The sequence below is a fragment of the Mitsuokella sp. UBA4253 genome, from assembly GCF_002395285.1.
Classification (GTDB): domain Bacteria; phylum Bacillota; class Negativicutes; order Selenomonadales; family Selenomonadaceae; genus Mitsuokella; species Mitsuokella jalaludinii.
Genome location: NZ_DGWR01000015.1, coordinates 1 through 115,343, shown reverse-complemented (window position 1 = coordinate 115,343; position 115,343 = coordinate 1). Strand labels below are relative to the sequence as shown.

The 115,343-nt window shown below is 58.0% G+C and carries 85 protein-coding genes and 1 pseudogene (1 of these 86 running past the window's edge); 60 read left to right on the top strand and 26 right to left on the bottom strand.

The features are described from left to right. The 14 genes from B2X55_RS07800 to B2X55_RS07735 all read left to right on the top strand — a co-directional run. Nucleotides 1-613, top strand: partial view of a winged helix-turn-helix domain-containing protein gene (locus B2X55_RS07800; RefSeq protein ID WP_286821613.1) — the 3' portion only. The gene continues 86 nt to the left of window position 1, outside the view; only the last 613 of its 699 coding nucleotides appear in the window; the start codon falls outside the window, past its left edge; its stop codon occupies nucleotides 611-613. A 201-nt stretch (nucleotides 614-814) separates the two neighbouring features. After that, nucleotides 815-2,512, top strand: a complete 1,698-nt coding sequence (locus B2X55_RS07795) for a ShlB/FhaC/HecB family hemolysin secretion/activation protein (protein WP_286821612.1) — start codon at nucleotides 815-817, stop codon at nucleotides 2,510-2,512. A gap of 72 nt (nucleotides 2,513-2,584) precedes the next feature. Further along, a complete protein-coding gene (locus B2X55_RS07790) occupies nucleotides 2,585-8,932 on the top strand; it encodes a filamentous hemagglutinin N-terminal domain-containing protein (RefSeq protein WP_286821611.1) in 6,348 nt (2,115 codons plus the stop codon). Between the two features lie 174 nt (nucleotides 8,933-9,106). Further along, entirely contained in the window at nucleotides 9,107-15,967 is a 6,861-nt protein-coding gene (locus B2X55_RS07785; RefSeq protein ID WP_286821610.1) for a hypothetical protein, read from the top strand. A 167-nt stretch (nucleotides 15,968-16,134) separates the two neighbouring features. Beyond that, nucleotides 16,135-17,748, top strand: a complete 1,614-nt coding sequence (locus B2X55_RS07780) for an MBL fold metallo-hydrolase RNA specificity domain-containing protein (RefSeq protein WP_286821609.1) — start codon at nucleotides 16,135-16,137, stop codon at nucleotides 17,746-17,748. A 275-nt stretch (nucleotides 17,749-18,023) separates the two neighbouring features. Beyond that, entirely contained in the window at nucleotides 18,024-18,971 is a 948-nt protein-coding gene (locus tag B2X55_RS07775) for an aspartate carbamoyltransferase catalytic subunit (protein ID WP_036374596.1), read from the top strand. Beyond that, nucleotides 18,968-20,254: a dihydroorotase gene (locus B2X55_RS07770; protein ID WP_286821607.1), complete on the top strand. Its 1,287-nt coding sequence runs from the start codon at nucleotides 18,968-18,970 to the stop codon at nucleotides 20,252-20,254. Before B2X55_RS07775 ends, B2X55_RS07770 begins: the two co-directional genes overlap by 4 nt. A 17-nt stretch (nucleotides 20,255-20,271) precedes the next feature. Then, nucleotides 20,272-21,345: a glutamine-hydrolyzing carbamoyl-phosphate synthase small subunit gene (carA, locus tag B2X55_RS07765; RefSeq protein WP_278521202.1), complete on the top strand. Its 1,074-nt coding sequence runs from the start codon at nucleotides 20,272-20,274 to the stop codon at nucleotides 21,343-21,345. A gap of 3 nt (nucleotides 21,346-21,348) precedes the next feature. Continuing rightward, on the top strand, nucleotides 21,349-24,576 hold the full coding sequence (carB, locus tag B2X55_RS07760) for a carbamoyl-phosphate synthase large subunit (protein WP_286821606.1): 3,228 nt from the start codon (nucleotides 21,349-21,351) through the stop codon (nucleotides 24,574-24,576). Continuing rightward, nucleotides 24,563-25,342, top strand: coding sequence for a dihydroorotate dehydrogenase electron transfer subunit (locus tag B2X55_RS07755; protein ID WP_286821605.1), 780 nt, complete (start codon nucleotides 24,563-24,565; stop codon nucleotides 25,340-25,342). The genes carB and B2X55_RS07755 overlap by 14 nt, the downstream gene beginning before the upstream one ends. Beyond that, entirely contained in the window at nucleotides 25,339-26,289 is a 951-nt protein-coding gene (locus B2X55_RS07750; RefSeq protein WP_286821604.1) for a dihydroorotate dehydrogenase, read from the top strand. Before B2X55_RS07755 ends, B2X55_RS07750 begins: the two co-directional genes overlap by 4 nt. Before the next feature lie 8 nt (nucleotides 26,290-26,297). Then, nucleotides 26,298-27,023, top strand: coding sequence for an orotidine-5'-phosphate decarboxylase (gene pyrF / locus B2X55_RS07745; RefSeq protein ID WP_286821603.1), 726 nt, complete (start codon nucleotides 26,298-26,300; stop codon nucleotides 27,021-27,023). A 2-nt stretch (nucleotides 27,024-27,025) separates the two neighbouring features. Continuing rightward, nucleotides 27,026-27,601, top strand: coding sequence for an orotate phosphoribosyltransferase (pyrE, locus tag B2X55_RS07740; RefSeq protein WP_286821602.1), 576 nt, complete (start codon nucleotides 27,026-27,028; stop codon nucleotides 27,599-27,601). 288 nt (nucleotides 27,602-27,889) lie between these two features. Continuing rightward, nucleotides 27,890-28,528 carry a sugar O-acetyltransferase gene (locus tag B2X55_RS07735; protein ID WP_286821798.1) on the top strand — a complete coding sequence of 213 codons (639 nt, stop codon included), beginning with the start codon at nucleotides 27,890-27,892 and terminating at the stop codon, nucleotides 28,526-28,528. Between the two features lie 27 nt (nucleotides 28,529-28,555). Here B2X55_RS07735 and B2X55_RS07730 read toward each other — a convergent pair whose 3' ends face one another. Then, nucleotides 28,556-29,296, bottom strand: a complete 741-nt coding sequence (locus B2X55_RS07730) for a metallophosphoesterase (protein ID WP_286821600.1) — start codon at nucleotides 29,294-29,296, stop codon at nucleotides 28,556-28,558. A 174-nt stretch (nucleotides 29,297-29,470) separates the two neighbouring features. Between B2X55_RS07730 and B2X55_RS07725 the strand changes: the two genes are divergently transcribed. The 6 genes from B2X55_RS07725 to B2X55_RS07700 all read left to right on the top strand — a co-directional run bounded on the left by B2X55_RS07725 (nucleotide 29,471) and on the right by B2X55_RS07700 (nucleotide 36,325). After that, nucleotides 29,471-30,199, top strand: a complete 729-nt coding sequence (locus tag B2X55_RS07725) for an esterase (RefSeq protein WP_286821599.1) — start codon at nucleotides 29,471-29,473, stop codon at nucleotides 30,197-30,199. Nucleotides 30,200-30,436: 237 nt separating this feature from the next. Continuing rightward, the gene (locus B2X55_RS07720; RefSeq protein ID WP_286821598.1) at nucleotides 30,437-31,855 is read left to right on the top strand and encodes a hypothetical protein; all 1,419 of its coding nucleotides are present in this window, start codon (nucleotides 30,437-30,439) and stop codon (nucleotides 31,853-31,855) included. A 48-nt stretch (nucleotides 31,856-31,903) separates the two neighbouring features. Beyond that, complete coding sequence (locus B2X55_RS07715; protein WP_286821597.1) at nucleotides 31,904-33,784, top strand: hypothetical protein; 1,881 nt, start codon at nucleotides 31,904-31,906, stop codon at nucleotides 33,782-33,784. 31 nt (nucleotides 33,785-33,815) lie between these two features. Then, the gene (locus B2X55_RS07710; RefSeq protein WP_286821596.1) at nucleotides 33,816-34,655 is read left to right on the top strand and encodes a hypothetical protein; all 840 of its coding nucleotides are present in this window, start codon (nucleotides 33,816-33,818) and stop codon (nucleotides 34,653-34,655) included. Further along, a complete protein-coding gene (locus B2X55_RS07705; protein WP_286821594.1) occupies nucleotides 34,652-35,437 on the top strand; it encodes a DUF6339 family protein in 786 nt (261 codons plus the stop codon). The genes B2X55_RS07710 and B2X55_RS07705 overlap by 4 nt, the downstream gene beginning before the upstream one ends. A 399-nt stretch (nucleotides 35,438-35,836) precedes the next feature. Beyond that, nucleotides 35,837-36,325 (top strand): VOC family protein, encoded by a 489-nt coding sequence (locus tag B2X55_RS07700; RefSeq protein ID WP_286821593.1) that lies wholly within the window; start codon nucleotides 35,837-35,839, stop codon nucleotides 36,323-36,325. 176 nt (nucleotides 36,326-36,501) lie between these two features. On the opposite strand, the gene B2X55_RS07695 is transcribed toward B2X55_RS07700, so the two are convergent. Continuing rightward, on the bottom strand, nucleotides 36,502-37,050 hold the full coding sequence (locus B2X55_RS07695) for a folate family ECF transporter S component (RefSeq protein ID WP_055162242.1): 549 nt from the start codon (nucleotides 37,048-37,050) through the stop codon (nucleotides 36,502-36,504). Nucleotides 37,051-37,279: 229 nt separating this feature from the next. On the opposite strand from B2X55_RS07695, the gene B2X55_RS07690 reads away from it, so the two are divergent. The 29 genes from B2X55_RS07690 to ligA all read left to right on the top strand — a co-directional run bounded on the left by B2X55_RS07690 (nucleotide 37,280) and on the right by ligA (nucleotide 71,913). Next, nucleotides 37,280-38,752, top strand: coding sequence for a transposase (locus tag B2X55_RS07690; protein ID WP_286821592.1), 1,473 nt, complete (start codon nucleotides 37,280-37,282; stop codon nucleotides 38,750-38,752). Nucleotides 38,753-39,183: 431 nt separating this feature from the next. After that, nucleotides 39,184-39,930, top strand: a complete 747-nt coding sequence (locus B2X55_RS07685; protein WP_286821590.1) for an AzlC family ABC transporter permease — start codon at nucleotides 39,184-39,186, stop codon at nucleotides 39,928-39,930. A gap of 5 nt (nucleotides 39,931-39,935) precedes the next feature. Beyond that, the gene (locus tag B2X55_RS07680; RefSeq protein WP_278743355.1) at nucleotides 39,936-40,265 is read left to right on the top strand and encodes a branched-chain amino acid transporter permease; all 330 of its coding nucleotides are present in this window, start codon (nucleotides 39,936-39,938) and stop codon (nucleotides 40,263-40,265) included. Nucleotides 40,266-40,475: 210 nt separating this feature from the next. Then, on the top strand, nucleotides 40,476-41,444 hold the full coding sequence (locus B2X55_RS07675; protein ID WP_118174287.1) for a D-2-hydroxyacid dehydrogenase: 969 nt from the start codon (nucleotides 40,476-40,478) through the stop codon (nucleotides 41,442-41,444). A gap of 208 nt (nucleotides 41,445-41,652) precedes the next feature. Continuing rightward, nucleotides 41,653-43,119 carry a nicotinate phosphoribosyltransferase gene (locus B2X55_RS07670; protein ID WP_255240769.1) on the top strand — a complete coding sequence of 489 codons (1,467 nt, stop codon included), beginning with the start codon at nucleotides 41,653-41,655 and terminating at the stop codon, nucleotides 43,117-43,119. A gap of 17 nt (nucleotides 43,120-43,136) precedes the next feature. After that, nucleotides 43,137-44,000, top strand: coding sequence for a shikimate dehydrogenase (locus B2X55_RS07665; RefSeq protein ID WP_118174285.1), 864 nt, complete (start codon nucleotides 43,137-43,139; stop codon nucleotides 43,998-44,000). A gap of 29 nt (nucleotides 44,001-44,029) precedes the next feature. Further along, nucleotides 44,030-45,157 carry a tRNA guanosine(34) transglycosylase Tgt gene (gene tgt, locus B2X55_RS07660; RefSeq protein ID WP_286821588.1) on the top strand — a complete coding sequence of 376 codons (1,128 nt, stop codon included), beginning with the start codon at nucleotides 44,030-44,032 and terminating at the stop codon, nucleotides 45,155-45,157. 62 nt (nucleotides 45,158-45,219) lie between these two features. After that, nucleotides 45,220-45,498, top strand: coding sequence for a preprotein translocase subunit YajC (gene yajC / locus B2X55_RS07655; protein ID WP_036374644.1), 279 nt, complete (start codon nucleotides 45,220-45,222; stop codon nucleotides 45,496-45,498). Beyond that, nucleotides 45,498-46,100, top strand: a complete 603-nt coding sequence (locus tag B2X55_RS07650) for a 5-formyltetrahydrofolate cyclo-ligase (protein ID WP_286821587.1) — start codon at nucleotides 45,498-45,500, stop codon at nucleotides 46,098-46,100. Before yajC ends, B2X55_RS07650 begins: the two co-directional genes overlap by 1 nt. 43 nt (nucleotides 46,101-46,143) lie before the next feature. Continuing rightward, nucleotides 46,144-47,397 carry a protein translocase subunit SecD gene (gene secD, locus B2X55_RS07645; protein WP_286821797.1) on the top strand — a complete coding sequence of 418 codons (1,254 nt, stop codon included), beginning with the start codon at nucleotides 46,144-46,146 and terminating at the stop codon, nucleotides 47,395-47,397. Next, complete coding sequence (secF, locus tag B2X55_RS07640; protein WP_036374647.1) at nucleotides 47,390-48,307, top strand: protein translocase subunit SecF; 918 nt, start codon at nucleotides 47,390-47,392, stop codon at nucleotides 48,305-48,307. The genes secD and secF overlap by 8 nt, the downstream gene beginning before the upstream one ends. 751 nt (nucleotides 48,308-49,058) lie before the next feature. Continuing rightward, nucleotides 49,059-51,065: a single-stranded-DNA-specific exonuclease RecJ gene (gene recJ, locus B2X55_RS07635; RefSeq protein WP_286821585.1), complete on the top strand. Its 2,007-nt coding sequence runs from the start codon at nucleotides 49,059-49,061 to the stop codon at nucleotides 51,063-51,065. Nucleotides 51,066-51,129: 64 nt separating this feature from the next. Further along, on the top strand, nucleotides 51,130-53,352 hold the full coding sequence (locus B2X55_RS07630; protein ID WP_036374651.1) for a RelA/SpoT family protein: 2,223 nt from the start codon (nucleotides 51,130-51,132) through the stop codon (nucleotides 53,350-53,352). Nucleotides 53,353-53,504: 152 nt separating this feature from the next. Next, on the top strand, nucleotides 53,505-53,960 hold the full coding sequence (locus tag B2X55_RS07625; RefSeq protein WP_286821584.1) for a Fur family transcriptional regulator: 456 nt from the start codon (nucleotides 53,505-53,507) through the stop codon (nucleotides 53,958-53,960). A gap of 14 nt (nucleotides 53,961-53,974) precedes the next feature. Then, a complete protein-coding gene (hemZ, locus tag B2X55_RS07620; RefSeq protein WP_286821796.1) occupies nucleotides 53,975-55,486 on the top strand; it encodes a coproporphyrinogen dehydrogenase HemZ in 1,512 nt (503 codons plus the stop codon). A gap of 46 nt (nucleotides 55,487-55,532) precedes the next feature. Beyond that, nucleotides 55,533-56,798: a histidine--tRNA ligase gene (hisS, locus tag B2X55_RS07615; RefSeq protein WP_278822923.1), complete on the top strand. Its 1,266-nt coding sequence runs from the start codon at nucleotides 55,533-55,535 to the stop codon at nucleotides 56,796-56,798. Then, entirely contained in the window at nucleotides 56,798-58,606 is a 1,809-nt protein-coding gene (gene aspS, locus B2X55_RS07610; protein ID WP_286821583.1) for an aspartate--tRNA ligase, read from the top strand. Before hisS ends, aspS begins: the two co-directional genes overlap by 1 nt. Before the next feature lie 137 nt (nucleotides 58,607-58,743). Next, nucleotides 58,744-59,514 (top strand): WecB/TagA/CpsF family glycosyltransferase, encoded by a 771-nt coding sequence (locus B2X55_RS07605; protein ID WP_051652151.1) that lies wholly within the window; start codon nucleotides 58,744-58,746, stop codon nucleotides 59,512-59,514. Nucleotides 59,515-59,696: 182 nt separating this feature from the next. After that, nucleotides 59,697-60,335, top strand: coding sequence for a phosphatidylserine decarboxylase family protein (locus B2X55_RS07600; RefSeq protein WP_286821581.1), 639 nt, complete (start codon nucleotides 59,697-59,699; stop codon nucleotides 60,333-60,335). Next, complete coding sequence (pssA, locus tag B2X55_RS07595) at nucleotides 60,335-61,045, top strand: CDP-diacylglycerol--serine O-phosphatidyltransferase (protein ID WP_286821579.1); 711 nt, start codon at nucleotides 60,335-60,337, stop codon at nucleotides 61,043-61,045. The genes B2X55_RS07600 and pssA overlap by 1 nt, the downstream gene beginning before the upstream one ends. Before the next feature lie 33 nt (nucleotides 61,046-61,078). After that, nucleotides 61,079-62,326: a glycosyltransferase family 2 protein gene (locus B2X55_RS07590; protein WP_051652173.1), complete on the top strand. Its 1,248-nt coding sequence runs from the start codon at nucleotides 61,079-61,081 to the stop codon at nucleotides 62,324-62,326. Between the two features lie 52 nt (nucleotides 62,327-62,378). Continuing rightward, entirely contained in the window at nucleotides 62,379-62,756 is a 378-nt protein-coding gene (gene queD, locus B2X55_RS07585) for a 6-carboxytetrahydropterin synthase QueD (protein WP_286821578.1), read from the top strand. Nucleotides 62,757-62,758: 2 nt separating this feature from the next. Further along, nucleotides 62,759-63,514 (top strand): 7-carboxy-7-deazaguanine synthase QueE, encoded by a 756-nt coding sequence (locus B2X55_RS07580; protein ID WP_286821577.1) that lies wholly within the window; start codon nucleotides 62,759-62,761, stop codon nucleotides 63,512-63,514. A gap of 67 nt (nucleotides 63,515-63,581) precedes the next feature. Next, nucleotides 63,582-63,767: a hypothetical protein gene (locus tag B2X55_RS10890; RefSeq protein WP_414683493.1), complete on the top strand. Its 186-nt coding sequence runs from the start codon at nucleotides 63,582-63,584 to the stop codon at nucleotides 63,765-63,767. Beyond that, on the top strand, nucleotides 63,764-64,144 hold the full coding sequence (locus B2X55_RS07575) for a hypothetical protein (protein WP_414683492.1): 381 nt from the start codon (nucleotides 63,764-63,766) through the stop codon (nucleotides 64,142-64,144). The genes B2X55_RS10890 and B2X55_RS07575 overlap by 4 nt, the downstream gene beginning before the upstream one ends. 13 nt (nucleotides 64,145-64,157) lie before the next feature. Further along, a complete protein-coding gene (locus tag B2X55_RS07570) occupies nucleotides 64,158-65,537 on the top strand; it encodes a nucleobase:cation symporter-2 family protein (RefSeq protein ID WP_286821576.1) in 1,380 nt (459 codons plus the stop codon). A 202-nt stretch (nucleotides 65,538-65,739) separates the two neighbouring features. After that, on the top strand, nucleotides 65,740-67,389 hold the full coding sequence (locus B2X55_RS07565) for a putative manganese-dependent inorganic diphosphatase (protein WP_286821575.1): 1,650 nt from the start codon (nucleotides 65,740-65,742) through the stop codon (nucleotides 67,387-67,389). Nucleotides 67,390-67,533: 144 nt separating this feature from the next. Next, complete coding sequence (gene pcrA, locus B2X55_RS07560) at nucleotides 67,534-69,843, top strand: DNA helicase PcrA (protein WP_286821574.1); 2,310 nt, start codon at nucleotides 67,534-67,536, stop codon at nucleotides 69,841-69,843. A 36-nt stretch (nucleotides 69,844-69,879) separates the two neighbouring features. After that, nucleotides 69,880-71,913, top strand: coding sequence for an NAD-dependent DNA ligase LigA (gene ligA / locus B2X55_RS07555; RefSeq protein WP_414683491.1), 2,034 nt, complete (start codon nucleotides 69,880-69,882; stop codon nucleotides 71,911-71,913). 312 nt (nucleotides 71,914-72,225) lie between these two features. On the opposite strand, the gene B2X55_RS07550 is transcribed toward ligA, so the two are convergent. Then, nucleotides 72,226-72,798 (bottom strand): nitroreductase family protein, encoded by a 573-nt coding sequence (locus tag B2X55_RS07550; RefSeq protein WP_286821572.1) that lies wholly within the window; start codon nucleotides 72,796-72,798, stop codon nucleotides 72,226-72,228. A 233-nt stretch (nucleotides 72,799-73,031) separates the two neighbouring features. Between B2X55_RS07550 and B2X55_RS07545 the strand changes: the two genes are divergently transcribed. Genes B2X55_RS07545 through B2X55_RS07530 form a run of 4 tightly spaced genes read left to right on the top strand, consistent with a single transcriptional unit; the run spans nucleotide 73,032 to nucleotide 77,943 of the window. Continuing rightward, nucleotides 73,032-73,775 carry a hypothetical protein gene (locus tag B2X55_RS07545; protein ID WP_286821571.1) on the top strand — a complete coding sequence of 248 codons (744 nt, stop codon included), beginning with the start codon at nucleotides 73,032-73,034 and terminating at the stop codon, nucleotides 73,773-73,775. After that, a complete protein-coding gene (locus tag B2X55_RS07540) occupies nucleotides 73,772-74,773 on the top strand; it encodes a nucleoid-associated protein (protein ID WP_286821570.1) in 1,002 nt (333 codons plus the stop codon). Before B2X55_RS07545 ends, B2X55_RS07540 begins: the two co-directional genes overlap by 4 nt. A 15-nt stretch (nucleotides 74,774-74,788) precedes the next feature. Further along, nucleotides 74,789-76,663: a GTPase HflX gene (hflX, locus tag B2X55_RS07535; RefSeq protein WP_286821569.1), complete on the top strand. Its 1,875-nt coding sequence runs from the start codon at nucleotides 74,789-74,791 to the stop codon at nucleotides 76,661-76,663. Between the two features lie 29 nt (nucleotides 76,664-76,692). Further along, nucleotides 76,693-77,943: an aminotransferase class I/II-fold pyridoxal phosphate-dependent enzyme gene (locus B2X55_RS07530; RefSeq protein ID WP_036374729.1), complete on the top strand. Its 1,251-nt coding sequence runs from the start codon at nucleotides 76,693-76,695 to the stop codon at nucleotides 77,941-77,943. A gap of 146 nt (nucleotides 77,944-78,089) precedes the next feature. Here the strand turns inward: B2X55_RS07530 and lexA are convergent, their stop codons facing one another. After that, complete coding sequence (gene lexA, locus B2X55_RS07525; RefSeq protein ID WP_036374730.1) at nucleotides 78,090-78,701, bottom strand: transcriptional repressor LexA; 612 nt, start codon at nucleotides 78,699-78,701, stop codon at nucleotides 78,090-78,092. A gap of 298 nt (nucleotides 78,702-78,999) precedes the next feature. Between lexA and B2X55_RS07520 the strand changes: the two genes are divergently transcribed. The 4 genes from B2X55_RS07520 to nudC all read left to right on the top strand — a co-directional run bounded on the left by B2X55_RS07520 (nucleotide 79,000) and on the right by nudC (nucleotide 82,119). After that, entirely contained in the window at nucleotides 79,000-79,899 is a 900-nt protein-coding gene (locus B2X55_RS07520) for a D-alanyl-D-alanine carboxypeptidase family protein (RefSeq protein WP_286821567.1), read from the top strand. Nucleotides 79,900-79,955: 56 nt separating this feature from the next. Then, nucleotides 79,956-80,471, top strand: coding sequence for an HD domain-containing protein (locus B2X55_RS07515; RefSeq protein WP_286821566.1), 516 nt, complete (start codon nucleotides 79,956-79,958; stop codon nucleotides 80,469-80,471). Between the two features lie 48 nt (nucleotides 80,472-80,519). Then, nucleotides 80,520-81,152 carry an MBL fold metallo-hydrolase gene (locus B2X55_RS07510; protein ID WP_286821565.1) on the top strand — a complete coding sequence of 211 codons (633 nt, stop codon included), beginning with the start codon at nucleotides 80,520-80,522 and terminating at the stop codon, nucleotides 81,150-81,152. A gap of 127 nt (nucleotides 81,153-81,279) precedes the next feature. Then, the gene (gene nudC / locus B2X55_RS07505) at nucleotides 81,280-82,119 is read left to right on the top strand and encodes an NAD(+) diphosphatase (protein WP_286821563.1); all 840 of its coding nucleotides are present in this window, start codon (nucleotides 81,280-81,282) and stop codon (nucleotides 82,117-82,119) included. A gap of 702 nt (nucleotides 82,120-82,821) precedes the next feature. Here the strand turns inward: nudC and B2X55_RS07500 are convergent. The 11 genes and pseudogenes from B2X55_RS07500 to B2X55_RS07445 all read right to left on the bottom strand — a co-directional run. Beyond that, a pseudogene (locus tag B2X55_RS07500) lies at nucleotides 82,822-82,953 on the bottom strand (transposase); the annotation flags it as partial. Nucleotides 82,954-82,962: 9 nt separating this feature from the next. After that, nucleotides 82,963-84,180: an NUDIX hydrolase N-terminal domain-containing protein gene (locus B2X55_RS10845; protein WP_349678240.1), complete on the bottom strand. Its 1,218-nt coding sequence runs from the start codon at nucleotides 84,178-84,180 to the stop codon at nucleotides 82,963-82,965. A gap of 145 nt (nucleotides 84,181-84,325) precedes the next feature. Continuing rightward, nucleotides 84,326-86,596 carry a formate C-acetyltransferase gene (pflB, locus tag B2X55_RS07485; protein WP_286821792.1) on the bottom strand — a complete coding sequence of 757 codons (2,271 nt, stop codon included), beginning with the start codon at nucleotides 86,594-86,596 and terminating at the stop codon, nucleotides 84,326-84,328. 166 nt (nucleotides 86,597-86,762) lie between these two features. Beyond that, nucleotides 86,763-87,497, bottom strand: coding sequence for a pyruvate formate-lyase-activating protein (gene pflA / locus B2X55_RS07480; protein ID WP_349678246.1), 735 nt, complete (start codon nucleotides 87,495-87,497; stop codon nucleotides 86,763-86,765). 179 nt (nucleotides 87,498-87,676) lie between these two features. Beyond that, nucleotides 87,677-88,204, bottom strand: a complete 528-nt coding sequence (locus B2X55_RS07475; RefSeq protein ID WP_286821561.1) for an NUDIX hydrolase — start codon at nucleotides 88,202-88,204, stop codon at nucleotides 87,677-87,679. Between the two features lie 226 nt (nucleotides 88,205-88,430). Continuing rightward, a complete protein-coding gene (locus tag B2X55_RS07470; protein ID WP_270528379.1) occupies nucleotides 88,431-88,880 on the bottom strand; it encodes an Hsp20/alpha crystallin family protein in 450 nt (149 codons plus the stop codon). Nucleotides 88,881-89,160: 280 nt separating this feature from the next. Next, nucleotides 89,161-89,364: a protein kinase gene (locus B2X55_RS07465; protein ID WP_255240742.1), complete on the bottom strand. Its 204-nt coding sequence runs from the start codon at nucleotides 89,362-89,364 to the stop codon at nucleotides 89,161-89,163. Between the two features lie 249 nt (nucleotides 89,365-89,613). Next, nucleotides 89,614-90,819 carry an MFS transporter gene (locus B2X55_RS07460; RefSeq protein WP_286821560.1) on the bottom strand — a complete coding sequence of 402 codons (1,206 nt, stop codon included), beginning with the start codon at nucleotides 90,817-90,819 and terminating at the stop codon, nucleotides 89,614-89,616. Between the two features lie 313 nt (nucleotides 90,820-91,132). Next, entirely contained in the window at nucleotides 91,133-92,782 is a 1,650-nt protein-coding gene (locus B2X55_RS07455; protein WP_286821559.1) for an FAD-dependent oxidoreductase, read from the bottom strand. Further along, nucleotides 92,782-93,345, bottom strand: coding sequence for an alkyl hydroperoxide reductase subunit C (gene ahpC / locus B2X55_RS07450; protein WP_055162877.1), 564 nt, complete (start codon nucleotides 93,343-93,345; stop codon nucleotides 92,782-92,784). Before ahpC ends, B2X55_RS07455 begins: the two co-directional genes overlap by 1 nt. A 172-nt stretch (nucleotides 93,346-93,517) precedes the next feature. After that, nucleotides 93,518-94,495: a Gfo/Idh/MocA family protein gene (locus tag B2X55_RS07445; protein WP_286821558.1), complete on the bottom strand. Its 978-nt coding sequence runs from the start codon at nucleotides 94,493-94,495 to the stop codon at nucleotides 93,518-93,520. A 191-nt stretch (nucleotides 94,496-94,686) separates the two neighbouring features. Here B2X55_RS07445 and B2X55_RS07440 point away from each other — a divergent pair, with 191 nt between their 5' ends. Next, a complete protein-coding gene (locus B2X55_RS07440; RefSeq protein ID WP_055162881.1) occupies nucleotides 94,687-95,337 on the top strand; it encodes a class I SAM-dependent methyltransferase in 651 nt (216 codons plus the stop codon). Between the two features lie 388 nt (nucleotides 95,338-95,725). Here the strand turns inward: B2X55_RS07440 and B2X55_RS07435 are convergent, their stop codons facing one another. From B2X55_RS07435 to B2X55_RS07420, 4 genes are all read right to left on the bottom strand, one after another. Further along, nucleotides 95,726-96,139 (bottom strand): peptide deformylase, encoded by a 414-nt coding sequence (locus B2X55_RS07435; RefSeq protein ID WP_055162883.1) that lies wholly within the window; start codon nucleotides 96,137-96,139, stop codon nucleotides 95,726-95,728. After that, on the bottom strand, nucleotides 96,136-96,633 hold the full coding sequence (locus B2X55_RS07430) for a MazG nucleotide pyrophosphohydrolase domain-containing protein (RefSeq protein ID WP_286821556.1): 498 nt from the start codon (nucleotides 96,631-96,633) through the stop codon (nucleotides 96,136-96,138). The genes B2X55_RS07435 and B2X55_RS07430 overlap by 4 nt, the downstream gene beginning before the upstream one ends. Before the next feature lie 27 nt (nucleotides 96,634-96,660). Further along, nucleotides 96,661-97,575 (bottom strand): EamA family transporter RarD, encoded by a 915-nt coding sequence (rarD, locus tag B2X55_RS07425; protein WP_286821555.1) that lies wholly within the window; start codon nucleotides 97,573-97,575, stop codon nucleotides 96,661-96,663. Between the two features lie 143 nt (nucleotides 97,576-97,718). Beyond that, entirely contained in the window at nucleotides 97,719-99,653 is a 1,935-nt protein-coding gene (locus tag B2X55_RS07420) for an OPT family oligopeptide transporter (protein ID WP_286821554.1), read from the bottom strand. Between the two features lie 313 nt (nucleotides 99,654-99,966). Here B2X55_RS07420 and B2X55_RS07415 point away from each other — a divergent pair, with 313 nt between their 5' ends. After that, nucleotides 99,967-101,733 (top strand): ATP-binding protein, encoded by a 1,767-nt coding sequence (locus tag B2X55_RS07415; RefSeq protein WP_286821553.1) that lies wholly within the window; start codon nucleotides 99,967-99,969, stop codon nucleotides 101,731-101,733. A 368-nt stretch (nucleotides 101,734-102,101) separates the two neighbouring features. Here B2X55_RS07415 and B2X55_RS07410 read toward each other — a convergent pair whose 3' ends face one another. The 3 genes from B2X55_RS07410 to B2X55_RS07400 form a co-directional block, all read right to left on the bottom strand. Continuing rightward, a complete protein-coding gene (locus B2X55_RS07410) occupies nucleotides 102,102-102,782 on the bottom strand; it encodes a class I SAM-dependent methyltransferase (protein ID WP_286821551.1) in 681 nt (226 codons plus the stop codon). A gap of 136 nt (nucleotides 102,783-102,918) precedes the next feature. Continuing rightward, nucleotides 102,919-104,259 (bottom strand): metallophosphoesterase, encoded by a 1,341-nt coding sequence (locus B2X55_RS07405; RefSeq protein WP_414683490.1) that lies wholly within the window; start codon nucleotides 104,257-104,259, stop codon nucleotides 102,919-102,921. 185 nt (nucleotides 104,260-104,444) lie between these two features. Then, nucleotides 104,445-105,962: a UxaA family hydrolase gene (locus tag B2X55_RS07400; RefSeq protein ID WP_286821549.1), complete on the bottom strand. Its 1,518-nt coding sequence runs from the start codon at nucleotides 105,960-105,962 to the stop codon at nucleotides 104,445-104,447. A gap of 179 nt (nucleotides 105,963-106,141) precedes the next feature. Between B2X55_RS07400 and B2X55_RS07395 the strand changes: the two genes are divergently transcribed. After that, nucleotides 106,142-107,077 carry a LysR family transcriptional regulator gene (locus B2X55_RS07395; RefSeq protein ID WP_255240969.1) on the top strand — a complete coding sequence of 312 codons (936 nt, stop codon included), beginning with the start codon at nucleotides 106,142-106,144 and terminating at the stop codon, nucleotides 107,075-107,077. Nucleotides 107,078-107,141: 64 nt separating this feature from the next. On the opposite strand, the gene B2X55_RS07390 is transcribed toward B2X55_RS07395, so the two are convergent. From B2X55_RS07390 to B2X55_RS07375, 4 genes are all read right to left on the bottom strand, one after another. Beyond that, nucleotides 107,142-108,953 (bottom strand): alpha/beta hydrolase-fold protein, encoded by a 1,812-nt coding sequence (locus B2X55_RS07390; protein ID WP_286821790.1) that lies wholly within the window; start codon nucleotides 108,951-108,953, stop codon nucleotides 107,142-107,144. Between the two features lie 236 nt (nucleotides 108,954-109,189). Continuing rightward, a complete protein-coding gene (locus B2X55_RS07385; RefSeq protein ID WP_286821547.1) occupies nucleotides 109,190-113,482 on the bottom strand; it encodes an ESPR-type extended signal peptide-containing protein in 4,293 nt (1,430 codons plus the stop codon). A gap of 199 nt (nucleotides 113,483-113,681) precedes the next feature. Further along, nucleotides 113,682-114,557: a MerR family transcriptional regulator gene (locus B2X55_RS07380; protein ID WP_036374811.1), complete on the bottom strand. Its 876-nt coding sequence runs from the start codon at nucleotides 114,555-114,557 to the stop codon at nucleotides 113,682-113,684. 45 nt (nucleotides 114,558-114,602) lie between these two features. Further along, a complete protein-coding gene (locus tag B2X55_RS07375; protein WP_081828392.1) occupies nucleotides 114,603-114,851 on the bottom strand; it encodes a helix-turn-helix domain-containing protein in 249 nt (82 codons plus the stop codon). Nucleotides 114,852-115,343: the final 492 nt, after the last annotated feature.

The following is a 115,343-nucleotide window of genomic DNA, read 5'->3' as shown; positions in this document are numbered from 1 at the left end:
AGCTGCCGACGGCCGCGAAGCCCTCGCCAAGGCCGCCGGTATGGACCTCGTGCTGCTCGACATCATGCTGCCCGAAGTCGATGGCCTCGAAGTCTGCCGCCGTCTCAAGGCCGACCCGCAGACGAGCGGCATCCCCATCATCATGCTGACCGCCAAGGCCGAGGAGATCGACCGCGTGCTCGGCCTCGAGCTCGGCGCCGACGACTACGTCGTCAAGCCCTTCTCCATGCGCGAACTGCTCGCGCGCGTCAAGGCCGTCTTGCGCCGCTCCGCCAAAGACAGCCAGAGCGAGAAGGGGAGGGAGGAGACGCTGAAGATCGGCGGCCTGCGCCTCGACTTCTCCTCGTACCAGGCATGGCTCCACGACAATCCCATCGCCCTGACCCCGAAGGAATACGAGCTCTTAAAGCTGCTCGTGACGAACCCCGGCCGCGCCTTCACGCGCGACGAACTGCTCGAGCGCATCTGGGGCTATGAGTACTACGGCGACACCCGCACCGTCGACGTCCACATCCGCCACCTGCGCGCCAAGCTCAAAGGCGCCCCCGCCGTCAGCGACGCCATCGAGACCGTCCGCGGCGTCGGCTACCGCTTCGCGCGCCGCACAGCCTGAGTTGTCAGCACTGCACAGACATCCATTCATCCGAATGAATCCCTCGTTCATTTCGATGAATGGATGTTTTTTATTTGTACCGTTCACGATGCATTTTTCTTGGTAAAACGATTTGTGCTATAATAAAAGTGATACGGATAAAATGCGGATTCTCAGCTTGAGGCGGGGAATATCGTCACGATACGATGGGATGGGGAACCTATGAAGACTATGAAGAAGACGCGCGAACATAGAGACAACAGAGACAGGAGAAGCAATCCGATGTGGAAGCTCGGCGTTCCGCTGGCACTGTTGCTGGGGCTGCCATGGACGGCCTCGGCCGCCCCGGATCCGTCGACCTTGAACATCAAGGGCATGCCGGACTCTGGCCGCATCCTCAATGAGCTCGAGCCGGAGCGCCGCATCACGCCGCAGCAGGCAAAGCCCGAGATCGACACGAAGATCCCGGCGGTGCAGCAGGGCAGCAAGGAGCTCGCGGCGCGCATCGACCGCATCGACTACATCTGTTCCGAACTCGATGTGGGAAGCGTCCTGAAGGACGAGATGCAGCCGTATCTCGGCCGGGAAATGGACTTTCAGGAGATGCAGGCGCTCGCAGCGAAGGTCACGGCGAGCCTGCGCCGCAAGGGCTATATGACAGCTGTCGCCTATGTGCCGGCACAGGATATCACAGGCAATACCCTGAAGATCAAGGTCATCATCGGGCGCATCGGCGACTTGCACATCGACAATACATCGGCGCTCCTCGACAGCCGTCTGCTTGCCTATGTCAAGGGCATCCGCCCAGGCCAGCTCATCGAGTCGCAGCACCTCGAGAAGACGCTGCTCGCGCTCAACGACATCCCGGGCCTCAAGGTCACGGCCTCCATGCAGCCGGGCAAGCGCCGCGGCTCGGCCGACCTCATGCTCAAGGTATTTGACCTCGAGCGCGAGGGCAGCTACCTGTCGTACGACAACTACGGCAGCAAGTCGACGGGCCGCAACCGCTTCGGCATCGAGTACCACTACAACAACCTGACGAACGTCGGCGACCAGATCTCGCTGTCGGGCATGACGAGTACGGATGACCTGCACAACTTCCAGATGCGCTACAGCGTGCCGGTCGGCAGCGACGGCGCGAGCCTTCACCTGACGGCGGGCCAGATGAACTACGTGCTCGGCGGCCAGTACGACTACCTCAATGCCGACGGCCTGACGAATACGTATGAGCTCGGCGTCGCCATCCCGGTCCGCCGCACTTACGCGCAGTCGCTGTTCTACTCTGTCAACGTGCGCCACCGCGACATCCACGACTACATCCTCTCGGGGACGTACGGCACCGAGAAGGCGTCCAACAGCATCGAGGGCGACCTCTACGGCTACTGCCGCGACGGCCGCAACTCCTTCTCGTGGACCGTCGGCCATGTCGCAGGCGACCTCTCAATCCGCCGCAACAACTACTCGGCACCGGATGCCGTCGGCAATTACCACAAGTCGCTCGCAGACCTCTACTACATCCACGACATCGACCGCGACTGGCAGCTGCATCTCTCGATGAGCGGCCAGTACGGCTGGACGCCGCTGGATTCCTCTGAGCAGTTCTACATCAGCGGCGCCGACGCCGTGCGCGCTTTTGTGCAGGGCGAGGCGGGCGGCCGGAGCGGCCTCCTGGGCACCGTGGAGCTGCGTCGCATCCTCGGGCACTCGGGCCTGACGGCCACCGCCTTCGTCGATGCGGGCCGCATCATGGGGGACGGCACGAAGGACCTCGCAGGCGCAGGCCTCGGCCTCATCTACCAGAAGTCGCGCGACTGGTACGGCAAATTCGACTGGGCCACGCCGCTCGGCTGCCACTACTCCGAGAGCCTCGGCAAGGACATCACGAGCACGGCGTGGCTGCGCCTCGTCAAGCAGTTCTGAGCGGACGGGATACATACGGAACTGACAGAAATACAATAGATCGTGGGGGGAACAATGATGGAAAAGCTGTACATGAAGAGATTGCAACATACGATTGCCCTGACTTTATCGATTGCGGGCGGTCTTTATCATATGACATGGGCGGCACCTCCTGATGCGACGGCTCTGCCTACAGGCGAGCAGGATATGGAGAATGCGACGGTCGCCCGTGATGAGACGAAGTCCGTCATGACCATCGAGCAGACAAAAGGCCAGAGCAAGGCCTTTATCAGCTGGGAGACGTTCAACATCGGCAAGGATGCCACGGTCAATGTCAAGCAGTACAGCAGCGCCGACCTGCTCGTCAACGCCGTGTGGGGCAGTAATATGTCTGAAATCGCCGGCAAGCTCAATGCGACGGGCAACGTGGCCCTCATCAACCCGAACGGCGTCATCTTCATGGACGGCGCCCAGGTCAATGTCGGCGGCCTCGGTGTCTATGCCACGGGATATGATGCGAGCAAGGGTATCATCAACAACAGCGGAAATGAGGGCAGTATCGAGATCCAGAGCGGCGCGGTCATCAACGTCGGCGTTAGTGCTGTGCTGAAGAATCTGTCGGCCCTCAACATGGACCCGAAGGACTATGCCATCGCCATCGACTCCGACGGCGAGAGTGGCTATACGAACCGCATCCATCTGGTGGCCGAGGGCAATGTCGATATCCAGAGCGGCTCCACGATTAAGGCCAAGGACTACACGCATGTCGGAGACAGCGCGTCTTTGGGTGCAGAGGGCTTCAATGTGGGCGTGGGAGCTGTCGGCGTGGGCGGCAAGATCTACATCCGCTCCGACCGCGATGCCGATGACTACGGCAGCGTCATCATCACCCACGGCGAGAACAGCAAGGCGGTTATGCAGAGTGCTAACGGCGTCAGCATCTACACCAATGCAGCGCAGGTCGATGGCGATAACGATACGTCCAATGGTATCAATGCTGCCCAGAGCCGTGCAGAAAAAGGCACTGATGATACGTCAACGTACTATACGAAGCATGACTATAAGAACATGCCCTCCTTTGACATCGACGGCACAGCCTATACCGACGGCACCAGTGTGTCCGTAGAGGGCCCCGGCACGACGGCCGACAAACTGAGCAGCAGCGGCGCTGACAACAAGATCGCCACGTCGTATGCGGGCGGCAATGATGCGACGACCATCACGACCTCCCTTCTGGTCAACAACATCGACCAGCTGCAGGACATTGAGGACGGCACCTACGGCAACCTCGACGGCCGCTACGTGCTGGGCCGCGACATCAACGCCACAAATGACGAGCACTCCTACATCGATGACGGCATCCTCTACAAGATGACAAAGGGAACCTTGACGAAGTGGTCGACGAAGGACGGCGTCGCCATCACCGGCACCAAGTCGGGCGACAACCTCTCAAAGACCGTCAATGGCACGACCATTGGCTATTCGAAGGATGAGAATAAAGCGACCACTAAACTGACCGATGGCAACGGCACCACTCTCTCCAACAGCAATGGCACAGTGGGCGCAGAGAATGCGCAGTGGAGCACGACCAAGGGCGTGTCGACTGTCACCGACAAGACGCCGGGCACGGGCAGTACTTATATCATCCAGTCGGATAAGAAGAGTGTCGTCGACAAAGACGGACGGACTTCCAACACGGCGGCAAAGACCGTCAAAGACAAGGATAATACGTATACCGCCGACATCGGCGGGCATACCGTCACCCATACAAGCGATGACATTGTCACCAACACCAACTCCCATACCGTCACCAAGGCGGCAGGCACGTCGGATACGGGATATACTGCCAAGATTACCAATGGTACGGACACTGCCGCAGGCACAGGCACCATCGCGATCCAGGACATCACCTATCAGGTGACGAATGGCACGGTCAGCCATACGGTCACCTATGGCGGCAGCTCCGTCAATGCTGCTGCGAGCACCGTCACGACGGGCGGCGTCACGACGGCTGTCACGGAAAATGGAACCGGTACAGATGGTGTCAAAGCGGGCACCATTGCAAGTGATACGGTCAAAGTAGACGGCACGACGACGACCGTCAACGATGGCACTACGTCCTATTATCAGATTACCACCGGCACCGACGCTGTCACCTATACGAAGGGGACGACGAGCGCGTCGATTGCGGGCACAAACGTCACCATTGACGGAGTGTCGGCTGACACCAGAGCACGCAAGGTTGTCAAAGGGGATACGACGGCGGTCATCAAAGATGATACGACCGGTACGGTCAAATACAAGGACAAAGACTATGCGGTTGCAGACGGCACGGTAACCACGACAGACAGCACGACAAGGAAGACCGTCACGGTCACAGGCAAGGACGCGACGGATGTCCTTAATATCTTTTCTGCTGCAAAGACAGCGTTATCCAATGCGCAGAGCATTTACAGCGATGCCGCCAAAGCGCAGAGTTCGACCAAAACGCTGGATGGGGCCATTAAGACGCTCAAAGAGGTAAAAGAGAAATCGATTGCAGAAGAAACAGTACTGTCGAGTTTCGATAAAGCAGCCGCTCAGCTTAAGTCGGACACGGCTCTTTTCGGTGCGGCGTCGACGGCTCTGTCGAATGCGGACACGGCCCTGACCCAGTACAATGCCTTGCAGAAGGCAATCAGCGATAACACGACGTTGGAACCTGCCCTCAAGCAGGCCTACGATGAGTTCCAGAGCACGCACCTTGACGATAAGACGATCAGCAATATCCATTCAGACAAGTGGGACGACGGCAAGGGGTTCAATCCCATCGGCGACAGCACGAAGCCCTTTACCGGCAGCATCAACGGTTTCAGCGGTGAGACAGTCTTTGGCATCAGCAATCTCACAATCAACCGCCCCGATGAGGACAATGTGGGTCTGGTCGGTGTAGGCAATTCTGCTGACTTTACGAACTTGTATCCAAGCAATGTTTCTATCACAGGCAAAAACAATGTCGGCGCAATGGCCGGTACACTGCAGAACGGTTCTCATATCAGCTGGTCCGGTACATCCGGCACAGTGACGGGGTTTGGCAATAGCGTCGGCGGCGTTGCTGGCCTTGTCGACAACAGCTCAATCTGGGATACCTACAATAAAGCAACGGTTCAAGGCACAGGTGGCACGGATAAGAAGATCGGCGGCATTGCCGGAACGCTCCAGAATAACAGCGCACTCACGGATGTGCGCAATTTCGGCGATGTCTCTGGCACGGAAGACGTGGGCGGCATCACGGGCTATGTCGATAGCAGCACCATCCTCGGCACCGGATCGGCTGTCTACAGCTATGCCAATACCTACAACACCGGCACGGTGACGGGCACGACGGACACCGGCGGCATCGTCGGCCATGCCAAGGGCATCTACATGTACGGCGTGTTCAATACGAATGAGGATGCTCCACTGTCTAAGAAGAGCCAGCTGATCATCGACGACAGCAATACAGTCATTCAGCGCGGCGATGACAAGAAGGATGAGAAGGGCAATCTGATTTCAGATGCAGCAGGGAAAACCATTACAGAGGAATCTCTTCAGAGCAATTACGGCAAAGTCACAGGTGTCACCAATACCGGCGGCCTGGTGGGCTTTCTGGAAGATGCGCCGGGCTACAGCAAGAAGGTCAAGAATATCAATATCAGCTCGAAGACAGAGACAAATGCAGATGGAACGACCACCAAAGACGCGGTTGAAACCACCATCCATAACAATGTCATCGATACGAGCTACAATGCCGGCAACATCACGGGCAAAGGCGATAATACCGGCGGCCTTGTGGGCAAGATGACGGGCGGCACGCTGTCGAACGTCTACAACGCCGACAACAATACCGTACTGCGCGAACAGGGCACGATACCCGATGCTGTCAAGAAGGCCAGCATAACAGATACCAGCGACACCAGCGACAGTTCCAAGACGTATGCCTACAGCGATACAAAAGTGTCTGAATCCGATGATCCGGACATGAAGCAGTACTATCAGGACCTGACGCAGTACTACAGCTTCTTCACGGTAGACAACGGCACGCGCACGTATTATTACTTTATCCCTTTGTCGACGGCGAGCGGCACGACCCAGAAGGGCGCAGGCGGCATCTATGTCACCGCAGACGGCAAGGCGGCTACATCACTGCCATCTACGAGCAAGCGCTATTACTTTAACCGCACCTTCAACAAGGATGCCAGTGTCAAAGGTGAAGGCGCGAATACTGGCGGCCTGGTGGGCAGCATGACGACAAAATCTGGAACGACGGCCGCGAAATACAGCGCCGGCTCTGTCATCGACTCGGCCTACAATGCCGGTACCATCACAGGCACCGATACGACGACCGGTGCATTAGTCGGTTCAAAAGACGACGCATCCCTCCTCAATGACAGCTTCTATGTCACGGGAACTGATGCGGCCAATGGCAATACGTATTCGAATGTCAGCCAAGCTGTGGGCTCATCGAATATTGCAGATACCGCCGGCTTAGATGCCACAGGCTCCAAGAAAAAGTACTATGTCAGCTATGTCAGCGATGGCAGCAAACGCGGCAACTTCCCTGGTGTCCAGCAGAAGACCGATACCGATAAGGATTCGTCCGGCAATATAACTGCCACGTATTACGAATACACCGGTACGAAGGGTTCATTCTACACGGACGGCACCGGCAGCATCGCGAGCATCAGCCATATCTATCCGATTACCACGACGGGGACGACGGATTCTACAGGCAAGACCACCTATACATCCACTCGCTCCACAACAGCAGCCTATACCAAACAGTCCGATGGAACCTTCCGGGATGTTAGTGAGAATACCTACACGGCCACCTATGACGAAGCCACGCGCCAGATTGTCCTGACGCCGGTGAACGGTTCGTCGAGTAAGGCTGCGACAGTCATCTTGAATGCGGTTCTGGCGGCCCGCACGGCCAATGAGACCTGGACCATCTATGAGGATCAGACGCGCCCGCTCCTGACAGCGTTCCTCAACTCGGCATCGCTGAGCCGTACGTTCAACTACGACGGCACGACCCACAACCTCAAGACGGACGATGTGCCCAATCTCTACGGCCGCGCAGACTTTGACGGCGATGCGGGCAAGGATGTCCAGCTGTCCAACTACCAGCTCTCGAGCAACGGTGTCTCGAGCGAGTACACCTACGACAACACCTCCATTTGGTCGCCGCAGCACGGCTACTTCATGGACCCGGAGTCTACCCTCGTCATCAACCCGGTCGACATGAGCGCCAATCTCTACGGCACGCGCGTCTACGGCGATATCTTCAACACCCGGGGCTACTACGTCTGCGTGCCCTATAAGGAGGGCAGTGACCAGAAGTACTCGTTCTACGAGCCCGCTGAAAACGGCTCCGATTCCTACACGCTGCTCGAAGGCGATGCGCTCCAGAAACTGTTCGGCACTGAGACGCCCTCGAAGGAGAGCCTGCTGAAGATCGCGGAACAGAAGGGCCGCTATGTCCTGGAGCTCAATGGCTTCATCAACGGCGAAGGTGTCAACAACCTGGGAAACCTGATCAAGGGCCTGGTCCAGACTTTGTCAAAATCCGGCTCGACTTCTGGCTCAACGTCGGGTACGACGAGAGGCAACGACCTGCAGCATCTCTTCAGCAATGTCACTGCCGATACATATCTCGATGCAGGCATCTACAACGTCACGGATGCCCAGATCACCGGCCTGACCGCGACGAACCAGAACTACACCATCAACTACGGCGGCACGCTGACCGTCAAGCAGGCCGAGCTCTACTACACCTACGACGGCTCGCGCACCTACGGCCTGCAGAATACGGATCTGAGCGCGACGCACGTGTACACGCTGGTCGGCGTGGATGCGCCTGCGGGAAAAGATGAAAAGGCGGAGAGCACGCACGGCTATCTGAAGTCCTGGGATCTCACGGGTCAGATCATCACGATCAAGAATGCGGATGGCAAGGAGACGAAGATCGAGAATCCCTATCAGTATTTCTTCGCCAAGAGTGAAGACGGGACATACCAGATCAATCAGAAGTACATCGGCGTCACGGGCTACACCGCTGAGACGACGACCACGACGACGGATGTCACGACGGGAGAGAGCACGACGACGCCGCCGGCTAAGGATGAGACAAAGTCCGCTTCGCTCGACGATATCTACAGCCACATCCAGGGAACTGTCGCAGCGGATAGCATCAACAAGCCGGATGCTGACAGTACGACCCCGTTCAAGGTCATCGGTAGCTACGGCGACGGTGCGGTAAGCAAGGATATGTACACCCATGTGCTGGTGGACAAAGACGGCAACCCCATCGGATATAAAGTGACCTCCTTTGCTTCCACCAATAAGGGCGCAAAGGACGCAGGCAGCACCATCCAGCTCTACTTCAAGACGGACAACGCAGAAGATTCTCAGGTCACGTAGGCTGCTGTCGACAAGTTCAACCAGAACTACAAGCTGGTCTGGAAAGAGGGCGGTACAGAGAACCGCGTCTACACAACAGGCTATCTGAATAACTCGCAGCTGACCACGGCAGAAGATGCCGGCATCAAGACGACGGCAGGCGGGCTGACGATCAACGACAGCACCTTCACCATCTTGCCCAAGACGGCGACGGTCACCATCACGGGACACCGCGCCTACGGCGATACAATGGCTTTTCCATCGGATACTCCGTATTCGACCACCACGAATAAAATCTCAGATGGTGGTTCTGCTGCCGGTTTTGATAGGACTGCCGGTACGTACAACATCAATATCGATGGCCTGACCAATGGGGATGGTGTATCTGTTCTTGATAAGGCAAAGACGAAGAAGTTGCTGTTGAATATCGATAAGACGACTGGAACGGCTGCGGACACCAAAGCAAAGACTGTAATCAACAAGTACACCGATGTCGTGCGTGACAATAATCAGGCAGTCTATCAGGATATCTCTGGCTTTACGAACAGCAATGTCTCTGTCGTCAATGGCGATGCATCTACCGACAAAATGAACGTCACATCGACTACAACCACGGACGGCACTACATCGACCACGACATACGACAATCCTGCTTCCATCCTCACGTCCAACAACTACGACTACATCCTGCAGGACGGCACGCATCAGCTCAAGATCACGCCAGTGGACATCTATGTCAAAGTCAGCGGCAGCAAGACCTACGGCGACTTCACCTCCCAGGCAGCCACCGACTATACGGCCAGCGTCTCGGTCTCGGGCGGCGTGACATATGATGGGCAAAAGACCGGTCAGGTCAAGCTGAAGACCGGTGAGGTGGTTGTCAATGCGGATATCCGCATTGACAACCACCTCGATGAGCAGAGCAATGCGGGAACGTATACCTATGATTCGTCCAAATCGACAGACGGGTCAAAAGCCTTTACCATTTCCTTGGCAGATGATGCGGCGAATACAGACCAGAACGCCTACAACGCAGACAACTACAATATCTCCTTTGATACGACCTACACCATTGACAAAGCCCCGCTCTGGTACACCTATGAGGGCACGCGCGATTATGGTGCCGACAATACCACGACGAAGAGTACCTTCAAGCTGGTCGGCGTAGATAATGCCGATTCCAATGAGCGTGTCCGCGGCTTCCTGAAATCCTGGGATGCGAAGACGTACGGTGTCGGCACGGATCAGACCATTTCCCTCACCACCGTGGGCGATGACAAGGATGCACTCTACGCCATGACCGGCATGGCCGATGATGCAGCCAACAAGAAGGACACGACCATCCGTAGCATCACGGGCGGCAACAACTCTGACGCGTATTCGCATGTCATTGTCGACAAGGATGGTATGGTAGTCGGCTACAACCTGAGATCCCTTGGCCTGTCGGCGGATGCGAATCTCAGCCTGACGAACACCGCGAAGAACGCGGCCTTCAAGAACAACTACAAGCTGGTCTGGAAGCCGCAGGTTACCGGGAATGCCGGTGAAGCTGGTACGCTGTCAACGTCTCAGGCGGCAGAAGTATCTGTACATACGGCTGATGGCAAGGGGACGACTGTGACAACAAAAGACGTTGCCATCGACCCGAGCACGCTGACCATCAATCCAGTCAACTTGACCGTTGAAGTCACGGGCAAGCGCGAATACGGCCATACCATGGGAACCGACTACAAGGTCTCGAAAGATGCGGATCGCACGGCGATTGCTGCCGATGGAAACGGCACGGTCAAAGCTGCCGATTTGACGAATGAGACCTACAACATCAATCTCGACGGCCTCAAGAATGACGACGGCAAGACTATCCTTGACGATACCGCTGTAAGAAATCTCCTGGGCGGTATCGACGCAGGCGATTCAAACGATGCGGACAAGATCAGCCGCTACACGTCGGTCAAGCAGTCGGGAAATCTCGCCACGGATATCAGTTATCAGGGGGAGAAGGTCTATGCCTATGACCTGACGAAGAAGTCGGGGAACAGCGACAAGACTGGCAGTCAGATTACCGTGACCGGCAAGACGGGTACGGAAGCCAACCACTACGACCTGCTGGCTGCAGGCAACTACGACTACAAGCTCCAGGACGGCACCCATACCCTGACCATCGACCGCCATGACCTAAACCTCAACATCACAGCCGAGCGCCAGTATGGCGATATCTCCAACCAGCAGATGGTCAGCGACTACAAGAGCGATGCCAAGGCGTCTGGCACAGTGCCGTCCTATGCGACTGGCATTACAAGCGATGCAAATGGCTTGCAGAATGGCGAGACCATCGACTTCACAAATTCCACCGTCGCCCTGTCGGACAACTTCGCGCAGGCCGATGCGGGAACGTATCAACATAACTGGTACAACGATGATACCAATACCGGCTATACCAATGGCACAGCCGGTATCACCAACATCACCTTGACGGCGGGCACTGGTTCAGCATTCGATCCCAAGAACTACAACATCCACTACACGACCAAGTATACGATTGACAAGGCAGACCTCTACTACACCTACGACGGCGAGCGCAACTACGGCCAGGACAACTCTGCGGCAGTGCATACCTATACGATTGTCGGCAAGGATAGGGATTCCAAGTCGGAAAGCGTCCGCGGCTATCTGAAGTCCTGGGACAGCGGCGTCCTGTCGGACGGCAATGCCCTGAACAAAGATTTGCTGAAGGTGACCAACGAAGGAAGTGGGGCCTATACCATGACAGGCGTGGCCGTTCAGGAGGGGACTACATCGGCCGAGAAGGCTAAAAATGTCACTGATCCTGAGACATCAAAGTCCATCGGCAAGGACAGCGGCTATTCCCATGTCATTGTCGACGAGGACGGCAAGATTCTCTCGTATACGCTCGATACCTTCGGCACCGAGCTTGCCGGTAAAGATGCGTCGGGCACGCTGGCCAGGAACTACAACCTCATCTGGAAACAGGGCGGCAGCTCCCATCAACTGGACAAGGCCTATACCGCGTCTAATACCCCCAGCACCATTGATAGAAATGGTGTACTGCAGGCGGCAACGGACACAGCCAATAAGATTACCGTGAACAACAGTTCCTTCAAGATCGATCCCCTGGCCCTGACTGTCACCGTCACCGGCCAGCGGGACTATGGCGATTCCATGGCACAAGACTATACGACGGGCGAAAGGACAGAAACGGGCAAATACAATCTCACGGTAACCGGTGACTTTGCCAATGGCGAGAAAGCAGACAGCGTTCTCGATACGGACAATGTCAAAAAGATGCTCGCTTCTCTTGAAAATGACGAGACAAAAGGCGACGGTGCCGCCACGCGCGAGAACAGCAATGGTGCAGACGGCAAGATTAGCAGGTACACCGATGTCAAGCGCAAGGCAGACGACCCGTCGCAAATTGACAGCTACCGTCTCAATGTGGGCAGCACGGACACCAGCAGCACCATTACACTGGCATCTGATGTCCAGAAGGATGCCAGCGGTAAAGTCACTTCCATCAAACATGCAAATCAGGCCGATTCGTCTCATGGCTTCAATGTGCTGAACGACAACAACTACGACTATGTGGTCAGCGAAGGCAGCCATAGGCTCACCATCAACCCCGTCGACCTGACCGTCAATGTCAAGGGCGAGAGCACCTATGGCAAGGCGGATACGACCTATACGGTCACCAGCACCGGAGCCAAGACCAAGAACGGGGAGACCATAGTGGCAGGCAGCGAAACAAAGTCAAATCTTGCGGCAAACGCAGCTGCCGGCAGCTATACGGCAGATGCGTGGACCGATAAGACAGGCGCCATCACCTCCAAAGCACCGACCCAGTCCGGCAAGTACCTGAACACCGCAGCGCTTCGCGCAGGCCAGTCATCTGACGATGGTACGGATACCGAGAAAGGCATCTATACCGTACAGCTCGCGGCAGGCGCAAACACAGATGGCAGCGGCCTTTCCACCTTCAGCGCCAACAACTACAATATCACCTACAAAACGACGCAGGTCGTCAATCCCGCAAAGCTCACCATTACCATCGACGGCACGAAGGTCTACGGCAGCCAGCCGACTGGCCTGACTGCGGGCAGTATGACAATCACGTCTGGCGAACTGGCCCAGGACGACAGCCTCAAGGGACTGACGGTGGACGATAATATGGGACAGCTTACCGATGCCGGTACCTATCGCCATAACTGGTCGCAATCTGCGGGCCTCAATGGCAATGCGATTTCAGCAGAGAGCTATACCTATGATACTGTGGATGGGATGAATCAGACGGGCAGCCAGGATGCAGCATCCTGGATCACTGGCGTGACGACCGGTTCGACGGGATTTGACTTCAATAACTACGATGTGGATTTCCAGTCGACCTATGAAGTCACGAAGCGCCCGCTTCAGCTCGATGTGACGAGCACGTCGGTCTACGGCGATACAGGCTACACCTATACAGCTGCAGCTTTGACGCCTGCTGCCGGTGCGGAAGAAGGCCTTGTCAGTGGTCAGCAGTTCAATCCGACGGATATCTCGGTGACCGATGATATCGATAAGAACACTGATGCCGGCACCTACACCCATACGTCAGCTGGCACGAGCTACTCGGATGCGGGCAATCAGCCAAAGGAAACTACCTATAAGGGCATTACCGCGGTAGTGGCGGACAGCCTCAAGGATACGGGGCATACCGGATTCAAGAGCAGCAACTACGATATCACCCTGCATCAGGGCACCCATGCGGTGGAGAAGCGCACGGTTCGCGCGACAGTCTCCGGCTCGCAGGTCTACGGCGAGTCGGCACCGACAAGCGGAGAGGCCTATCAAGTCGCCTTCGACATGGCAGACGGCACAGATGTCAATGCACACGAGGGCCTTGTGGGCGGCCAGACCATCTCCAAGAGCCAGGTCACGGTGCAGAACTCCGTCGGCGTGACGAACGATGTCGGCACCTATACGACTACACAGTCGGATGTCGGTGCGCCGATTGCCTATGGCAAGAATCCAGAGCGCGTCGGCGGCAAGGATCAGGGCATTGATGGCCTCGTCGTTTCGGACGGCACAGGTACGAATGCTTTCAAAAACAATAACTACAACATCGTCCTCGAGAAGGGCAGCTACACCGTCACAAAGCGCCCCGTCACCTTTCTGACGACAGGCAGCCGCACATATGGAGAGGAGAACTCTACAGTCAATAACTATACAATCCAGCAGCAGAATACCGCTGCCCAAGAAGGCCTGACCGGCCGCAATGCCAATACGGTCACGGCAGATAAAGCCAACGTCATCAACAGTACCCAAGCGCTGACCGATGCCGGCAGCTACGGCACAGAGTCGGATTCGGCACAGGTGCTGGACATCGACCCGGCCGTCAGGACAATCCTCGGTGACGACTACAAGAACTACGCCATCACCTATCAGGACAAGTTCACCATCAACCCGCGCACGGTGCGCGTCACAATCGCCGGGGAATCCACCTACGGCGACGCGGCGCGGACGGCTGGCAAGGACTTCCAGACGATTGCATTTGAGAAAGCCGGTGACGCTGATGTCAAGGCTCAGGAGGGCCTTGTCCTAAAACAGACCATTGATAAAAGCCAGGTCACGATTCAGACCAAAGGCATTGACGAAAAGACGGATGCCGGTATCTACAATCTGTCGCAGGAGGGCGGCAAGCCGGGCATCAGCGGCATTACGGTCACGGATGGCAATGGCTTCAAGAACAACAACTATCGTATTGTCATCGAGGATGGCAGCACCTATACGATCAAGCCACGTGATTTGAAGATCACCATCAAGGGCGAGAAGACCTACGGTGACCCGACGAGCTTCAGCGGCGGAGATTATACCGTCTCGCAGTCGGGCCTCCAGAATCACGAGACCATTGACTTTGGCAACGCCAGCGTCGTGCACAGCCATGATACGGATGACCGCTTCAGCAATGCGGGCGATTATCACTCGAACGATGGCAAGGGCATCCTCGGCTTTGACTCGGCTACCCTGCACGGTGATGGCTTCAAGCTCGGCAACTACGATATCACGTACGACACGGTCTTTGTCATCGACAGGCGTCCGGTCGACGTCTACATGGAGAGCCGCCGCACGTCTGGCTCGCCGAGTTCGCTGCGCATGGATGAACCCATGCAGATGCGCAATGTGCCGCAGGAGCATCAGGCCCGCTTCCTATCGGATCTGCAGGTCATCGATACGGCTCCGCAGGTCATCGCGGCCGGAGATTACCCAGGCGACTACCTGGACGAGCATGGCGCAGGCTACCTCGACCTGAGCTTTGCGGGCGATATCTACCGCAACTACATGATCCACCGCCACACGGTCTACCACATCCTGCCGGACCGCATGATGAAGCCGAGCGTCTACAATGCCGTGCAGCCGGTTCGCCGCCCAATCCTCGATGTCATGTACCTCAAGGTCGACGGCAGTGAAGGCATCAACCGCTGGGGCGGCGCCGAGACGCCGGAAAACGATGGCGCCATCATCCTCAAGGACAATGGCATTGCCGGCAGCAGCCGTGATAGCACGGACCGCACGAGCCAGGCGAACCAGAGCCAGCCGAATCCATCCGAACATCTTGACCAGCCGACGCGGCCTGTCACGGCGGACGGCATGGGCGAGCTGCACGAGGAAGTCGAACAGGCGGTCCCTGTCATCTACACGGACGGCGAGAACAAGGAGCTCGGCGGCCGCTATCATCTCGCCTACGAGAATGACACTGTCGTCGTGCGCCCGACTGCCGATGCGGCAGAAGTCCCGGCGCTCAGGACAGCATCCGCTGCCGAAGAAGCGCGCAAAGTCCTGCGCGTTCCGTATCAGGGCGCTGAGGGCGAGTACGAGGTTGCCTATGCCGACGGCATCGTTCAGCTCTACCCGAAGAATGACACCGCGCGCCAGCTCGCAGAAGCCAGAGGCAAGGATGAGCAGCGCCTGCTGCAAAGCGGCCTCGAATCGGCCGTACAGCAGCTCGGCGTCCAGCTCGAGGATGTCGAGGCCGTCTACATCTATACGGATATGCGGAAATGAAAGCGGAGGGATAAAGCGAAAAAACTTTCTGTAAAATTTTCGGTTCGAAAGAGGAATCCGAACGCGTGAATGCGAATATTACCAGTAAGAGACAGTAAGAGTAACGTGTATCTAATAGGAAGACAACCAATACAGATGTAGACGTATAAGTATAAGGGGGCATTTCTATGCGACTCGAATTCTTAGGTGCGGCTCATACGGTCACGGGCTCCTGCTACTTGCTGGAGACGGGGGAGGACCGCTATCTGATTGACTGCGGCATGTTCCAGGGTGCCAAGCGCATCCGCGAGTACAACTACGACGCCTTTTCGTTCAACCCGGCGGACATTGACGGCATGCTCTTGACGCATGCGCACGTCGATCACTGCGGCCTCGTGCCAAAGCTCGTGCGCGAGGGCTTCAAGGGGACGGTCTACGCGACGCAGGCGACGTGTGATCTCGTCCGGATCATGCTGCCCGACTCCGCGCACATCCAGGAGTCGGATGCGGAGCTGATGAACCGCAAGGGGAGGCGGCGCGGCGATGAGCCGATTCAGCCGCTTTACGGCATCGACGATGCGATGGACGCGCTCAAGCAGTTCGCGCCCGTCCCGTACGACCAGGAACTGCGCCTGTCGGACAACCTGCGCGTCTTCTTCCGCGATGCGGGCCACATCCTCGGCTCGGCCATCCTCGAGATCTACGTGAAAGAGGGCGGCAAGGAGACGAAGCTCGTCTTCTCGGGCGACCTCGGCCAGCCGGACCAGCCGCTCCTGCGCGACCCGACGATCATCCACGGCGCTGACTTTGTCATCACGGAGTCGACGTACGGCGACCGCCTGCACCAGCTCTACGACAAGGAGACGGCGCTCATCGAGATTGTCAACGAGACGATGGACCGCGGCGGCAACCTCATCATCCCGTCGTTTGCCGTCGGCCGCACGCAGACGCTCCTCTACTACTTCTACCGGCTGCACTGTGAGGGGAGGCTCGACCCGGACATCCCGATCATCATCGACAGCCCGCTGGCCATCAATGCGACGCGCGTCTTCCTCAAGAACTTCCGCGACTTTGACGAGGAGTCCCTGAAGGTCTTCGGCAAGGACGGCAAGGTGCCGGACTTCGCGCAGGTCCACCTCTGTGAAACGGCGGCGGAGTCGCGCGCACTCAACACGTCGGAGGGCTCGGCCATCATCATCTCGGCTTCGGGCATGGCCGATGCGGGCCGCGTGCTGCACCATCTCAAGCACAACCTCTGGCGCCCGGAGTCGACGATCCTCTTCGTCGGCTACCAGGCAGAGGGGTGCCTTGGCCGTCGCCTCATCGACGGCATCACGCGCGTGCGCGTGCTCGGCGAAGAGATTGCCGTCAAGGCGCAGATCAAGAGCCTCGACGGATTCTCGGCACACGCCGACGCGAACCAGATCATGAGCTGGCTCGGCGAGTTCCGCGACCCGAAGCCTGCGAAGATCTTCATCGTCCACGGCGAGTCGACGGGGCAGGAGGCGCTCAAGAGCCGCATCCAGAAGGAGCTCGGCATCGAGTGCTACATCCCGTTCCGCGGCGACCTCGCAAAGATCTCGGGCCGCGCGTCGGAGATCATCCCGTCGAACATCCCGGCCGTCTCGGTCGAGAAGGAGATGGAGGATGTCCTGCGCGACTTCGATTCCGACTACCGCCAGCTGCGCCGCCGCGTCATGCAGTATGTCGTGCGCCAGCCGAAGATGATGGAGCCGGTCATCAAGGTCATGAGCAAGGCGCGCAACTACATCCGCAAGCTCTTCACGCCGTTCAATATCTGATGGGAGATCTGATGGGAGGGAATTTCTCATCTGCCTTGCGTTTCGGTCTGAGATACGATATAATAGCTACAGTCAGATGACACAGACGAAAAAGGAAAATTGCCTTTTTAAGATGCGTACTGCGATGCGCATAAAGGGAGCCACAAAGTAACGTCATAAGCTTACGTAAAGCCAGGAGCTTTCTTATGCATACGCATAGGGAGCTCCTTTTCTGCATATCAGGGGCTAAAAAGACAATGGACCATTTCTAGCGGATTCTTTAAGGAGTGATCAACTTGGGGAAAACAAATGTATCCTTACGAGGCAAGAACGTCCTCGGACTCGCTGACTTCTCGGCGGAGGAGATCCGTCTCGTACTCGAGACGGCCAAGGAAATGAAGAACATCATCCATCGTGACATCAAGAAAGTCCCGACGCTGCGCGGCAAGTCCATTGTCACGCTGTTCTACGAGCCGTCGACGCGCACGCGCACGTCGTTCGAGCTCGCAGGCAAGTACCTCGGCGCCGATGTCGTCAACATCACGGCGGGCACGTCGAGCATCGTCAAGGGGGAGAGCCTGCGCGACACGCTCTACACGATCGAGGCGATGGGCGTCGATGCCATCGTCATGCGCCACAAGGCAGAGGGCGCGGCGGAGTACGCTGCGCGCGTCGTGAGCCCGGTCATCATCAACGCCGGTGACGGCGCCCACGCGCATCCGTCGCAGGGCCTGCTGAATCTCTTCACGATCGAGCAGCACAAGGGCCATCTCGAGGGCCTCAAGGTCGCCATCCTCGGCGATGTCCTGCACAGCCGCGTCGCGCGCTCCGATATCTACGGCATGCGCAAGATGGGCATGGAAGTCCACATCGCCGGCCCGAAGACGCTCTTGCCGCGCTTCCTCTCGGAGGAGCCGGGCATCGTCGTGCACGAGCGCATCGAGGACGCCATCAAGGACGCGGACGTCATCGAAGTCCTGCGCATCCAGCTCGAGCGCATGAAGGGCGGTCTCTTCCCGACGACGCGCGAGTACGCCCGCATCTTCGGCCTCAACAATGAGCGCCTCGCCCTCGCGAAGGACGATGTGCTCGTCCTCCATCCGGGCCCGATGAATAAAGGATGGGAAATCTCGCCGTTCGTCGCGTACGGCGACAACTCCGCGATTCAGGAAGAAGTCCAGAATGGCGTAGCCGTCCGCATGGCACTCTTTACCTTGGTTCTGACGGGAGGGAAACAGGAATGAAACTGATACTCAAAGGTGGCCGGGTCATCAATCCGGCAGAGCATTTTGACGAAGTCGCTGATGTGCTGATCGAGGATGGCAAGATCACTGCCATCGGCAAGGACCTCGCAGCTGAAGGTGCGGAAGTCTACGATGCAGCGGGCAAGCTCGTCACGCCAGGCCTCATCGACATGCACACGCACTTCCGCGAGCCAGGCCAGGAGGCCAAGGAGGACTTTGAGTCCGGCTCGAAGGCAGCAGCAGCCGGCGGCTACACGACGGTCGCGACGATGCCGAACACGAAGCCGGTCGTCGATGCGGCTGACATCGTGCGCAGCCTCCAGAAGCGCGCCGAGGACGTCGCCAAGGTCCACATCCGCATCATCGGCGCGGTGACGAAAGGGCAGAAGGGCCAGGAGCTCGCCGAGCTCGGCGACATGGTCGAGGCAGGCGCTGTCGCGTTCTCCGATGACGGCCACTTCGACCCGACGGCCAAGGTCCTCTTGAACGCCTACGACTACCTGCACACGTTCGACAAGGTCATCATCAACCACGAGGAAGAGACGTCGCTCGTCGAGGACGGCGTCATGAATGAGGGCCACCGCAGCGCGATGCTCGGCATGAAGGGCCGCCCGACGGTCGCCGAGGACATCGCCGTCGCCCGCGACATCCTGCTCGCGGAGTACGCCGGCGCGCGAGTCCACGTCGCCCACATCAGCTCGGGCCGCTCTGTCGACCTCGTGCGCCGGGCCAAGAAGCGCGGCGTGCGCGTCACGACGGAGGTCACGCCGCACCACCTGACAATGACGGACGAGTGCGTCAACCTCTACGACAGCTCGACGAAGACGAATCCGCCGCTGCGCACGCAGAGCGATGTCGACGCGATGGTCGAGGGCCTCAAGGACGGCACGATCGACGCCATCGTCACGGACCACTCCCCGCACGCACAGGAGGAGAAGGACCGCGAGTACGTGTACGCTCCGAGCGGCTTCCCCGGCCTTGAGACGGCCATCGGCGTGCTCTTCACGGATCTCTGCAAGACGGGCAAGGTCGACATCCCGACGATCATCGAGAGGATGACGTGGGGCCCTGCAAAGGCCTTCAAGCTCGATGCCGGTACGATCTCTGTTGGCGCGAATGCCGATGTCACAGTCATCGACCCTGATCTTGTCTGGACGGTCGACCCGAAGAAGTTCTACACGAGAGGCAGCCATTCGCCGTTCGTCGGCCGCGAGCTCACGGGCAAGCCGGTCCTGACGATTGTCGATGGCAAGGTCGTCATGAAAGACGGCGTGGTTCTCTGATTAGTGAGGTGTTTTGAGTGAAAGGAAAATTGATCCTGGAAGACGGCAGCGTATTCCACGGGGAACTCTTGAATAATATCAAGGCAACGGGTGAAGTTGTCTTCAATACCGGCATGGTCGGCTATCAGGAAAGCCTGACGGACCCGTCCTACTGCCGCCAGATCCTGACGCTGACGTATCCGATGGTCGGCAACTACGGCATCGCTGACATCTTCATGCAGTCGCGCAAGTCGTTCGTCAATGGCTTCATCATCGGCGAGCTCTGCGAGCACGGCAGCAACTGGCACTATGAGACAAGCCTCGCGGACTTTCTGACAAAACAGGGCGTCCCGTGCCTCTACAACGTCGACACGCGCGCTGTCACGCGCAAGATCCGCAATGCCGGCACGATGAAGGGCATCATTGTCCCCGAGGATGCCGCGCAGACGGAGATCGACGAGCTCTTCGCCGTGCCCATCAAGAAGGACGTCGTCATGGAAGTCACGACGCCTGAGGCCTACACGCTCGAGAGCGAGAAGGAAGATGCGCCGTTTGTCGTCGCGATGGACTTCGGCGTCAAGCAGAACATAATCAAGTCGATGCACGATCTCGGCTTCAAGATCACGGTCGTTCCGGCTCACACGACGGCAGAGGAAGTGCTCGCCATGAACCCGGACGGCGTCTTCCTCTCGAACGGCCCTGGCGACCCGGCTGACGTGCCGGAGATCGTCGAAGAAGTCAAGAAGCTCATCGGCAAGAAGCCGATCTTCGGCATCTGCCTCGGCCATCAGCTCTTGGCGCTCGCGATGGGCGCGAAGACCTACAAGCTCAAGTTCGGCCACCGCGGCACGAACCAGCCGGTCAAGGACCTGCGCACGGGCAATGTCTACATCTCCTCGCAGAACCACGGCTACGCCGTCGACGAAGAATCCCTCAAGGACCTGCCGCTGACGGTCACGCACATCAATGTCAACGACGGCACGGTCGAGGGCATGCGCCACAATACGCTTCCGATCTTCTCCGTGCAGTATCATCCGGAAGCAGCGCCTGGCCCAGACGACAACATGTACCTGTTCGACGAGTTCTGGGCAATGCTGAAGAAAGGGGAATGACTCGTGCCAAAGAAAGCGAATCTCAAGAAAGTAATGGTCATCGGCTCTGGCCCAATCATCATCGGCCAGGCCGCTGAATTCGACTACGCCGGCTCCCAGGCCTGCCGCGCGCTCAAGGAAGAAGGCCTCGAAGTCGTGCTCGTCAACTCGAACCCGGCGACGATCATGACGGATACGCACATCGCGGACCGCGTCTACATCGAGCCGCTGACGCCGGAATTCCTCGAGGAGATCATCTCGAAGGAGCGCCCGGACGGCCTGCTCGCGACGCTCGGCGGCCAAGCTGGCCTGAACCTCGCGGTACAGCTCTCCGAGAAGGGCGTCCTCGAGAAGTACAATGTCGAGCTGCTCGGCACGCCCTTGAAGGCCATCGAGCGAGCAGAGGACCGCGAGCTCTTCAAGGAGACGATGCAGAAGCTCGGCGAGCCGATCCCCGAGAGCACGATCGTCGAGGATGTGCCGTCGGCTGTGGCGTTCGCCAATGAGATCGGGTATCCGGTCATCGTCCGCCCGGCCTACACGATGGGCGGCACCGGCGGCGGCATCGCCGAGAATGAGGAAGAGCTCGTCGAGATCGTCATCAAGGGCCTGACGTACTCCATGATCGGCCAGGTGCTCATCGAGCGCAGCGTCGCCGGCTGGAAAGAGATCGAGTACGAGGTCATGCGCGACGGCCACGACAACTGCATCACCGTCTGCAACATGGAGAACTTCGACCCGGTCGGCGTCCACACGGGCGATTCCATCGTCGTCGCTCCGTCGCAGACGCTGACGGACCACGAGTACCAGATGCTCCGCTCTGCGTCGCTCCGCATCATCCGCGAGCTCGGCATCGAAGGCGGCTGCAACGCGCAGTACGCACTCGACCCGAACAGCAACCGCTACTACGTCATCGAGGTCAACCCGCGCGTCAGCCGCTCCTCGGCGCTCGCTTCGAAGGCGACGGGCTACCCAATCGCGAAGGTTTCCGCGAAGATCGCCATCGGCTACACGCTCGATGAGATCACGAACGCCGTCACCCAGAAGACGAAGGCCTGCTTCGAGCCGGCCCTCGACTACTGCGTCGTCAAGTTCCCGCGCTGGCCGTTCGACAAGTTCGTCTACGCTGACCGCACGCTCGGCACGCAGATGAAGGCGACGGGCGAGGTCATGAGCATCGACCGCCACTTCGAGGGCGCCATCCTCAAGGCGGCCCGCTCGCTCGAGATCGGCGTGCACCGCCTGCACATGGACAAGATGGACGCCTGGGACGATGCCCGCGTCAAGAAGAACCTCGCGCGCATCAACGACGAGCGCATCTTCGTCATCGCCGAAGCCCTGCGCCGCGGCATTGCGACAGTCGACGAGATCCACGATATCACGAAGGTCGACAAGTGGTTCCTCTACAAGATCCAGAACATCGCGACCATCGAGAACAAGCTCAAGGATGAAGCCCTGACGCCGAGCCTCATGCTCGAGGCGAAGAACATCGGCCTTGCCGACCGCTCCATCGCCGAGATCACGGGCAAGACGGCAGACGAGGTCCGCACCATCCGCAAGACGATGCACATCCTGCCGAAGTACAAGATGGTCGATACGTGTGCAGCCGAGTTCGAGGCCGCCACGCCGTACTACTACTCGACCTTCCAGGCAGAGGAGGACGAAGTCCGCGTGTCCGATGCCCGCAAGGTCATCGTGCTCGGCTCTGGCCCGATCCGCATCGGCCAGGGCGTCGAATTCGACTACTGCTCCGTACACTCCGTCTGGGCACTGCGTGAGATGGGCATCGAAGCCATCATCATCAACAACAACCCGGAGACGGTATCGACGGACTTCGACATCTCCGACCGCCTCTACTTTGAGCCGCTGACGACGGAAGACGTCCTCAACATCATCGACAAAGAGAAGCCGGAGGGCGTCATCGTCCAGTTCGGCGGCCAGACGGCCATCAACCTCGCCGCATCCCTGCAGAAGGCCGGCGTCAAGGTCTTCGGCACGTCGGTCGACGACATCGACCGCGCAGAGGACCGCGAGCGCTTCGATGAAGTCCTCACGCAGACGCAGATCCCGCGCCCGCAGGGCATCAGCGTCACGAACCTCGACGATGCCGTCACGGGTGCCGCCAAGATCGGCTACCCGGTCATGGTCCGCCCGTCGTACGTCCTCGGCGGCCGCGCGATGGAGATCGTCTACAACGAGGCGGAGCTGCGCGACTACATGAGCCGCGCCGTCAAGGTCACGCCGGACCACCCGGTTCTCGTTGACCGCTACATGCAGGGCACGGAAGTCGAGGTCGATGGCATCTCCGATGGCGTCGATGTCGTCATCCCGGGCATCATGGAGCACGTCGAGCGCGCCGGTGTCCACTCGGGCGACTCCATCGCCGTCTACCCGCCGCAGACGCTCTCGTCGAAGGTCATCTACACGATCATCGACTACACGAAGCGCCTTGCGCTCTCGCTGCACGTCAAGGGCCTCCTGAACATCCAGTTCGTCGTCGTCGACGGCGAGGTCTACATCATCGAGGTCAACCCGCGCTCCTCGCGCACGGTGCCATTCCTCTCGAAGGTCACGAACGTCGATATGGTCGGCATCGCGACGCGCATCGCCATGGGCCACACCTTAAAGGAGCTCGGCTACAAGTCGGGCCTCGTGCCGCCGAAACCGTACGTCGCCGTCAAGGCACCGGTCTTCTCCTTCGCGAAGATGACGGATGTCGACATCGCCCTCGGACCTGAGATGAAGTCGACGGGCGAGGTCATGGGCATCGACTACCACTACGCGCGCGCCCTCTACAAGGCCATCATCGGCTCGGGCATCCACGTCCCGACGAAGGGCTGCATCCTCTTCACGGTTGCCGACAAGGACAAGGAAGAGATGAAGCAGCTCGCCAAGGCCTTTGCTGAGCTCGGCTTCGAGATCTGCGCGACGGAGGGCACGGCCAAGGCCATCCAGTCGATGGGCATCGACGCCGAGGTCGTCGGCAAGGTCCACGAGCGCAGCTCCGACATCATCCAGATGATCAAGAACGGCAAGATCAACATGGTCATCAACACGCTGACGCAGGGCAAGCACTCGGCCAAGGACGGCTTCAAGATCCGCCGCGCGACAGTCGAGCACGGCATCGCCTGCCTGACGTCTCTCGACACGGCCTGGGAAGTCCTGCGCGTGCTCTCCTTCATGCGTGAGCGCCGCCTCGTCTACTCGCTGGCCATCCAGGACTATGTAGGTGGTGGTGATGACCTTGCCTAATCATCCAGAGAAAATCGTGCGCGACGCGAAGGTCCTCGCACAGCAGGAGCTCGCGACGAACGTCTACTTCCTCGTCGTCGAGTCGCCGGAGATCGCGCGCCGGGCCAAGGCCGGGCAGTTCGTGCAGCTGCGCATCCTCTCGGGTGCGTTCACACTGCGCCGCCCGGTCGGCGTGGCCGCCGTCGACGAGAAGAAGGGCAGCATCGCCTTCATCTACCGCGTCGTCGGCAGGGGCACGAAAGCGCTCGCACAGCTGATGCCGGGGGAGATGGTCAACGTGCTCGGCCCGCTCGGCCACGGCTTCGCCATGGCGTACAAGCACCCGCTGATCGTCGGCGGAGGCATGGGCCTTTCGCCACTCCTTTACTACGCAGCAGCCATGCAGGGCAAAGCCGACGTCCTCATGGGGGGCAAGACGGCCGAAGAGCTCTTCTGGTCGGACCTCTTTGACGACCTCTGCGGCCACTGCTTCCTGACGACAGATGACGGCTCGCGCGGCACCAAGGGATTCACGACGACCGTCCTTCCCGAGATCCTCGAGAGGGGCGACTACGATGTCGTCGTGACCTGCGGCCCGGAGGTCATGATGCGCGGCGTCGCCAAGATCGCCAGAGAGCACGGCATCCCGTGCGAGGTCTCGCTCGAGAAGCGCATGGCCTGCGGCCTCGGCGCCTGCCTCTCGTGCTCCATTGACACGACGGACGGCCAGCGCAAGAAAGTCTGCAAGGACGGCCCCGTCTTTCCCGCAGAGGAGGTGTTTGCATGAGCGACGAACGACTCCACACGGACCTGCTCGGCATCGCCATGAAGACGCCGGTGCTGACGGCCTCGGGCACGTTCGGCTTCGGCGAGGAATTCAAAGACTTCGTCGACCTCTCGCGCCTCGGCGGCGTCATGGTCAAGGGCACGACGCTCCTGCCGCGCCGCGGCAACGACGGCGTGCGCATCACAGAGACGCCGGAGGGCATGCTCAACTGCATCGGCCTCGAGAATCCGGGCGTCGAGCACTTCCTCGAAGAAACCCTGCCGCGCATCCAGCAGTACGGCATGAACGTCATCGTCAACATCTCGGGCAGCACGGCAGAGGAGTACGGCAAGCTCGCCGAACTCCTCGACGTGCCGGGCGTTGCGGCCATCGAGCTCAACGTTTCGTGCCCGAACGTCAAGGAAGGCGGCATCGTCTTCGGCACCGACCCCGAGGCGGCTGCGGCCGTCGTCCGCGAGGCCAAGGCGCACACGAAGAAACCCGTCATCCTCAAGCTTTCGCCGAACGTCACCGACATCGTCGCGATGGCCAAGGCCGTCGAGGCTGCCGGCGCTGACGCCGTGTCGCTGATCAACACGCTGCTCGGCATGGAGATCGACATCAACAGATTCCGCCCGGTGCTCGGCAACGTCACCGGCGGCCTCTCGGGCCCCTGTGTCAAGCCGGTCGCCGTGCGCATGGTCTGGCAGGTCGCGCAGGCCGTCCGCATCCCGATCATCGGCATGGGCGGTATCGCAAGTGCAGAGGATGCCGTCGAATTCTTCCTCGCCGGTGCGAGTGCCGTCGCCGTCGGCACGGCCAACTTCACCGACCCGGAGATCACGATGAAGATCTGCGACGGCCTCGACACGTACCTTGCTGAGCACGGCTTCTCGAGCATCGAGGAGATCGTCGGCAAGGCCAATCCGGGCTTCCTCGGATTCCGGAACGATGTTCAGAAAGGATGACAGAGATAATGGCAATCCAAGCAGATGACCGCTTGATCGTGGCCCTCGACTTCCACACGATGGAGGACGTCAAGTCCCTCGTCGAGAAGCTCGGGGAAAGCGTCTCATACTATAAAGTCGGCATGGAGCTCTTCTACAGCGTCGGCGGCGAAGTCGTCCGCTGGCTGCGCGGCCAGGGCAAGCACGTCTTCCTCGACCTCAAGCTCCACGACATCCCGAACACCGTGGCCGGCGGGCTCTGCTCGCTCATGGACCTCGGTGCCGACATCCTCAATGTCCACGCTAGTGGCGGCTACACGATGATGAAGACGGCAGCCGACCGGCTGCACGCGGCAGCAGAGGAGCGGGGGATTCCCTGCCCGAAGCTCATCGCCATCACGGTGCTGACGAGCATCAATCAGGAAGACTGGGCGGGCGTCGGCCAGACCCTTCCCGTCAAGGACGCCGTCGTGCGCCTCGCAAAGCTCGCCAAGTCGGCCGGCCTTGACGGCGTCGTCGCTTCGCCGCAGGAAGCAGCCCTCATCCGCGAAGCGTGCGGCGCAGACTTCCTGATCGTGACGCCGGGCGTGCGCCCCGCAGGCTCGGCCATCAACGACCAGAGCCGCATCGCGACGCCTTCGGCAGCGCTCAAGAGCGGCGCGAGCCACCTCGTCATCGGCCGCCCAATCCGCGCCGCCGAAGACCCGAAGGCCGCAGCCGAGGCTATCTTGAAAGAAATGGAGACCGTACAATGAAAATGACCGAAGAAGAAGTAAAAGACCTGCTCGTCAAGACGAATGCCATCATGAATGGCCATTTCCTGCTGACGTCCGGCCTGCACAGCCCGCATTACGTCGAGAAATTCAACGTGCTGCAGCATCCGAAGTACACGCAGCAGCTCTGCGAGGCGATGGCCGAGAAGTTCAAGGACGCTGACATCGAGACCGTCGTCGGCCCGATGACCGGCGGCATCCTGCTCGCCCACGAGACGGGCAAGGCCCTCGGCACGCGCGCCATCTTCACGGAGCGCGTCGACGGCAAGATGACCTTCCGCCGCGGCTTCCACCTGCATCCGGGTGAGCGCTGCCTGATTGTCGAAGACATCGTCACGACCGGCGGCTCCATCAAGGAAGTCATCGACGTCGTCAAGGCAAACGACGGCATCCCCGTCGCTGTCAGCATGCTCGTCGACCGCAGCGGCGGCAAAGTCAATTTCGGTGACGTCCCGTGCACCGCACTGCTGCACCTCAACGTCGAGACCTACAAGCCAGAGGACTGCCCGCTCTGCAAACAGGGCATCCCGATGACAAAACGCGGACGGACTGGTCGCTGAGGGCAAAAGGCATACCAGTAATGCGACCGTGTGTGGACGGACTGGTCGCTGAGGGCAAAAGGCATACCAGTAATGCGACCGTGTGTGGCAGCACCGGGAAAAAATAAGACTGCGTTTTTAAGCGTGAAAAAGCAGCATCGCTCAGGAATGGCCTGACGATGCTGCTTTTTACTGTCTTGTATTTATTTGGCAGGAAAAAACAAACGTGCTGTCGAATCGTTATCTTAAGAAAACTTAAGGAATGATTGACGCAAAGACGCAAAAGAGAGGGGATTTCTGTTGAGCAAGGTGTACGATGACATGATGAATGGCGAGATCTACTGGCCGGGTGATGAGGAACTGATGAAGCAGCAGCTCGACTGCATGGAAAAGCTCTACGACTACAATGCCACGCGGCCGCATGAGTGGGAGAAGCGGCAGAAACTGCTCAAAGAGATGCTGGCAGAAGTCGGGGAGGACTGCTATATCGAGCCGCCGCTGCACGCGAACTGGGGCGGCCATCACCTGCACCTCGGCAAGCAGGTCTACGCCAACTACAACCTCACCGCCGTCGACGACGGCGAGATCTTCATCGGCGACTACACGATGATCGGGCCGAACGTCACGCTCGCGACGCCGAACCATCCGCTGGCACCGGAGCTGCGCGAGAAAGGCTATCAGTACAATCTGCCCATCCGCATCGGCAAGAACGTCTGGCTCGGCGCAGGCGTCATCGTCGTGCCCGGCGTCACGATCGGTGACAACACGGTCATCGGCGCGGGCAGCGTCGTGACGCGCGACATCCCCGCAGGCGTGCTGGCCTTTGGCGTACCTTGCCGCGTGCAGCGCGAGCTCGGCGAACGCGACTGGGAATTCTACCACAAGGGCAGGCGCGTGCCGCAGGAGCTCCTGAAGTACCGCAGGCCCGGCAAAGAGACGGAGGCATGACCACGGCCCAGCTTATGCTGGTCACGGTCAAAGGATCCTGACCGGCTTGAAATCGAGATAGTCGCCTGAGACAAGCCGGTAGGTGATGCCGCGCACGACGCCCTGCAGGCTGTCGTGGAAGCGCTCCTCGCCGTGGCAGTGTGAGTAGATGACCTGCTCGGCGCCGTATTCCTCGGCGATGTCGGTGAAGGGGCTCTTCTGCTCGAGGATGTTCGTCGGCGGATAGTGCAGGAACAGGATAAACTTCTGGAAGCCCGCAGCCGCCGCCGCATCGAGCGAGCGGCGCAGCCGCGTGCACTCGCGCTCGACGAGCATCTTGGCGTGCGCTTCGCGCTCCTCATCCCAGCCGATGACGCGGCCCTGCCCGTCGAGATAGAACGGCCCCTCAAACGTGAAGCCCTTCGTGCCGACGAGCGCGTAATCTTCGTAGGCAAAGAAATTATTCTGCAGGAAGGACAGCTTCCCCGCAAAGCGGCGGTTGAGAGAGGCTGTCCTCTTTGCGTCCCAGAACATATCGTGGTTGCCGCGCAGCAGGATCTTGCGTCCCGGCAGCGCCTCGATGAATGCGAGATCCTGCTCGCACTCCGCGAGCTTGCGCCCCCAGGAGTGATCGCCCGTGATGACGAGCGTGTCGTGCGGCCCGACGAGCGCCTCGCAGTTCTGCTTGATTTTTTCTTCATGGTGCCGCCACACCGCGCCAAAGACGTCCATCGATTTCTCGGGCGTCTGGAACGAGAGGTGAAAGTCACCGATTGCAAAGAGAGCCATAACGAATCCTTTCTTGCTGAGCTTGATTTTATAGAACCAATACATATTTCTCTGCCAGCGGATAAAATCCTGCTGTACCATGCCTGTGCCATGAAATGTGATGAGGGAGATAATACGATGAGCAAGATAAACGAAATAAACAAGATAAATGAGATAGAAGGGAAACAGCTAATCGTGATCAACGGCAGGAAATGGCAGTGCGACGACCTTCTCGCCACGATCCACGCAGCAGGGAAGGGATGCCTTCTCCTGCAAGAGCCAGAGCCGCGCGCCCTACTCGTGCAGCCCGTCGAGCAGGAAGAGATTGTTGCGCGCAAGGGGCTCTTTGAGGAAGTCAGCGCCATTGCCGCTGCTGTCAGCATGCCGCTGGCTGTCGCCTTCCTTGCCGTCGAGGAGTGGAACCATCAGCTCTCCCCGTGGACGGCACCTGCCGTCTTCGGCAAGCAGGATTTTGGCGCAGGGGCAGAGGAGACGCTGAAGTCCATCGAGGCCATCCTGCCCGCGCTTAAGAGTCATTGTGCTCTGGCAGAGGATGCGCCCGTCGTACTCGGTGGCTACTCCCTCGCCGCGTTCTTCTCACTCTGGAGCGCCTACGAGAGCCAGTCCTTTGCTGCCGTTGCCGCCGCATCGCCGTCCGTCTGGTTCCCCGGCTGGCTCGACTACGCCAAAGCCCACGAGCCAAAGGCAGGCATCATCTACCTGAGCCTCGGCGACCGCGAAGACAAGACCCGCAACCCCGTCATGCGTACCGTCAGCGCCTGCATCAAAGAGCAGCACGCCCTGCTACAAGGTGCCGGCATCAAGACCACCCTCACCTGGAACCCCGGCAACCACTTCCAGCATCCCGAACAACGCTGTGCCAAGGCGTTTATTTGGTGCCTCGAGCAACTGTTACTATATTAATAAAGGCTCATGAAGGGAAAAGTCCTATTTTACAATATAACCTGGATGAAAGGAGATACAATCCTAAAAAAATCTGCTAAAGTGTTAGTATGATCTTGATTTTTTTATTAAAACAGTGTATTCTGAATATATCAGCTGGATAGTTGAAGGTGTGGCCGGATGGTCGTCAAAACTGTTTTTTAGACCGACGGGATGTCGGTCTTTTTTGTTGAGATTTGCAGAGAGGAGCTATCTGATATGTCAGAACAATTCATTATTCGCTTTGAAGGCCGTCCAGGGGAATTGACGATTGGTGACATGAAGAAAATCAGTGGCCATGTGAGCGGCCGCACGTTTGCTTCTATCATCGATCACTTGGGTTTAGAGGCAAATCCTCGTGAGGCAAAAGTCGGTGCGGTGACCGATGCGATTCAAGAAACAATTCGCTTGACACCTGAACTGCTGCCTTTCAAGACGAAGGGCGTCTTGCTGGCTGTTTCTAGCTACGAGGCACTGGAACGCAATCGTTATCGCATTGCACCAGTCAATCAACGCATAGAGGGGATCCTTGATGGTGGTCATAATACGTTGGCCATTGGCATGTACATTCTAAGTAAAGCGTTAGAAGCAAATGAGCAAAAAATTTCTCATAAGGTCAAGAATTGGGACGAATTTAAAGCAAGCTGGAAGACCAATCATGATATTGTTGAGGAATATCTAATACAAGAAAAGGGAAAGGCAGAATCACCGATTGATTTTCTCATTCCTGTAGAACTGCAAGTGCCAGCAGATATGAATGATACGGCTGGCGTACGAAACTTCAGAAATCATCTTTTCGATATTTGTGAATCGCGCAATAATAATGTCGAATTGCAACTTTCAGCTAAAGTTCATCAGAATGGCTACTTCAATGAACTTGAATTGATGATGCGCGAACACAACGAGAACATTGCAGATCGGATTGAATGGAAGACGAATGATGGGGGTGCTGTAAAGGTACAGGATTTGATTGCCCTTTCATGGATTCCACTGCAGCTTGTTAATCCAGTACGCGAAGCAAAAGATCCTAAAAAGATTTTCAATCCAAGTGAATTCAAAGAAACGTACATGTATAGTTCAAAAGGGCAATGCCTGAAATTATTCGAGCGCCTGATGAGTTCTCCTGATGTCTCAGAGAAGTCAGCTGGTGATTATACAAAGGATATTATTAATGAAGAAGTAAAATCTTCGTTCAAGATTACAACAATACTTCCAGAACTATACGATTATATCTATGCGCGATTCGCTGACCTTTATAATGGCAATGATGGTTCTTTCGGACGTATTGGAGCGGTCAAGAAGCTCAACAACAAGACCAAGAATAAGAAAACGCCATTTGGCGGTGAGCCGATAAAATCCGATGTCAATATCAGTCCGGATGGCTTTATACTTCCATTATTCTATGGACTTCAGGCATTATTAGAGAAAAAGAAAGTCAATGGAAAGACCACCATTGACTGGGTTACTGACCCAAAGATCTTCTTGGATAAACACTTGTCGAATATCATGGGTGAATACAAAGGCCTGTTTGCACTCTGTGATTATGATCCACAAAAAGTTGGCAAAGCAGAGCAGTGTTATAAGAATGCATTGAATAGCTTCAAAATGGCCTTGATGCAGGACAAGATTGCTAGATGATGAAGCAATAAGATATTGAATCACGATCATGTGGAAGAGGGGAGTTATATGCGAGAGGATGGGAAATGGCGATTCGCCTCGAACAACAAGGGGATTGTCGATGGGTTCAATGATCCGGGCATTGAGACGTTCAGTGCAAATTCAATTGCATCTATGGTTCGAGAGGTCATTCAGAATTCTGTCGATCAGCAGGTGGATGACAGTCGACCGGTTGTCGTCGATTTTGATTTCTTCCAAGTCACGCAGGATGAGATCCCCGGTGGCAGGCAGTTGGGAAATATCTTTGACCGTTGCATTACGGCATCGAAAGGAGATCCTGTAGCGACGGGATTCTTCCAGCAAGCGCAGAAGCTGATGAAGGGCAAGATTGATGTCCTGCGCATCAGTGACCACAATACGACAGGGCTTGTCGGTGCGGAGACAGATGATACAAAAACGCCTTGGCATCAGCTGGTGAAGGGGCGCGGTTCATCCAACAAGAATATCAATTCCGGAGGCAGTTTCGGCATCGGCAAGGCCGCTCCTTTGGCTTGCTCCTATTTCCATACCATCTTCTATGCATCAAAGGTAGACGCTATCGATTCTTACGTCGGTGTATCACGGCTGCTCTCATTCAAAGAGAAAGAATCTGGATTCTTTGGCAAGGAATACACGACGACTGGCACGGGGTTTTATTCGTCTTCTGACAACATGAATGCCATACTCAAGCCGTTTGCCATGGGGCATTTCAAACGCAGGGACAATGGCACCGACATATACATCCTGGCACTTGAGAAGGACAAAGACCTCTACGGGACAATCCGTTTGGCTGTCCTCGAGAATTTCTTTGTCTCGATTGAATTCCAGAAGCTCATCGTACACGTTGGTCAAGATACAATCAATCGCAACAGCTTGGCACAGTATATCGCGCAACTTGATGACAAGAAATACGCTGCACTGAAGGATTACTACAATCTCCTGATCCATCGCCACGATGACCCAGAGGAGAATCGTGTCATTTCCTTAGATGCCGACGAATACGGCAAGAAGTACGGCATCAAGGATGGAGAATGTACACTGCTGCTTCATCAAGGGGAGGACCTGAATCAGCGCGTCCTCATGACGAGAAAGACGGGCATGACACTCTTCCCGCAGAGCCGACTCGGGAACAGCATTTCCTATACTGGTATCTTACTGATTCAAGGCGATACCATGAATCAAATCTTCAAGACGATGGAGATGCCGGCCCATGATAAGTGGGAGCCGGGCCGATGCAAGGTCAACAAGACCTTCTATGAAAATGCTTACACCGATCTGAAACAATATCTGCGCAAGAAAATCATAGAGAATTTCGGCGCACCACAGCAAGATATCGAGGCTGCTTACGGTATGGATGAGTTCTTTGCCGATGCCGCAGGAGATGGAGCTCTAAATGTTGAGATCAAGGAGCAGAAGCCAAAGGCAAAGATGATAAAGAGAAAGGCTCGTCGTCGTCGGACAGATAGAGAAATCAAGGTAAAGGAACCGCTAGAGGAAGGCGGACTTGATGACAATCCACGCACAGATGCTAAGAAGGATGATCCGAAGAAGGACGGAAGGACTACAAAAGATCCTGCAGATCCTGCAAAAAAGAAGTACAATTTCAAGTTCCGAGCTGTCAAGAAACGACTGGTTGCCAATAACATGATGAACGGAGAGTTCACACTTGCGTTCACGATCCCCATCAGCAAGTCACGAATCCGCCTAGAGGTCGTCGGACTTGCCGAACGCGGCAACTATAAGATCCCTGTTCACAATGTACGGATTGATGGAAATGATTCAGCAGTAGAAGTTGAGAAAAACAGCATCACATTTGGTCCTGCAAAAAAGGGGCAGACAATCGCTGCGCATTTCTCAACGGGCTTCCAAGGACCGATGATGATGGAGGTGAACTACTATGAGGCTAAATAAGGGACTCACCCCATATCCTGTGCTCAGCAGTATGGATGACGATTATGTTCGTGGAAGTTTTCGGGCAGAGGTACAGGAAGAGATATCCTTCGGACAGCTGAAACTCAGCATTGACTATATGCTCGACGAGCCTGGTCTACAGGAATTGTTCGCACAGGGGAAGGTCAGCTATGCAACACATGTGGAATGTTCTCTGGTCGGCTATCGTCAGCTTTTCTCATCGAAGAATAATCATGAGGATGTGACCATCGATGCAGGGAATCTCACGAATGAAGTCGAGATCAGCACCTACATTGTCGCAACAGAGGATATACACGGATATCACAATGAACAGTTCAATATCGGATTCGGCAAAGGCGCTTCATTCGATATCTGGAGGGGCGGTATCCTTGCCATCGGACCAGAGTATACGATTGATATCAATCGCGATGGCAAGAACTACGACAAGATGGCCGATATCCTCGCCCTGGCTGTCGATGAAAGCAATCCCGGTGACGTCTGGGTTGACACCGAGGGCGATTGCCTGCGCCTTTATGTGAGCCGAGACCTTTTCAATGTCTACCATCGTCACAAAGCCAGTGATCGTTACTTGATGATCCAGATGTTCTTTGTCCCCGCTATCATGTCAGTCCTGATGGATATGAAAGATGTAGACGAGGAAAATGATGAAGGAATGGCTTCGTATCGCTGGTACGGTGTATTCGCAAAACTGCTCGAGCAGAATGGCATTGACATCAAGGATATCCAGCTGGGCACGGGCAACAGCAAGAAGAACATCGGACGGCTTGCACAGCAGATTTTTAAATACCCGCTGCTGCATGCGATGGATGAGCTAGAACGAGCAGAACACGACAGGGATGATGACGAATGAGACTGCAATATTTGACGGATGACGGAATCCAGTATCTGAAGGGAAACTTTGAGACAAATCTGCCGCATTATATTCAGAAAGATTTCGCCTTTTTTGCTAAAATGCTGAAAGAACATGATTTCCTGCAGGACACAGGCTATGATTTCAATCCATTTGTCACGAATCTGCAGGTGACGGGCGATGAATCAGCAGATGACGTCCACAACGCCGAAGTCATCCATCGGGCGCTCAGCAATCTTCCGTATTATATAGCAATTGACGAAAAGATATGGGCTGCTTTACTGCACACCTATTTATTTGATTTTGTCTGCGAGAAGAGAAAAGACTTCCTGGATGAAACGGTTCGGGATTACCAGAACAAGATATACAATTCTTTCTTCACCTATACGAGACATGGCAAGCGTAGGGGAACCTTCGTTAATTGTGTGGCCAGTCTGTACTGGGGCGCTGAGATGGTCTACGCCCCAGACAATCGAGATGATCCTTATGGACTGCTCAGGGAAATTGCTGCGACAGGCTATCCTAGTACAATTGTCATATTCTCGTCCAGTCGTATCCTCGGTCGGCGCGAGACGTGCATCGGTTTTCTCAAGGCAATCCACAAATTGCGCTTGGCGCAAAAATGGAATGTTGACCGTCCGGCTGTCGTCTCAGGTATCAAATACCTCAACCTCATTGCAGGACTCAGCATGCTTGACATGCGTTCCGAGGAAGAGATAGAAAACATGACAGAAACGTTCTACCAAGGATATTTCCAGACCCTGGAGCGTAAGGACAAGTAGTAGAGACTATGGCTTGATTATCCTGCATAGCAAAAGAAAACGCCCTTTCCATGTGCTGTTTCGCGAATGGGAAAGGGCGTTGCTGCCTGGGAAGCTGACTACGATCTGGGGATTTCCGGCTTAGGTAACGGGGAGTTACGCGGCCGTAGAAGGCGCGGGGATAAGGTAAAATATATTTCGCAAATTCAATTTCATAAAAAATAGACCATGTCTGGTAACATGCCAAAGCCAGACGGCTCGACTACCGATGACCATCAATTGCATCGTAGATGACAGCAAGATGCTGTGTTCGCTCTAAGGGGGAATCCCCTCTGTTACAGTATAACAGGAACGAAGAATGCTAGCAAGGAGTGTTAATTTTGATAAAGAAAATTGCCAATCCGTGCAATAGAGAGTAAAATGGATAAAGATAATATAGAGATCCCCAGTGACAGGCTTCTGCGTGGTTTGCTGCTGCTCAAGAATTTTGGATGGGGTCAATTGGTGCGTAAAGGAAAAGGTGAAAACATGGCAAGACAGTCTTATTTGGAACACAGCGCCGTGACGGTGCGAGATATTGAGTGGTCCAAAAATTTTTTTGAGAAAATCCTCGGCATGATAGAAACGCGCCGCAAGGAAAAAGATGGTCATCTCAAGATGGTCTGGCTCAAGGGTGGCGTGCAGCTTGTGGCCGCGCCAGAAGACTATAAAGCGGGACAGGGACATCATCTCGGCATCGTTGTCGAGGATATGCCCGAAGTCCTCAGGGAAATGCTTGCTGTCAAGGGTGTCCATCACATCGAGGGCAAGCCCGAAAAATGGGTGCAGCTGCCCGACGGCCTGACGCTCGAGCTGTTCCAGGAAAAGCCCGGTGCTATCCAAAACGTGCTGAATATCGAGGTAAAATAAAGCGTAAACAGAGCAGCCGTTCTGCAGGCGGCCCTGCTCGTGAATGACGTCTGCGCGCAGAAGGTCTGACGAGGCCGACACTGAAAGCGTTGCAGCATAAATAACCCCCCTGGCATGGCCAGGGGGTTATTTTCGTTTTCCGGGCCGGACAATGGGAAGCTTGCAGCCTGTATTCATCAGGCTGCTGTGGAGGTGGCGGCCTTTTTGGCTGCCGCCTGCGGGAACTGCTCGGGCAGGAAGCGCAGCAGGGGCCGGTAGACCATGAGGAAGAGGCCGACTTCCATGGGATAGCAGAGGAGGTTCTTGATGAGGCGGCTCAGGAAGATGGCCGAGGCGGCTTTGTGGTAGAAGATGGTCAGCCAGAGTGTGTTGAGGCCCAGGTGGATGAAGACCATGACGAGGAAGAAGGGGATGCAGGCGCGCAGCCATGTGACGCGCCTGCGGTAGAAGAACCAGCCGTAGATGTAGCCTGTGAGGAAGCCGGAGACGAGGAAGCCCGGGAAGAAGATGCTCGTGCCGAGCAGGGCCGTGCCGATGAAGTCGGCGGCCGCGGCGACGAGGCCGGCCTTCATGGGGCCGTACATCGCGCCGTAGATGGCGATTGGCAGGAAGCCGAAGGTGATGCGCACGAAGATCGTCTGGATGGCAAAGACATAGGAGAAGAGTACCGCCAGGGCCACGGAGACACCGGCGTAGACGAGTGGCTTGACAGAGAATCTGGACATGAAAAAAGACCTTCCTTTCCATTGTGATTTGTGGCACAAGCCCCTAGCTTCAGCTACGGGGATAACCTCATAAGCAATAAACGACAAGCTCCTAATCTCATAGTTAAAACAGCCAAATGGTTATTTGAAAACTTTCATATTTCCAATCCTGTTAAACCTTATCATGTTGTAAGTATCTCTACTTTTTGATATAATAAAATCAAGGAATTAAGCATGAGGAGGTGGCGATATGGTTAAACAAAGAAAAGACTGCTTCATTCTCCAGTTCAGACTGAAAACGGAACGATGGCAGGAAGATGTCATCGACAGCCGTCTGGAAGCTGGGCGAAAGATATATAATACTCTTACCAGCAAGAGTCTCAAACGGCTGAAAGAGCTCAAGAAAACAAAAGCGTATCGCAACCTCATCGAACGCCTGAATAAGGACAAAGAGCACGATAAACTAATCTGGGATGAAATCCATCAGCTCAGGCAAAAAGCTGGCTTAACAGAATATGGACTTTCCCGTATGGCCACACCGATACGGCAGCATTTCAAGAAACAGATTAACGCCCCTATTGCACAAGCCCTTTCCAAAAGGCTCTGGAAATCTTTTGAGAAACTATTCTATGGTGATGGAAAACGAATCTACTTCAAGAAATACGGACAGATTAATTCGCTGGAAGGGAAGACAAACGATACAGGAATTCGATTCAAGACAATTACCCGTACCTGCGAGTGGTCAGGGTTGAAGATACCCGTCCTTGTTGATGAAACTAACCTCTACGAGGTGGAATCTCTTACACATCCCATCGCTTACTGCCGTCTCGTGCGAAAGTTCGTGAGGGGGAAAAAGAAATACTACTTGCAGATCATCTTTCGAGGAGAGAAGCTAGCCAAGCGACGTAAGTCAGATGGCAGTTTCGTTCACATCCTTGGCAAAGGAGATGTCGGTATCGATATCGGTACATCGACCGTAGCATGGTCTTCCGAGTCTTCGATAAAAATTGTAGAACTTGCCAATAGAGCACAGGGGCACGAACGTGAAAAGCAACTGCTTCAACGCAAGCTGGACAGAAGCAAACGAATGAATAATCCGGATAACTACAATGAAGATAAAACTACGAAGAAAGGCACTCATCTCTGGATTCGTAGCAAGCGATATGTAAAGACCTTGTTCCGCCTCAAAGAAGTCCAGCGTAAGCAGGCTGCGGTCAGGAAACTGCAGCACGAACTGCTTGCAAACGAGCTTCTCAGACAAGGGGATACCTTCTATGTCGAGGCCATGAACTTCAAGGGATTGCAGGCAAGGGCTAAGAAAACCGAGAAGAATGAGAAAGGCAGATTCAAGCGCAAGAAGCGATTCGGTAAGTCTTTAGCCAATCGGGCACCTTCCATGTTCCTAGCAATCTTGAAGCGCAAGTTGAGTTACTTTGGCATATCGTTAATCGAGATTGATACCTTCTTGGCTCGTGCTTCCCAGTTCAATCATACCGACGAATCCTATCAGAAGAAAAAACTCTCTGAGCGCTGGAACATCATAAATGGCATAAAAGTCCAGCGAGATATGTATTCCGCTTTCCTTATCATGAATATCAACCCAGACTTGAAGACGTTCAACCTTGAAAAATGCAACAAAAGATTTGAGACTTTCCTGCATCTGCATAATCAGGAAATCAAACGATTGCGTGGGAACAGAAATCTGAGCTGTATCGGGATATAAACCGTAACACGATTAGAAATATAAGGTCTTGAAACGGGCCTTGCGGGCGCTAATGAGTTCAATGGAACTTTTGCCCGTGAAAGTTTTAAGGAAAATAGTCAGCACTTGCATCTTTCGAGAGCAAGAAAAGCTATTGTACTTAAGAACCCCCTGGCGTTAGCTATGGGGAGTTTCAGTCTGCTTATTCTTTTGCATCGATGTCTGTAGTATAGCGCAGATCTTCTCACTTGGCAACGGCATGGGAAAATAGGACGGGTGTATATCGTATCGCGACAAGATTGTCTTGTCGCATATTGGCTTCTGTAGTACAATGATGCCGACGGAGCGTTTGTTATCCGCGTGGGTTTGGCCAGTGCGATGCAAAAGGACATCGCACTCGGCAGGCTCGTGAATCCCGGTATCCTGATGTGACATGACGAGAAAGGACGGTTATGCGACAACAACATGCGTGCTGGCCGGCGTTGCGGGCAGCGTTTCCTTATACGACGCCGATTCTGGCGGGATTTGTTTTCCTGGGATTCGCCTATGGTGTTTATATGAATGTCATGGGCTTTCCGTTTTACTACCCGTTTTTGCTGGCATTGGTCATTTTCGGCGGGTCACTGGAGTTCGTGGCCGTCTCGATGCTGCTCTCTCCCTTTGCGCCGCTGGCGACATTCCTGTTGGCCCTGCTCATCCAGGCGCGCCATCTATTTTATGGATTGTCGCTCTTTGATACGTACCGTGGCTTGGGATGGAAGCGTTTCTTCCTGATTTACGGCCTCTGTGATGAGACGTTCTCGATCATCTTTTCGGCTAAGCGCCGTTTGCCGGAAGGTGTTGACCGGGGATGGTTCATGCTCTGGATAACCTGGCTCGATGAAGCCTACTGGGTGTTCAGCGCGCTCTTAGGCGGTCTTGTCGGCGGGGCGCTGCCGTTTGATACGGCGGGGCTCGGTTTTGTCATGACGGCAATGTTCGTCGTTATCTTCATCGAACAATGGCTGAATGAATGTCACCATGCGACGGCAGTCCTCGGGCTCGTCGCGGCCGGCAGCTGTCTCGCTGTCTTTGGCGCGCAATCGTTCATGATACCGGCGATGCTCGTGATCCTCTCGGCCCTGTTGCTGGGCAGGCGTCCTTTGGAGCGGTATTATCTTCCGGAATCCGATCAGGCAGGGGGGAGGGAGACGAGATGATGGAAATGACGCTTTACCAGCAGGTCATCACGGTGCTGCTCTGTACGGCGGCCACCATGCTGACACGCTTCCTGCCGTTCCTGCTCTTCTCCAGCAAGAAGCCGACGCCGCTGATGGTGCGCTATCTAGGCAATGCATTGCCGGCGGCAATCTTCGGACTGCTCGTCGTCTATTGCCTGAAGGATGTCGATTGGGGACTCGCGCCGCATGGCCTGCCAGAAGTGATCGGCATCGGCGTGACGGCGGGCCTCCACATCTGGCTGCGCCGGATACTCCTCTCGATGTTCGCGGGGACAGCCATTTACATGCTGCTCGTCCAGATTGTGTTCCGCTGATGCAGGCATTCCGGACGGCAGGACAATATCCTCATGGTGAAATGAGACATCCCGTCATCTGGCGGGATGTCTTTTTTGTTACCGGTGTTGTAATGTCGTAACATCTTTTTTGCCGGAAGAAAAGGCTTTTGGGAAGTTTTGGCGAAAGTATAAAAACATAACGTAGAATTATTGTATCTGCTTTTTATCGACAGAAAGGAGCGTTTTTTCATGAAGATTGCAGTGGTCAATTCCTTTATGAATGATGCACATCGCGAGAAGATAACGGCTGCGGCGGCGCAGCACCATATGGAGGTCGCGTACTACAAGACGAACGATGAGGCGCTGCCGCATCTTTCCGACGTCGACATCATCTACGCGGCGGCGACTGGCGGCGGCTCGAAGCTCGCAGAGGCGGCGCCGCATCTCAAGTGGTTCTGCAGTGTGTCGGCCGGTGTCGACCCGGTACTCAAGCCGGGCGTGCTGCCGGACGGCTGCCTGCTGTCGAATTCATCGGGTGCGTACGGTGTGACGATCGCGGAGCACCTCGTCATGGTGACGCTGATGCTCTTGCGCCGCTATCCGGAGTATGCGGAAATCATCCGCCGCCACGAGTGGAAGAACAACCTGCCGCTGCGCTCCATCAAGGACAGCCGCGTGACGATCGTCGGCACGGGCGATATCGGCACGCGCTACGCAGAGCGCATCCAGTCGTTCCAGCCGGCCGCCATCGTCGGCGTCAGCCGCACGGGCCGCAAGCGCAGCCCGGTCTACGATGAGGCCGTCAAGCAGGAGGAACTCGAGGCGTATCTGCCGAAGACGGACATCCTCGTGCTCTGCCTGCCGGGCACGAAGGAGACGACAAACATGATTTCGCGCGAGCGCCTGGCCATGCTGCCGGATGACGCTTTCGTCATCAATGTCGGCCGCGGCAACTCAATCGATCAGGCGGCGCTCGTCGAGGCGCTCAACACGGGTCACCTCGCCGGCGCAGCGCTCGATGTCATGGCCAAGGAGCCGATTCCGGAGGGAGACCCGCTCTGGACGGCGAAGAACGTCATCCTGACGCCGCACTGCTCGGGCAAGATGACGCTGGCGTACACGCGCGACAAGTCGGTCGCGATGTTCTGCGAGGACCTCGAGCACTTCGTCAAGCAGGAGCCGCTCGAGCACGCGGTCAAGCGCGAACTCGGCTATTGATAGAGCGCACTTCCTTCTATTGTATATCGCATCTGGTGGAAGAGCTGCTGTGCAGTGGCACAGCGGCTCTTTTTTCTGCTTTTTGCGGGATACGTTTTGCATCCCCATCATTAAGATGATATAATTGATACCGTATATCCGAATGCCCAGAACACTTCTAGTAAAAAAGCGCGGCCGTAGGGCTGCGACATCAAAGGGGTTGGCTTCATTGACGCAAACACAGTTTGATAAACGCAATATCACGATGATGATGGACTTCTACGAACTGACCATGGCCAATGGTTACTTCGAGGACCACGACAAGGACGTCCAGGTGGCGTTCGATGTCTTCTACCGCCAGAATCCGGATGAGGGTGGCTTTGCCATTTTCGCTGGGCTCGAGCAGGTCATCGAGTATGTGGAGAACATGACGTTCACGGACGAGGATGTCGAGTATTTCCGCCAGCAGCACATGTTCTCGGAGAAATTTCTTGCATACCTCAAGGACTTCCGCTTCAAAGGCGATATCTACGCGCTGCCGGAGGGCACGGTCATGTATCCGAATGAGCCGATCCTGACGGTCGTCGCACCGCTCATTGACGCGCAGCTCGTGGAGACGGCCATCCTCGCACAGATCAACCACCAGTCGCTCATTGCGACGAAGGCGCGCCGCATCTGCAAGGCGGCGGCGGGCCGCGCCGTCTCGGACTTCGGTGCGCGCCGCGCCCACAATATGGATGCGGCGACGTACGGCGCGCGCGCTGCCTACATCGGCGGCGTCGTCGGCACGGCGACGTGCTCGGCCGGCAAGATGTTCGGCATCCCGATCTCGGGCACGATGGCGCACAGCTGGGTCATGTTCTATGGCGACGAGTACGAGGCCTTCAAAAAGTACGCGGTGACGTATCCGGATGCGACGATCCTGCTCGTCGACACGTACGATGTCATCCACTCGGGCATCCCGAATGCCATCCGCATCGCGCATGAGGTGCTTGAGCCGATGGGCAAGCGCCTCATGGGCATCCGCATCGACTCGGGCGACCTCGCGTACCTCTCGAAGCGCGTACGCAAGATGCTCGACGAGGCGGGCCTGCCGGACTGCAAGATTGTCGTCTCGAACAGCCTCGATGAGTTCACCGTCTCGTCGCTCTTGACACAGCAGGGCGCCTGCATCGATGCGTTCGGCATCGGCGAGCGCCTGATCACGGCAAAGTCGGAGCCGGTCTTCGGCGCCGTCTACAAGCTCGCAGCAGTCGGGGAGAACGACCACTTCGCGCCGCGCATCAAGGTCTCGGAGAACGTCGAGAAGATCACGAACCCGGGCCTCAAGGACCTCTACCGTGTCTACGACGAGAACGGCCACGCTGTCGCGGACCTCATCGCCAAGTGCGGCGAGCAGATTGACGGCACGCAGCCGCTGCGCTACATCGACCCGCAGAAGCCGTGGAAGAACCGCTCGTTTGAACACTGCACGTTCAAGAATCTCCGCAAGTGCTACGTCCGCCAGGGCAAGCGCACGGAGGAGCTGCCGAAGCTCGATGCGATCCGCGACTACGTCAAGAACCAGCTCGACCACGAGATCTGGGAGGAGGAGCAGCGCTTCGAGAATCCGCACCGCCATTACCTCGATATGACGCCGGACTACTACGAGCTCAAGATGGACCTCTTGACGAAGACGCGCCGCGCACACGGCTGACGGCGGGAGGACTTGTGATGATCAAAGGAACGACAAAGAATCTTGGCGTCATGGGCTGGCCGATTGCCCACTCGCTCTCGCCGGTGCTGCAGAATGCGGCCATCGAAAAGGCGGGGCTCGACTACGTCTACATCTCGCTGCCCGTGCCGCCCGATAAACTCAAGGAGGCGGTGGCGGGACTCAGGGCCATGCAGTTTGCCGGCTGGAACGTCACGATCCCGCACAAGCAGGCCATCATGGCGGAGCTCGACGCTGTCGATGAGGACGCCCGCATCATCGGGGCGGTCAACACGGTTGTCAATCGGGATGGCCACCTGACTGGCTATAACACAGACTGCATCGGCTTCATGCAGCCGCTCGCGCAGCACAATTTCTCGCCGAAGGGCAGGGAAGTGACGCTGCTCGGCGCCGGCGGCGCAGCGAGAGCCGTCATCTGGGGCCTCCTGCGCGCCAAGGCAGGGCGCATCACGCTCGGCGTGCGCAACCCCGCCAAGGCGGCGCGCCTCGCTGAAGAGTTCTCTGCGTACGGAGAGATTCAGGTCCTTCACTGGGAGGACGGTGCCTTCGCGGACCATCTCGCGGTGACAGACCTGCTCGTCAACACGACGCCGCTCGGCATGTACCCGCACGTTGAGGGCATGCCGCCCGTGGACTGGGCGAAGCTCAAGAAGGCGGCCCTCGTCTACGATATCATCTATACACCGGCGCGCACGCGCTTTCTCTCTGAGGCGCAGGAGTATGGCCACACCATCATCAACGGCGAGGGCATGCTGGCCGGTCAGGGCGCGGCTGCCTTTGCACTCTGGACGGGCGTGACGCCGGACCTTGCGCTGATGAAACACGCTCTGCGCGAGGAGCTTGCCGCACGCCAGGGCCAGTAAATCAAAAATACGAAAGTTGAGGTTTTTATTTGACTGCAATCACATATGAGCTCGTCAAGAAGGACGAGCGCACGGGAGCACGCGCGGGCATCATCCATACGCCGCACGGCAGTTTCCCGACACCAATCTTCATGCCGGTCGGCACGCAGGCGTCGGTCAAGGGCGTCTCGCCGGACGAACTGCACGATCTCGGCGCGGGCATCATCCTGTCGAACACCTACCACCTCTTCCTGCGCCCGGGCATGGACCTCATCCGTGAGGCCGGCGGCCTGCACAAGTTCATGCACTGGGACGGGGCCATCCTGACGGACAGCGGCGGGTTCCAGGTCTTCAGCCTCGGCGACCTGCGCAAGATCACGGAGGAGGGCGTGACGTTCCGCTCACACATCGACGGCTCGAAGAAGTTCCTCTCGCCGGAAGTCTCGATGGAGGTCCAGATGGCACTCGGCTCGGACATCGTCATGGCGTTCGATGAATGTGTGCCGTATCCGGCCGACTACAACTACGCGAAGCAGTCGACGGAGCGCACGATCCGCTGGCTCCAGCGCTGCAAGGAGGCGATGACGGCCCCGAACCAGGGCCTCTTCGGCATCGTGCAGGGCGGTATGTACAAAGACCTGCGCGAGTGGAGTGCCCGCGAGACGACGGCGATGGACCTGCCGGGCTACGCGGTAGGCGGCCTCTCGGTCGGCGAGCCGAAGGAGCTCATGTACGAGATGCTCGAGTACTCGACGTCTCTTCTGCCGCAGGACAAGCCGCGCTACCTCATGGGTGTCGGCACGCCGGACTGCCTCGTCGAGGGCGTGCAGCGCGGCATCGATATGTTCGACTGCGTCTACCCGACGCGCGTCGCACGCAACGGCATGGCCATGACGTGGACAGGCCGTCTCGTCATGAAGAACGCTCAGTTCACGCACGACCACACGGTGCTCGAAGAGGGCTGCGGCTGCTACGCCTGCCGCAACGGCTACACGCGCGCCTACATCCGCCATCTCGTGCGCGCGAACGAGATCTTCGGCCTGCGTCTCCTGTCGCTGCACAATCTCTACTTCCTGCAGGAATTCATGCGCCGCATGCGCCAGGCCATCCTCGAGGACCGCTTCACGGAGTTCCGCAGTGATTTCTTCAACCATTATCAGATGCACGGCAAGCAGTGAGCCTGCCGCCATGACCGATATATGTCCACACATCATTTTTATCTGAAAAGGAGTTGTTCATTATGAGTCCAGAAGCACTTGGAACGTGGGGCCCGATCGTCGTCATGATCGCGATCTTCTACTTCCTGCTCTACCGTCCGCAGAAAAAGCAGCAGAACCGCCGCCGCGCCATGCTCGACAACCTCAAGAAGGGTGACCAGGTCATCACGATTGGCGGCATCTACGGCACAATCGTGGAGCTCGGCGACACGTCGCTGAAGCTCAAGATTGCCGACGGTGTCGTCATCGAGGTCGTGCGCTCGAGCGTCAATGCCAACGTCACGCAGCAGGAGGCCGCCTGATGACGCCGCGTGAGCTGCACGAAGTGAAGCTCGCCGAGAAGAAGGCACTGCGCCAGAAGATGCTCGCTTTCCGCAAAGGGCTGACGAAAGAGCAGCACGAAGCGAAGAGCCGGGCCATCCTAGCGCGCCTCTACGAGGAGCCGCGCTTCCAGCAGGCAAAGACCATCTTCGCCTACGCCTCGATGCCCGACGAAGTCCAGCTCTACGACCTGCTCGCCCATGCCCTCAGGGAGAGCAAGCGCGTCGGCCTGCCGCTCATCACGGGCAAGGGGCTCATGGAAGTCGTCAACCTGCCGTCGCTTGCGGCGCTCGTGCCGGGCAAGTTCGGCATCCTGACGGTCCGCCGGGAGGAACAGGCCATCATCCCCGCAGCCGAGATCGACTTCGTCGTCGTTCCCGGCGCGGCGTTCTCGCCGGCGGGGGAGCGGCTCGGCCTCGGCGGCGGTTACTACGACCGCTATCTCATGGAGAAGGCGCCGCAGGCTTACCGCGCCGCACTGACCTTCGACGGTCAGGTCGTCGCGAGCGTCCCGATGGAAGCGCATGATGCACGCGTCAATCTGATCCTGACGGAAACGCGTCGGATTGAACCAAATACATAGACCACGTAGAAAGGGTTGTGAAACGTTGAGAAAGAATAGTCTCATCAAACTCATTGTCTGCATCGTGGCAATCGTCGGCTTATTCCTTGCATTCGTCCAGCCTCTGGCCAATTCCATACGCCAGGGCCTCGACCTGCAGGGCGGCACGCACGTCGTGCTCGAAGCCGAAGATACCGATGTAGCAAAAGTCAACGATGATGCGATGAACCGCGTCGTCACCATCATGGAGAAGCGCGTCAACGCGCTGGGCCTCACAGAGCCGATCATCCAGCGTGAGGGCGAGCGCCGCGTCATCATCGAGCTGCCGGGCGTCAAGGACCCGGATGCGGCCATCAAGACCATCGGCAAGACGGCCATGCTCGAGTTCAAGGACGAGGACGGCAATACGGTGCTGACCGGTACTGACCTCAAGGACGCGCAGGCCGCAACGAACCAGCAGAACGGCCAGAACGTCGTCAACCTTGAGTTCACCGACGAGGGCGCGAAGAAATTCGCCGACCTCACGACGAAGAACGTCGGCCGCACGATCGCCATCCTGCTCGACGGCGAGGTGCTGACGGCACCGAATGTCCGCGAGCCGATTCTCGGCGGCAAGGCTGAGATCTCGGGCCAGAAGACGCTTGAGGAGGCGCAGAACCTCGCCGTCGTCCTCCGCAGCGGCGCGCTGCCGGTCAAGGTCAATATCATCGAAACGCGCACCGTCGGCCCGACGCTCGGCCAGGATTCCAAGGACAAGTCGGAATTCGCCTTTGCCGTCGGACTCGGCGCTGTCCTCCTGTTCATGATCCTCTTCTACCGCATGTCGGGCTTCATCGCCGACATCGCGCTGATGGCCTACACGCTCATGCTGCTCGGTCTTCTCTACCTGCTCGATGCGACGCTGACGCTGCCGGGCGTTGCCGGTATCATCCTGTCCATCGGTATGGCCGTCGACGCAAACGTCCTGATCTTCGAGCACTTCAAGGAGGAGTACCAGATCCAGGGCAAGACGCTGCGCCTCTCGATGGAGTCGGGCTTCAAGCGCGCCTTCACGACGATCTTCGACTCGAACATCACGACGATCATCGCAGCGGCCGTCCTGTTCTTCCTCGGCACGGGCACGATCCGCGGCTTCGCCATCACGCTGGGCCTCGGCACGGTGCTCTCGATGTTCACGGCCATCACGCTGACGCACTACATGCTCAAGCTCATGGTCGATTCGAAGCTCTTCGAGAAGCCGGGTGCCTACGGTGTCACGGGCTTCATGCTCTGGAAAAAAGAGGATTTGCAAAAGGAGGATTTGAAGAAGAATGCTTAAATTCGATATAGCAGGTCATCGGAAAATCTGGTTCCTCATTTCCGCTTTGATCATCATCCCGGGCCTCATCTGCATGGCTGTACGCGGCTTCAACTTCGGCATCGACTTCACCGGCGGTACCATCATCGACCTCAAGTTCAATCAGCCGGTCAGCATCGCAGAGGTCCGCACGAGCCTCGCGAAGTACGACCTCGACGATGCGACCATCCAGCTCTCGGGCACCCAGTCGGACGTCAAGGAGTCGGAGAACGTCATGATCCGCACGCGCGATCTCGAGGAGGACCAGCGCAAGGAAGTCATGGCGACCATCAAGAGCGATGTCGGCGACTACAAGGTCCTGCGTGAGGAGAAAGTCGGCGCGACGATTGGCGGCGAGCTCATCACGAACGCTATCCTGGCCCTCGTCGTCTCGTGGGCACTGATCATCCTCTACGTCGCATACCGCTTCGAGCTGCGCTTCGGCATCGCCGCCGTCCTCGCGCTCATCCACGATATCCTCATCGTGCTCGCGGTCTTCTCGCTGACACAGCGCCAGATCGACTCCTCGTTCATCGCGGCGCTCCTGACGATTGTCGGTTACTCGATCAACGATACCATCGTCATCTTCGACCGCATCCGCGAGAACCTCAAGCTGCACTTCCGCCGCGGCGGCGACATCAACCAGCTCGTCGACCGCAGTATCTATCAGACGCTGACGCGCTCGCTCTACACGGTCTTCACCGTCCTCTTCACGACGGCCGCCCTCTATTTCTTCGGCGGCGATACGACGAAGGACTTCGCGTTCGCCCTGCTCGTCGGCTTCACCGTCGGCTGCTACTCGTCCATCTTCATCGCCAGCCCGCTCTGGGTCGTTTTCCGCAACTGGGGCGAGAAGAAAAAGCACCAGCCGAAACCAGAAGCTGCTGCATAATTGCATACAAGCTCTTGCAAGAGACTGCTGTCACGGCAGTCTCTTTTCTTTGTAATTCGCACGGTTGATTCGCTTTACATCGAGGAAAGGGGAGGGGGCTGTATTTCAGCTTCGTTGCGGCAGGGATGTGCAGATTCGAGACAGATTGTCGTAGCAGGGAGGGAACCCTTCCGGTTTCGTCACTCTGTTAAATGGGGCGCATGACACTTCATCGTCCTGAAGTCCATTCGCCGCCTGCCACGGCGTTCCTACATCCGTGTCCCAGCAAGTGCGTGGTGCGCCCCATCCCTGCGGGCAATCACGCCGTTCCTGCAAGCGGAAGGGTTCCCTCCCCGCTCAGATACGCCGCGGAATCTCGCCGCACGAAAGCTCGAAGCGCATTTGCGGGCATGAGCTCTGGCCGGGGGGATGTATTTCACCTGCAGGAGCGCAGTGACCGCCCGCAGGGATGGCCCCCAAGACTCTTTTTCGAGGGAAAGCCAATGTCAGAACGCCGCGTCAGGCGGCGAAGCAACTTGAGAGGGCGTTGCAGCATGGGGGACATTTAACGGAGCGACGAAGCTGAAATACATCCCCCCGGCCCTTTGCCAATAGTTTCTCGATTAAAGAATGTTGGTACGGTGTATCTTATAAATTTTAGTTGTCATGTTTTTGCTTTTCCTGTATGATAGAGAGAAACATTGTAAACTATGATATAATAGAAGCAACGTAAATCACGTAAATAGATACGGGAAATAAAGAGGGATAGAAGTTGTATAAGAAGTGGAAATTGTATGAGCCGGTGCCAGAGCTTCAGGCGTTTGCGCGCAAGATCGGCCGGGACACGACGGTGGCGGCTCTTTTGTGGCACCGCGGCATCCGCACGCGCGAAGAGGCACAGCTCTTCCTGCATCCGGAGCAGCTGCCTTTTTGCGATCCCTTCCAGATGCGCGACATGGACAAGGCTGTCGCGCGCATCATGCGCGCTCTGGAGCAGGGCGAGCACATCACGGTCTACGGCGACTACGATGTCGACGGCATGACGGCGACATCGCTCTTGACGCGAACGCTGCGCAAGGTCGGGGCAAGGGTCGACTTTTACATCCCCGACCGCATGACAGAGGGCTATGGCCTCAACCGCAAGGCGCTCGAGGCGATTGCCGAGCACTCGGACCTCTTGATCACGGTCGACTGCGGCATCGCGTCGGTCGCGGATGTCGCAGCGGTACAGGGGGCGGGCCACCTCGACATCATCATCACGGACCATCATCTGCCCGGCAGCGAACTGCCGCCCGCCTGTGCGGTGCTCAACCCGCACCGCGCGGACTGCCCGTATCCCGACAAGGATCTCGCCGGTGTCGGCGTGGCTTTCAAGCTCTGCCAGGCTCTCGACGCGAAGCGCCGGGGCGCAGAGTGGGACGGTCAGTCTGTCTTTCTCGATGACCTCGAGCTCGTAGCACTCGGCACGGTGGCAGACATCGTGCCGCTGCGCGGGGAGAACCGCCGCATTGTCAAGCAGGGCATGGCCCGCATGGAGGCGACTTCGCTGCCGGGCATCGCAGCGCTCGTCGAGGTCGCGGGCCTCAAGGACAAGAAGATCACGGCAGGCCATCTGGGCTTCCTGCTCGCGCCGCGACTCAACGCGGCCGGGCGCATCGAGTCGGCGAGGACGGGCGTCGCACTGCTGACGGCAGAGGACCGGCAGACCGCCGACAAGCTCGCGCTCGAGCTCGACATGCTCAACACGGAGCGCCGCGAGATCGAGCACAAGATCTGCGAGACGGCAGAAGAGGAGCTTTCCGGGCTCGACATGGCGGCGGAGAAGGCCATCGTCGTCGCGGGCAAGGGCTGGAATCCCGGCGTCATCGGCATCGCGGCCTCGCGGCTCGTCGACAAGTTCTACAAGCCGACCATCGTGCTCTCCATCCAGGAGGACGGTGTCTGCCGCGGCTCCTGCCGCAGCATCGAGGGGCTCAACATGTACGAGGCGCTCTCTGCCTGTAAGGAGCACTTGCTGCAGTTCGGCGGCCACGCGATGGCGGCTGGCCTCTCGCTGCGCGAAGAGGAGCTGCCTGCCTTCCGCGAGGCATTTGCCGCCTATGCGGGCGCACATCTCTCAGAAGAGGACTACGAGCCGAAAGTCTCGGTCGAGTTCGAGATGATGCCGGAGGAGCTGACACTCGACCTCGTCGAGGAGCTCTCGCTGCTCGAGCCGTACGGCATGGGCAACCCTAAGCCGTACTTCGGCTGCCGCAATGTGCGCGGCCGCGAGGCCATGGCCATCGGCCGCGATCAGACGCATCTGCGCTTCAAGCTCGGCACGGACGAAGCGCCCGTCACGAGCCTGATGTGGAATCGCGCCGATCTCGCGCCTTCTGTGAACCGCGAATCGCTCGACATCGTCTACGCACCGGCCATCAACGAGTGGAACGGCCGCCGCAGCCTGCAGTGCATGGTCGAAGACATGAGCCCGGCAGAGAGCGAGCGCGTCTTCCCCGACAAGGAGCTCCTGCGTGATGTCTACCGCTTCCTCTACGGGCTGCAGAAGATGCAGGGCAGCATCCCCTTTGAGACGGCAGCGCTTGCCGCGCGCTTCTGCCAGTCGTTCCATCATATTTCTCTCTATACGATGGGCGCGGCCTTGCGCATTTTCCAAGAATTGGGTATCCTAAGAGAGAATCTTGATGAAAATCACTATTATTTGCCACCCGTTCAGGGCAAGCAGGGAAAAATGGAACTGGAGGCGTCGCCGACGTATCGGCGCCGCAAGGTCATCTGACAGGGAAAGCAGGGACCTCGCATCGCGCGGCGAGTCTGCGCGATGACGCAAAGGAGTGGGACGTATGAATGACAAAGAGAAAGAACCGGTGACTATCGAGATGATTCTCGACGCCGTGAAATCGTATTCGCCGAAGGCCGACCTCGACCTCATCCGGCGCGCCTATGAACTCGCGAGGAAGGCCCATGAAGGGCAGACGCGCGTGTCGGGGGAGGCCTACATCATCCACCCGCTGCACGTCGCCCAGATCCTCACGCAGCTGCACCTCGACGATGCGACCATCAGCGCGGCGCTCCTGCACGATGTCGTCGAGGACACGATCTACACGAACGAGCAGATGAAGGAGATGTTCGGCGACGAGGTCGCGATGCTCATCGACGGCGTGACGAAACTCGGCCGCCTGCAGTACAAGTCGAAGGAGGAGGCACAGCTCGAGAGCTACCGCAAGATGTTCCTCGCGATGGCAAAGGACATCCGCGTCATCATGATTAAGCTGGCCGACCGCCTGCACAACATGCGCACGCTCAAGTACATGCGCGAGGACAAGCAGAAGCGCATCGCGCGCGAGACGATCGAGATCTACGCGCCGCTCGCGAACCGCCTCGGCATCTCGAGCATCAAGTGGGAGCTCGAGGACCTCTGCTTGCGCTATCTCGAGCCGGAGATCTACTACGATCTCGTCGAGAATGTCAAGCAGAAGCGCAAGGAGCGCCAGAGCTTCATCGATACGTCCATCGAGCAGATCAAGGAGAAGCTCGCGGAGGCGAATATCAAGGCAGATATCAGCGGCCGTGCGAAGCACTTCTACAGCATCTACAAGAAGATGAAGCGCGACAACAAGGACCTCAGCGAAATCTACGACCTCTCGGCCGTCCGCGTGCTCGTCGACTCGGTCAAGGACTGCTACGGCGTGCTCGGCGTCATCCACGCGATGTGGAAGCCGATCCCGGGCCGCTTCAAGGACTACATCGCCATGCCGAAGTCGAACGGCTACCAGTCGCTGCACACGACGGTCATGACGCGCGGCTATCCGCTCGAGATCCAGATCCGCACGTTTGCGATGCACCAGGTATCGGAGTTCGGCGTTGCGGCACACTGGAAGTACAAGGAGGCGGGCAAGGGCGCGAAGGCGACGGGCGCCGTCGACCAGAAGATGAGCTGGCTGCGCCAGATGGTCAACCTGCAGCAGGAGCTCAGCGACCCGAAGGAGTACTTCGAGGCTTTGAAGGTCGATGTCTTCTCGGACGAAGTCTTCGTCTTCACGCCGAAGGGCGATGTCGTCGACCTGCCGAAGGGCTCCATCCCGATTGACTTCGCCTACCGCATCCACACGGAAGTCGGCCATCACTGCGTCGGCGCGAAGGTCAACGGCAAGCTCGTGCCGCTCGAGTACAAGCTCAAGAACGGCGACATCGTCTCCGTCATCACCAACAAGGCCAACAACGGCCCGAGCCGCGACTGGCTCAACATCGTCGCCTCGTCGGAGACGCGCAGCAAGATCCGCTCGTGGTTCAAGAAGGAGAAGCGCGAGGAGAACATCGAGCAGGGCCTCGAGCTCATCAAGGATGAAGCCAAGCGCCTCGGCTACGCGCCAAAGACGCTCTTGAAGGAAGGGCGCCTGCAGCAGGTAGCCGAAAAGCTCAACAACCTCAGTGAGGACGACCTGCTCGCGGCGCTCGGCTACGGCGGCATCACGCTGCGCAGTGTCATGACGAAGCTCATCGAACTCTACAAGAAGGACCTCAAGGAAGCCACACCGCCCGATGTCTCGAAGATGCTCTCCGAGCTCAAGACGCCGCAGCACAGCAGCAAGCGCAACCGCTCGAGCCACGGCGTGCTCGTCGAGGGCGAGAGCGGCTTGCTCGTCCGCCTCGCGCGCTGCTGCAACCCGATCCCCGGCGACCCGATCACAGGCTTTGTCACGAAAGGCCGCGGCGTCTCGGTGCACCGTTCGGACTGCCCGAATGTCCTGCGCGACAACGACCTCTCACGCATGATTGAGGTCAGCTGGGATATCGGCCTCGATAAGGACTACACCGTCGAGATCGAGATCGTCTGCAACGACAAGAGCGGCGTGCTCGCAGAGCTTTTAGCCGTGCCGTCTGAGATGAAGATCAACATCCACAGCGTCAACGCCAACCCGAACCGCAGCAACAAGACGTCGACCGTCGTCATGGGCCTCGATGTCAAGAATGCGACACAGGTCGCGCAGATCATGACGAAGATGCGCCGCCTCAAGAATGTCTACAGCGTCTCCCGCGCGCTCAGCAGCCATCCGGGGCAGTGAGAGCGCGGAGGCACAGCAAAGGTCTATCCCAGATTCCTGGATTGTATTTTTCTTACATTCTTGTTATAATATATACATTTGAACGTACGATATCCTGTGCAGGGATTGAGGGCTGACAGGAATCAATAGACGCTAGAAAAGGGGACTACATTATGTCACAGACTTTCACGATGGACGACCTCAGGCGGATGCTGCAGGAGCGCCAGCACAAGATGACGCCGCAGCGCCAGGTCGTGCTCCAGATCTTCCTCGACCATCCGGGCGAGCATCTCTCGGCCGAGGATGTGCACGGCATCCTGCGCGACAACAAATCCGAGATTGGCCTGGCCACGGTCTACCGCAGCCTCGAACTGCTCTCGGAGCTCGGCATCCTGCAGAAAATGGAGTTCGGCGACGGCTGCAGCCGCTACGAAGTCAACAAGACGGACCCGTCAAAGCACCATCACCATCACTTGATCTGCACGAACTGCGGCAAGGTCATCGAGTTCCAGGACGACTTCCTGGAGCCGCTCGAAGAGGACATCAAGAAGAAGCTCGGCTTCAAGGTCAGCGACCACCAGGTCAAGTTCTTCGGCCTCTGCAAGGAATGTCAGGAGGCCCAGCAGTGACGCAGGAGAGACGATTGCGCGTCCGGACCTTCACGCTGAGCGACCGCAAGGAGATCATCTCGAAGATCGTGCGCGAGGTGCTCGTGCTCTTCAAGGTGGAGATCGTGGGGCGCAGCGGCGAGGCCGACTATCTGCAGCTCTCCGTCGTCAACCACCGACTGCCCGATACGGCAGACGGGCGCGTCGTCATGGAGTCGAGGCTCATGCTCTTTGACTGCAGCGGCAGGGAGACGTCCTTCACGCGCCGCAGCACGGGTGCGCTCGACGAACGTGAGGGCGCGGCCGTCAACCGCCTGATCAAGCTGAATCTCTACCATATCTTCCGCGAAGAACTCGACATGCCCCAGGCACCCTGGGGCATTCTGCATGGCGTGCGTCCGACGAAGATCGTGCACCGCTGGATCCGCGGCGGCATGGGAGAGGAAGCAATCATCGAGCGGCTGCAGCAAGACTACGCCTGCAGCGAGGGAAAGGCCCGCGTCATCGTGCCGATGGCCTTCCGCCAGCTGCCGTTCCTCGCGCAGTCCGACGAGAAGACGGTCAGCGTCTACATCGGCATCCCGTTCTGCCTGACGCGCTGCCTCTACTGTTCCTTCCCGTCGAACATCCTGCCCGGCAAGAAGCGCGTGCAGGAGTTCCTCGCCGTGCTCCAGAAGGACCTGCTTGCGGCCAAAGACGCCATCGAGCACTACGGCTTTTGCGTGCAGAACATCTACGTCGGCGGCGGCACGCCGACGAGTCTTCCCGATGAAGCCTTTGCTGAAATGCTCAATATGGTATATAATGCTTTCTATGGGCCTTCTATCGTGGAATTCACGGTGGAGGCGGGCCGCCCCGACAGCATCACGCCCGCGAAGATTGAGACGATGAAGCGCCTCGCTGTCTCGCGCGTCAGCGTCAACCCGCAGACGATGCAGGAGAGGACGCTCCGCCGCATCGGCCGCCAGCACACGCCGGAGGACGTCGTCACGATGTTCCACGCGCTGCGCAAGGCGGGCATCCCGCACATCAACATGGACCTGATCCTCGGGCTTCCCGGCGAGACGGCCGAGGATGTGCGCGACACGATGGAGAAAGTCACCGCGTTGGGGCCGGATGATATCACGCTGCACGCGCTCGCCCTGAAGCGCGGCTCACGCCTGAAGCTCCTGATGGAGGAGCAGCACGTCGAGCTGCCGTCTGACGAAGAGACGCGCCGCATGTCGGAGATCGCGATGGCCTACGTCAAGAAGATCGGCATGCGCCCGTACTACCTCTACCGCCAGGGCTACATGAGCGGCGACCTCGAGAACGTCGGCTGCTGCCGCGCCGGTGCGGAGGGCATGTACAACATCCAGATCATGGAGGAGCATCAGACCATCATCGGCATCGGCGGCGCGGCGACGACGAAAGTCGTCGACTTCCGCAGGAAGCGCATGAAGTCCTCGTTCAATGCGAAGGACCTCGTGACGTACCTGCGCGACATCGACATCTACATCGAGAAGCGCCGCCAGCTGCTCGACGAGGCGTACGGTCCGCAGTCATGAGATAAGCAACCAACAACCATATTAATACATACAGGGGGAACGATTCATGCTCACCAATGCCCCTAGGGGAACAAAAGACATTCTGCCCGACACTGTCGGCGAATGGAATTACGTCGAAGGGAAGATCCGCGAGATCTGCGGCCGCTATGGATTCGAAGAAATCCGCACGCCGCTCTTCGAGCACACGGAGCTCTTCCACCGCGGCATCGGCGAAGGCACGGATGTCGTCGACAAGGAGATGTACACGTTCGAGGACCGCGGCGGACGCAGCATCACGCTGCGCCCGGAGAACACGGCATCCGTCGTGCGCGCGTACCTGCAGAACAAGCTCTACGGCGACGCTTCGCTCGTCAAGCTCTTCTACATCGGCTCGATGTTCCGCTACGACCGCCCGCAGGCCGGCCGCATGCGCGAATTCCATCAGTTCGGTGTCGAGTCGCTCGGCGAGGAGAACCCGATGGCCGATGCTGAGATCATCATGCTGGCCGTCGACTTCCTGCAGTCGCTCGGACTCAAGGACCTGAAGCTCAGCCTCAACTCCGTCGGCTGCCCGAAGTGCCGGCCGGTCTACCGCAAGGTCCTGCAGGACTACTTCCGCGATAAGCTCGACGACCTCTGCGAAGACTGCCAGGACCGCTTCGAGCGCAGCCCGCTGCGCATCCTCGACTGCAAGGTCGACGCCGACAAGCCGTACATGAAGGATGCGCCGAAGATCACGGACTGCCTCTGCGACGAGTGCCGCGAGCACTTCGAGAAGGTCCAGAGCTACCTGACGGATGCCGGCATCTCGTTCGAGCTCGACCCGCGTCTCGTGCGCGGCCTCGACTACTACACAAAGACGGCCTTCGAGATCAAGTACGCACCGCTCGGCGCCCAGAGCGCTGTCGCTGGCGGCGGCCGTTACGACGGCCTCATCGAGGAGATCGGCGGCAAGCCGACGCCGGCTGTCGGCTTTGCGACGGGCCTCGAGCGCGTGCTCTTAGCCCTCGAGAAACAGGGCCTCATCCCGGAGCAGGAGAAGAAGGCAGATGCCTTTGTCGTCGCGCTCGGTGAGGCGGCCAAGGCCCCGGCCTTCACGCTCCTGACGAAGCTGCGCCGCGCCGGCCTCAAGGCTTCGATGGATTATGCGGGCCGCAGTATGAAGGCCCAGATGAAACAGGCAAACAAGGCACATGCCCGCTTTGCGCTGATCATCGGTGAAGATGAAGTCAAAGAATCCTGTGTCATGCTCAAGGATATGGAAAAGAGTGAGCAGCAGAAGGTTTCTTTTGATGCTATTATAGAAAAGCTATGTGCTGAGGTGAAAGGTTAATGGAAACATTACAAGGTATGAAGCGCACCCATCATTGCGGTGCCCTTCGCAAGACGGACGTCGGCCAGGAAGTCGTGCTCTGCGGCTGGGTCTCCCGCCGTCGTGACCACGGCGGACTGATCTTCGTCGACATGCGCGACCGTTCCGGTTTCGTGCAGATCGTGTTCGATGAAGCTGCCATGAACGAAGGAACGTTCCACAAGGCAGAGTCCCTGCGCAACGAGTTCTGCATTGCCGTGCGCGGCAAGATCCGCGCGCGCAGCGAGGAGACGATCAACCCGAACATCGATACAGGTGAAATCGAGGTCGTCTGCGCAGAGCTGCGCATCCTCAATACGTCGAAGACGCCGCCGTTCTACATCCAGGACGGCGTTGATGTGGACGAGATGGTCCGCCTCAAGTACCGTTATCTCGACCTGCGCCGCCCGGAGATGCAGAAGAACATCATCCTTCGCCACCGCGTGACGAAAATCATGCGCGATTTCTTCGACCGCAACGGCTTCCTCGAGATCGAGACGCCGATGCTCTGCAAGAGCACGCCGGAAGGCGCCCGCGACTTCCTCGTCCCGAGCCGCGTCAATCCGGGTGAGTTCTACGCCCTGCCGCAGTCCCCGCAGATCTTCAAGCAGATCCTGCAGGTCGCCGGCTTCGAGAAGTACTTCCAGATTGTCCGCTGCTTCCGTGATGAAGACCTGCGCGCTGACCGCCAGCCGGAATTCACACAGCTCGATATCGAGATGAGCTTCATGAGCCAGGACGACATCCTGACGCTGATGGAGGGCATGATCAAGGAGCTCTTCAAGAAGGCTATCGGCGCCGACATCCCGACGCCGTTTGAGCGCATGGAGTGGGATACGGCCATGGATAAGTACGGCTCCGATAAGCCGGACCTGCGCTTCGACATGCCGCTCATGGACATCTCCGAGTACGTCAAGGGCTCGAGCTTCAAGGTCTTCAACTCCGTCATCGAGAACGGTGGCATGGTCAAGTGCATCAAGGTTGACGGCTATGCGGACATCCCGCGCCGCCGCCTGGACGACCTCGTCAAGTTCGTCCAGGTCTACGGTGCCAAAGGCCTTGCCTGGATCCAGTACACGGAAGACGGCATCAAGAGCCCGTTCAAGAAGTTCTACGAGGATGAGACGTTCGCCAAGATTGCTGAAGCTACGGGGGCCAAGACGGGCGACCTGCTGCTCGTCGTCGCCGACAAGCGCCTCGTCGTCGACACGGCTCTCGGCCAGCTGCGCCTCGAGATGGGCAAGGAGCGCGGCCTCATCGATCCGGACAAGCTCCGCTTCCTCTGGGTCGTCGATTTCCCGATGTACGAGTGGAGCGACGAAGAGCACCGCTTCAAGGCAATGCACCATCCGTTCACGGCTCCGCGCGACGAGGATATTCCTCTGCTGAACACGGACCGCATGGGCGAGGTCAAGGCCAATGCCTACGATATGGTCCTCAACGGCGTCGAAATCGGCGGTGGTTCGCTGCGTATCTACAACGCCGACCTGCAGGAGAAGGTATTCGAGTCCCTCGGCCTCACGCCGGAGCAGGCTCATACGAAGTTCGGCTTCATGATGGATGCCTTCCAGTATGGCACGCCGCCACATGGCGGTCTCGCTTTCGGCCTCGACCGTCTGGTCATGCTCATGGCAAAGCGCCCGTCGATCCGCGACGTCATCGCCTTCCCGAAGACGCAGAGTGCACGCGACGTCATGTCGAACGCTCCGTCGCCGGTTGATGAGAAGCAGCTCCGCGAGCTCTCCATCCGCACGGCCGTCAAGAAGAAAGAGAAAAAAGAAGAGAACTGAATGCCTGGACCTCGCTAGAGCTCCAGCGCATCAGGGACCACTGTGAGATCCCGGGCACTTTACTGGTGCCCGGGATTTTTGCGCCGTTGCATCGTTTTGCATCTTGGACCGATTTATGATAGAATCTAACGTATATCATGAAGGGCCGCAGTCTGCGGCTTTGTTTATGGGAGGGTAACGAAGTGCCGAAGAAGATTGATATCCTCGGGGTCAAGGTGGACCCCGTCACGATGGAGGAAGCCGTCGCCCAAGTGGAGACGTATATGGATGAGATGTGCGGCGTGCTCGTCGCCACGGCCAATGCCGAGATGATCATGCGCGCGACGCACGACCATGAGCTCATGAAGATCCTCAACAATGCCGCACTCGTCGTGCCGGACGGTGCGGGCACGGTCTGGGCTGCGCATCACCTCGGACACGAGATGCCGGAACGCGTCGCTGGCTACGACCTCGCACAGGAGCTCATGCGCCGCGCTCCGGAGAAGAAGCGCCGCATCTTCTTCTTCGGCTCGGCACCGGGCGTAGCGGAACTCGCCAAGAAGAAGGCCGAGTCGCTCTACCCGGGCATCGAGATTGTCGGCACGCGCAACGGCTTCTTCTCGGAGAAGGACGAGCCGGGCATCATCGAGGAGATCCGCAAGGCGAAGCCGGACCTCTTGCTCGCGGCGCTCGGCGTACCGAAACAGGAGAAGTGGCTCTACGCCCACAAGGACGAACTCGGCGTGCCCGTCTCCATCGGCGTCGGCGGCACGCTCGACGTCATGGCCGGCGTCATGAAGCGCGCGCCGCGCTGGATGCAGAAGGCCAAGCTCGAGTGGCTCTTCCGCGGCATGCTGCAGCCGAAGCGCGCCGGCCGCCTCATGGCGCTGCCGAAGTTCGTGCTCAAGGTGCATCACGCCAAGAAGTGATGACCGCCGCCTTTCAGAAAAGTCACAGGCGGGAGCGCCGGAATGGCCATCTCGTATGGACAAAGGCAGGGCAATCCGCTATAATTGTAAATTAGCAGGCAGGCCAGTGGCGAAACTGGCCTGCTCCTTATGCAGAGGGCTATCTGCATGGAGACATATCAAATCGATCAGGAGGTGGAGGTTTGACTCCGATTATTTCAGAGGGATACCCGTTCATCGGGGGATGCTTCGTGCTGACACTGCTCTTCGGCTGGTCGCTGCATCCGCTGGCCGCCGTCGTGCCATTCGTCCTCATGCTCTATTTCTGCTACTTCTTCCGCAACCCGAAGCGCCACATCGAGCAGGACTCGTCTGTCGTGCTCTCGCCGGCTGACGGGACAGTCACGGACATCGTGCCGCTCGAGACGGATGAGGACGGCTTCATCAAGGAGCCGTGCAACAAGATCGTCATCTTCATGTCGGTCTTCAACGTGCATGTCAACCGCAGCCCGATCGAGGGTGAGATCAAGCTGCAGAAGTACTACTGCGGCCGCTTCCGTCCCGCCTACAAGGACACGGTCGGCTTCGAGAACGAACACCACCTGCTCGGCATCGAGAACGGCCGCCTGCGCATCACGGTCAAGCAGATCGCAGGCATCCTGGCCCGCCGTATCGTCTCTTACGTCACGCTCGACGACAAGCTCAAGCAGGGAGAGCTCTACGGCATGATCAAGTTCGGCTCGTGCCTCGAGGTCGTCATGCCGCAGGACGTCGCTGTGACGGTCAAGAAGGGCCAGAAGGTCATGGGTGGCAAAACCATTATCGGGAGGATGAAAGACTGATGGACTATCGCAGGTTAATACCGAATATGTGTACCTCATCGAACCTCGTCTTCGGCATGTGTTCGATCCTTTCCACGTACAGTGGGAACCTCGTCTGGGGTTCGATCTTTATTCTGCTCGCGCTCGTCGCGGATGGCCTTGACGGCCGCACAGCCCGCTTCTTCGGCGTGGCCAGCGAGATGGGCAAGGAGATGGACTCGCTCTGCGACCTCGGCTCCTTCGGCATCGCGTCGGCCTTCCTCGCCTGGGCCTTTGTGCTGCATAACCACGGCTTCCTCGGTGTCGTCGTCGCGATCTTCTTCGCGATCTGCGGCATGTGGCGCCTCGCGCGCTTCAACGTCAACGCCTCGGTCGTGCACGGCTACTTCATGGGCCTCGCCATCCCGGCAGGCGGCAACATCGTCGCGATGACGACGCTGCTCTTCGTCGAGCTCGGCGTCGATCCGATGGCTTTTGGCATCGCGTATCCCATCGTCATGGCCTTCGTCGGCTGGCTCATGGTCAGCCACGTCCACTATCCGAACTTCAAGGGCGATGGGGCAGAGCCCATCTACCTCATCTCGAAGATTGTCGCACTCGTCCTGTTCCTCGCCATCCTCTGGCTCGGCCACGCATCGCTCTTAGCGGCTCTCGCTGTCGCTCTATTCTCGACGTACGCGGTCTTGGGCATCGTCAATTCTCTGCTGGCAAGTTTTGCAAAGAAAGGCTGATTGTTTTTGTTCACACATCCTTTTGACATCATCATGGTGCCAATGCAGATCCTGATCTTCCTCTTCACGCTCTATTTCTTCGTCATCGGCTTCTGCGGCATGTGGCGCAAGAAAGAGGTCAAGATCAAGACGCCGCGCAAGACGTTTGCACTCGTCGTCGCGGCACACAACGAGCACGCCGTCATCGGCCAGCTCGTCGAGAACCTCAAGCAGCTCAACTATCCGAAGGACATGTATGACATCTACGTCATCGCCGACAACTGCACGGACAACACGGCAGAGATTGCCGAGGAGGCAGGGGCGCTCGTCCACGTGCGCACGCATCCGACGAAGAAGAGCAAGGGCTATGCGCTCCAGTGGATGTTCGACCGCCTGTTCAAGATGGACAAGCAGTACGATGCCGTCTGCGTCTTCGATGCCGACAACCTCGTACACCCGCAGTTCCTCATGGAGATGAACAACCGCCTCTGCAAGGGCGACAAGGTCATCCAGGGCTACATGGACGCGAAGAATCCGTACGACACGTGGGTCTCGGGCACGTTTGCTATCGCGTTCTGGGTCATCTGCTACATCTCGCACCTCGCGAAGTCGAACATCGGCCTCTCGGCCTGCCTCGGCGGCACGGGCATGTGCTTTGCTTCGGAGATCCTCAAGAAGCACGGCTGGCAGGCGACCTGCCTGACAGAGGACATGGAGTTCACGATGAAGTGCATGGCCGAGGGCATCAAGACGAGCTGGGCACACGACGCCATCATCTACGACGAGAAGCCGCTGACGTTCAAGCAGTCGTGGAACCAGCGCCGCCGCTGGGCACAGGGCCAGTTCGATGTCGGCAACCGCTTCATCCCGAAGATGCTCAAGGCCGGCTGGAAGCACAAGGACATCCGCATGTGGGATGAGTGCATCTACCTCATGCAGCCGCACTTCCTGATGATCTCGACGATCTTCATCGTCATCAGCTACATCCAGCTCGCCTTCCCGCCGTTCTACACGAATATCTACAACTTCATGCCGTCCCAGCTCATGACGGCCATCATGCTCGGCCAGTACATCCTGCCGATGATCATCCTGATCAAGATCCGCGCGAAGTGGAAGTCCTGGCTCTACATGCTGCTGTATCCGGTCTTCATTTACTCGTGGATCCCGATCATCTTCCTCGGCTTCATCCACCGCAATGAGCACGAGTGGAGCCACACGCAGCACACGCGCGCCATGAGCATGAACGACATCGTCGGCAACGTCAAGAACACGAAGTCGATTGAGAAGTCACTCAAGAAGTAAAGAATCACCTCCCTCTCTATGCAGGGAGGTTTGTTTTTAGGAGGAGTCAATCATGTACACACTCAAAGTCGAAGGTGCCTTTGAAGCGGCACACCGCGTCGTCAACTACCCGGGCAAGTGCGACCGGCTGCACGGCCACAACTGGAAGGTCGAGGCGCTCGTCAAGGGAACGGAGCTCGACGAGCTCGGCATGCTCGTCGACTTCAAGGCCATCAAGGGCGCGCTCAAGGAAGCACTCGAACGCTTTGACCACCGCTTCTTGAACGAGCTTGAACCGTTCTCGTCGGGCATCAACCCGACGGCAGAGAATCTCGCGCGCATCATCTTCGAGGCGCTTGAAAAGAGCCCTGTCCTCGTGCGCGACAGCCATCTCGCGGCCATCACGGTCTACGAGACGCCGACGTCGTCTGTCACCTACACGAGGGACTGACGATGAACGCAAACAACGAGAACCTCATCGAGATCTTCTCCTCGATACAGGGGGAGGGCAAGTACGTCGGCTGCCGCCAGGTCTTTGTGCGCCTCGAGGGCTGCAATCTCGACTGCAGCTACTGTGACACAGAGAACAAGCCTGGCTCTCATCCCGTCTGCCAGGTCGAGACGGCTGCTGGTTCGCGTACCTTCGAGACCATCAAGAATCCGATGACCGCCTCTGAGACGGCCGCTGTCATCGCCAATCTCCTGCAGGAAGTCCCGCACGAGGCCGTGAGCTTCACCGGCGGCGAGCCGCTGCTGCACGCCGCCTTCATCTGCGCGGTCGTAGAAGCGCTGCACGCGCTCGGCCAGCGGCCGAAGGTCTTCCTCGAGACGAACGGCACGCTCTACCGCGAACTCGCCTCCATCCTCGACATCACCGACATCATCAGCATGGACATCAAGCTGCCGAGCATCGTGACAAAGCCGCAGTGGGAGGCGCATGCGCGTTTCCTCGAGCTCGCGCGCACGAAGGACCTCTACGTCAAGCTCGTCGTCTCGGCTGAGACGACGGAGGAGGAATTCAGGAAAAGCGTCGCCCTGCTCGAAGAGGAGGCTCCCGACGCACTCTTCATCATCCAGCCCGTCACGCCGTATGGCGGATGCGCAGCGGCAAGCCCCGAGAAGATCCTCGCCTGCCAGTCGCATGCACTCAAACACCTCAAGGACGTCCGCGTCATCCCGCAGACCCACAAGATGATCGGGCAGCTCTGACCGTCTTGTGGGCTGAGGATTGAGATAGCCGCATTTTTCTGTTTTGTTTGCTAAGGGAGAATCAGACATGAAACTGTTGGAAGAGAGAATCAAGAAGGACGGCATCGTGCTGCCGGGCAATGTACTCAAGGTCGACTCGTTCCTCAATCACCAGATTGACCCGGAACTCTCGCAGGCGATGGGCGAGGAGTTCGCGCGCCTCTTCAAGGATGCGGGTATCGACCGCGTCCTGACATCGCCATCGGCGTCATGACGGCGCTTACGCTCCACGTGCCGCTCGTCTTCGCGCGCAAGAAGAAGTCGGCTCTCATTAACGAGCCCATCTACACGCATCGCGTCTTCTCGTACACCAAGAAGGAGTACTCCGACATCCTCGTGCTGCAGAAGTTCCTGCCAGCCGGCGAGAATGTCCTGATCATCGATGACTTCCTCGCCAACGGCGAGGCGGCACTCGGCCTCGCGAAGCTCGTCGAGGAAGCAGGCTCGAAGGTCGCCGGCATCGGCATCGCCATCGAGAAAGCCTTCCAGCCCGGCCACCAGCGCCTGCTCGACAAGGGATACCACCTCGAAGCGCTCGCGAGCATCGCCTCGCTCGAAGGCGGCACGATCCGCTTCACGGCAGAGGACTGAGGGGGCGCCCATCGTGACTACAACTGCTACCGCCGCTGTCCATCCCGTCGACCAGAAGCTGCCGTGGGGCAGGACGATCGTCTACGCCTTCCAGCACGTCCTCGCCATGTACGCGGGTGCCGTCGCCGTGCCGCTCGTCCTCGCGGGGGCGGTTCATCTCAGTACGGAAGAGCTCATCTACCTCATCAATGCCGACCTTTTCACCTGCGGCATCGCGACGCTCGTCCAGTCGCTGAGCATTCGTGACTATATCGGCTCCAAGCTGCCGATCGTCCAGGGCTGCACCTTCACCGCCGTCACGCCGATGATCATCATCGCCAACACGCACGGCGGCGGCGCGGCCGGCCTGCAGGTCGTCTACGGCGCTGCCATCTTCGCCGGCGTCGCCTGTTTCGTCATCAGCAACTTCTTCAGCAAGATGCTGCGCTTCTTCCCGCCAGTCGTCACGGGTTCGGTCATCACGGTCATCGGCCTCTCGCTGATGCCGGTCGCCGTCAACTGGATTGCCGGTGCAAACCCGTCTGCGCCCGACTACTGTGAGCCGACTCACATCCTCATGGCCGCCGTCGTGCTCGCCATCATTCTCGTCATCTACCGTGTCTGCCGCGGCTTTTTGCGCCAGATCAGTGTGCTTCTCGGCCTTGTCATCGGCACGCTGATTGCCGATGCGCTCGGCATGGCCGATTTCCACGCCGTAGGGGAGGCGGCAGCGCTCGGCATCACGACGCCGTTCGCCTTCGGCTATCCCGTCTTTGAACCGGTCTCGTGCCTCGCGATGACGCTCGTCATGCTCGTGACGATGGCCGAGACGACAGGTGATATCGTCGCGGTCACCGAGATTGTCGACAAGCCGATGACCGAGAGCATGCTGACGAAGGCGCTGCGTGCCGACGGCTTCTCCACGGCACTCGGCGGCATCTTCAACACCTTCCCGTACACCGCCTTTGCCCAGAACATCGGTCTCATCGGCATGACGGGCGTGCGCAGCCGCTACATCGTCGCCGTCTGCGGCGTCATGCTCATGATCCTCGGCCTCTTCCCGAAGATGGCCGCCGTCGTCGCCAGTGTGCCGACGATGGTCTTAGGAGGCGCGGGCCTCGCGATGTTCGGCATGGTCGCCGCCAGCGGCTTCCAGGCGCTCTCAAAGGCAGAGCTGCACAAGAAGGGCAACATCATGGTCGTTGCCATCAGCGTTGCCGTCGCCCTGATCCCGATTGGCGTGCCGAGCTTCTACAGCAAGTTCCCGACCTGGGTCCAGATCCTCTGCAACAGCGGCATCACGATTGGCAGCATCACGGCCATCCTCTTGAATCTGCTGCTGCGCGATGCGCCAGATCCCGACAGCGACAGACTGCCCAAGAGAACAGCCGAACGCGCGTCCAGATCTCGTTGATTGCATAGAGCACAGGTGCCGCTCAAGATATGGCAAAGCCCTGTCCGTCCATATTCCATGGACGGGCAGGGCTTCTTTGTTTGTAAAAAGAGCGGGGCAGACTACTGGACGTCAAAGTGATTTTTGCGTATAATGAATACTAGATTGCATCGTATCAACCGGGGCTATGCCCCCGCTGTGAAATAGAGGAGGATTTTTTAACATGAAGAGCACGAAACCGATTTATGTCATTGGTCATCGCAATCCGGATACGGATTCCATCTGCTCGGCCATCGGCTATGCGCACCTGAAGCAGGCACTTGGCTTCAACGCAGTCCCGGCGCGTGCCGGCAAGGTCAATGCGGAGACGAAATACGCACTCGACTACTTCCACGTCGAGCAGCCGCTGCTGCTGTCGGATCTCTATCCGCGCGTCAAGGATGTCACACTCGACTGCAAGATCGTCGTCCGCCAGCACGACACGCTGCGCCATCTCGGCGAAGTCATGCGCGGCCATGACCTCAAATCGGTGCCGGTCACGGACAGCAAGGGCATTCTCGTCGGCATCGTCACGGTATCGGACCTCGCCAAGCGCTATTTCCAGGAGCTCAGCATGCAGGATCTCTCGGAGATGCGCGTACGCTATCGCGATATCATCGCGGCCACGGACAGCAAGGTGCTCGTCTCGGGTAATGAGAGCGACTTCATCCACGGCAAGATCCGCATCGCTGCCGGCTCGATCAAGATGATCCAGGACACGGTCGAGAAGAACGACATCGTGCTCGTAGGCGACCGCCACGATGAGACGCTCATCGACATCGTCGATCAGGGCATCTCCTGCCTCATCATCACGGGCAATGGCCGCATCTCGGCTGATGTCATCGAAGCCGCTGAGGCAAAGCACATCTTCGTCCTCTCGACGCCGTATGACACGTATACGGTAGCCCGACTGATCAACCAGTGCGTGCCGATCCGCCGCATCATGCATCCGGACCCGGTCTGCTTCAAGCCGCTCGACCTGCTCTCGGACATCAAGGGCACGATGGAGGAGACGAACTACCGCAACTACCCGGTCCTCGAGAACGGCCGCCTCGTCGGCCTCGTCAGCCGCGACAACCTCATGCTGCCGGAGCGCGACCGCGTCATCCTCGTCGACCACAATGAGCGCGGCCAGGCTGTCGAGGGCATCGAGGAAGCCAAGATCCTCGAGATCATCGACCATCATCGCCTCGGCGGCATCCAGACGAGCGAGCCGATCTTCACGCATGCTGAGCCGGTCGGCTGCACGGCAACGATCGTCGCCAACATGCACTGGCAGAACGATGTCGACATCCCGGCATCCATCGCAGGCCTCCTGCTCTCGGCCATCCTCTCGGATACGGTCCTCTTCAAGAGCCCGACCTGCACGCCGTACGACAAGAAGACGGCAGAGCGCCTCGCTGAGATCGCCGGCGTCGACATCCAGGAATACGGCATGGCGATGCTCAAGGCTGGTTCCGGCATCGGCGACATGACGCCGGCTGAGATTGCCAAGAACGACCTCAAGGAGTTCCAGATCGGCGACTACCGCGTCATCGTCAGCCAGATCTCGGTCATGGACCCGAAGGAAGTCATGGACCTCGAGCCGCAGCTCATCGAAGCGATGCAGAACATCTGCGACAAGGAGGGCTTCGACCTCAGCCTCGTCATGGTCACGGACATCCTGCAGGAAGCGACGTACCTGCTCTTCACGGGCTCGCCGAAGACGCTCATCGGTGAGGCCTTCAAGAAGGACGCAAGCGGCACGCACATCTACCTGCCGGGCGTCATGAGCCGCAAGAAACAGGTCATCCCGCCTCTCTCCGAGGCCGTCAAGCGCATCGGCAAGAACTGATTGCCCGTTATTGCGCTGCGTCCGCGTGACGCAAATCATGACTGATAAAAGAGCCTTCTCCCCGCTGCAGATGCAATGGGGGGAAGGCTTTCCTATCGATAGAACCAGAAACCATGCAACAAAGAGAAACGATTGGAGGATACTTTGGATATTTTCAGTGGCTTGAACCCCGCACAGAAGAAGGCCGTCGCACATACGGAAGGACCGCTGCTCATCATGGCAGGTGCCGGCTCGGGCAAGACGAAGGTGCTGACCTGCCGCATCGCAAACCTCTTGGCGCAGGGGGTCGCACCGTACAGCATCCTGGCCATCACCTTCACCAACAAGGCGGCGACAGAGATGCGCGAGCGCGTCGACCGCATGATCGGTGACGCCGCCAAAGATGTCTGGCTCAGCACATTCCACTCGTTCTGTGCGCGCTTCCTGCGCCGCGAGATCGAGGCGACGGACATCTACAAGCGCAACTTCGTCATCTACGATTCGTCTGACAGCCAGACCGTCATCAAGGAATGCCTCAAGGAGATGAATCTCGACGACAAGCAGTACACGCCCGCGAGCGTCCAGAATGCGATCTCGAACGCTAAGAACCAGCTCATGGGGCCGAAGGCCATGGAGCGCGACGCCGACAACTTCCACCAGAAGAAGATTGCTGAGATCTACCGCCTCTATGCAGCGAAGCTGCGCAACAACAACGCGCTCGACTTCGACGATTTGCTGATGATTTCCGTCGTGCTGCTCGAGGAGAATGAGGACATCCGCCGCAAGTACCAGGGGCGCTTCCGCTACATCCTCGTCGACGAGTACCAGGACACGAACGGCGCCCAGTACCAGCTCACGAAGATCCTCGCCGCGCGCCATCACAACCTCTGCGTCGTCGGCGATGCCGACCAGTCCATCTACGGATGGCGCGGCGCCGACATCCGCAACATCATGGACTTCGAGAAGGACTACCCGGAAGCGACAGTCATCAAGCTCGAGCAGAACTACCGCTCGACGAAGAACATCCTCGCGGCGGCCAATGCCGTCATCGAGCACAATGTCAACCGCAAGCCCAAGGAACTCTGGACGGAGAACGCGACGGGCGAGAAGCTGACCTCGTATCAGGCGATGGACGAACGCGACGAGGCGCAGTTCATCACGACGACCATCACGAAGCAGCGCACGATCTTCAACGCCTCGTACGGCGACATCGCCATCCTCTACCGCACGAACGCCCAGTCGCGCATCATCGAGGAGACGTTCATGCGCTCGGGCATCCCGTACACGATGGTCGGCGGCCTCAAGTTCTACGACCGCAAGGAGATCAAGGACATCCTCGCATACCTGCGCGTCATCTACAACCCGCTCGACACCGTGAGCCTCATGCGCATCATCAACGTGCCGAAGCGCGGCCTCGGCGCGACGACGATGGCGAAGCTCACGGCCTTTGCCGAAGAGCAGGAACTCTCGCTCTTTGACGTCATCTCGAACCCGGAGGTGCTCGACGCCATCCCGGGCATCACGGCGCGCGTCAAGAAGCCCTTGGAGCTCTTCACGACCTTCATCTTCAACTTCATGAATACCCACATGAACATGAAGCTCGACGATCTCATCGACAAGGTGCTCAAGGACTCGGGCTACCTCGCGGAGCTCAAGGCCGACAAGAAGACGGAGAACGAGTCGCGCATCGAGAATCTCAAGGAATTCATCGGCGTCGCGCGCGACTTCGAGAAGTCGGAGGAGAACCCGAACCTCGAGACCTTCCTCTCGCAACTCTCGCTCGTCTCCGACATCGACAACGCCGACATCGAGGACGACCGCGTGACGCTCATGACGCTGCACTCGGCCAAGGGCCTCGAGTTCCCCATTGTCTTCATGATCGGCATGGAGGAGGGGCTCTTCCCGCATTCGCGCACGCTCATGAATCCCGATGAGATTGAGGAGGAGCGCCGCACGTGCTATGTCGGCATCACGCGCGCCCAGCGCAAGCTCTACCTGACGAATGCGCGCCAGCGCACGATCTACGGCAAGACGCAGGCCTTCCCGCCCTCGCGCTTCCTCAAGGAGATCCCCGACGAGTACGTCGAGCGCCTTGTGCCGCGCGCTAATGCCTATGGCTTCGCCAACGCCAACCACTACGGCGCCCAGCAGCGCTCCGGCTTCATGAGCTTCCGCCCGAGCGCCAACCAGATGGGGACGGGCACGCACTTCGCGGGCAAGCCGCAGTCGGCCCTCGAGGCGATGGAGGCCCTGCGCGAGCGCCAGAGCAGTGCGCGCCCCGCAGCCGCCGGCGTCATCCGCCCCGATACGAGCATCAAGTGGAAGGTCGGCGACAAGGCGCGCCACGGCAAGTGGGGCGTCGGTACCGTCGTCTCCGTCAAGGGAAGCGGCGAAGAAGTCGAGCTCAAGATTGCCTTCCCGGGCCAGGGCGTCAAAGGCCTCATGCAGAAGTACGCCCCGATTACCAAGGCATGAGACAGAACGACAGGAAACCAGGGGGAAGGAGTGATCATGATGGCAGATATACCGGAGTCCATCCAGGCGGTCAAGAAGGAGCTCACCGAGCTCCGCAAGGTCATCCGCTACCACAATAACCGCTATTACAATGAGGACAATCCCGAGATCTCGGATTACGAGTACGACCAGCTCATGCTGCGCCTCAAGGCCATCGAGGCGAAATACCCGGAGCTCATCACCAAGAACTCGCCGACGCAGGTCGTCGGCGGCCAGGCGCGCCGCACGGCCGGCGTGCTCGTCAAGCACGATGTGCCGATGCTCTCACTGCAGGATGTCTTCAGCAAGGAAGAGATCTTCGCCTTCGTCGAGGAACTGCAGCAGGAGCTCGACAATCCGGAATTCGTCGTCGAGGAGAAGATCGACGGCCTCTCGATGGCGCTGCGCTACGAGGACGGTGTGCTCGTGCGCGCCATCACGCGCGGCGACGGCATCGTGCAGGGCGAGGACGTCACAGAGAACGCAAGAGTCATCCACGACGTCAAAAAAACGCTCAAGGACAAGCTGCCGTATTTCGAGATCCGCGGTGAAGTGTACATGGAGAAGAAGGCCTTTGCGGCGGTCAACGCACGCCAGGAGCTCCTGGGGCTCAAGCCCTTTGCCAATCCGCGCAACTGCGCCGCGGGAACGCTGCGTCAGCTCGACAGCCGCATCACGAAAGAGCGCCATCTCTCGCTCTTCGTCTTCAACCTGCAGACGGCCCGCGGCCGTCAGTTCACGACGCACACCGAGGCGTATGCCTTCATGAAGAAGCAGGGCATCAAGGTCATCCACAACTACAAAGTCTGCCGCACGGCAGAGGAAGTCTGGCAGGCCATCACCGCCATTGGCGAGAGCCGCGGCAGCCTGCCCTACGACATCGACGGCGCGGTCGTCAAGCTCAACAATCTCGCAGACCGCGAGAAGCTCGGCGCGACAGCCAAGGTGCCGCGCTGGGCGATTGCCTACAAGTACCCGCCGGAGGAGAAGGAGACGGTCATCCGCAAGATCGAGCTCTCGGTCGGGCGCACGGGACGCATCACGCCGACGGCTGTCTTTGACCCGATCCGGCTCTGCGGCACGACGGTCGAGCGCGCGACCCTGCACAACCAGGACTTCATCGACAACCTCGACGTGCGCATCGGCGACACGGTGCGCGTCTACAAGTCGGGCGAGATCATCCCGAAGGTCAAGGAAGTCGTCAAGGAGAAGCGCCCCGCAGGCACAGAGCCATTTGTCATCGGCAGCCGCTGCCCGGTCTGCGGCGCGCCCGCCGTGCGCGAGCCGGACACCTCTGACATCAAGTGCCAGAACCCGAGCTGCCCGGCTCAGCTCGAGAGCCACATCCTCAATTTCGTCGGACGCTCGGCCATGGATATCAAAGGCCTCGGCGAGGCGGCTATCCACAGCTTGATCGAGGAAGGCTGCATCACGACGATTGCCGACCTCTACCACCTGGCAGACAGGCGCGAAGAACTCATCGAGAAGGGCATCATCGGCAAGGAAAAGAACACCGACAAGGTCCTCACGGCCATCGAGGCGAGCAAAAAGAATGAGCCGCTGCGCCTGCTGACGGGACTCGGCATCCCGGGCATCGGCCGCACGGCCGCCCGCGAGCTCATGCTGCACTTTGGCTCCATCGATGCGCTGGCCAAGGCTTCCGAAGAGGAGATCCTCGCGGTCCGCGACATGGGCGAGATCAGCGCGAAGGCCATCGTGCAGTATTTCCGCGCCCCTGCCAGCCAGAAGATCCTCGAGGCCTTCCGTGCCGCTGGCGTCAACTTCACGCTCAAGGACACGGGCCTTGTCGACACGAAGTTCGACGGCATGACTTTCGTCATCACGGGCACGCTGCCGAGCCTGAGCCGCAAAGATGCTGCCGCGCTCATCGAGAGCCACGGCGGGCGCGTCGCAGGCTCTGTCTCCAAGAAGACAGACTATCTCGTCGCCGGCGAGGCGGCCGGCAGCAAACTGCAGAAGGCGACTGCCCTCGGCATCGCCATCCTCGATGAAGCAGGCCTTATGGCACTTGTCGGGCAGTCAGACACTTGATTCACGATTGTTTACAACTGTATTCTTTCGATTTTGTCCCTGTTGCTCTTGATTTTCTGAGCAATCTCTGTTATAGTAAAGACTGTAAGGATTACCGCAATCCTTACAGTCTCCTTTCTTGTTGGGCCTAGATAAGAGGTGGGTCCTAAGGGCGAACGGACCTATCTATGAGGAGCGGCAGTGGGAAGCAGTCGGCTGGCACGGAAACATGAGCCGACTGGCGCCGTTCTCTCAACAAAAAGCTCCGCAGCGATACGCATGCTGCGGAGCTTTTTATTGCTTGTTCCTATGAAGATCATGAAGATACAGGACTCAGCCAAAGACCTTGACGCGGGCCTTGATGTCTTCCTTGTCCTTTGCCTGCGGCTCAGCGGCGATGCCACCGAACGGCATCTGGGCGATGAGCTTCCAGGAATCCGGCACCGAGAACATCTTCTTGACCGTCTCGTCGATGACGGGGTTGTAGTGCTGGAGGTTGACGCCGATGTTGAGCTCGCGCAGTGCCGTCCAGATACTAATCTGCAGCATGCCGTTGGCCTGCTGTGCCCAGATCGGGAAGTTTGCCGCATAGAGCGGGAACTGCTCCTGGAGGCCCTTGACGACGTCCTCGTCGTAGAAGTAGAGCAGCGTGCCGTAGCCCGCCTTGAAGCTATCAATCTTCTCGCGGGCGACCTTGCCGCCGAAAGCCTCGTAGATGGCGTCCCAGAGTTCATCCTGCTTTGCTTTCGTCACGACAATCACGCGGGCACTCTTCATGTTGAACGCATCCGGCACGAGCTCCGTCGTGTTCTCGACGAGCGCGACGACTTCTTCCTCTGCGACCGGCAGTTCCTTGTTGATGTTGTAGTACGTGCGGCGCTTGGCCAGCGATTCCTGGATACCCATGGTGTTTCTCCTCTTTTCTCTTGATTCTTCTTGTGCTGTGATATCGTAGCATTCATACAGACGATATCCTTGATTTATGATTAGTATAGTATAATCATTCTCACTTGTCAATATAAAACTTACAACATGGCGCGAAAGCCTTGCCGCAGTTGAAACAAGCGCAGAGGACTGTTATAATAAAGTATTGCTGATAAGGCCGAAACAGTATCTTGGGAAATGAGAGAGGTGTGCAGATGAAAGAAGAGACAATCGAGAAGGTGCGACAGGAGCTCGACGGCTGGGAATACCTGGAGAAGCTGCCGGACAGCTGGCATGGCTTCGCGCTGCGCCGCATCGAGGAGCCGCTCGGCGACTGCTACGACATCTTCACGTATGAGAGCGAATCGCTGCACAAGAGCGCGACGGCCTACTTCCACGAGGAAACGCACGAGTACAAGCTGCGCATCAAGATCGGGCTCATCGAGCTCTGCCGCATCGAGTTCATCACGGCGGACTTTACCGTCTTTGAAGCATTGCTCAAAGCGCAGCTCGAGTCCCTGCTCGCGGAACTCGAGACGTTTGACCCGGCCAGCATCTCGAGCATCGTGCGCGCCAAGGAGATCCTCACGTGGAAGACGGGCAATGAACTGCCAGAGACGCTCGAGGGCTTTTCGCTCTTCATCCATCCCGCCCAGCCCGTCAAGATCAACAACGGCTCGTACATCATCATCGACTACGTCGACTTCGCGCTCGAGAGTAGCGTGACGGTCTACTTCAACATCTACCGCGACGAGTTCTTCAGCGAAGCGCGCATCTGGAACATCCCGGATGTCAACTACGACTTCGACTCGAATACCCTGCCGGAGCTCGAGGAGCGCCTGCAGACCTACCTCGTGCCGCGCCTGCAGGAAGTCCGCCGCCGCGCCGAGGCAGAAGATGCTGCGAAAAAGGCAAAGGCATCCGCTGAGGGACCGTGCACAGGGGAGGAACAATCATGATCATCATCGAGAAGGCCATCCTTCACATTCTCGACTTCCATTCGGGTGTGACGGTCTATTCGGATGCAGAACTTCCTGTAAAAGACAGCGTCGAGACCTGGCTCTTGAAGCACATCGAGCGCGCCTGGGTCAGCCAGGACGCCAAGCCAGGCACTTTCTGCGAGGACAGCGCCTTCTTCAAAGAGCTGCAGGACTACGAGTCGGGAACGCTCGACTTCGTCGCCCTAAGCAAGGCGATTGCCAAGACACTCGACGACGCCCTGACACACGCCGAGGAGATGCCCGCATCCGATGTCATCGTCGCACAGGCGAGCATTGACGAGGTGCCGTACCTCGTCATCCTGCGCAGCAACAGCCACATCGGCTTCACGCACCAGGTCAACCAGACGGAGGATGGCATCCAGAACGAGATCATCAACCACTATTCCATCATGCCGAACCTCTCGCAGAAGATTGACGAGTTCGCCTTCATCAACGGCCGGACGAAGGCCATCAAGACGGCAGCCAAGAAGTACACGCTCGACGGCGACGCCGTCTTCGTCCTGCCGGAAGTTCTGCTCGAGTGCAGCCTGACGCCCTCGCCGAAGGAAGCGATGAAGAACCTCAGCAAGGCGGCCGCCCAGGTCGCTGAGTCGTTCGGCCAGGACAAGGTCATGGCCGAAGCCGCCGTCAAGAGCTACGTGGCCGAGACGATGCAGAAGGGCGCGGAGCTCGACCTGCAGGAGGCGGGCAAGGAGATCTTCCAGGACAATCCCGCCATGCAGCAGGAGCTCGACACGGCCATCCGCGATGCGGGCATTACAGAGCCCGTCCAGATGGACCCGGAGGCGACGCTCAAGAAGGTCAGCCGCCACAAGCTCAAGACCGACACGGGCATCGAGCTGACCATCCCGACGGATTACTTCGACAACACGGAGTTCGTCGAGTTCAACAACAACGAGGACGGCACGCTTTCCATCACGCTCAAGCACATATCGAACATCGTCAACCGCGGTTGACCCATGAGGTATCCTATGCAGACCATTCAGATCAATGGAGAGATCCAGAACATCAAACAGTACATCGTCAAGCGCCTCGAAGCGCTCTACGAGCTGACCGTGCCGATTGGCCAGCTCTCGACGCACGAGCTCAACACAGAGATGCTCGAGGTCACGGAGCTGCTCGGCCGCGAGGTCGCCGTCTACCTGAATCGCCAGGGCAAGGTCCTGCAGGTGTCGGTCGGCGACACCGACACGGTCGACTTGCCGGAGTTCAAGTCGCGCCGCGCCGAGGGCAAGCTCACGGGTATCCGCTGCATCCATACGCATCCGAGCGGCGACACGCGCCTCAGTGAGCCCGACTTCTCGTCGCTGCGCCGCCTGCGCTTCGACTGCATGGCGGCCATTGGCTTCCGCGCCGACAAGGCAGGGGAGATCATCGGCTCGCTCGGCTTCTTCACCGGCGACTGCGCCGAGGACGGCACGGAGCAGCTCAGCAGCGTCGGCCCGCTGCCGGAGCGCGCGCTGCACACGATTAACCTGACGTATCTCATCACGACGATCAACAAGAAGCTCAGCGCGCGCAACACGAAGTCGACAGAAGATGAGGAAGAGCGCGCCCTGCTCGCCGGCCTCGACTGCGGCAGGGCGCTATGGCCCGTCGACGAATCGATGGCCGAGCTCGCGCGCCTCGCCGACACGGCGGGCGCCACCATCGTCGGCACCTTCATCCAGCGCCGCGAGAAGCCCGACGCCGCCTTCTTCCTCGGGCGCGGCAAGGTCGCCGAGATCGCCATGGAAGTCCAGAACCGCGACGCGACACTCTTGATCCTCGATGACGAGCTCACGCCGTCGCAACAGCACAACCTCGAGCAGATGCTCGGCATCAAGGTCATCGACCGCACGGCGCTGATCCTCGACATCTTCGCGCAGCGCGCCCGCACGAAAGAGGGCAAGCTGCAGGTCGAGCTCGCACAGCTCCAGTACAATCTGCCGCGCCTCGGCGGTCAGGGCCTCGTGCTCTCACGCCTCGGAGGCGGCATCGGCACGCGCGGCCCTGGCGAGACGAAGCTCGAAGTCGACCGACGCCGCATCTACGCGCGCATCCACGACCTCGAGTCCCAGATCGATGCCGTGCAGAAGAACCGCCACCTGCACCGTCGCCGCCGCAAGCTCTCGCGCATCCCGCTCGTCGCCCTCGTCGGCTACACCAACGCGGGCAAATCGACACTCTTGAACCGGCTCACGGGCTCGGAAGTCTTTGCCGAGGACAAGCTCTTCGCGACACTCGACCCGACGACGCGCCACCTCATCCTGCCCGAGAAGCAGGAAATCCTCCTGACCGACACCGTCGGCTTCATCCAGAAGCTGCCGCACACGCTCGTCAAGGCCTTCCGCGCGACACTCGAGGAGGTGCAGGAAGCCGACCTCCTGCTGCACGTCGTCGACTGCAGCAACGAGAACTACGAGCAGCAGATCGAGTCAGTCGTCGAGGTTCTCAAGGAGCTCGATGCCGTCTCAAAGCCGACGCTCTACGTCTTCAACAAGGCCGACCGCCTCAAAGCGTCCGGCACAGAGGGCGAAGAGCGGGCAGGGGAGGGACTGACGCCAGCGCAGGAAGCCATACTGCTGCACGGCCGCGAGGGCATTTGCGTCTCCGCTCAGACGGGCGCCAACCTCGACGAGCTCCAGCAGCTCATCGAACGATTCTTCTCTGAGCAGCAGGTCCGGATGGAACTCCTGATTCCCTTTGCCAAAGGACGGCTGCTGACGGAGCTGCACGATCTCCACGCCGTCCGCGAGACGGACTACACGGAAGCGGGCACACTCGTCAAGGTCAGCCTGCCCGCCTCGAAGCGGGCGCGCTTCGAGCCCTATGAAGTCCACGAATCCCACCTTGACAATAAATAACTGTAATAGACTGTGAGGTAAGTATTTCCATGTCATTTTCCAAGAAAATCACGGATCTCAAGCGCGAGGTCCTCAAGGAATCCGAACCGCTCTTTGCGCACATCGAGGATGTGGCCGAGGCCAACACGCTGAAGGTCCTCGATGCCATGCGCGAGTGCCGCGTCTCCGACGCCCACTTCAACACGACGACGGGCTATGCCTACGACGACATCGGCCGCGGCAAGCTCGAAGAGCTCTACGCGAAGATCTTCGGCGCAGAGCGCGCGCTCGTGCGCACGCAGTTCGTCTCGGGCACGCACGCGCTGGCGACGGTGCTCTTCGGCATCCTGCGCCCCGGCGACGAGCTCGTCTCGCTGACGGGCAAGCCGTACGACACGATGCAGACGGTCATCGGCTACGACAACCCGAGCCCCGGCTCCCTCAAGGAATTCGGTGTGCTCTACAACGAATTGCCGATGGTCGCGGGCAAGGTCGACATGGCGCACATCAAGGACGTCATCACCGACAAGACGAAGATGGTCGAGATCCAGCGCTCGCGCGGCTACAGCATGCGCAGCCCGCTCTCCATCGAGGACATCCGCGCCATCACGACGGAAGTTCACCGCATCAAGCCCGACTGCATCTGCTTTGTCGACAACTGCTACGGCGAGTTCGTCGACTACGAAGAGCCGACGCAGGCAGGGGCCGACATCATGGCGGGCTCCCTCATCAAGAACCCCGGCGGCGGCATCGCACCGACCGGCGGCTACATCGTCGGCCGCGACGACCTCGTCGAGCTCGCCTCGTACCGCCTGACGGCACCGGGCATGGGCGACGAGCTCGGCGCGAGCCTCTCGAACAACCGCCTGCTGTTCCAGGGCCTCTTCCTCGCGCCGCACGTCGTCTCACAGGCCATCAAGGGCGCGATCTTTGCCGCAGGCATGTTCGCCAAGCTCGGCTACAAGACGCTGCCACTGCCGACGGACGTGCGCGGCGACATCATCCAGGCCATCGAGCTCGGCAGCGCCGACAAGCTCATCGCCTTCTGCGGCGGCATCCAGAAGTATTCGCCTGTCGATTCCTTCGCCGCGCCGGAGCCGTGGGACATGCCGGGCTACGCCGACAAGATCATCATGGCAGCAGGCACCTTCGTGCAGGGCGCTTCCATCGAGTTCAGTGCCGACGGCCCGCTGCGCGCACCCTACAACGTCTACCTGCAGGGTGGCCTGACCTTCGAGCACGCCATTATCGGTATCATGGGCGCCGCACAGGCCGTCCTTGACCTCGACGAAACGGATTGACACAGAGATACGATACGGCAATATCAAACGGCGTCTGCCCGAGAACATACACACTCGGGCAGACGCCGTTTTTTGTTGTCATGTTGTTATATTGTTATCGTTATTTTTGTCTGCCTGTTCGTCCCGCACTGCAGAGCAATCCTGATTCAGATCTTATGGTAGACACTGATCACGCGGGCGAGGACCGTGACCACGCTTGGGCACGGCTCCGCCTCTTCCTCGCGGCTCTTCAGGAGGTAGGTCCCTTTCTGGTCCTGGCGGAAGTAGCGCACGGTTGAGCGCCTGTCCACTTCTGCGACGACAAGGTCGAAGTCATTGGCAAATTCCTGCGGCGTGATGAAGAGAAAGTCACCCTCTGCGATGCCTGCTTCCCGCAGGCCATCATCCGGCATGCGCACGAGGTACGTCTTCTTGTGGGTAGCGAGCAGTTCCTGCGGGAAGGAGTAGACGTCGCTGAAATTCTTCTCGTCAAAGAGTGCCGCACCCTTGTGGATGCCGATGAGCATCGGCACCGGCACATTCTGGCGCCACGGGCGCTCGTCGAGGATATCGATAGCGCGCGGCTTCGTCGGGTCGCGCTTGATCATGCCATTGGCCTCGAGGCGCGACAAGTAACTGTGGACCGTTGAGCTCGACTTGAGCCCGACAGCCTCGCCGATTTCCCTTACGGAAGGCGGATAGCCCTTCTCGAGCAGGAAAGCCTTGATGAACTGGAAGATCTCTTTCTGGCGGTCACTTGATTTGCTCGTCTTGCGCATAATACATCCCCCTTATCTATCCGATTGCGTCATCAGTCTATTTGTTTCGTTCTGTTCTCTATTATAGCACATGTATGTTCGAAAAAAAGAGTTTTATGAATATTAGAGGAAATCGAGGAGCCAGCCGCATGGGTGAGTCATCCTGAGAGCCATGAATGCAAAGGGAGCGGAAAGTCTTCAAAACGTCTTCAAAGGGATTGGAAAAATTTGACGATGCCAGACGATGAAGCTATAATGCAGGAAGAGTCCCTGGCGGCATCTTGCCTGGAATTGCCGAAAGAGGGGGACGGATTGGAGCATGAACATTTTGAAATCTTGTAAACGAATCTATACCGCACTGCTGAGCCTCGTGCTGCTGCTCGTCTGGTCGGCCGTTGCCATGGCCGCAGCGCCGGACATCACGGCAGACGCCGCCATCGTCATCGACGAGGCGACGGGGCAGGTGCTCTATGAGAAGAACGCTGACAAGCGCGAATACCCGGCCAGCATGACGAAGATGATGACCTGCATCCTCGCGCTCGAGACGAGCAGTCCCGACCAGCTCGTCACCGTCAGCCGCTATGCAGCCGATGTCGAGTGCGCGCGCCTCTATCCGGGCTACACCCTGCGCATGGCCGACATCCTGCAGCAGATGATGATGATCTCTGACAACGGCGCAGCGACGGCCGTCGGGGAGGCAGTCGGCGGAGATGAAGCCACCTTCGCCGCGATGATGAATGAGAAGGCGCAGGCAATCGGTGCCGTCAACACGCATTTCGTCAACATGAACGGCATGCCGGACGCCAACCACTACTCGACAGCGCGCGACATGGCCAAGATTGCCGCCTACGCCATGCACAACGACGCCTTCCGCCAGATTGTCGGCACGAAGGCAAAGAACATCTACTACATCGCGCCGCAGGGCCACAAGACATATTGTCGCAACACGAATGAGCTGCTCGAATCGTATCCGGGCTGCACGGGCATCAAGACGGGCTGGACAAGCGCCGCACGCGGCTGCCTGAGCGCCGCGGCCAAGCGCGGTGACAAAGAGCTCATCGCCGTCGTCATGCATTCCGACGACGAGACGCGCTTCAGTGAAGCCGCCGCTCTGCTCGACTACGGCTTCGAGCAGGAAGAAGAGACCGCAAAAGCAGCAGCTGACAGCGAGACAACAGCTGCCCCTGCGCTTTCGCAGGCCGCTGCCGCAGTTTACTGATGCAGCGGATATTCCATGAAATCGAGCCGACTGTAAAGCCGGAGAGAGGAACACCCATGACAGAAGAAACTTTTGCCAAGAAGCGCGATGAAGTCCTGCAGGCGATGATCACCTTTGACGCCGGTGATGCCAAGCGCATCCAGCACTTCCTCAAAGTCTACACCTATGCCGCCCTGCTCGGCCGCCAGGAAGGACTGCGCGCAGAGGTCCAGCAGACGCTCGAGCTCGCCGCCATCCTGCACGACATCGGCATCCATGCCGCTGAGGCGAAGTACAGGAGCGCTGCAGGCATCTACCAGGAAAAAGAGGGGCCAGCACCTGCGCGCAAGCTGCTCGAAGACGTCTCTGGCATCCCATCTGCCATGATTGAGCGCATCTGCTACCTCATCGGCCATCATCACACCTATAAAGATGTCGATGGGGCAGACTACCAACTGCTGCTCGAAGCCGACTTCCTGGTCAACGCTTACGAAGACGCACTCTCCCAAAAAGCCATTCTCGCATTCCGCGAGAAAGTCTTCCGCACCGCCAGCGGCACGGCCATGCTCAATGCAGTCTACGGCCTTGACTGAGCGCCATCTGCTGAAGCGGGCAACAAACAACAGAAAGGAGAGTCTCCCATGATTTTGCAGGCAACTGTCACGAAGTACATTCCGACCAACGCGTACATCTACGCCGACAATGAGACGAAGCACGGCTTCCTCATAGACCCCGGCGCACAGGCGGGTAAACTGCTCGAGCTCATCCGCGAGAAGGACCTGACCATTGAGGCCATCCTGCTGACGCATGGCCATTTCGACCACATCGGCGCCGTCAACGAACTGCAGGCGGTACTCCAGATCCCCGTGTATATGGGCGAGAAGGGGATGCTCTACGCCGAGAACCCCGTCTGGAACCTCTCTTCTCAGACCGAGGACCCCATCGTGCTCAAGGATGTCACGTATCTCGCAGACCATGCTGTCATCGCGCTCAAAGAGAAGCCGTCCTTCCAGATGGAGCTCCTCGACCTGCCAGGCCACACAGCAGACGGCGTCATCTATTACACGAAAGAGGATGGGGCCGCCTTTGTCGGCGATTCCATCTTCCAGGGCAGCTACGGCCGCACCGACATGTACGGCGGCGATGAAGAGGCACTGCTGCGCGGCATCCGCGAGCGCATCCTGACACTGCCCGACGACACCTTGCTGCTCTCGGGCCACTCAGCGCCGACGACACCGGCAGAAGAGCGCGGGCGCAGCTGGTATCTGGTATAACGTCAGCCCTGACACACATTTTACCCGAGGGACTCGGGCATCCGCATGCGTCATGTACGCGCCGCACCGGCCCACGCAGAGCCTCAAGATAGGGCACAGAGCTACAGAGTCACAGAAAGGAATCCCCATGATCCAGGATATTGCACCAAAGAAACTCGACAACCAGTACAAGCCGTCGGCTGAGCCGATGGATGACAGCGTCGTATTCGTCTTCGACGCGCGCACGGTACTTGTGCGCCAGGATGAAGGCAAGCTCTTCCCGACGTTTGCCCAGCTCGGCCGCCCCGACGGCTGCGTCTACCTCTTCACGATCGGCAAGAAGGCATTCTTCCTGCTGCTCAGCGAAAAAAGACCAGTCATCCCAGCAGATTTTGCCTTCGAGCCCATCAAGAACATCCGTCAGAACAAGGAGGCAAAGCTGCCGAGCTTCTACGCCTTCTACACGGCCCTGCACCTCTACGGCTGGTACCACACGAACCGCTTCTGCGGCGTCTGCGGCCAGCCGACTGTACTCGACACAAAGGAGCGCGCTCTGCGCTGCTCCAAGTGCAACCACGTCATCTACCCGCGCATCAACCCGGCCATCATCGTCGGTGTCCTGCACGATGGAAAGATCCTTTTGACGCGCTACGCAGCAGGCCACAGCGACACGACCGTCTACGCGCTCATAGCAGGCTTCACCGAGATCGGCGAGACCTTCGAAGAGACGGTCGAGCGTGAAGTCGCCGAAGAAGTCGGCCTCAAGGTCAAGAACATCCGCTATTACAAATCCCAGCCGTGGGGCAGCGCCGCCGACATTCTCGCCGGATTCTACTGCGACCTCGACGGCGACGACACCATCCAGATGGACCGCGAAGAGCTCAGCCGCGCCTTCTGGGCAAAGCCAGAAGACGTCATCCTGCAGCCAGACGACTGGAGCCTCACAAACGAGATGATGGCCCGCTTCAAAGCAGGAGAACCGTGCTGATAAAAGCACGATTCCTGCAGCAAGTGCAAGCAGAAGATGGCACTGCCGATGCAATCGCATACAATAACATGCTATGAATAGATAGCATTATCGTCATTGCATCAAAAAGCAGGCCGCTGCTGCGCAAAAGAAACTCCGGATTATCCGGACAACAGTCCTAAATCAAGCCCCGCATGACCGAATACCATCGATCCTGCGGGGCTTTCTTGTATCGAAAACCGCCTACGAGAAAGCACCGAGCAATCACATTCGCTCAATCGGCAGGGGAAATCATTTTATAATACTTAAGTATTGCCATACATACTTAAGTATTAACAAGGTATTTACGGTAATATATATGGTATTACTTAAGGTAATGCGGATAGATTCCCGCCGGTTTTTCCAGGATTTTAGGTTAAAATATTACTTCCGATAATTTATACTTATCGGAAGTAATGTGTAAGTAATCTCGTGTATGGCTGAACATTCGATGATAATCCTTACGGTTATTTTGTGTGACTAACGTGATTTTATGTTGCCGACTTCCTTGCAGGCTATCATGATTCCATCCGTCACTTGAAACGATAAAACAAAAAGGAAGTTGCTACAGAAGCAACTTCCTTTTTATTTATTAAGTTCATTTTAGTGTAGTTGAGGCAGATCGCATTGCCAGATAAACCAGTTGTCGTTATAATGTGTGTTACCTTTCCTGTGCAGCCGACATGGAAGAAGCCTTTCGAAATGCAAAAATAAATGAAATTCCTGCCGAAGTATCCTCGACGTTTTACCCTTGATCGTCTTTACTGCTTTGTGGATACCGAACTGCGGGTCAACCTCCAGCAGCAGGTGTACATTCACTGCGTTTTAGTCCATCGTGGTTTTCCAGTCCGGCGTACGATGTGCGACGAAGCAGCGGTGAATCTGGTCGAGGCTGTTTTTCTCGAGGGCGATGTTTTGCGGCAGTTTCTGCTCGGAAAAATACGCCGCTTCGGTGGTCTCGATATTGGGCTGAAAGGAGCCGCCTAGGACCTTGCAGAGGGAGAAAATCTTGATAATCCCGTAGGGATTGTTGCATCGATTGTGCCTGCGCCAGTCGTCGATGGCGATGACACGGGTAATGGCGATATCGAGGCCAGCCTCTTCCTTGACTTCTTTGATGGTATTATCCGCGACCGACTGATCGACATCACACCAGCCGCCGGGCAAAGACCATTTTCCCGTGCTTTCATGAACGAGCAAGATCTTGTCCTCCTGGAAAATGGCCGCGCGCGTATCGATCTTGGGCGTCTGATAGCCCGTCTCATTGCAGAAGAGATCTTTGACTTTTGCGAGCGGCAGATCTGCCTGCGCTACCATCATTGCGGCGGCAATATCGCGCAGTTCCTGATAGCGCTCAAGGTCAAACCGATCCCGCCCATAATGAAGGCCGGCCTGTGCAAGGCTCTGGATCTTCACGGTCCAGTCAAGCCACTGCTGCTTTGAAGATGGTTCCTGCCCTGCCGCCTCCCCAGACACGGGCTTGTCTGCTGCCGTCTGGATGACATCGAGCTTCCCGGTGCGGGGATGGATCATCAGGCCGTGTACCTTAATGTTCTTCGGGATGTACGGGTTGCCGGCTATCTTGGCCACAGCATCCTTGACATTCTCGACAGGATCGCGGAACGCGTTGGCCCACGTCTCGAGTTCGCCATGGATCTTGGCAATGGCGCCCTCACTCACGCCATGCGCGCGCATCGCAGCGGCGAGGCTGTCTGCCGTTGTCTTGGCCATGCCGCACTCGTAATGCCCGACGACAAAGATCTCCTCGACGCCGAGTTCATAGATAGCCACCATCAGGCTGCGGATGACCGCATCAAATTCGCCGGTGAGGTAGTTGCCGACCGTGCGGATGATTTTGGCATCGCCGCGCTGGATGCCCATGGCCGGCTCGAGGATCTCCGTCAGCCTCGTGTCCATGCAGGTGAAAATCGCCATTTTCTTCTTCGGCAGCTTGCTCGCGGCAATATCCTCTTCTGTATAGTCATGCTTGCCATGAGCCACAAATGCCTTGTTGGCAGCCAGGATTTCTTCTAAACGGTCCATTTCTCTTCCTCCTTGTGTCACGATGAACGGCTCTCCTTGTCATTATAGCAAAAATTCCCTCGCAACGGCCAGACAGTAAATGCCTTTTGTTGCGAGGGAATTTTTGCGAGGGAATTTTATGGATATGAGATGTCTCTCGATGCGCTCACATCTTCTGATGGGCGCGGCGGGAGATGACGTCGAGCTGCTGCTGGCGGGTCAGGTCGATGAATTTGACGGCGTAGCCCGAGACGCGGATGGTGAAGTTCGCGTATTCCGGTTTTTCGGGGTGCTCCATGCAGTCAATGAGCTTGTCAACGCCGAAGACGTTGACGTTCAGGTGGTGGGCGCCCTGTTTGAAATAGCCGTCCATCACGCGCACGAGCGTGTCCACACGGTCTGATTCGGTATGGCCGAGCGTTTCCGGCGCGATGGTCTGCGTGTTCGAGATGCCATCGAGTGCGTACTCGTACGGGAGCTTCGCAACGGAGTTCAGGGAGGCCAGCAGGCCGTTCTGCTCTGCACCGTACGACGGATTTGCGCCCGGCGCGAACGGCGCACCGGCCTTGCGTCCATCTGGCAGTGCGCCCGTGGCGCTGCCGTACACGACGTTGGACGTGATGGTCAGGATGGACGTCGTGGCTTCAGAGTTGCGGTACGTGTGATGCTTGCGCAGTTTCGTCATGAAGGTCTTGAGGAGCCAGACGGCGATCTCGTCGGCGCGCGGATCGTCGTTGCCGTATTTCGGGAAGTCGCCTTCGACCTTGTAGTCGACGACCAGGCCGGATTCGTCGCGGATCGTGGAGACCTTGGCGTACTTGATCGCGCAGAGGGAATCGACGACATGGGAGAACCCGGCAATGCCCGTGGCGAAGGTCCGGCGCACGTCCGTGTCGATCAGGGCCATCTCAGCTGCCTCATAGTAGTATTTGTCGTGCATGTACTGGATGAGGTTCAGGATATTCACGTAGAGTCCGGCCAGCCAGTCCATCATCTGATCGAAGCGATGCAGGACCTCATCGTAGTCGAGCACGTCTGACGTGATGGGCATGTACTCCGGCCCCACCTGCATGTGTTTGCCGTCCTTTGTCAGGAATTTTTCGTCCTTGCCACCGTTGATGGCGTAGAGCAGGCATTTGGCAAGGTTAGCGCGCGCTCCAAAAAACTGCATCTCCTTGCCCGTCTGCGTGGCCGAAACGCAGCAGCAGATGCTGTAGTCGTCGCCCCAGACTGGCTTCATGACATCGTCGTTCTCGTACTGGATTGAGGATGTCTCAATGGAGATGCGGGCGGCATACTTCTTGAAGGCTGCGGGCAGGGCAGGCGAATAGAGCACCGTCAGATTCGGCTCCGGGGACGGGCCCATGTTCTCGAGCGTGTGCAGGAAGCGGTAGTCCGTGCGCGTGACCATGTGACGGCCATCCATGCCGACGCCGGCCATCTCAAGCGTCGCCCAGACCGGGTCGCCGGAGAAGAGCTGGTTGTACGACGGGATGCGGGCAAACTTCACCATGCGGAACTTCAGCGTCAGGTGATCGATGAGCTCCTGTGCCTGCATCTCTGTCAGCGTTCCCTCCGCGAGGTCACGGCTGATGTAGATGTCGAGGAACGTGGAGATGCGGCCGACACTCATGGCAGCGCCATTCTGCGTCTTGATGGCTGCCAGATAGCCGAAGTAGAGCCACTGGACGGCCTCTTTGGCATTCTTGGCCGGGGCCGAGATGTCGTAGCCGTAGGCCTTGGCCATCTCCTTCATCTGCTTCAAGGCCCGGATCTGCTCGGCGAGCTCCTCGCGCTGGCGGATGATGTCGTCCGTCATGACACCGCAGCCGCAGTTCGCAAGGTCCTCACTCTTCTTCTCGATGAGGAAATCGATGCCGTAGAGCGCCACGCGGCGGTAATCGCCGACGATGCGGCCGCGTCCGTACGTATCCGGCAGGCCCGTGACGATATGGCTGTGGCGCGCCCTGCGCATCTCCGGCGTGTAGGCATCGAAGACCGCCTGGTTGTGGGTCTTGTGGTACTCCGTAAAGATCTTGTGGAATTTGGGATTGACCTCGTAGCCATACGTCTTGGCGGCCTCTTCCGCCATCCGGATGCCGCCGAACGGCATGAACGCGCGCTTCAGGGGCTTGTCCGTCTGCAGGCCGACGACCTGTTCCAGATCCTTCAGCGATGCATCGATGTAGCCCGGGCCGTACGCCGTGATTCCCGAGACGACTTCCGTCTCGCAGTCCAGGACACCGCCCCGCTTCCGCTCCTCTTTCTGCAGCTCCTGCACTTTGCCCCAGAGCTTGTCCGTCGCCTCTGTAGGGCCTGCCAGGAAGCTCTCATCGCCGTCATAAGGCGTGTAGTTGTTCTGGATGAAGTCCCGCACATTGACATCATCTGTCCACTTTACACCCTTGAAGCTCCTCCATGCAGCATCTCGATTCATGACGTTCATCGCATTTCCTCCTTCTTCTAGACATCGATGCGTTTATGTGTCCATGCACATTTTTGTTTCTCGTTGATTCATATCATACCGTTTTTGGCGCGGCCTGTCCTTGATTTCAATCAAAGAATCATGCCAGGCATCACATTTTCTCTAGGGATCCTCTCCTTCAGACGGCCCCTAAGATATCCCGCGCCTGCTGCACGTCTTTCTCCGAAGGCGGCTGCACATCGCGGAGCTGATTGGGAATGCCGAGCTCGTCCCATTTATAGAGGCCCATGTTGTGATACGGCAGCACTTCGACGCGCTCCACATTCGTCAGCGTATCGAGGAACGACCGCGTGCGCCGGAGCGAATCGGGCGCATCCGTCCAGCCCGGCACCAGCACCTGACGGACCCAGATGGGCTTATGGATGGCGGACAGATAGCGGAACATGTCCTGGATATTGTCATTGGGACAGCCTGTGAGTTTCTGGTGCGCGTCTGCGTCGATGTGCTTGATATCCACGAGCAGGAGGTCGGTCACCTCCATGAGCGCCTGGAACTTGCCGAAAAAAGGCTCCCGGCGTGTAAAGGGCTGCCCGGCCGTATCGATGCAGGTGTGCATGCCGCGCGCCTTTGCCTTCCGGAAGAGATCCAGCAGGAAATCCATCTGCAGCAGGGGCTCGCCGCCGCTCACCGTGATGCCCCCCTCGTCTCCCCAATAAGGCCGATAGCGCTCCGCCTGGTCCAGCAGCTCATCTGCTGTCCGCAGTTCACCTCCCCGCTGCCCGTCCCACGTATCCACGTTATGGCAGTACAGGCAGCGCATCGCACAGCCCTGCAGGAAGATGATGAAGCGCGTCCCCGGTCCATCTACGGAGCCAAACGTTTCGATGGAATGAATGCGTCCCTGAATCATGATATCTCCTCACAAAAAAGACCCCGCAAGGAATCTGTATCCTCAAGGTCATCATACAAGGTGTTGCTGAAAATTTCCTTGACTAAAATCAAAGACGTGCCGAAATCGGGTTGGCCGGGGCTCAATCGCTCACCAGCTCCATGAGTCAGCCGTCCCACTGGCAGGAACGGGCACATGGAGCGTCATGCCTCTTCTTCCGAGGATCTCGGACGAACCAGCAAGCTCTCGAGCCGGTGGTAGTGCAGGAAGTCCCCGCGCTCACCCAGCGCACCGATCTCCTGCGGGCTGGCCAGGCGAAACGCCTCGACTTCATCGTCCTGGATCCGGACATCCGCCTGCGTAAAATCGCCCCAAAATTCATAGATGTCCACGAAATAATTGTTCTGCTCGGCCGGGCTGTCGCTGCGGTACGTGTAGATGCAGCGGCCCTGCTCCATCGTGAAGTGAAGCCCTGTTTCCTCGGCCACCTCCCGGAGCACTGCCTCCTCCGAGCGCTCCCCGGCCCGGACGCCGCCGCCGGGAATCTCCCATTTCAGCGGAGCCCATTCCTTATCCGCCTTGCGCTGCGTGATGAGGATGCGCCCTGCCCGATTGCAGATCAGCGCCAGAACCGTCAGATGATAGTCCCCCGGCTTCATGTGCCAGTCATTGCGGATCATCCTGCGCCCCGTCACGTGCTTCTCCCTGTCATAAATATCCCAGTATTCCATGCCTGCACCTCTCTTGTGATTTATTACGATTATTATACCACTAGAAATATTGCATCACCAGCTATGGCTAGAAAAATACACATGCCTTGGGCGCACAAAAAAAGAGCCAGCAATACGCTGACTCTTTTAAGAGACGTCCCTTGCATATGGAGCAAACACCGACGGCCGCTTGAACGCGGCACGCGGTGTTTGGTTGGTCAAACTTTAAGCAGTTTCACGCTCGGGCTTAAGCGGCGCCATTGATGTTGATGGTATGACCCGTTGCAGCCTTCTCGGCCGATTTCGGCATATGGACGGAAAGGATACCATCCTTGTATTCTGCCGTACACTTGCTCTCATCAATATCATTGATGTAGAACGAGCGGCTCATGCTGCTCTGGCTGCGCTCGCGGCGGACGTAGTTGCCCTTATCGTCCTTCTCGTCTTTCGACTGCTCATTCTTCGTGGCAATCGTCAGATAGTTGTTGTTGTACGTAAGTGAGATGTCTTCCTTCTTGAGGCCCGGCAGCTCAGCCGTGAGGTCATAGCTGTCCTTGTTGTCTTTGACATCAACCTTGAATTCCGGAGTATGGAAGCTCTGCATAAACGGTTCATCAAAGACATTCATGAGGCGATCAAATACGTTCTCTTCTTTCTGAAGATCATTGTTGGAAACAAATGGAACCAAACCAAACATAATCAAAAACCCCTTTCAACGTCTTGCTGCCACCTTCTGATGAGCATCAGGCGGCGATTCAAAACCATTTGATATTTGTATCGAGGACCTCGGACCCTTTCTCTCGGTTCCCTTATCCTCTTTACAATTCTTATTATACTCATATTGGTCAAAAAGTCAATATGTCAAAAAGAAATTTTTTTTACAGTTCCCAGGAAGCGAATGCAGGATGACGGCTACAAAAAAACAAGCTCTTCACAATAGAGCTTGTTTTTTAGATCTTGTTTCTTTTGTCATGCACTCAGTTTTTGATGACATCCAGCACTTTCTCGGCGGAGATGTCGTGTTCACTCATGTAGTCGAGAAGTTCCTTGTAGTCGGCCTGAGCCTTCTTTGCCTTGACCTCCTCGAGCTCAGCTTTGAGCTTTTTGATCTCGTCTTTTTTCTTCTGGATCTTCGCCTCGATGGTTTCTATTTTCGCTTCGTAATTTACCGTTCTAGCCATTCTTTTACACCTGTCCTTTATCGTATAATAAATAATTGAAATTTTCCCTATTATAACACTATCCCGGCCCAGAAAAAAGTCTTTTATTCCATTTTGTCAAAAATTTCGCATGAGCAACGCGATTTCCCCGCACAAGAATAACTCCTTTTTTCACAGTATACATCTCAGCAGACTGCACAGGACGCTGCGGATTGGCATAGAAAAAGAGACGCTGGAATGCGTCTCTTTTAATTCGATATGCCGTATGGATCAGGCTTCGTGTTCTTCGTGGAGATGGCGGTTCTGCGTCTCTTTCATGAGCAGGGCGACGATGAAGAGGCAGGCCTCGAAGGCGACGACGATGATGTCGAGGGCGGCGACGTGGCCGAGCGTCGTGGTCAGGAAGCCCATGAGCGGGCCTGAGAAGAACGAGAGGAAGTAACTCGAAGCGCCGACGATGCCGGTGGCCAGACCGATCTGGCTCGTGCTGACGCCATCCTGGGCAATCGTGTAGCCGAGCACGTAGATGGCGTGGAGGCCGATGCCCATGAGGCCGCCGACGATGTAGAGCACCGCGGAACTCTGCGGGATGACGTGGAAGATCAGGAACGCACAGAGTGCGTTGAGTCCGGAAAGGCAGATGATGGTCGGCTTGCGGCCGAAGCGGTCGGCGAAAAAGCCGAGCACGACGCCGCTGAGGCCGCCGATACCGTAGATGGCGCCGAAGAAGGAGCCGGCCTCTGTCGGGCTGAATCCCTTATACGTCATGAAGAGGTACGGGCCCATCGAAGCAAAGCCCCAATACGGGATGATGTTGAGGATCTGAATCAGGACACCGAGCCAGACGACTTTGTTGAAGCCGACCGTGCGGATTGCCTCAATCAGATGAATGCGCTTGATGTCCGTCGAGGTATCCGTATACTTTCTTTTGAAACCGAAGATCAACAGCAGGCCGAAGATGACGGTGGCGATGCCCATGTGCGTCAGGCCGACGCTCCAGTCACCCGTGCGCTCCAGGCTCCAGCCGTAATACGTCGGGCCGACATATGCGCCGATGGAGTAGAATGTCATCATGAGTCCGTTGAGCATGGCGCGGGCGGCCGGGAAGATCGAGCCGGCTACCGAGTACATGACGATATTCCAGCAGCCTTCAAAAATACCAAAGCAGACACGCCACAAGGCGGCTCCTGCAAAGCTGGCCGAAGTCGTGACGCAAGTGGTCATGCAGCCGAGGCCGACCATGCCGAAGATCAGCATGCGCTTGCGGCCGAACCGGTCCGCGAGGTAACCGGCAGGGATATCGATGAGTGCCTGCCCGAGGGTGAAGATGGTGCCAATCGTGCCGAGCTGGACGGCGGTCAGCGACAGCGAAGCCGCAACAGCCTTGAGGCCGACGCCGAAGGAAAGGCGGTTCGCCGAGTAAAACGCATAGCCGAGTGCCAGCAGGAACAGCTGAAACCAGAGTACCTTTGGCATTTTAAAAGGATTCTTTTGTTCCATCATGCATACGTCCTTTCTGAATGTAAAATATGAATACAAAATACAGATGAGATTGTTTTGTATTATAGCACTTACAGAAAGAATGTAAACCAGGCACGCAAATAAAGTACAAAAATTTTTATACGATGCACATTTTGCGAAGTACGGCGAACGAGTGCGATAAAATAGGGATAAAAACACGCGAAGAAGCGCGAAATGTGCACAGACGTGAAAAAGGCCCCCTGCCTCCGGCACAGTCGGCAGGCAGAAAGCCTCTCGTTCTGAAATAGGAATGGATATGGGTATGGACTCAGGCCCGACTCGCTTCCATCAGGTCGAGCAGCTGCGCGGCCGTCTTCTTACCGAAGTGAGGACCGTCCTCATTGATTAGGAAGCACGGCACGCTCATGACCTGATACGCCTCGCGCAGCGAGGGATAGAGATTGAGGTCGTAGACATCCGTCGTAATCCTGGGATTCAGGGTTGCGAGGCGCTGGGCTGCTGTGACGAGCTCCGGGCAGAGCGTGCAGGACAGGCTGACGAAGATGCGCAGATGACAGGGCGTATCCCAGTCGAGCAGACGCTGACGCAGCGATTCGTCCAGGGCCTGTCCCGGCCCTGCTGCATTGTAGAGTCCCAGCACAAAGGAAGTGAATTCATGGCCGCCCGGCACGCCGTGAAACGCGATACCGGCAGGCTCGCCGCCGCAAAAGACGCGGACGCAGGGGCGCTCGCCTTCGGCAGCCGCCTCCTCCGCCGGCACGCGCACGACCTGGAGCTTATCCGTCAGGCGCGCGAGCTCGTCTACATACGATGCGAGCTCGCCGCTCTTGGCCGAATCATCCAGGTAAAGGCGCAGTTCCAGGCTGCGGTCCATGCGGGCAAAGACCGTCTGCAGCTGCTTGACGATCTCCGGCTGGAAGATCTGGCTGGAAGCGGCTGCTGCCGCAGGTTCCTCCGGCACGGCAGCAGCAGGGCGCAGCGGGCGGATGCCCGTCTTCTTCTGCATCTGCAGCGCGTAACGCTCGAGTTCCGTCGCAGCGAGAGCCCCGTCGCCAGCCGCCGTGATGCACTGGCGCAGCGGCTTGATGCGGATGTCGCCAGCCGCGTAGAGGCCATCACAGGATGTCTTCATCGACGCGTCCGTGATCACATATCCCTTCGGATCGAGGTCTGCAATGCCCCGGACCAGTTCGGTCGCCGGTTCATAGCCGGCAAAGACGAAGACGCCAAATGTGTCCTTCCCCGCATCATACGTCTTGACCTCCCCCGTCTCAGTATCCCGGCAGGTCAGACGGCGCAGCAGGCCATCTCCCTCGACGGACTCCACGACGGTGTGTGTCCGCACGGTGATGTCCGGATGATTGCGCGCTTCATCGGCCGTAGCCTTAGCACAACTGAAATCATCGCCGCGCACCAGGCAGGTGACATGTGACGCGTACTTCGTCAGGAACACGCTCTCCTCAGCCGCCGCATAGCCGCCGCCGATGACAAAGACCTGTTTGCCGCGGAAGAATTCGCCGTCACACGTCGCACAGTAGGCGACACCGCGGCCGCGGAAGGTTTCCTCCCCGGCAAAACCTGCAGAGCGCGGGCGCGCTCCGGCAGCGAGCAGGACGCCGAAGCAGGAGAGTATGCCCTGTGTGGTGTGCACGGTCTTGATATCGCCGCTCATGTCGAGAGCAGTGACCTCGGCCAGCTTGAATTCTGCGCCAAAAGCTTCGGCTTGCTGGCGCATGTTCTCCGTCAGGGCCGCTCCGCTGATGGAAGCAATGCCCGGATAGTTGACGACGCGGTCGGTGATGGTGATCTGGCCACCGAAGTGTTCCTTTTCAATCACCAGGACGCGGTAGCAGGCCCGCGCCAGATAGATGGCTGCCGTAAGGCCTGCCGGACCGCCGCCAATCACGATGACGTCGTAAAGCTCCCGTGCAGGAGCTTTGACGGATGCTTCCGCCATCAGAGCGCTCCCACGAGGTCAAGGCTCGGCTTCAGCGTCTCTGCACCCGGCTGCCATTTTGCCGGGCAGACCTCGTCCCCGTGCTCGTGGACGAACTGGCATGCCTGCACCTTGCGCAGCAGCTCATCGGCATTGCGGCCGACATTGCCCGCATTGATCTCATAAGCGACGATCTTCCCCTCCGGATTGATGATGAAGGTCCCGCGCTCTGCAAGACCGGCCGACTCGATGAGCACCTCGAAGTCGCGCGCCAGGGCGTGCGTCGGATCGGCTACCATCGGATACGTGATCTTGGCGATGCGCTCCGAATGATCGTGCCATGCCTTGTGGACGAACTCCGTGTCGCACGAGACGGAATAGATCTCACAGCCGAGTTTCTGGAAGGCATCGTAGTGATTCTCCAGATCCTCAAGCTCCGTCGGACAGACGAATGTAAAATCGGCAGGATAGAAGAAGAATACACTCCACTGGCCAAGAAGATTGTCCTTCGTAATGGTGCGGAATTCATGATTCTGGTACGCTTTCACCGAGAACTCGCTGACTTCTTTGTTGATCAATGACATAAGATACTCCTCCTTTTGATGCCCGTAACGGGCCATTAATTTACTGTTTTTAGCTTTAACTAATGATAATTAATATCGTTTACAGGGATATCATACCATGTGACCACAAAAAAAGCAAGCATATTTTTGAAAATATGCTTGCTCCATATGGCTGCTCACACTCGACCGTTTGTCATTCCTCTTCCGGATAGCGCATGCCCCAGTCCTGGCGGGCCTTCGTCATCAGGGCCATGACGTCGACGGTGTAGTCGAGATGCATGAAATCCCGCTGCCCCGCGACGGTGCGCTCCATATCCTCGATTTCGTAGCAGAGCGCATTGGCCATCTCCCCTGCGACGATCTCCTCCTTGCGGCCGTCCTCCGTCCAGGTGATCACCGCCTTGTCGCCGCGCGGGTACTCCATGAGCTCGACATACGCCTTGTCAAAGGAAATCATGCCGCGCTTCGGCTGCTTGGCGTGCAGCGACAGCATGACGGTCGCCATCTCCCCCTGCTCGTTCTTGAGGAGCATGCTGGCCTGCTCGTCGACACCGGTCGGCGCGTAGAGAACCTGGGTGGCGATTTCCTGCGGGCAGGAGCTCATGAACCAGCGCGCGAAGGACAGCGCATAGACGCCGATGTCGAGCATGGCGCCGCCCGCGAGGCTGCGGTTGAAGAAGCGGTTTTTCATATCATACGGCTTGTAACTGCCGAAATTCAGCGTCATGAGACGCAGCGGGCCAAAATCGCCGCGGTCGATGCGCTCGCGCAGTGCGCGGTAGATCGGCATGTGGTAGATGGTCTGCGCCTCGGCGAGCACGAGATGATGTTCCATCGCGAGCTTGACCGCCTCTTCGAGCTCGTAGTAGTTAAGCGTGATGGACTTCTCGCAGAGCACATGCTTGCCGGCGGCGAGGGCCTGGCGCAGGTACTTGATATGCGTGTTGTGCGGCGTCGAGATGTAGATGATGTCGACGTCCGGATCCTGGAACATGTCTTCGATCTTGTCGTAAACCTTGCCGATGCCGTACTGCTCGGCAAACTGAACAGCCTTCGCGTGCGTGCGGTTGCCGACGGCGTAGAGATTGCCGCCGAGCTTCTGCATCGCCTCAGCGAGCTGATGACCGATGACGCCGCAGCCGAGCGTAGCCCATCTGTACTGTACTGCCATGATATCCCTCCACTCTTTCTTGACAAAACAATACTGCAGATTCAGCAGATTCACTTGTAGGATAGCAGGGATTCGCGGCAAAAGCAAGATGCTGCACGGATTTGCCTTTGTGCCCGCTATCCGCTACAATAAAGAGAACAAAAACAAATTGAAACGAAATCCGATGATACCGGTCGAAAGGATGAACAGACATGACAAAGGATGAGATGATGCAGCAGAAAAAGATCACGACGGCGGGCAATCCGGCAAAGCCGACAGGAGAAGCCGGGGAAAAGATGCTCGCGCGCATGAACGAGAGCCACGCCGAGCTCACGGCCTGGGGCCTCTCCTTCTTCCACTGGCAGGGCAACGAAGATGTCCTCGACATCGGCTGCGGCGGCGGGGCCAACCTGCACCGCATGAGCGGCCACATCGAGAGCGGCCATCTGACGGGCGTCGACTACGCCAGGACGTCGGTCGAGACATCACGCCAGACGAATGCTGACGACATCGCCGCCGGCAAGATGACGGTCTGCGAGGGCTCGGTCGAAGCACTGCCGTTTGCTGACGATGCGTTCGACAAGATCACGACGGTCGAGAGCTTCTACTTCTGGCCCGATCCGCCCGAAAACCTCAAGGAAGTCCGCCGCGTCCTCAAGCAGGGCGGCACCTTCCTGCTCATCTCCGAGATCTACGACCATCCGGGCCTCAGCGCCGAAGTCCAGGAGAACATCAAGAACTATCACCTCTACAATCCGACGCCAGAGACCTTCAAGGCCATCTTCCGCGCCGCAGGCTTCCGCTCCGTCGCCGTCCACATCGAAGAAGAGCACGGATGGATCTGCATCGAAGGGACAAAATAAGCATGAGCCGACGGGGAGGGCTGGGCAACGTTACGCACAGCGGTCTGCTAAACGGATTTTTTGCCAATAAATATCCTTGCAAAAGAGCGAAACGCGCTTCGCTTGGACGACACTCTTTTGCAAGGAAGCTGGTCGGCAAAAAATCCGTTCTTGACGCAGACCGCTGAAAGCTTCACTTATGCCCAGCCCTCCCCGTCGGCTTCATCATTCTGGCAACTTCACATTGTGTCCTGCTTACATCGCCTATAAAGCCTTTCCCGTATCTGTATAGTGTATGAGAAAGGCTATTTTCGTATCAGGACATCTTCATCCTGGTCCATCTTTGCGCAACGTTGCCCGGCCATTCCCTGCTGTCCTGCCCCGCCTAAGAGCAATGCCTGTCTCCGCATCAAATCAAGATTCCTGCACAGTGGTCCAGCTCGTGCTGGACAATCTCTGCGGGGAAGTCGCGGAAGACCTGCTTCTGCTTCTTGAACTTGAGGTCGCGGTACTCCACCTCAATCCACTTATAGCGCACGGTCTGCCGCTCGCCGTCGAGCGACAGGCAGCCCTCGCTGACCTCGTACGTCTCCTTCGACTTGCGGACGACCGTCGGGTTCAGCATCGCCAGATAGGCGTGTCCCATGCGGATGGCGATGATGCACTTGCGCTCGCCGATCATGTTCGCTGCCAGCCCCACACAGCGGTCCGCATTCGCCTTGAGCGTATCGATGAGGTCCGTGGCAATCGCCACATCCCTGCGCTCCGCCAAAGCCGACGGCTGCGCAAGGAAAAACGTATCGCGTACAATATCGCGTATCATGATGAAATCCCCTTCCTCTTCTTCGCCTGCTCAATCAGAGCAGCGGCCTCCTCAAACGCGTGCGGCAGGTAGTCATCCTCCCACTCGCGCCCCTTCTTCTCCTGCGCCTTGATCTCCTTCCAGCCCGTCAGCGGCTTGCCCGCATCGTCGAGCATCGGCTTGTGGAAGACATGCGGATGGCGGCGCACCATCTTGTCCGCCGCGGCCTGCGCGACATCCTCCAGTGAGAAAAGGCCTTTCTCCTGTGCCAGCTGCGCATGGAAGACCACCTGCAGCAGAAGGTCGCCGAGCTCTTCCTTGAGATTCTCCGCCCGGCCCGTCTCGCGCAGGATATCGATCCCGCCGAGCACTTCCGCCGCCTCCTCGATACAGGCAGGCTTCAGGCTCTCATGCGTCTGCGCCTCATCCCAAGGACATCCCCCCGGCCCCCTGAGCCGCGCCACAATATCACAAAGCCGCCCGACCGACGCCAATCGATTCTTTTCCTCATCCATAAAAGTCTTTCCTTTCATTTTACCTTTTTAACGACACGAAAACGTACCGAGGCAAGGCTCACATCTCACCGTCTCATTTTGCCATTCAAAAGTATCTTCCAATACACAAGCCCAAGGACAGGTGATCTGCGCCATCCCGAACGACTCGTGGAAGAAGAAAATCCCGAGCAGCAATCCAATCGTCGGACTGATGTACTGGAAGAAACCGAGCACATTGAGTGGCAGGAGATTCGCCCCGTACGAGAACAGCACGAGCGGCACCGCCGTCACCACGCCCGTCCCCATGAGAAAGAGAGCAAGGTCCGGCGTCGCCAGCGAGAAGTGGTTTACAGGCGACGCCATGAGTATGCCGATGTACGGCACAGCAAACGGCATCATCAGCATCGTCTCAAGCGTGATGCTCGAGAACGGATTGAGGTGCAGTTGCTTCTTCAACGCACCGTAGACCGAGAACGAAACAGCTAGCACGACGGCCACCCAAGGCAGCTTGCCGAGCTGGTACGTCATGAGCACGATGCCGATGGCTGCGAGCAAGAGGCTGATCTTCTTGAGCCCCGAGATGCGCTCGCGAAAGAACACGATGCCGAACAGCACGCTCATGAGCGGATTGATGTAGTAGCCGATGCTCGTATCGATGACGTGGTCGTGATTGACCGCCCAGATGTACGTCAGCCAGTTCAGGCTGATGACGAAAGCCGCCATCAAGAGAATGGCCCCGCGCTTCTTGTCCGCCCATAGCGCGCGGCAGTCCTCTTTAAAGCTCTGCCAGCGCTTCGTCACGATGAGCACAATGACCATGAAGAAGAATGACCAGACGATGCGGTGCGCGAGAATCTCGTTGGCTTCCGCCCGCGCGAGCAGGTTCCAGTAGAGCGGCAAGATGCCCCATATAAGATACGTTGACAGTGCCGCCATCATGCCCGTGCGGCGTGCGTGATTCATTTCTATCCCTTTCCTTTCGGCTGCGTTTCGGATTCTTTTTCAATTAAGACTATCTATTTAGTATAGCACAAAAGCCAGCCCGCGGCGCGGAAAACGCACCGGAGCTGGCTCTTGCTGACGTTACACGTCGATATGTTCTAGATTCAGTCCTGCTTGACTGCGTGCTTGGCCATCGCGTAGAGGAAGATGCAGAGCACGAAGTAAGCAACGATGCCCGCAAACGTTGCGGCAGGCGAGGCGGCCCAGGCCTTGGCAAACCAGTCGATGCCCGCGATGTGCAGGACCGCGCTGATGAGGCTGCCGATGGCGCCGCCCGCGACGAAGCCCGAGGCGACCGTGTTGCCCTCGCTGAGGCGCTTGGCGTTGACCTTTGCGTCATCGCTGCTGTGCGAGACAAAGTACGAGATCAGGCCGCCGACGAGGACCGGCGTGTTGATGCCCATCGGCAGGTACGAGCCGAGCGCAAAGGCGAGCGGCGGGATCTTCATCATCCAGAGCAGGACCGCGAAGAATGCGCCTGCCATATAGAGCGGCCACGGCGCGTCGCCGCCGTCCATCATCGGCTTGACGATGGCTGCCATCGCATTGGCCTGCGGCGCCGCCAGCGCCCCCTCGCCCGTGAAGCCGTAGGCGTGATGCATGAGGAAGACGACGCCGACCGAGACAACGCCCGCGAGCACGATGGAGACGAGCTGCCACTGCTGCATCTTCTTCGGCGTCGCGCCCGTGATGTAGGCGACCTTGAGCTCCGACATGAAGTTGCCCGAGACGGCGAGCGTCGCGCAGAGGAAGGCCGCCATCATGAGGATCGCGATGATGCCCGTCTTGCCCGCCATGCCCGCGCCGCCCATGACGACAGCCGAGACGATGATCATGAAGATCGTCATGCCGGAGACCGGCTCATTGCCCGTGAAGGCAATCGAGCTGATGCCGACAACCGAGAGCATCAGCGCAAAGAGCATGACGAGCACAAACGCGATGACGGTCTGCGTCAGGCTCTCGGCGCACATCACATGGAAGAAGACGGCAAACAGGATGGTCATGAGCAGGCTGCCGAAGACGATCTGCGTCATCGGCAGATCCTGCTGCGTGCGCAGCAGCATGCCCGAGGAAGAAGCGCCCTTCGAGAAGAGGTCTGCGACAGCGCGCTTGACGACGCGGACGACGACACCCGACATCGAGAGCAGTCCGATGATGCCCGACATCGCGAGCATGCCGATGCCGATGTGGCGGACGTACTGCGAGAAGACCGCGTCGACCGGTGCATTGGCGAGCAGCATCGTCTCGCCGCCGACGACCATCGTGTGGTCGCCGCCGAGATAATAGGCGACCGGGATGCAGACGAGCCACGAGAAGAACGAGCCAGCCGCGATGATGGCCGCATAGCGCAGGCCCGTGAAGTAGCCGATGCCGAGCAGCGCCGCGTCGTTGTCGAGACTGAAGACGAGCTTGTACTTGTCCGCGAGCACCTGGCCCCAGTGGAACGTCGTCGTCGTCAGGAGTTCCTGCCACCAGCCGAGTGAGTTGAGCACGAAGTCGTAGACGAGCGCGACCGCACCGCTCACGAGCATGATGTGCGCCTTCGAACCCTCATCCGACTCGAGCACCTCCGCCGCCGCACTGCCCGATGGGAACGGGTAGACACCGTCCATCTCCTCGCAGAAGTAGCGGCGGAAGACCGTCGCCAAAAAGACGCCGAGCACACCGCCGAGCACGATCGGGATGGCCATCTCGAGGAACGAGACATCTTCGATGTTCAGGATGTAGAGCGCCGGCAGGATGAACATCGCGCCGCCGATGATATTCGTACCTGCACTCGCGATGGCCTGGATGTGGACCGTCTCCGGGAAGGCGTTCCTGCGGTGAAAGAGTACCGCCATGCCCATGGCCAGCACCGACACGGGTGCAAAGGCATCGACCGTCTGCCCGATCTTCAGGCAGAGATAGCCGACCGCCAGAGCAAAGAGCACCGAGAAAAATAATCCCCAGAACACAACGTACGAGTTGATCTCCTCGTACGTCTGATGGGGCGACATCCGTGGTGCATACGGACGCCGCGTCTTGTTTTCATCTGACATACAAATCCCCCTAATCCGCACTGTCCACTCATCATGGATAACAGCACTACTACAGTTTACGCCAGGGCGGGATGTCTGTCAAGAATGTAAAACGCCGGATTCGCATGTATACAAGGGGATACAGCCTATATCACCGGTGAAATAGTTGCAACTGTCTTTTCTATGTGTACAGATATTGTATCTCACCAATGGACAATATCAATCTCAAAACGAGACATAGAAGGAAAAGCCACGCCTCTGTCGAATAAAAAAACAGAAAGAACGCAAAATAAGTGGACAGAAAGTGGACAGAAAATAGAAAGAAGATGTACCTATGTTCCATTCCAAGATCACAAGGCGCCTCGTCACTTCATTTTTACTCATCGTGCTCGTCTCCCTCTCACTGCTCGGCATCCTGCTGCTCAACTACTTCCGCGACTACACGATGCAGCAGGAGAAAAACGCCCTGATCCTCAACGCAAAGATCATCGAGACATCACTGGAGGACCAGCTCTACAGCAGGGACGTATCCGGGCTTCACACGACGCTGCAGGAGCTCCACGAGAAGACCGACCTGCGCGTGACCGTCATTGACGCCGATGGCGCCGTCCTCGGCGACACGGCTGACCCGAACCAGGCCATGAACAATCACCTCGACCGCGAGGAAGTCCAGCAGGCCATGACGGAGCCCTACGGGTTCGCCATCCGGCAGAGCGAGACACTGAACGAGAACCTCATGTACGTCGCGGTCCCGGTCTACCGGGGCGGCCAGCTCATCGGCATCATCCGCACCTCCTCCTCACTCGTCTCGATGGAACAGTCGTACCACACGGGCCTGCGCGTCATCCTCTCCGCCCTCTTCTTCGCGCTACTCGCCGCGCTCATCATCGCCATCTGGCTCGCGCACCGGCAGGTCCAGCCCATCCGCTGCCTGAGCCTTGACGCCATGGAGATCGCCAGCGGCAACCTCCACAAGCGCCTGCAGTGGCAGAGCGGCGATGAGTTCGACACCCTCGTGCAGACCATCAACCAGCTGACGCGCAACCTCTCCGCCAAGATCCAGGAGTCGCAGGCCGAGGCCGACAAGATGAGCCTGATCCTCAACCACACCGACAACGCCATCATGCTCATCGACGAACGCGGCCTCATCGTCGACACGAACCGGCAGGCTGAAGAGGACTTCCAGCTGCAGGGGAATGCCCTGCACCGCCACAGCATCCACGTCATCGGCAGTGCAGAGCTCTCCGAGACCGCGCAGGAAGTCTGCCGCCAGGGCAAAGCGCAGACCATCACGCTGACCATCCGCAGCAAGACATACCAGGTCTTCCTCGCGCCCTTCTACGACGGCCCCGACGAACTCGTGCTCGCCGTCTTCCACGACATCTCTCTGCTGAGGGAAATCCACCAGCGCCAATCCGAGTTCGTCAGCAACGCCGCCCACGAGCTCGCCACGCCGCTTACATCCATCTCCGGCTTCGCCGAGACACTCTTAGATGACGACTTCAAAGATCCAGAGGCCAGCCATCACTTCATCTCCATCATCTACCGCGAAGCCCAGCGCATGAACCGCCTGATGAAGGGTCTCCTAGAGCTCGCCCGCCTCGACAGCACCCACGGCAAGACCAAGATCAAGCGCCGCCCCGTCGAGATCAACACCGCCCTGCACCAGACCATCGAGCAACTGCAGACCAAGGCCGAGAGCAAGGAGCAGGCCCTCCTCGAAGAGCCCACCGCCATGCCCCTCTACATCCTCGCCGCGCCCGAGCTCTTCGGGCAGATCCTCTACAACCTGACCGAAAACGCCATCAAATACACCCCGGAGGGCGGCACCATCCACGTCAAGGCCGAGCAGCAGGGCGATACCGCCACCATCACCGTCAAGGACAACGGCATCGGCATCGCCCCCGATGACCTCCCCCGCATCTTCGACCGCTTCTACCGCGTCGACAAAGCCCGCGCCCGCAAATCCGGCGGCAACGGCATCGGCCTCTCCCTCGTCAAATTCCTCGTCGAACTATTTGGCGGCACCATTGAGGTAACGAGTCAGATTGGTCAGGGCACCACCTTCACCCTGACCTTCCCCCTCACGACAAAATCCTAACAGGCACACAAAAAGGCTTCCATCGAATCACCTACGATGGAAGCCTTTTCCATTCTCACTAGAAACGTATAACGCTGCTCGATTGCAAAAGCAAGGCGACCGCCCAAAGGGCCAGTCGCCGCGCGTCCCACTAAGACCGGAGAACACTTTGCGATAACGTACCTCAGGGCGAGGGGATATCTGTCGCCTGCAGGAGCGCAGTGACCGCCCGCAGGGCTGGTCCCCAAGCAGGCCGTGTCAAGGCTCTGCGATGTCAAAGCGCCGCGGCAGGCGGCGAACCGCCAATGCCCCGCGCACCCGCATGGGGACCATTCAACGGAGCGACGAAGCCGACAGATATCCCCTCGCCCCTGCTGTAGCCCCACCACTCACTTCCTGCACACAAAGCCCGCAAACGCCCCCGTCCGCGTGACCATGACCTCCCGGTACATGCTGCGCAGCCGTTCCTCGAGGCTCTCCGCCGTATCAAAGGGCGGCGTGAAGAACCCCATCGGCACGCAGAACGCCCGGACAAAGAGGTCCGTGACCCGGTTTTGCCCCTTGATGTAACAACATCCCGTAAACGTGCCGCCCTTCTTCAGCACGCGATGTGTCTCACAAAAGGCAGCCATCTTGTTCGGGAACGCGTGCAGGCCGTTGAGCGAGAGCACGCAGTCAAATGAGCTGTCGAGATACGGCAGATCGCCGACATCACCGCGCGCAAACTCCACCTGATGCAGGCCGCGCGCCTCAGGCGACGCCATCGCCTGTGCGAGCATCTGTTCCGAGTAGTCGAGGCAGACGATCCGCGCCGACTTCATCCTGCGGTAATGCGGCAGCGAGAGCACGCCCGTGCCGACCGGCACCTCGAGCAACGTGCCCGAAAAATCCTCCGGCAGCCCCTGGAACGCCTGCCGGACGAACGACTCGTAGCGCGGCCCGCGAAGCTGCCAGAAAAAGCGGTTGGCAAACCTTCCGAGCAGGCTCTCATTCTTCATCATGCCGTCGTATCCCTTGCTGAGCTGTCCGACTACCGCATACGCATTGTGCACGATCTCTCTGCGCTCCATCTCATCCCTCGCCTTTCCGCTGCCTGTATCGCTTCTCATATTACCTACTATGCTATCACACAGGCGGGCAACTGGATATGGGATTTGTCACAGATGGGGGTGGAAATGGTATTGGATTGTCCTGTTTTCGAGCGTTTTATTTCCGCAACGTCTCGCGGTCGATCTCCGTGCCGTCCGGCAGGAAGCAGGCAATCTCCACGCTCGCATCTTTGACGCAGAGCGTCAGGTAATTGTCCGTCTCCGGCTGCGGCGCGATGACCTTGTCGAGCGCATGGTCGACCCAGAGCCCCGGATAGCGCACATTGCCCGCGACACCCGTCAGGATGTAGAGCGGCCCGCTTGCATCACGCTGGAAGTTCTTGATATGGCCGCGGTTGCGGTACGTGTGCAGGTGCGCCGAGAAGACGACGTCGATGCCCGCCTCGTCAAAGAGCGGCATCCAGGCGCGCCCCTCATCTGAGAAGCCCTCCTTGCGGTCTGGCCGGTTCGTGATGCGGTACTGCAGCGGGTCCTTGTGCATCAGCACGATCTTCCACGTCTTGTCGGTCTTCTTGACATCCTCGCGGAACCACGCCTGCTGCGCTTCAAGCAGGCCCTGATGGAAATCCGCTGCCTCCTCCGTCTGCGTGTCAAGCACGATGAAGTGCGCCGGGCCGTAGTCGAACGAGTAGTAGCGCCCCGCAAACTCCTCGCTGCCGTTTGCAGGCAGTGCGAATTCGTGCAGGTACGCCACAGGCTCGCGGACCTTCCAGTCCTCGTTGTAGGTCTCGTGATTGCCCATCAAGGGGGCCACGGGGATGCGGTCGATGATGCCCGCGACCGCGTCGAACCACGCCTCCCACTGTCGGTGGTCCTCGCCGTTGTCGACGAGATCGCCCATATTGATGAAGAAGTCTGCCCCTTCATTGCGCTCTGCCGCCCCCTGCGCGAGGTGCTTCCAGTCTGTGTAGTCATTCGACTGCGAGTCCGGAAAAATCAGCGCCGAGAACGCGCCGCCATCATCCGTCTGCAGCGCGTGCCAGTCATCATACTGGCCGTCTGCCTTGATGCGGTATTCATACGGCTGGCCCGCCTCCAGTCCACAGAGCCTTACCGTGTAGAGCTCGACCGTCACGCCGTCGTCCGTGAACGACTCGCGTGCAGCCGGGCTCGATTCGATGGCCTTCGCGCCCTTCAGGCGGTACTCGACGACCGCATCTGTCCATTTCACATCCGCCTGCCACATGATCGTGCGCGCATGGGCATTGTCCGACGCGATGACCTGGCGCAGATCGCGCAGGACGGGCCTTCCCTGTGCTGCACCGAGCGCGTGCTTGGCCAGCCGTCCCGCCAGCTCCGTGCGCGAGAGCGCCCAGCCGCCGCCTGCCAGCACCACAGCGCCCGCGCAGATGGCCAGGAACCTGCGCCGCGACATCGTCCTGCCCTGCGCCTCTCTTTCCTGACGGCCATGATCTTGTCTATCGTGATCTTTGTCCATTGCAATCCCTTCCTGAGTAAAGTTCCCTGTACATACTATAACAAGTCTTTGTAAAATTCACCTGAAAATCCTGCTTGCCTCTATCATACAAAAAAACTGCCGCTTCGCAAAATGCTTATTGCGAAGCGGCAGTCATAGAACTGAGGCATGGCTCAGGGAAAGATCAGCAAGGGGATGTGCTGCAATCAGACGTAGCGGCAGACGTGATCGACTGCAATGTCTGAGAAGCCGAATGCCTCGGCCTTCGTCAGGCGGCCATTGGCAATGGACTCGATCTCCTTAACGAGCGCGCGGCCCATCTCCGGGACAGACTTCTCGCCGCGCACGATGGGGCTGAGGTCGGCATCCATATTGTCCTCCATGCAGCGGTACGTCCGCTCATTGGCCGTGACTTTGCAGACCGGCACGATGGCATTGCCCGTCGGCGTGCCGCGGCCCGTCGTGAAGATGATGACCTGGCAGCCCGCCGCAGCCATCGAGGTCACCGACGAGATGTCGTAGCCCGCCGTGTCCATGACGAGCGCACCGCGCTTCGTCGGGCGCGCCGCCTGCTCGAGGACCTCGACGATCGGGCGCGTGCCGCCCTTGCGGATGCAGCCGAGGCTCTTCTCGTCGAGCGTCGAGAGGCCGCCCGCCTTGTTGCCAGGCGTCGGCTGGCCGGCGCGGCAGTCCTGGCCTGCCGCACCGAGATGCGCCTCATACGCCTCGCAGACGCGAATGATCTGGCGCTGGATCTCAGGCGTCGCCGCGCGCTTGGCGAGGATGTGCTCGCCGCCGATCCACTCGATGGACTCGCTCATCATGGCAGAAGCACCCATGTCGACGAGGATGTCGCTGAGCTCGCCGACAGCCGGATTGCAGGCGATGCCCGACGTCGCATCCGAACCGCCGCACTCGATGCCGAGCAGGAGCTCCGATGCGGGGAACAGCTCCTTCTGCTGCATGCCGGCCTGCTGCGCCATATCGCGCGCGGTGCGCACGGCCTTCTCGATCGTCTTGAGCGTGCCGCCCTCCTCCTGGATGCCGAACGAAGCGACAGGCTTGCTCGTCATCTTCTGGATCTTCTCGCGCAGCGCCGCATGCGGGACCGTCTCACAGCCGAGACCGATGATGACGACGCCGTAGACATTCGGGTTGCAGGCAAAGCCCGTCAGCACCTTCTGGCTCATGGCCGTATTGGCCGCCACATCCGAGCAGCCCGTGTTGAAGACGATGTTGACCGCGCCGCGCACCTGGCTCGCGACGATGCGGCAGCACTCACTGCCGCAGGCGCACGTCGGCAGGATCAGAACGTGGTTGCGCACGCCCGGACGTCCCTCCACGCGGCGGTAACCCCAGAACGAGAACGGCGCGAGGTCCGGCGCGCCAGCCGACCGCTTGGCCTGCATCACGAAATCATCGCCCGCGAGCTCGCTCTCGTAGTCGCGCGGCACGCTCTTTAAGTTCTTGTCGTTGACCCAGTGGCCCTTCTTGACCGGAGCGACGAGCTTGCCGAGGCTCTCGCCGTACTTGATGATGTCCTCACCCGCTGCGAGATCCGTCAGCGCAATCTTGTGGCAGTACGGGATATCCTCCTCCGCCACGAGCGTCCGGAGCGCTGCGCCGTCCTGATAGACGACGCTCTGTCCGCGCTTCACTTCCTTGACACACGTCACGACATTATCGTGTTCGTCCATCAGCAATGCATTGATGCTCTGTTCCATCTTCATTCCTCCGCTCTGCTCGATTCCGTGAATCCAAAGTCTTCGTCTTTCGTCATTACCCAAAGCATACCGCATTTCCCCTATTTATTCCAATTTATAGATTTTACATCAGGATAAATCTGATATAATAATAGGCACGAGATACCCCAGACAGACGCCAGAAGAAAGAAGGAATTCCCATGCAGCAGGACATGCGCTACGTCTATGAAGTCTACAAGCAGAAGAGCTTTTCCAAGGCCGCGCAGGCGCTCTTCATCACCCAGCCGGCCCTGAGCATCGCGATCGGCAAGCTCGAAGACAAGATTGGCATGCCGATCTTCGACCGCAGCACGCGCCCCATCAGCCTGACCACCGCCGGGCACGTCTACCTCCGGGCCATCGAGCGGACGCGGGCGCTCGAACAGGACCTTCGCCATCAGCTCGATGACATCCGCGAGCTGAAGCGCGGCGAGATCACGATCGGCAGCAGCCATTTCATCAACGCTTACATCCTGCCCCGCATCCTCACCGCGTTCAACCAGGCCTTCCCGCAGATCCGCCTGAACCTGCTCGAAGGCAGTTCCCACGCGATGGCCCACATGCTGGAGCAGGGCGAGATCGACCTGACCTTCAGCTGTGACGACTGCGTCATAAAGAACTTCGCGAGCACGCCCGCCTTCACCGACACCATCCTGCTGGCCATCCCCGGGGACGGTCCCCGCCACGCGCAGCGCGAGCGCCTGACGGCAGCAGACATCCTCGCCGGGCGCCACCTCGACCCCGACTGCCCGAGCGTCGACCTCACGGACTTTGCCGCAGAGCCCTTCATCCTGCTGCGCAGCGGCAACAACCTGCACGACCGCGCCATGCGCTTCTTCCACCGGGCAGGCATCGAGCCCGCGGTCAAGATGGAGCTCTCCCAGATGGCCACCGCCTACCGTCTCGCCGAAGCAGGCTTCGCCGCCACCTTCCTGAGCGACCGTCTCATCACCCACAAGGACAGCCGCCTCTCATTCTACCGCCTCGCCGCCCCCGAGAGCCGGCGCAGCTTCTACGCCCTGACAAACCCCAAGCGCTACACGTCAGAAGCCGTCCAGCAGTTCATCGGCCTCATGCCGCAGGCCAGCGCAATCTGACATAAAAAATCGCATCGCCTCCGGATAGTACATCCAGATGGCGATGCGATTTTTTACGTTGCCGTCACTTCGCTTTCGGCGCAGGATCCGCAGGCGTCCAGCCCGGCGGCAGGCTGGCAGCAGAGCCGAGCGCCGTCACGCCAGAGTTGTAGCCCTCCGTGCCGGCCCCGCGCTTGCCCGTGGGGTAATAGACCACCTTCGACGGATCCTGGCGGTCCACCGAGCAGATGTGGTCCGCCGTCTTCTTCTGCGAATCAGCCAGCGCGAACGGGCGGTTCAACGGCAGCTTCGGGCGCGCCATCTCCGTCTGGCGTGTCTGCTTCAGCATCCAGTCGTAGCAGGCCGGCGTGCCGTGACCGTAGAACCAGGCCGACATATGGCTGACATTGCCCGTGAGCACCGCCTGGTAGATGCCCGTCTCATTCGGCTCCGACACGAGGCGGCGGATGGAGGCATCGCGCTTGGACGCCGTCGTCTTATCATCGAGGACGAGATCCCGGCGCGGGACCTGTGCGCCCGCGAGGTCATCGTAGAGCACGCGGTACTCCGTATTCTCCTGCGCCGTATTGAGATAGAGGATGTTGTCATCCGACACCATGTAGAACCAGTTGCGGTAATCCACCGGCCGGCCGTCGCTGTCCTTCTGCCAGACGAGTTTCCCGTCGGCCGGCATGCTGTAGTACGACGTGCCGTTGAACGGGTACTCCTTGTTGAAGTTGTTGCCCCACTTGCAGCTCATGGGCAGCAGCGCCGCAAAGTAATTGTCGCGCTGCGCCGCCATCGCCATGACCGTCATGCCGCCCATGGACTGGCCGCTGCCGTAAATCCGGTCTGGATCGATCGCGTACTGCTGCGTGATCGCATCCATCAGCTCCCAGACTGCCGGCTCCGCGCAGCTCAGCGTCCAGTTGTCGCGCGCCATGCGGAGGTTGTAATGCGGGTTGGCCGAATCCATCGGATAAAACTCGGCGATAGCCGGGCAGACGACGATGACCCCGTCGAGGCCGTTCTCCTTGGCGAGCGCCTGGAACGACGCCGAAGCGTAGTTGGCTGCCGCCTGCGACTCCGTCAGCGTCAGGCGCGGATCCGAGCTCATCGAGCCGGCATCGTGGATGTGCAGGACAAGCCCATACTTCTTCTGCGGGCTGTAGTCCGCCGGGACGTAGAGCGCATACGGGAGATCAAAGTCCCAGTACTTGCCATTCGCCTCATCGAAGCAGTGCGTGGCGTGGAATGCCGTACCGTTCTCGATGGTATGCAGCTGATACCCCTCGATCCCCTTGATCTGGTAAGCCCCTTCCTTCGCGTAATTGTACGACTCCGGCGGGCGGCTCTTCCCCGTCTGCGGATCGTAGCCGACATACGTCTCCTTCATGTAATTCGTGACCGCCTGATCCGAAGGCAGGATGATGCCCTCTGCCGTCCGGATCGCCTTCTGCTGCGTCACACCCGCGTACATCGTGATGGCGTACGAGCGCGGGAAGCGGCCTGTCTGGTAGTCCGTGTTGACTTCCAGGATGACATACGAGCCGGACGCCTTGCCGCCCGCCGCATCCGTGTCCGGCACATCATTGACATAGACCCGTTTGAGCGCGCCGGGCGACGTGCCCTGCGTCAGATCCTGCTCTCGAAGCGTCATGCCGTAGTTCTCAATGGCAAACGTGCTCACATCGACCGCCGCAGCCGGTATCGGCCGGTCATACGAGAGCACGATGGCCTTGAGCTTCGAGCCATCCGTATCGACAAAGCCCACCGTCCGGACATCCTGGATGGCCTGGTCTGCCGTCGTGACAAAGTCCGGCTCCTGCTGCTGCACTTGCGGTGCAGGGGGCGCCTCTGCCGCCCAGACAGGAGCCGCCGTGCCCAAAGAAAGCATCACCGCCAACAAAAGGATTGCCCTGGTTTTCCGATTCATACATACACCCTCAATTCAAACAAAACACGATACTCTGCCCGCATTTTACACCTTTCCGGCCAGACAAAAAAGAGTGTATCCATTAGAATTCGTGCTGCACTCAGCAGGATAAGCAAAGGGTGCGCTCAAGAAAGTAACTTTCTTGAGCGCACCCTTGTATTATATTGCGGTACCCGCTTGCGGCGGGCTATGCGATATTATTTGGTGGCAGTCTTCTTGTCCTGCGCGGCGAGAAGCTGCTGGACCATGGCCTTGAGTTCCTTGATCTCGCTGTCCTGCTTCTTGAGCTGATCGTCCTGACGGGCGACGGTTGCGCGCAGCTCCGTGATCTCCTGCGTGGAGCCCGGGCGGATCTGGGATTTGCCCTTCGGGCCGAACTTGAAGCTGACGCCTGCATTGATCATGTTCTCGCCATTGCCGAAATTCGTGCCGAGGCTAAACATCGTGTCCTCATCCGGGCGGTAGAACGCGCCGACAGCCGCACTGTTGGCATCGCGGTAGTTGCCGTAGCCAACAGCGAAGTCCCACTTGTCATCCGGGTCGAAATCAAGAGGATGCAGCGCCGCCAGAGCCGCCGCACCGGCACCGACCTTGTTGATCTTGCTGTCGAGGTTGTTCACACGGCCATTGATGTTCGTGATGCTCGAAGCATTCGAAGCCACCTGGCTGTCGAGCGCCGAGATGTTCTCACCAGCCGTGTTGGACGATTTCACGTACGTGCCATCCTTCTGGACGCGCGTCTCGTTGTAGACCGTGCCTGCATTGACGGCATTCTTAGAACCCTTATCGATAGACGTATCGGCCACATTCTTGATGGTCGTGTCTTCCCGCAACGTAATGGTCTTGCTGTCATCGCCATCGTAGTTGACCGCATTCTTCGTCGCAGCCTTGACCTGGTCCTCCGTTGCCGCACGGCCCGAAGTGATGTTCTTCGCATCCCAGGTCGTGTTCTTGAGGCCATCAACCGTGCCCTGGCCGTCCTTGTTGATCGTCACATCACCAATCGAAGCAGCATCGCTGACCGAAAGGTTCTTCGTGTTGACCGTATCGGACGTAACCTTCGTTGTAGTGACAGAATCAACCTTGATATCCTTGCTCAGGGCCAGCTGATAGTTCGCTGCCTCACCCGACTTGGCAATATTCTTCACCGTAAGGTTGGCGTCCTCCGTCGAAACGACCGTATGCTTGCCAGCCTCCGTCGATGCATTGCCAATCGCCTGATCGAGCTTGCCGATAGCCGTCGTTACGCTGTCGTTATTTGCGACAACCTTCGCCTTACCTTCAGCAACATACTGCAAGTTGCCGACTTTCGTATCAACCTTGTCAACCTTCTTGTCTACCGTATCGACCTTCGTATTGACGTCATTGATGGCACCTACCACCGTTTTAGAAGTTGTAGCAAGTTTTGAAACATCACCTACATCACTGGCTTTTGCTACATCAGTGATCGTGACCTTACCAACCGGAGCGCCAGCCTTGTCGACCACATCAAGGGCTACGCCCTGCGTCTCCTTACCGGTTGCATCCTTGACTGTCGTGACCGCATACGTGCCTGCTTTGACATGCGTATCTGTGTCGCTAGTCTCAGCAGATGCCTGAACAGTCTCCATGGCCTTCTGCAGCTGCGCTACGTTGACAGCATCCGTGGCTTTAGTACCAGCAGCCACGCCCGTGATCTGGCGGGTCATCGTGCCATCCTCCTTGCCAACAGAAACAGCAGCATCGGTTGCTTTCCAGGTGGCCGAAGAATCTGTTGAATCTGTCTTCGTTGCCGGGTCATAACCAGCCACACCCTCTTCACGGGAAGCTACAGAACCGGCACCAAGGGCTACACCGCCTGCTTTTTCGACGTTGGCATTATGGCCGAGAATCGTTGCATCAGTTACCGATGTCGTCATCTTGCTGTCAGCTGATCCGATGATGACGGAGCCCTTGATGACGGAGCCATTTGCACTTGTCACTTCACGGTTATCACCGAGGAGCTGGATGTTATCTGTCATCTTGACGACGTTCCTGGAACCCAGTACGGATACGCCATGAGACGAATCGACTGTATTGCCGATACCGGAGACCACGACAGCTCCCTTGGCATCCTGCTGAAGTTTTCCTTTCAACGTGTCCTGCAGAGCTTTGGCCGAATCGCCGCCTTCCGTCGGAGCCTCGATATCGGTCAGCGAATTGGTGACTTCATTGCCCGCACCGAGAATCGTCGTATTGTTGGAGTTGGCAATCCGGTTGGCCGTACCGACGATGCTGCTAGCCACGCCCGAATTATCAGCTGCGTCCTTATCCTGATATTTATACGACTCAATGCTGTTCAGCGAACCATCTACGGTAGCTGCGAAGTTCTGAATCTTCTTCTTGGCCGTCGTAGCGGAATAAGCACCCGTTACAGTAGCGAACGTGCCGTTGTTGAAGCTGTTTGTGCCAAGGGTCGTCATATTGACATTATTGAAGTTATCGCGCAGTTTCTGGGAATCCGTACCATCTACTTCGTCTATATCGGCAATGGCACCTTTATACATGTGAGAACCGACCATCAGGCTGCCTGTGCGAGCAAAGCTGTTGCGGCCGATGGCAATACCACCGGCTTCATTTCCCGGTGTAAGCGGAATGTTATTGTCATCGAACTTAGTCTGGCCAAAGGCCCAGCTCTTCTCGGTATTGCCGTACATATTTTCAACACGTGCATTCTGACCGAGGGCAATACTTCCGCCCTGATTAACATAAGAATCAACATGGGAATCCTGACCAATGGCCACGTCGCCGCCGTTAGCATTCGGTTTGCTACCATCACTAGAACGAATCCAGGAGCCAGTACCAATAGCGACACCGTTAGCACTGCCTGCATAAGCCGTATCGCCGATAGCAACAGCACTCGCCTTATCTGCGTTTGCTCCAACACCTGCCGCCAGAGCATTAGTTCCGGTAGCGCCATCATTCTTGTAATTCTTTGCAGTAGAATCCGTGGAATTTACACTGTAGAAATGCGTCTGAGCCGCTTTCAACTGAGCCACATTGACGGCATCCGTATCCTGCGTGCCAGCTGCGACGTTAGTAATCTGGCGGGTAATGTTCTTAGAAGCATCGCCGACGGAAACGGCAGCCGCCGTCGATTTCCAAATGCCGCTTGTATCTTTATTGCGGTCAGTTCCAGACGGATCATAACCAACTGCATCCTTATCAACAGAAGCTACCGAACCTGCACCAAGGGCCACACCGCCATCGACCTTAGCATTGGCATTATGACCGACGATGACAGTGTCTTTATTTGAGGTTGTGATTGGCGTCTTTTCGTCGGCATTGCCGATAATCACGTTATGGGTCTGGCCTTCTGCTACGGTGCGATAATCGCCGATGACCGTATTGGAATCAGCGCCCTTATTGATCGTAACACTCTGACCCAGTACCTTTACATGGCTGGCATCGGTAATGGAACTGTTGAACCCATCCAGATAGTTGTACTGTACTTTCTCGTCAGTCGTCGATTTCATGGAGTTCCCCACGCCCATGATTTGCGAATTCTGGGTCTTTTCAGCGCTGTTGGCGCCGCCGATGACCAGGGTAGCACCGCCCGCACTGCTGGCAACGCCATCCATCAAAGCTTTCTGCATATCGGCAACAGAGTCAAAGTGCGTACTGTAAGGAGAGGCATCAATGTAGCTGCTTGATTCTTTTACACTATTTCCGGCCCCCATGACGATGGCACCGTTGCTGTTGGTCACTTTGTTGGCCATACCGGAAATCATATTGGCGACGCCGCTGCTGCTGCTTCCTGTCATGGATTCATTGGAATTGAAGGTGCCGATAACCGTAGAAAATGCATTTTTCGTCGCATTGCCTAACGTATCCCAGAAATTTTTTGCTTCATACTGATTAGTTTGTACATTATAGCTGCCAATGGTAGTAGCAAAACCACCGCCGGTATAGGAATTGGTCCCCAGTGTGGTGGAGGCTACACCAAACTGACGCAGTTGGTCCGCTGTGGTATCACCGATGGAAATCTTATTTTCAGCCAAAGTATGGGCCCCGATTTCAATGGCTCCTGTGCGGGCATAAGAATTCGTCCCCACGGCGATGGCTTCCGGCAGATTCTGCTTCGCATGGTTGTTATCATGGATGTTCATGCTGTAAGAACCTTTGACCGTTTCCCCGAAGGAAAGCATGGATTCCTGGGTCCCGCCGCCGATAAAGACCTTGGCATTCTTGCCAATGGCAATATTGGTCCCGTCGTTGGCCGGACTGATGTCGTAAGCAATGGGCTGGCCCCCTTTGTCCACAATATCCTTATCCGCGGCCCAGCTGATGCCCGGCGTGCTCCCCAACGTCAGGGCTCCGGCGGCGATGGTCACGGCGATGATGCGGGCCAGGGCTGGGGTGCTGTGATCGATTGACGGTTGACTGCTCTTGTGGTTCCGCTTAGCGAGTTCGGACACGACGATGTAGCACTGTCGTGCCTTGCTGTAGATGACTTTGTAGATTCGATTCATTCGGTCTTCCCCTCCACTCTCATTTATCACTGAATTCATATGATTAAATTTAGTTTTAGGATAAGACCTATTGTTGTCGCACAGTCAATCTCGACATTGTTATCTATCATCGTTCTTTAGATATGTATGATATATCAATTTGTTGTTGCTGGAGATAAAAACAGCATGCGGCAGGGATAATGTCGCATGCTGTGAGGGGTCAACCGGATATGCTTTCTGCTGAAGGCGCGCTGCTGTCATCTCTTTGGATAGGCACCTGGAAGCGCAGGGTTTCGGCGGTCTTGCGGAAATCCTGCGCATCAAGGACGCCGATGATCTGGCAGGTGACATCGCCGATCAGCGTGCAGTTCTCTTGCTGGCAGTAGGCCAGGAGCTTCTCCATGTAGGCCGGGGCCTGCTCAAAATCTTCGAAATAGACACAGGCACACGTACTGCTCTCGTACGTCTCCGTCTTTACTTTCTCCGTGCTGTCATCGGGGACGATCATGCCAATCCGATCTGCCCGGCAGCGCCCCGCGAGGAAATCCTCCTGTTTCACCGTCAGGAAGGCATTGTACGGATAGACGCCGCGAATTTTCTTCTTGTGCAATTCTCCTTCCATGCACGAGAGATCGTAGACGACGCTGCCGAAATCCTCCTGGAAGTAATTGCGCACCGCCTTCTTCATGTAGACATGGGATGACGGCACGTACCCAATCGTCAAGGTGTCCTTGGGCGGCCGGTGTGTGAAATAGTCATTCCAGCGAAGGACCTTCTGGAGCTCTCTTTTCTGCCATTGCAGCTCACGCATCTTCCGGTCCAGCTCAACGACCTTCTGGCTATACGTATGCACTAGGAAGTCGGCACTGGAGTGATCCAGGATAGCCGCAATCTCCTTGAGGCTCAGGCCTAGATCCTTGTTGTGCTGGATCATGTGGAACACCATGCTCTGCCTGACATCGTAGATGCGGTAGTTGCTCTTCGGATTGACCTCTATCGGCTTCAGCAGTCCTTTCTCATCATAGAGCCGCAGTGTCGCCAATGTCGTATGATTCAACTTGGCCATCTGGCCGATTGTGATCTTGTTGTTCTTCATGATTATCCCTCCGCGAATGCTGTCATCTCGGCTGCCACAGTCTCATCATGCAAGCCCAACCAGGTAATCCAACGATACATGATAATACTTCGCCAGTATGATGAGCCGCTCTATCGGCAGCTTGCGCTTGCCGAGCTCATACATGCCATAGGCGACCTGACTGCAGTGCAGGACCTTGGCGACATCCGCCTGGGATAAGTTATTGCGCTCACGCAGATCTTTTAGATTCTTTGCCCAGATACTAGGCGTATGACGCAGGGCGGCTCCATCCGCCTTAGGCTGACATTCCCCCATCGCGACGTCCCCCCCGTGTACATTTGTGCACTTTGCGGTTGTAACCTGTACATCCATGACAATGACATTCCTTTCTAAAAATAACGGGACTGTTCTCATACATGCATCTGCCATATGGCTAATGCACGTTTAGTTTTATCATAACCCATATCTTAAGATTAGGGTCAATATGCATTTTGATTTTACAGATTCAGAAATACAATCCATATATTTGCCAATATACAAGAGAAGTTCTTCCTTCTGTCTGTATTGTACTACGACTTCCCTTGAATACATACCACTATTCTGCTGTCTTGCAGGAAAAATGAGATAGATCACACAGAAAAAGGATGTATTTATCTTGCAGGTGTGTGATATTATGAAATTGCGATTACAGATTGTATAGCATATTGTTATAAAACAAGACACTAAATAAATATCCCCCGGCATAGCCGGGGGTTTTATATTTACGGCCTTATAAGGCCTCTGCTTACCAGCTGCGCTTAAAAGCGC

Bases quoted from the DNA above. Each gene is read 5' to 3' on its own strand.
- B2X55_RS07795 (WP_286821612.1), top strand. From the start codon at position 815: ATGAAGACTATGAAGAAGACGCGCGAACATAGAGACAACAGAGACAGG.
- B2X55_RS07790 (WP_286821611.1), top strand. From the start codon at position 2,585: ATGAAGAGATTGCAACATACGATTGCCCTGACTTTATCGATTGCGGGC.
- B2X55_RS07780 (WP_286821609.1), top strand. From the start codon at position 16,135: ATGCGACTCGAATTCTTAGGTGCGGCTCATACGGTCACGGGCTCCTGC.
- B2X55_RS07770 (WP_286821607.1), top strand. From the start codon at position 18,968: ATGAAACTGATACTCAAAGGTGGCCGGGTCATCAATCCGGCAGAGCAT.
- B2X55_RS07755 (WP_286821605.1), top strand. From the start codon at position 24,563: ATGACCTTGCCTAATCATCCAGAGAAAATCGTGCGCGACGCGAAGGTC.
- B2X55_RS07750 (WP_286821604.1), top strand. From the start codon at position 25,339: ATGAGCGACGAACGACTCCACACGGACCTGCTCGGCATCGCCATGAAG.
- pyrF (WP_286821603.1), top strand. From the start codon at position 26,298: ATGGCAATCCAAGCAGATGACCGCTTGATCGTGGCCCTCGACTTCCAC.
- pyrE (WP_286821602.1), top strand. From the start codon at position 27,026: ATGACCGAAGAAGAAGTAAAAGACCTGCTCGTCAAGACGAATGCCATC.
- B2X55_RS07730 (WP_286821600.1), bottom strand. From the start codon at position 29,296: ATGGCTCTCTTTGCAATCGGTGACTTTCACCTCTCGTTCCAGACGCCC.
- B2X55_RS07720 (WP_286821598.1), top strand. From the start codon at position 30,437: ATGTCAGAACAATTCATTATTCGCTTTGAAGGCCGTCCAGGGGAATTG.
- B2X55_RS07715 (WP_286821597.1), top strand. From the start codon at position 31,904: ATGCGAGAGGATGGGAAATGGCGATTCGCCTCGAACAACAAGGGGATT.
- B2X55_RS07710 (WP_286821596.1), top strand. From the start codon at position 33,816: ATGGATGACGATTATGTTCGTGGAAGTTTTCGGGCAGAGGTACAGGAA.
- B2X55_RS07705 (WP_286821594.1), top strand. From the start codon at position 34,652: ATGAGACTGCAATATTTGACGGATGACGGAATCCAGTATCTGAAGGGA.
- B2X55_RS07700 (WP_286821593.1), top strand. From the start codon at position 35,837: ATGGATAAAGATAATATAGAGATCCCCAGTGACAGGCTTCTGCGTGGT.
- B2X55_RS07695 (WP_055162242.1), bottom strand. From the start codon at position 37,050: ATGTCCAGATTCTCTGTCAAGCCACTCGTCTACGCCGGTGTCTCCGTG.
- B2X55_RS07690 (WP_286821592.1), top strand. From the start codon at position 37,280: ATGGTTAAACAAAGAAAAGACTGCTTCATTCTCCAGTTCAGACTGAAA.
- B2X55_RS07685 (WP_286821590.1), top strand. From the start codon at position 39,184: ATGCGACAACAACATGCGTGCTGGCCGGCGTTGCGGGCAGCGTTTCCT.
- B2X55_RS07680 (WP_278743355.1), top strand. From the start codon at position 39,936: ATGACGCTTTACCAGCAGGTCATCACGGTGCTGCTCTGTACGGCGGCC.
- B2X55_RS07675 (WP_118174287.1), top strand. From the start codon at position 40,476: ATGAAGATTGCAGTGGTCAATTCCTTTATGAATGATGCACATCGCGAG.
- B2X55_RS07665 (WP_118174285.1), top strand. From the start codon at position 43,137: ATGATCAAAGGAACGACAAAGAATCTTGGCGTCATGGGCTGGCCGATT.
- yajC (WP_036374644.1), top strand. From the start codon at position 45,220: ATGAGTCCAGAAGCACTTGGAACGTGGGGCCCGATCGTCGTCATGATC.
- B2X55_RS07650 (WP_286821587.1), top strand. From the start codon at position 45,498: ATGACGCCGCGTGAGCTGCACGAAGTGAAGCTCGCCGAGAAGAAGGCA.
- secF (WP_036374647.1), top strand. From the start codon at position 47,390: ATGCTTAAATTCGATATAGCAGGTCATCGGAAAATCTGGTTCCTCATT.
- B2X55_RS07630 (WP_036374651.1), top strand. From the start codon at position 51,130: ATGAATGACAAAGAGAAAGAACCGGTGACTATCGAGATGATTCTCGAC.
- B2X55_RS07625 (WP_286821584.1), top strand. From the start codon at position 53,505: ATGTCACAGACTTTCACGATGGACGACCTCAGGCGGATGCTGCAGGAG.
- hisS (WP_278822923.1), top strand. From the start codon at position 55,533: ATGCTCACCAATGCCCCTAGGGGAACAAAAGACATTCTGCCCGACACT.
- aspS (WP_286821583.1), top strand. From the start codon at position 56,798: ATGGAAACATTACAAGGTATGAAGCGCACCCATCATTGCGGTGCCCTT.
- B2X55_RS07605 (WP_051652151.1), top strand. From the start codon at position 58,744: ATGAAGGGCCGCAGTCTGCGGCTTTGTTTATGGGAGGGTAACGAAGTG.
- pssA (WP_286821579.1), top strand. From the start codon at position 60,335: ATGGACTATCGCAGGTTAATACCGAATATGTGTACCTCATCGAACCTC.
- B2X55_RS07590 (WP_051652173.1), top strand. From the start codon at position 61,079: ATGGTGCCAATGCAGATCCTGATCTTCCTCTTCACGCTCTATTTCTTC.
- queD (WP_286821578.1), top strand. From the start codon at position 62,379: ATGTACACACTCAAAGTCGAAGGTGCCTTTGAAGCGGCACACCGCGTC.
- B2X55_RS07580 (WP_286821577.1), top strand. From the start codon at position 62,759: ATGAACGCAAACAACGAGAACCTCATCGAGATCTTCTCCTCGATACAG.
- B2X55_RS10890 (WP_414683493.1), top strand. From the start codon at position 63,582: ATGAAACTGTTGGAAGAGAGAATCAAGAAGGACGGCATCGTGCTGCCG.
- B2X55_RS07575 (WP_414683492.1), top strand. From the start codon at position 63,764: ATGACGGCGCTTACGCTCCACGTGCCGCTCGTCTTCGCGCGCAAGAAG.
- B2X55_RS07565 (WP_286821575.1), top strand. From the start codon at position 65,740: ATGAAGAGCACGAAACCGATTTATGTCATTGGTCATCGCAATCCGGAT.
- ligA (WP_414683491.1), top strand. From the start codon at position 69,880: ATGATGGCAGATATACCGGAGTCCATCCAGGCGGTCAAGAAGGAGCTC.
- B2X55_RS07550 (WP_286821572.1), bottom strand. From the start codon at position 72,798: ATGGGTATCCAGGAATCGCTGGCCAAGCGCCGCACGTACTACAACATC.
- B2X55_RS07545 (WP_286821571.1), top strand. From the start codon at position 73,032: ATGAAAGAAGAGACAATCGAGAAGGTGCGACAGGAGCTCGACGGCTGG.
- B2X55_RS07540 (WP_286821570.1), top strand. From the start codon at position 73,772: ATGATCATCATCGAGAAGGCCATCCTTCACATTCTCGACTTCCATTCG.
- hflX (WP_286821569.1), top strand. From the start codon at position 74,789: ATGCAGACCATTCAGATCAATGGAGAGATCCAGAACATCAAACAGTAC.
- B2X55_RS07530 (WP_036374729.1), top strand. From the start codon at position 76,693: ATGTCATTTTCCAAGAAAATCACGGATCTCAAGCGCGAGGTCCTCAAG.
- lexA (WP_036374730.1), bottom strand. From the start codon at position 78,701: ATGCGCAAGACGAGCAAATCAAGTGACCGCCAGAAAGAGATCTTCCAG.
- B2X55_RS07520 (WP_286821567.1), top strand. From the start codon at position 79,000: ATGAACATTTTGAAATCTTGTAAACGAATCTATACCGCACTGCTGAGC.
- B2X55_RS07515 (WP_286821566.1), top strand. From the start codon at position 79,956: ATGACAGAAGAAACTTTTGCCAAGAAGCGCGATGAAGTCCTGCAGGCG.
- B2X55_RS07510 (WP_286821565.1), top strand. From the start codon at position 80,520: ATGATTTTGCAGGCAACTGTCACGAAGTACATTCCGACCAACGCGTAC.
- nudC (WP_286821563.1), top strand. From the start codon at position 81,280: ATGATCCAGGATATTGCACCAAAGAAACTCGACAACCAGTACAAGCCG.
- B2X55_RS10845 (WP_349678240.1), bottom strand. From the start codon at position 84,180: ATGGACCGTTTAGAAGAAATCCTGGCTGCCAACAAGGCATTTGTGGCT.
- pflB (WP_286821792.1), bottom strand. From the start codon at position 86,596: ATGAATCGAGATGCTGCATGGAGGAGCTTCAAGGGTGTAAAGTGGACA.
- B2X55_RS07475 (WP_286821561.1), bottom strand. From the start codon at position 88,204: ATGGAATACTGGGATATTTATGACAGGGAGAAGCACGTGACGGGGCGC.
- B2X55_RS07470 (WP_270528379.1), bottom strand. From the start codon at position 88,880: ATGTTTGGTTTGGTTCCATTTGTTTCCAACAATGATCTTCAGAAAGAA.
- B2X55_RS07465 (WP_255240742.1), bottom strand. From the start codon at position 89,364: ATGGCTAGAACGGTAAATTACGAAGCGAAAATAGAAACCATCGAGGCG.
- B2X55_RS07460 (WP_286821560.1), bottom strand. From the start codon at position 90,819: ATGCCAAAGGTACTCTGGTTTCAGCTGTTCCTGCTGGCACTCGGCTAT.
- B2X55_RS07455 (WP_286821559.1), bottom strand. From the start codon at position 92,782: ATGGCGGAAGCATCCGTCAAAGCTCCTGCACGGGAGCTTTACGACGTC.
- ahpC (WP_055162877.1), bottom strand. From the start codon at position 93,345: ATGTCATTGATCAACAAAGAAGTCAGCGAGTTCTCGGTGAAAGCGTAC.
- B2X55_RS07445 (WP_286821558.1), bottom strand. From the start codon at position 94,495: ATGGCAGTACAGTACAGATGGGCTACGCTCGGCTGCGGCGTCATCGGT.
- B2X55_RS07440 (WP_055162881.1), top strand. From the start codon at position 94,687: ATGACAAAGGATGAGATGATGCAGCAGAAAAAGATCACGACGGCGGGC.
- B2X55_RS07435 (WP_055162883.1), bottom strand. From the start codon at position 96,139: ATGATACGCGATATTGTACGCGATACGTTTTTCCTTGCGCAGCCGTCG.
- B2X55_RS07430 (WP_286821556.1), bottom strand. From the start codon at position 96,633: ATGGATGAGGAAAAGAATCGATTGGCGTCGGTCGGGCGGCTTTGTGAT.
- rarD (WP_286821555.1), bottom strand. From the start codon at position 97,575: ATGAATCACGCACGCCGCACGGGCATGATGGCGGCACTGTCAACGTAT.
- B2X55_RS07420 (WP_286821554.1), bottom strand. From the start codon at position 99,653: ATGTCAGATGAAAACAAGACGCGGCGTCCGTATGCACCACGGATGTCG.
- B2X55_RS07415 (WP_286821553.1), top strand. From the start codon at position 99,967: ATGTTCCATTCCAAGATCACAAGGCGCCTCGTCACTTCATTTTTACTC.
- B2X55_RS07410 (WP_286821551.1), bottom strand. From the start codon at position 102,782: ATGGAGCGCAGAGAGATCGTGCACAATGCGTATGCGGTAGTCGGACAG.
- B2X55_RS07405 (WP_414683490.1), bottom strand. From the start codon at position 104,259: ATGGACAAAGATCACGATAGACAAGATCATGGCCGTCAGGAAAGAGAG.
- B2X55_RS07400 (WP_286821549.1), bottom strand. From the start codon at position 105,962: ATGGAACAGAGCATCAATGCATTGCTGATGGACGAACACGATAATGTC.
- B2X55_RS07395 (WP_255240969.1), top strand. From the start codon at position 106,142: ATGCAGCAGGACATGCGCTACGTCTATGAAGTCTACAAGCAGAAGAGC.
- B2X55_RS07390 (WP_286821790.1), bottom strand. From the start codon at position 108,953: ATGCTTTCTTTGGGCACGGCGGCTCCTGTCTGGGCGGCAGAGGCGCCC.
- B2X55_RS07385 (WP_286821547.1), bottom strand. From the start codon at position 113,482: ATGAATCGAATCTACAAAGTCATCTACAGCAAGGCACGACAGTGCTAC.
- B2X55_RS07380 (WP_036374811.1), bottom strand. From the start codon at position 114,557: ATGAAGAACAACAAGATCACAATCGGCCAGATGGCCAAGTTGAATCAT.
- B2X55_RS07375 (WP_081828392.1), bottom strand. From the start codon at position 114,851: ATGGGGGAATGTCAGCCTAAGGCGGATGGAGCCGCCCTGCGTCATACG.